This window comes from Leyella stercorea (genome assembly GCF_021531655.1).
Window position 1 is genome coordinate 1 of record NZ_JADYUF010000009.1, and the last position, 96,287, is coordinate 96,287.

General features: G+C 46.2%; 73 protein-coding genes and 3 pseudogenes. 47 read left to right on the top strand and 29 right to left on the bottom strand.

Features of this window, described 5'->3' with window-relative positions:
* Window positions 1-1,153, bottom strand: a pseudogene (locus I6E49_RS03935) (MobV family relaxase); the annotation flags it as partial.
* A gap of 45 nt (window positions 1,154-1,198) precedes the next feature.
* On the bottom strand, window positions 1,199-2,026 hold the full coding sequence (locus I6E49_RS03940) for a DUF6261 family protein (protein WP_235400580.1): 828 nt from the start codon (window positions 2,024-2,026) through the stop codon (window positions 1,199-1,201).
* Window positions 2,027-2,648: 622 nt separating this feature from the next.
* Here I6E49_RS03940 and I6E49_RS03945 point away from each other — a divergent pair.
* From I6E49_RS03945 to I6E49_RS03960, 4 genes are read left to right on the top strand one after another with little or no spacing between them, the layout of a single operon-like run.
* Window positions 2,649-4,685, top strand: coding sequence for a GIY-YIG nuclease family protein (locus I6E49_RS03945; protein ID WP_235400581.1), 2,037 nt, complete (start codon window positions 2,649-2,651; stop codon window positions 4,683-4,685).
* Window positions 4,675-5,892: an HIRAN domain-containing protein gene (locus tag I6E49_RS03950; protein WP_235400583.1), complete on the top strand. Its 1,218-nt coding sequence runs from the start codon at window positions 4,675-4,677 to the stop codon at window positions 5,890-5,892. The genes I6E49_RS03945 and I6E49_RS03950 overlap by 11 nt, the downstream gene beginning before the upstream one ends.
* Before the next feature lie 47 nt (window positions 5,893-5,939).
* Window positions 5,940-6,641, top strand: a complete 702-nt coding sequence (locus tag I6E49_RS03955; protein ID WP_235400585.1) for a hypothetical protein — start codon at window positions 5,940-5,942, stop codon at window positions 6,639-6,641.
* Complete coding sequence (locus tag I6E49_RS03960; protein ID WP_294935785.1) at window positions 6,638-6,925, top strand: TraQ conjugal transfer family protein; 288 nt, start codon at window positions 6,638-6,640, stop codon at window positions 6,923-6,925. Before I6E49_RS03955 ends, I6E49_RS03960 begins: the two co-directional genes overlap by 4 nt.
* Here I6E49_RS03960 and I6E49_RS03965 read toward each other — a convergent pair.
* Together I6E49_RS03965 and I6E49_RS03970 are read right to left on the bottom strand one after the other, a co-directional pair.
* A pseudogene (locus tag I6E49_RS03965) lies at window positions 6,891-7,226 on the bottom strand (site-specific integrase); the annotation flags it as partial. The gene I6E49_RS03960 and the pseudogene I6E49_RS03965 overlap by 35 nt on opposite strands.
* Before the next feature lie 128 nt (window positions 7,227-7,354).
* Window positions 7,355-8,305 (bottom strand): helix-turn-helix domain-containing protein, encoded by a 951-nt coding sequence (locus I6E49_RS03970; RefSeq protein ID WP_235400587.1) that lies wholly within the window; start codon window positions 8,303-8,305, stop codon window positions 7,355-7,357.
* 847 nt (window positions 8,306-9,152) lie between these two features.
* On the opposite strand from I6E49_RS03970, the gene I6E49_RS14565 reads away from it, so the two are divergent.
* Window positions 9,153-11,633: an outer membrane beta-barrel protein gene (locus I6E49_RS14565; protein WP_235400588.1), complete on the top strand. Its 2,481-nt coding sequence runs from the start codon at window positions 9,153-9,155 to the stop codon at window positions 11,631-11,633.
* Between the two features lie 217 nt (window positions 11,634-11,850).
* Here the strand turns inward: I6E49_RS14565 and I6E49_RS03980 are convergent, their stop codons facing one another.
* From I6E49_RS03980 to I6E49_RS04035, 12 genes are all read right to left on the bottom strand, one after another.
* Window positions 11,851-13,308, bottom strand: coding sequence for a TolB family protein (locus I6E49_RS03980; RefSeq protein ID WP_262911511.1), 1,458 nt, complete (start codon window positions 13,306-13,308; stop codon window positions 11,851-11,853).
* Between the two features lie 191 nt (window positions 13,309-13,499).
* Window positions 13,500-14,936: a DUF6057 family protein gene (locus tag I6E49_RS03985; protein ID WP_235400589.1), complete on the bottom strand. Its 1,437-nt coding sequence runs from the start codon at window positions 14,934-14,936 to the stop codon at window positions 13,500-13,502.
* Window positions 14,937-15,047: 111 nt separating this feature from the next.
* Complete coding sequence (locus tag I6E49_RS03990) at window positions 15,048-16,718, bottom strand: RagB/SusD family nutrient uptake outer membrane protein (protein ID WP_235400590.1); 1,671 nt, start codon at window positions 16,716-16,718, stop codon at window positions 15,048-15,050.
* Window positions 16,719-16,733: 15 nt separating this feature from the next.
* Window positions 16,734-19,712, bottom strand: coding sequence for a SusC/RagA family TonB-linked outer membrane protein (locus I6E49_RS03995; RefSeq protein WP_369681603.1), 2,979 nt, complete (start codon window positions 19,710-19,712; stop codon window positions 16,734-16,736).
* 597 nt (window positions 19,713-20,309) lie between these two features.
* The gene (locus I6E49_RS04000) at window positions 20,310-21,245 is read right to left on the bottom strand and encodes a YitT family protein (protein WP_235400592.1); all 936 of its coding nucleotides are present in this window, start codon (window positions 21,243-21,245) and stop codon (window positions 20,310-20,312) included.
* A 189-nt stretch (window positions 21,246-21,434) separates the two neighbouring features.
* Window positions 21,435-22,229: a gluconate 5-dehydrogenase gene (locus I6E49_RS04005; protein ID WP_235400593.1), complete on the bottom strand. Its 795-nt coding sequence runs from the start codon at window positions 22,227-22,229 to the stop codon at window positions 21,435-21,437.
* A 17-nt stretch (window positions 22,230-22,246) separates the two neighbouring features.
* Window positions 22,247-23,164 (bottom strand): 5-dehydro-4-deoxy-D-glucuronate isomerase, encoded by a 918-nt coding sequence (gene kduI / locus I6E49_RS04010; RefSeq protein WP_235400594.1) that lies wholly within the window; start codon window positions 23,162-23,164, stop codon window positions 22,247-22,249.
* A gap of 24 nt (window positions 23,165-23,188) precedes the next feature.
* Window positions 23,189-24,550: a PTS galactitol transporter subunit IIC gene (locus tag I6E49_RS04015; protein ID WP_235400595.1), complete on the bottom strand. Its 1,362-nt coding sequence runs from the start codon at window positions 24,548-24,550 to the stop codon at window positions 23,189-23,191.
* A gap of 88 nt (window positions 24,551-24,638) precedes the next feature.
* Window positions 24,639-25,313, bottom strand: coding sequence for a bifunctional 4-hydroxy-2-oxoglutarate aldolase/2-dehydro-3-deoxy-phosphogluconate aldolase (locus I6E49_RS04020; protein ID WP_235400596.1), 675 nt, complete (start codon window positions 25,311-25,313; stop codon window positions 24,639-24,641).
* Between the two features lie 101 nt (window positions 25,314-25,414).
* Complete coding sequence (locus I6E49_RS04025) at window positions 25,415-26,437, bottom strand: sugar kinase (protein WP_235400598.1); 1,023 nt, start codon at window positions 26,435-26,437, stop codon at window positions 25,415-25,417.
* Window positions 26,438-26,512: 75 nt separating this feature from the next.
* Complete coding sequence (locus tag I6E49_RS04030; protein WP_235400599.1) at window positions 26,513-27,742, bottom strand: DUF4861 family protein; 1,230 nt, start codon at window positions 27,740-27,742, stop codon at window positions 26,513-26,515.
* A gap of 682 nt (window positions 27,743-28,424) precedes the next feature.
* Window positions 28,425-29,981: a sulfatase family protein gene (locus I6E49_RS04035; protein ID WP_235400600.1), complete on the bottom strand. Its 1,557-nt coding sequence runs from the start codon at window positions 29,979-29,981 to the stop codon at window positions 28,425-28,427.
* Between the two features lie 390 nt (window positions 29,982-30,371).
* Here I6E49_RS04035 and I6E49_RS04040 point away from each other — a divergent pair, with 390 nt between their 5' ends.
* The 15 genes from I6E49_RS04040 (at window position 30,372) to I6E49_RS04110 (ending at window position 46,003) form a co-directional block, all read left to right on the top strand.
* A complete protein-coding gene (locus I6E49_RS04040; RefSeq protein ID WP_235400601.1) occupies window positions 30,372-30,776 on the top strand; it encodes a hypothetical protein in 405 nt (134 codons plus the stop codon).
* Window positions 30,777-30,838: 62 nt separating this feature from the next.
* The gene (locus I6E49_RS04045) at window positions 30,839-31,378 is read left to right on the top strand and encodes a DUF1599 domain-containing protein (protein WP_235400602.1); all 540 of its coding nucleotides are present in this window, start codon (window positions 30,839-30,841) and stop codon (window positions 31,376-31,378) included.
* Between the two features lie 52 nt (window positions 31,379-31,430).
* Entirely contained in the window at window positions 31,431-33,509 is a 2,079-nt protein-coding gene (locus I6E49_RS04050) for a BT_3928 family protein (RefSeq protein WP_235400603.1), read from the top strand.
* Window positions 33,510-33,583: 74 nt separating this feature from the next.
* Complete coding sequence (locus tag I6E49_RS04055) at window positions 33,584-34,273, top strand: SPOR domain-containing protein (RefSeq protein ID WP_235400604.1); 690 nt, start codon at window positions 33,584-33,586, stop codon at window positions 34,271-34,273.
* Between the two features lie 226 nt (window positions 34,274-34,499).
* Window positions 34,500-35,090 carry a GTP cyclohydrolase I FolE gene (gene folE / locus I6E49_RS04060; RefSeq protein WP_235392752.1) on the top strand — a complete coding sequence of 197 codons (591 nt, stop codon included), beginning with the start codon at window positions 34,500-34,502 and terminating at the stop codon, window positions 35,088-35,090.
* A gap of 136 nt (window positions 35,091-35,226) precedes the next feature.
* Complete coding sequence (locus I6E49_RS04065; RefSeq protein ID WP_235400605.1) at window positions 35,227-35,913, top strand: DUF4840 domain-containing protein; 687 nt, start codon at window positions 35,227-35,229, stop codon at window positions 35,911-35,913.
* Between the two features lie 51 nt (window positions 35,914-35,964).
* Complete coding sequence (locus tag I6E49_RS04070; protein ID WP_235400606.1) at window positions 35,965-36,714, top strand: exodeoxyribonuclease III; 750 nt, start codon at window positions 35,965-35,967, stop codon at window positions 36,712-36,714.
* Window positions 36,715-36,916: 202 nt separating this feature from the next.
* Window positions 36,917-37,609, top strand: a complete 693-nt coding sequence (locus I6E49_RS04075) for a phosphatidylserine decarboxylase family protein (RefSeq protein ID WP_235400608.1) — start codon at window positions 36,917-36,919, stop codon at window positions 37,607-37,609.
* An 88-nt stretch (window positions 37,610-37,697) separates the two neighbouring features.
* Window positions 37,698-38,423, top strand: coding sequence for a CDP-diacylglycerol--serine O-phosphatidyltransferase (gene pssA, locus I6E49_RS04080; protein ID WP_235400609.1), 726 nt, complete (start codon window positions 37,698-37,700; stop codon window positions 38,421-38,423).
* A gap of 61 nt (window positions 38,424-38,484) precedes the next feature.
* Window positions 38,485-38,751 carry a DUF4834 family protein gene (locus tag I6E49_RS04085; RefSeq protein ID WP_235400610.1) on the top strand — a complete coding sequence of 89 codons (267 nt, stop codon included), beginning with the start codon at window positions 38,485-38,487 and terminating at the stop codon, window positions 38,749-38,751.
* 1 nt (window position 38,752) lies between these two features.
* The gene (locus I6E49_RS04090; RefSeq protein WP_235400611.1) at window positions 38,753-39,808 is read left to right on the top strand and encodes a M20 family metallo-hydrolase; all 1,056 of its coding nucleotides are present in this window, start codon (window positions 38,753-38,755) and stop codon (window positions 39,806-39,808) included.
* 31 nt (window positions 39,809-39,839) lie between these two features.
* Window positions 39,840-41,030 (top strand): ROK family transcriptional regulator, encoded by a 1,191-nt coding sequence (locus tag I6E49_RS04095; protein WP_235400612.1) that lies wholly within the window; start codon window positions 39,840-39,842, stop codon window positions 41,028-41,030.
* Between the two features lie 43 nt (window positions 41,031-41,073).
* Window positions 41,074-44,814 (top strand): DNA polymerase III subunit alpha, encoded by a 3,741-nt coding sequence (gene dnaE, locus I6E49_RS04100; protein ID WP_235400613.1) that lies wholly within the window; start codon window positions 41,074-41,076, stop codon window positions 44,812-44,814.
* Between the two features lie 75 nt (window positions 44,815-44,889).
* Window positions 44,890-45,204: a thioredoxin gene (gene trxA / locus I6E49_RS04105; RefSeq protein WP_235392761.1), complete on the top strand. Its 315-nt coding sequence runs from the start codon at window positions 44,890-44,892 to the stop codon at window positions 45,202-45,204.
* 523 nt (window positions 45,205-45,727) lie between these two features.
* On the top strand, window positions 45,728-46,003 hold the full coding sequence (locus I6E49_RS04110) for a hypothetical protein (protein WP_235400614.1): 276 nt from the start codon (window positions 45,728-45,730) through the stop codon (window positions 46,001-46,003).
* Window positions 46,004-46,275: 272 nt separating this feature from the next.
* Here the strand turns inward: I6E49_RS04110 and I6E49_RS04115 are convergent, their stop codons facing one another.
* The gene (locus tag I6E49_RS04115) at window positions 46,276-47,286 is read right to left on the bottom strand and encodes a class II fructose-bisphosphate aldolase (RefSeq protein ID WP_235400616.1); all 1,011 of its coding nucleotides are present in this window, start codon (window positions 47,284-47,286) and stop codon (window positions 46,276-46,278) included.
* A 269-nt stretch (window positions 47,287-47,555) separates the two neighbouring features.
* Between I6E49_RS04115 and I6E49_RS04120 the strand changes: the two genes are divergently transcribed.
* The 3 genes from I6E49_RS04120 to I6E49_RS04130 all read left to right on the top strand — a co-directional run bounded on the left by I6E49_RS04120 (window position 47,556) and on the right by I6E49_RS04130 (window position 50,876).
* The gene (locus I6E49_RS04120; RefSeq protein WP_235400618.1) at window positions 47,556-48,512 is read left to right on the top strand and encodes a glycosyltransferase family 8 protein; all 957 of its coding nucleotides are present in this window, start codon (window positions 47,556-47,558) and stop codon (window positions 48,510-48,512) included.
* On the top strand, window positions 48,509-49,618 hold the full coding sequence (locus tag I6E49_RS04125; RefSeq protein ID WP_235400620.1) for a hypothetical protein: 1,110 nt from the start codon (window positions 48,509-48,511) through the stop codon (window positions 49,616-49,618). Before I6E49_RS04120 ends, I6E49_RS04125 begins: the two co-directional genes overlap by 4 nt.
* A 121-nt stretch (window positions 49,619-49,739) precedes the next feature.
* Window positions 49,740-50,876 carry a hypothetical protein gene (locus I6E49_RS04130; RefSeq protein ID WP_235400622.1) on the top strand — a complete coding sequence of 379 codons (1,137 nt, stop codon included), beginning with the start codon at window positions 49,740-49,742 and terminating at the stop codon, window positions 50,874-50,876.
* 4 nt (window positions 50,877-50,880) lie between these two features.
* On the opposite strand, the gene I6E49_RS04135 is transcribed toward I6E49_RS04130, so the two are convergent.
* Window positions 50,881-51,675 carry a glycosyltransferase family 32 protein gene (locus I6E49_RS04135; RefSeq protein ID WP_369681604.1) on the bottom strand — a complete coding sequence of 265 codons (795 nt, stop codon included), beginning with the start codon at window positions 51,673-51,675 and terminating at the stop codon, window positions 50,881-50,883.
* A 48-nt stretch (window positions 51,676-51,723) separates the two neighbouring features.
* Here I6E49_RS04135 and I6E49_RS04140 point away from each other — a divergent pair, with 48 nt between their 5' ends.
* A complete protein-coding gene (locus I6E49_RS04140; RefSeq protein WP_235400661.1) occupies window positions 51,724-52,623 on the top strand; it encodes a glycosyltransferase in 900 nt (299 codons plus the stop codon).
* Window positions 52,624-52,689: 66 nt separating this feature from the next.
* On the opposite strand, the gene porZ is transcribed toward I6E49_RS04140, so the two are convergent.
* The gene (porZ, locus tag I6E49_RS04145) at window positions 52,690-54,768 is read right to left on the bottom strand and encodes a type IX secretion system anionic LPS delivery protein PorZ (protein ID WP_235400626.1); all 2,079 of its coding nucleotides are present in this window, start codon (window positions 54,766-54,768) and stop codon (window positions 52,690-52,692) included.
* Window positions 54,769-54,906: 138 nt separating this feature from the next.
* Here porZ and I6E49_RS04150 point away from each other — a divergent pair, with 138 nt between their 5' ends.
* On the top strand, window positions 54,907-57,189 hold the full coding sequence (locus I6E49_RS04150) for a GH92 family glycosyl hydrolase (protein WP_303645483.1): 2,283 nt from the start codon (window positions 54,907-54,909) through the stop codon (window positions 57,187-57,189).
* A 304-nt stretch (window positions 57,190-57,493) separates the two neighbouring features.
* Here the strand turns inward: I6E49_RS04150 and I6E49_RS04155 are convergent, their stop codons facing one another.
* The 4 genes from I6E49_RS04155 to I6E49_RS04170 all read right to left on the bottom strand — a co-directional run bounded on the left by I6E49_RS04155 (window position 57,494) and on the right by I6E49_RS04170 (window position 62,134).
* On the bottom strand, window positions 57,494-57,745 hold the full coding sequence (locus tag I6E49_RS04155) for a type B 50S ribosomal protein L31 (RefSeq protein WP_235392771.1): 252 nt from the start codon (window positions 57,743-57,745) through the stop codon (window positions 57,494-57,496).
* A gap of 210 nt (window positions 57,746-57,955) precedes the next feature.
* A complete protein-coding gene (locus I6E49_RS04160; RefSeq protein WP_235400629.1) occupies window positions 57,956-58,126 on the bottom strand; it encodes a hypothetical protein in 171 nt (56 codons plus the stop codon).
* A gap of 86 nt (window positions 58,127-58,212) precedes the next feature.
* Window positions 58,213-60,714, bottom strand: coding sequence for a TonB-dependent receptor (locus I6E49_RS04165; RefSeq protein ID WP_235400631.1), 2,502 nt, complete (start codon window positions 60,712-60,714; stop codon window positions 58,213-58,215).
* 343 nt (window positions 60,715-61,057) lie between these two features.
* Window positions 61,058-62,134, bottom strand: coding sequence for an AI-2E family transporter (locus tag I6E49_RS04170; protein WP_235400633.1), 1,077 nt, complete (start codon window positions 62,132-62,134; stop codon window positions 61,058-61,060).
* Window positions 62,135-62,247: 113 nt separating this feature from the next.
* On the opposite strand from I6E49_RS04170, the gene rsmI reads away from it, so the two are divergent.
* The 4 genes from rsmI (at window position 62,248) to I6E49_RS04190 (ending at window position 66,027) form a co-directional block, all read left to right on the top strand.
* A complete protein-coding gene (gene rsmI, locus I6E49_RS04175; RefSeq protein WP_235392774.1) occupies window positions 62,248-63,057 on the top strand; it encodes a 16S rRNA (cytidine(1402)-2'-O)-methyltransferase in 810 nt (269 codons plus the stop codon).
* A 41-nt stretch (window positions 63,058-63,098) separates the two neighbouring features.
* Window positions 63,099-63,953: a hypothetical protein gene (locus I6E49_RS04180; protein WP_235400634.1), complete on the top strand. Its 855-nt coding sequence runs from the start codon at window positions 63,099-63,101 to the stop codon at window positions 63,951-63,953.
* 249 nt (window positions 63,954-64,202) lie between these two features.
* Window positions 64,203-64,658, top strand: a complete 456-nt coding sequence (locus I6E49_RS04185) for a transposase (RefSeq protein ID WP_235400635.1) — start codon at window positions 64,203-64,205, stop codon at window positions 64,656-64,658.
* 166 nt (window positions 64,659-64,824) lie between these two features.
* A complete protein-coding gene (locus tag I6E49_RS04190) occupies window positions 64,825-66,027 on the top strand; it encodes a uracil-xanthine permease family protein (protein WP_235400636.1) in 1,203 nt (400 codons plus the stop codon).
* Between the two features lie 592 nt (window positions 66,028-66,619).
* On the opposite strand, the gene I6E49_RS04195 is transcribed toward I6E49_RS04190, so the two are convergent.
* A complete protein-coding gene (locus I6E49_RS04195; RefSeq protein WP_235400637.1) occupies window positions 66,620-67,579 on the bottom strand; it encodes an alpha/beta hydrolase in 960 nt (319 codons plus the stop codon).
* 333 nt (window positions 67,580-67,912) lie between these two features.
* Between I6E49_RS04195 and I6E49_RS04200 the strand changes: the two genes are divergently transcribed.
* The 3 genes from I6E49_RS04200 to I6E49_RS04210 all read left to right on the top strand — a co-directional run bounded on the left by I6E49_RS04200 (window position 67,913) and on the right by I6E49_RS04210 (window position 74,259).
* On the top strand, window positions 67,913-68,839 hold the full coding sequence (locus I6E49_RS04200) for a magnesium transporter CorA family protein (protein ID WP_235400638.1): 927 nt from the start codon (window positions 67,913-67,915) through the stop codon (window positions 68,837-68,839).
* A gap of 189 nt (window positions 68,840-69,028) precedes the next feature.
* Complete coding sequence (locus I6E49_RS04205; RefSeq protein WP_235400639.1) at window positions 69,029-71,764, top strand: 4-alpha-glucanotransferase; 2,736 nt, start codon at window positions 69,029-69,031, stop codon at window positions 71,762-71,764.
* A 14-nt stretch (window positions 71,765-71,778) separates the two neighbouring features.
* Entirely contained in the window at window positions 71,779-74,259 is a 2,481-nt protein-coding gene (locus I6E49_RS04210; RefSeq protein WP_441006958.1) for a glycoside hydrolase family 95 protein, read from the top strand.
* Window positions 74,260-74,375: 116 nt separating this feature from the next.
* On the opposite strand, the gene gpmI is transcribed toward I6E49_RS04210, so the two are convergent.
* The 4 genes from gpmI to I6E49_RS04230 form a co-directional block, all read right to left on the bottom strand.
* The gene (gene gpmI, locus I6E49_RS04215) at window positions 74,376-75,899 is read right to left on the bottom strand and encodes a 2,3-bisphosphoglycerate-independent phosphoglycerate mutase (RefSeq protein WP_235400640.1); all 1,524 of its coding nucleotides are present in this window, start codon (window positions 75,897-75,899) and stop codon (window positions 74,376-74,378) included.
* Window positions 75,900-76,061: 162 nt separating this feature from the next.
* Window positions 76,062-77,174, bottom strand: coding sequence for a helix-turn-helix domain-containing protein (locus tag I6E49_RS04220; protein ID WP_235400641.1), 1,113 nt, complete (start codon window positions 77,172-77,174; stop codon window positions 76,062-76,064).
* Window positions 77,175-77,450: 276 nt separating this feature from the next.
* A complete protein-coding gene (locus I6E49_RS04225; protein WP_235400642.1) occupies window positions 77,451-78,476 on the bottom strand; it encodes a hypothetical protein in 1,026 nt (341 codons plus the stop codon).
* 124 nt (window positions 78,477-78,600) lie between these two features.
* Window positions 78,601-79,221: a DUF308 domain-containing protein gene (locus I6E49_RS04230; RefSeq protein WP_235400643.1), complete on the bottom strand. Its 621-nt coding sequence runs from the start codon at window positions 79,219-79,221 to the stop codon at window positions 78,601-78,603.
* A 204-nt stretch (window positions 79,222-79,425) separates the two neighbouring features.
* Here I6E49_RS04230 and I6E49_RS04235 point away from each other — a divergent pair, with 204 nt between their 5' ends.
* The 15 genes and pseudogenes from I6E49_RS04235 to I6E49_RS04305 all read left to right on the top strand — a co-directional run bounded on the left by I6E49_RS04235 (window position 79,426) and on the right by I6E49_RS04305 (window position 95,620).
* Complete coding sequence (locus I6E49_RS04235; RefSeq protein ID WP_235400644.1) at window positions 79,426-80,118, top strand: hypothetical protein; 693 nt, start codon at window positions 79,426-79,428, stop codon at window positions 80,116-80,118.
* 172 nt (window positions 80,119-80,290) lie between these two features.
* Entirely contained in the window at window positions 80,291-81,046 is a 756-nt protein-coding gene (locus I6E49_RS04240) for a tRNA threonylcarbamoyladenosine dehydratase (protein ID WP_235400645.1), read from the top strand.
* Between the two features lie 72 nt (window positions 81,047-81,118).
* Entirely contained in the window at window positions 81,119-83,692 is a 2,574-nt protein-coding gene (locus tag I6E49_RS04245; protein ID WP_235400647.1) for a polysaccharide biosynthesis/export family protein, read from the top strand.
* A gap of 37 nt (window positions 83,693-83,729) precedes the next feature.
* A pseudogene (locus I6E49_RS04250) lies at window positions 83,730-84,916 on the top strand (ATP-binding protein); the annotation flags it as partial.
* Window positions 84,917-84,961: 45 nt separating this feature from the next.
* Entirely contained in the window at window positions 84,962-86,074 is a 1,113-nt protein-coding gene (locus I6E49_RS04255) for an ATP-binding protein (protein WP_235400649.1), read from the top strand.
* Between the two features lie 224 nt (window positions 86,075-86,298).
* Window positions 86,299-87,327, top strand: a complete 1,029-nt coding sequence (locus I6E49_RS04260; RefSeq protein WP_235400650.1) for a chain-length determining protein — start codon at window positions 86,299-86,301, stop codon at window positions 87,325-87,327.
* A 58-nt stretch (window positions 87,328-87,385) separates the two neighbouring features.
* Window positions 87,386-88,240, top strand: a complete 855-nt coding sequence (locus tag I6E49_RS04265) for an AAC(3) family N-acetyltransferase (RefSeq protein WP_235400651.1) — start codon at window positions 87,386-87,388, stop codon at window positions 88,238-88,240.
* A complete protein-coding gene (locus I6E49_RS04270) occupies window positions 88,237-89,556 on the top strand; it encodes an oligosaccharide flippase family protein (protein WP_235400652.1) in 1,320 nt (439 codons plus the stop codon). The genes I6E49_RS04265 and I6E49_RS04270 overlap by 4 nt, the downstream gene beginning before the upstream one ends.
* Window positions 89,553-90,893 (top strand): hypothetical protein, encoded by a 1,341-nt coding sequence (locus tag I6E49_RS04275; RefSeq protein ID WP_235400653.1) that lies wholly within the window; start codon window positions 89,553-89,555, stop codon window positions 90,891-90,893. Before I6E49_RS04270 ends, I6E49_RS04275 begins: the two co-directional genes overlap by 4 nt.
* Window positions 90,871-91,995, top strand: a complete 1,125-nt coding sequence (locus I6E49_RS04280; RefSeq protein WP_235400654.1) for a glycosyltransferase — start codon at window positions 90,871-90,873, stop codon at window positions 91,993-91,995. The genes I6E49_RS04275 and I6E49_RS04280 overlap by 23 nt, the downstream gene beginning before the upstream one ends.
* Before the next feature lie 416 nt (window positions 91,996-92,411).
* Window positions 92,412-93,500, top strand: coding sequence for a glycosyltransferase family 4 protein (locus tag I6E49_RS04285; RefSeq protein WP_235400655.1), 1,089 nt, complete (start codon window positions 92,412-92,414; stop codon window positions 93,498-93,500).
* A gap of 89 nt (window positions 93,501-93,589) precedes the next feature.
* Window positions 93,590-94,039 (top strand): hypothetical protein, encoded by a 450-nt coding sequence (locus I6E49_RS04290; protein ID WP_235400656.1) that lies wholly within the window; start codon window positions 93,590-93,592, stop codon window positions 94,037-94,039.
* 197 nt (window positions 94,040-94,236) lie between these two features.
* The gene (locus I6E49_RS04295; RefSeq protein ID WP_235400657.1) at window positions 94,237-94,488 is read left to right on the top strand and encodes a hypothetical protein; all 252 of its coding nucleotides are present in this window, start codon (window positions 94,237-94,239) and stop codon (window positions 94,486-94,488) included.
* A gap of 11 nt (window positions 94,489-94,499) precedes the next feature.
* A complete protein-coding gene (locus tag I6E49_RS04300; RefSeq protein WP_235400658.1) occupies window positions 94,500-94,838 on the top strand; it encodes a DUF4325 domain-containing protein in 339 nt (112 codons plus the stop codon).
* Window positions 94,839-94,858: 20 nt separating this feature from the next.
* On the top strand, window positions 94,859-95,620 hold the full coding sequence (locus I6E49_RS04305) for a glycosyltransferase family 2 protein (RefSeq protein ID WP_235400659.1): 762 nt from the start codon (window positions 94,859-94,861) through the stop codon (window positions 95,618-95,620).
* Between the two features lie 204 nt (window positions 95,621-95,824).
* On the opposite strand, the gene I6E49_RS04310 is transcribed toward I6E49_RS04305, so the two are convergent.
* Window positions 95,825-96,049, bottom strand: a complete 225-nt coding sequence (locus I6E49_RS04310) for a hypothetical protein (RefSeq protein ID WP_235392326.1) — start codon at window positions 96,047-96,049, stop codon at window positions 95,825-95,827.
* Between the last annotated feature and the right edge of the window lie 238 nt (window positions 96,050-96,287).

A 96,287-nucleotide genomic window follows, 5' to 3' on the forward strand; every position in this document is an offset into this window, starting at 1 on the left:
CGGCACAACCATTGGAGCCACCAAGCGAAACGTATGTGTCTGCACTGCATGACATGTGGTCAACAAAAGCGAGAAAGTTATCAATGGCATTGTCTGTGAATTGAACTTCATTCGTGGCGAATAGTTTTGTCCAACTGGTAATACATTCTTGCTTGAAGTCTGTAATACCATGCCAAGGCATATCAGACAAGAACCTCTTTGCTGCCGAATCTATACAGGGTTTAGAGTCCAATCCAATATTATGCTTTACAGCAGATGCCATAATGCCATAGTATATGGAAGCCGCTTCTTTCTCGTTGAAGTTGACTCTATCTGTTTTTGCAAAGGATGATAAAGCTTCATGTCCCTCATGGATGAACTTGTCAAGCACTCCTATGTATCTATTTTGCCGAGCCATGCTTTCACGTTTGGCTTCGGCTTCTTGCCGAGCCTTTTCTTTTGTTTCTTTCTCCTTACGTGCTTCCACTCGTCTCCATGCGTCTGTCATTTCTGGCTCCTGCCAAATGGCATTCCAACGAGCCTTCAAATCATTGTACATTTCCATAAGTGTAGTATTATAACTTTTGGCACTGGCGAGTTCTTCCTTCGCATGGACAAGTTGATTAGTCACTCGCTCCACAGCCTTCTCGTCAAGTTGAGAGATGCGTTGTTTGACTTTGTTGTTTTCTGTCTTTAGCGCATCATTCTCGGCACGAAGTGACTTGTTCTCCTCTATCTGCTTATTGAGATTCTGCATATAGTAAGTGTACGTCTTGTTGACAGACTTGCGTACACCTTCATTCTGCTTGTCACGTTCTGCATTGATGGCTGCAACAAGAGCTTTGATAGCTGCGTTAATGTTGTTTACACGCTCCTCACGCCATGCCTTTTGTCCGATAAGAGCAGGAATAGGGATGGCAAGTTCTTTCTTTACGGCATTCATCGCTTCTTGAACAGGAGCCTTGATGTTGAGAAAAGGAATGGTCAGCTCCTTCTTGTCGATTATGGCAAGTACAGCATACTTCTCCACTTTGTCAAGAGCGACTTTCGCCTGACGTTCAGCTTCAAGCACCACCTTGTTCTTATGCTTGCGTCCTCGTTTCTCTTCCTCTGAAAGTTCATCATAGGAGAAGCCTCTTGCCAAGCCATAAAAAATCCCATTAAGTGCTATCACAATAATATGCACTTAATGGGATTGGAAAAATTTAACAAAGTTTGTTTAGCCTTCAATTTCAACACTCGGTGGAGTTGTGCCACCACTGGTAGTGCCACCTGTCGTACCTCCTGTTGAGCCTCCAGTAGAACCTCCACTTGTTGTTCCGCCAGTAGTACCACTTGTCTGAGAAGAGCCAGACTTCTGACCTATAACTTCGCGTTTGTAGTGAACAATCTCTGTATTCACATAGTCAATGAAGCTAAGATACTTGCTGTCGCCCTCTATCAAAGCATAAGCATTCACAAACTTCACCAACTGGCGGTAAGCCTCATCGCTTGCCTTGCGTGATGCTTTTAATGCACCAACAGCCTTTGCCATACGCTCGTCTGTGCGTGTTGATGTCAATGTGCGTACTTTTTCGTTGGCTGCTTTCAGAGCGGTAACGAATGCACCAAGTGAAAGTGTTTGAACCTCGCTTGAATACTTCTTTTCCAAGTCATCGATAAAGTTCATCAACAATCCCGTTTCCTTGTCAAGTTGCATCTTTGGGTCGATGGCATAGTCCTTGATGTGTTGCGTCAGAACCTTTGCTGCTTTTGCCATGTTCTCCACAGGCAGATTCTTGAAGCCATTAACAGCCTTCTTGTAACCGCTGTAAAGTCCGTCACGCTCAGCATCGGCAGTAGCAATGTCATCGGTCAACATACTTTTTTGCGAGATTTTCAAGTCCTCATCCTCTTGTTCCTTGGCGGTCTTTAGCGAGACAATCTGTGCGCTGAGCTTACTCTTTACATTCGCATCGGCCTCAGCACGTGCCAACACGTTTGAAATGAACAGAAAATGTGCGCCGTTGTTTAGACGCTCCAAGCTAAGAGTTCCAATTTCGCTCATAGTTTGATAAAAGTTTTAAGATGAATACTGTGGAAACTCCGTTTCTGTTGCGTTAAATAGATTGTTTATGCCACCTCTACGTTGTTTCCGATAATAATTCTCATGGAATCAGCCGTGCACGTTGTTTCCTTACTCGCTCCTTTGGGTTTGGTCGCAAAAACAGCGTTTCTTGCATCATACCGTATGGAGTAATGCAAGAAACGCTGTTTCTAACATTTTCCGCTTCGGTAAAATACAATCATCGTGCCACAATCCATTCTTTTGTTGTTTCTTAATCGTAATGACATTGTTTCTTGTTTCACGCATAATAGAATTGACAGTTTGTCGGTTGTATCTTCCATAATTGAGACTATTTTATTATTAGGTTCAAAGAATTGTCAGTCTCTAAACTTAGAGGTATATGATATTAATGATTGGGAATTTTTTGTATGATAAAGTAGCAAAGAATTAATAGCAAATTGTTTATTAAACTATTGTGATACATAATAAAATTCCATACAAATTGCATAACGCATATAATAAAGGTTAAATATATAATGATAATAACGAAGTTGTTTGTTTTCTAATAGAATTTTATGTATTTTTGCACTGAATTTATAAACAACACAAAAAAATAAAGGCTATGCAGAAAAAGTGGACTAAAGAAACCGTTTTTGAAGAAAGTAAGAAATATTCTTCAAGATCCGAGTTCAAGAAAAACAAATCAGGTGCATTTCGTATTGCGTATATGAACGGATGGTTGGACGAAATGATATGGTTAGTGCATCCGACTGCCAAACCTGTCAAATGGACAAAAGAGGCAGTTTTTGAAGAGTCAAAAAAACATTCTACGGTTACGGAATTTATGAATAATGCCGTAACAGCATACTCTGTTGCAAAAAATAATAAATGGTTAGCTGAAATGATTTGGTTAGCCCCAAGTAAGCGTAAGCCTTCTGGTTATTGGAAAATTAAAGAGAATGTAATAAAGGAGTCTAAAAAGTATAATTCGGTTACGGAATTTCAAAGAGCGAATAGTCGGGCTTTTGATTCTGCAAAAATCAATGGGTGGCTTGATGAAATGGATTGGTTGTCAAAAACAAACAGGAAACCTGCTGGTTATTGGAAAGATAAAAACAACGTATTTGAGGAGTCGCATAAATACAGTTATAGGGTAGATTTTTGTGAAGGATGCTATCTTGCCTATATCACAGCCAAGAGAAACGGATGGCTGGATGAAATGGATTGGTTATTGAAGGCGAACAGAAAAGAGAAAGGGTATTGGAACGTAAAGGCAAATGTATTTGCTGAAGCTCAAAAATACCAATATAAGAGTGATTTCCAACGTAAATCTCCGTCTGCATATGCATCGGCAAGACTACATAATTGGCTCTCTGAAATAAAATTTGACCCTAAAGGTTCAAAAGGAGACCCACGAGGCCCTATACATATAGTGTATGTATATATAGATGAGAAAAACAAATATGCTTATGTTGGCGCAACCAATGATATTAAGCGTAGAGATAATGAACATAGAAATCATACAAATGATGCCGTCTACAAATATTTCCAAGATAAAGGGGTACAAGTTCCGAAATATAAAATTTTATTAGAAGGGCTTACTCTTGTTGAGAGACAGAGAGAAGAACGGTTACAATCATTGTATTATCGTGATGTCTTGCATTACATGTTGATTAACAATATTAATCTAACAGGTGAAAATGTGGGTTCCTTAGGAGCATTAATAAAGAAATGGACAAAGAAAGCAGTATTACGTGAAGCAGAAAAATATAAAACACCAACAGAGTTCTTTACGAAATCTGCTGGTGCGTATGATGCTGCTTTAAAATTTAAAATGATGAACAAGGATACATTTCCTTGGTTTTATAGTAAGCGCATGCCACCACGCTGGTGGAATGTAAAAGAACATGTGTTTGAAGAATCCAAAAAATATAAGACATGGAATGAATTTTTTCAGAAATCACCAGCTGCTCATTTTTCTGCAAGGAAACATAAGTGGGAAAATGAAATGACATGGTTGCTCCGTGACCGAGCTCCTCAAAGTTATTGGCAAAATGAAGAAAATGTGATAGAAGAGTCTAAAAAGTATTCTACCAAAACAGACTTTTTCAAAGGTTGCCATGCTGCTTATGATTATGCAGTCAAAAATAATCTATGGGAGAAAATGCCTTGGATAAAAACTAAGGTGAAAGAGCATGGTTATTGGACAAAAGAGCGTGTATTCGAGGAAGGTGCCAAATACTCAACCAAAATGGAATTTAAAAGAAGTGCATCAACAGCTTATTCTTTAGCGACAAAAAACAATTGGATAGATGAAATGGAGTGGGCTGTTTCTGATGCCAAGCCACAGGGATTTTGGCAAAACAAACAGAACGTGATAGATGAATCACATAAATATTCTTCACGAAGTGAATTCAGATGGGGCACTCCAAGTGCCTATAGGTCAGCTATAGATAATGGGTGGATAGATGAAATGGATTGGCTGAAGCGTCCGCAAAATTATAATTTAAAGTGGACTCATGAAAATGTATTCATAGAATCCCATAAGTATGACTCTCGCAGTGCATTTAAAAAAGGCAGCCCATCAGCATACCGAGTAGCTAATACAAATGGATGGTTAATTGAAATGATATGGTTGAATAAAAAGAATGATAAATAAGAACGATATGAATGATATAAATTTTGATATAGCAAAGCATTGGCTTCCTGTTAGCGAAAAGCAGGGAAGTATAGAAAAAGACACTTTAAGAATAAAGGTGTCTGGTGTAAATTTTCACACAAAGCCAGAAGCTGACAGCTGGGGGGTCTTTACTGGTTGTATTAAACCTGAGCCAAGCAACCCATATGATTCTAATGCTATTGGTTTCTATAAATCTGATGGACAACTTTTGGGCTATGTGCAAAAAGAGTTACAAGATTATGTAAACCAATTTACCAAAGGACGTGAATTGGACTGTATAATCTCTGTTGCTCCATTCGTTCCTAAGGATAAAAAGGTATGTAACCAAGCTTATGCTACCATCCTTAAATTTTTTGAGGATGATATAGAGTATGCAACAGAAATGATAAATAGGGTTACGGAGGATGTTGGTCATGATACTTTAGTAGAAATGACTCATTTTGAGAATGTATTACCTTCACTTGATATTTCCCATACAAAAGTTGAAGACATTGAAGAAAAAGACGAGGTAAGTAATACAATCTTTAGATATGACGAATTCTATAAGTTTCCTCAAAGCGACAAAACAGGAAAGAAATCTTATGATACCCTTACTGTAAGAATAGAAGATGCAGATTGGTATTTTTCCAGAAAAAAGTGGCAAGCAGGAGTGTTCAGTGGATATGTTGATGTTGTGCATTTGGAAAGTCTAAACAAGTATGGCATTTTTCGAGAGGACAATACTCTTGTCGGTTGTCCTGATAGTTTTGACTTTGATGATGAGATTCATGAGTTTTCGGAAGGACACCGAATCTATTGTATATTTCAACTTGTTCCACATATAGACAGAGATACTTCATGTATTGATATAGCAGGAAAGGCAGTTTTAATCAAGTTTTTTGAAAATGAGAAGAACTATGCCCATAAGTTATTTGAAGATACAAGAACACGACTTGTCAAAAATGCAATAGCTGGGTATAAGAGATTTACTGATAAAAAGGAAGAATTAGAGCTTTGTGATATTAAGGTGATGTTAAGTTGGTCATTTGATACTCGCCGATACACATTTGGAGACAATGGTACGACTTATCTTGATGACAATGGAAAGCCTCAGAAACCCAAAAGTGGGTGTGCTACACCAATAGCAACACTTGTCTTGTGTCTGTCCCTATGCTGTTTATTGTACTTGGTGGCAGTTATTGGTTAATATGTATGAAGAGGTAAGTTTAGATTAAAAATTACGACCCGAAAAATATGGAAGAGAATAAAATAAACGAAATTGGCAAGATGAGTTTGCCAGCCAAAGTTTGTTGCATAATAAAAGCTATTGGTAGCTATTGGTCTTTTGCAGCTCCATTTGTAAGTGCCTTATCCGATTTTCAAAATTACAAACAGAATCGATTGATAGAAGATGTTCTTAAAAAAGCATTTACAATGATAGAAGAACTTGATAATAGAGTTCGTAATGTGGAATATATGAATAGTCAAGAATTTATCTGTGATTTATTACGAACTGTAGATTATTCAAAAAATGAAATAGATGAAAATAAAAGAATTATGTACGCAAAATATTTAACAGCATGTTGCCACATTGGTAATGCAGAGAATAGATGCAAACGTATGTTCTTGGAAATAATGGAAAAAATTGATGGATTAGATTTCTATATTTTAAAGTCTTTAAGAATCACTTTTGATGGTAAAGATGCTATTGAAAGAATCTATAGTAAGTACAACGAAGAATATAGTAGCGATGTTACGAAGAAAGAGGTTATGAACCACTTCTACTATCTAACTTCACTTGGTTTAATTGAGATGTCTGACCAAGAAGAAGTTGAAGCATTTTTGCAAAAATATAAAGAAAAAATATCTAAAAGTACGTTTAGAAAGGCTCATTTATATCAAAGAACAACTTTGGGAGATGATTTATACCATTTTATAAATAAAATCAATCCATAAAATGGAACAGCACGGCGTTCCAGCCTAACGGTCGCTATCGGTTGGAAAACGAGAAGTTCCGTCTTTACTACACATTGGCGAGCACAGAGACCTTGACCTTGACCTTGGTAGTGGAGGAAAACTTCGGCAAGTTATACGAAATGATGTTCAGTTTCAATGACACAGATGATGATGAAGTGGAGGAGTTTACGAGAAGTACCAACAACTCGGTAGTGTATGAGGTTGATTATATTGTTAGCTTAACTACAGCCACTTGGAGTTCTTCTTGTCCGCCAGTTTCTTGAAGTAGGCGAGGAACTCTCCTTTCATCTTCTCCTTGTCGAAGAAATCGTAACGCTCGTTGACGATAGCCTCGAAGCGACGGCAGCGTATCGCCTCGGCTCTTGCCGTAAGGTTGAGGTTATACTTCTGTTCCATCTGGTTCTTCGGCTTGGCATAGATGTAGATGCCAAGCGACTCATGGCGGATGACTTTCATCGTGCTCTCATCACGATAGCCTGGATAATAGTCAAGATAATAGGACAGCATGCGTCCGTCCTTGATTTTGCGTGTACGCAATGATATGGTCTTGCAGATATTACTCATAGTTGTATTGATTTATTGATGAATATTCATGGTGAAGTGTCTCTTCACGGCTGCAAAATAACTGAATGATACTTCCGTGACTCCAATTATTTGCAGTCATTGATGGATAATGCTGAAATCATTTGAAATCACAGTCCTTTAGCAGCTCTTTCTGCCATTGCACGCTCCACATCCGTCTTCAAAAGCAGGTTCTTTACACCCACTTTTACCTTACTGATATGGTGAACTCTCACTATATGGCAGATGTTGGCACTTGTCAGACCATACAACTGCTGCACTTGTTCGGTGGTATAATAGTTGTCATCGCTCATGAGGTCAGTCCTGCGCAGTTCTTCAAGATGTTCCTTGGAATAATAGGTGCGACCATACTCACGTTTGGTGGGTATCTTATGACGATATGCATATGCCCTGAGTGCCGACTTGCTCATACTGAAAGCATCCTCTACATCATCAGCAGTCACCCATTCCGTGATGCTGTTGATGTCAACGGCAGTACCGAAGAACTCATCAATATGCCGTTTGCTGTAATAGTTCTTGCCAGCGATACGGCACATCGGTATCTGGTTGCGCTTGGCGGAGGTGTAGAGCCAAGACTTCTTGACCTTATAAATGGACATCACTTCCTCACCAGAATAATAGTCAAGCACCTCATTCTCCTCTTTCCCTTTTGTCGGTTCCTGCTTTCGTATTTGCTTTTCTGCTTTTGCCTTTTTATTGGGTTTGCTCTTGCTGGCAGGAATCACACGCTTGTAGGGATTACCCTCAAACATCTTCTCTATATCAGCCTTTCTTACGAATGCCATTCTGCTGCTCAATCTTGATGCCTTCAACTTTCCGTTAGCCACAAGTTTGTAGATATACTGTCGGGTGCATCCCATCAGAATGGCAGCTTTGGAGAAGGTAAGATACTCCTGATGTTGCAGATCCATGATTGGCTCAATACCGTTAATCAATTCCTGCTGTCTTTTCTTCCTAAGACGTTTTGCCTCTGCCTGACATTCCTCGGAACAGTATTTCTGCATACCGCTTCTTGGCACGAATGTCTTGCCACAAAATTCACATTTTCTTGTCGGTCTCATACTCTATGATATTGCTATGTTCTACATACTTTGAGTATTCCACCTATGGAGTAAACGGAAGTGAACCATTGACAACCTTTGTCAACCCAATCCACGATATAACGCTTTTTGCCTATCAGCTTCAAATCTGTCCTTCATCGTAACCACTCGTAAACCCTTGTCAACTACGTTCACAATATGACAAAATAAAAGCTCCGCAAATTCTCCACGGTAGAAATACGCTGCAAAAATATGTGGAAAATCGGGAACTGCCAAAAAGCACTCAGAAAGTATTAAAAAACAAAGAGTGTTGAAAATCAATACTTTATGGTTAGTTAGTCATAGTAAGTTATGGTTAGTTATAAGGCTCTAAATACAACCAGAAAAACATTCGTCTATGAAACAAAACCATTATAACCAATCATTTGAGAAGAATGATATAATATATACTGCAACCATGAAAAAAGTACTACTAATAATACTATTATTCACATTTGCGATACAGTCCCAAAGTATGTCCATCTATAAGGACACTATTATGGTGTCTACTATAGTGAAGGACGAATTTACAGGTGAGGTAATAGGAAATGCTACAATTCATATATACGACGAGCAAAACAATCTTATAGCACAAGGTACAACAAGAAGTCAACCTGGTTATACAAATAACCATATATCAAATTTCAGTATTTTAATACCTCGACGCAACAATACTGTTGTCTTTAAAATTACAGCAGACAACTATGAAGATTTTTCACACACATATCAGCTAAAGGTTGGTGCACGTGAAAAATTTATTACTATATCTCCCATTATACTAAAAAAGAAGCACAAGAAGATAAAAGAAGTAAAGCTCGACGAAGTTACTGTGACTACATCCAAAATCAAGATGGTGATGCATGGTGACACTATTGTATATAATGCTGATGCGTTCCAATTGTCAAACGGCTCCATGCTCGACGAATTGATACGCCGTCTGCCTGGTGTCCAACTTAAAGGTAACCAGATAACTGTGAACGGCAAGTTCGTCAGTTCGTTGCTTGTAAACGGTAGTGACTTCTTCAAGGGTGATCCAGCGATTGCTCTTCAAAATCTTCCGGCTTACACCGTCAATAAGCTAAAAGTGTATGAGCGTAAAGACGACATAGCCGAATTCGCCCAACAAAAGGACATAAAAGGTATGGCACCACTTGTAATGGATGTCAGTCTGAAACGTCAATATATGCAAGGAATGCTTGCGAATGCTGACTTAGGAATGGGTACTAAAGACAGATGGATGTCACGCCTTTTCGCATTGCGTTATACCAAATTGTCACGCATTGGAATATTTGCCAATCTCAATAATATAAACGACGAACGTGCACCTGGCACTAACGGAGAATGGGGAACAGCACAATTGGAAAACGGAACTTCAATACAAAAGAAAGTAGGTGCCGACTATCTGTTCAACAACAAGGACCGCTCTTTTGAGTTTTCCGGAAATACAACATTTGCACACGAAAATACCAACCAACAGTCAATCGTATCGTCAGAACGATTCCTACAAGGCGGTAATACTTACGGACGCAGCCGTAGTTATGGCAAAGAAACAGAGAGTTGGATTATGAGCATGAATACCATCAAAAAGAACTGGACCAGAACCAAAATAGAAATCTTACCGCAGTTTACATATTACAAGAATACGACTAACAATCTCGTACAAAGTGCCACTTTATCAGTTGCGCCCAACGAGAAATATCGTGGAGCTTCACTCGACTCGCTGTTTGCTTCACCAGCCAGCAAACACTTGAAGGAGGCATTGCTCAACCAATTGAGCGACCATCAACTCAACAGAATGCGGTATTATGACGGTAATCTCTCAGGCATGATTCAATGGAAAATGCCACAAAGTCCAGATGGTATCATTCTAAAGACAGAAAACCGCTACTTCAACAAGAAGAACGAGAACGCCTCCATCTACAATCTTAACTACAAAAACGGCATACAGGATTTCAGAAACAAGTATAACGACAAGTGGAACCTGAATCTCCGCACCATATGGGATGCTTGCTACTATTATAATGGCACTATTGACTACAAGTACAGATTCTCAGCTGGTCTGAAATACACACATATATACGACAAGAACAACAACGACTTATTCCGACTCGACAAATATGCCGAGTATGGAGGGGCAAGCAATGTAGGTGTGGGCTATCTGCCATCAACCCGCGACTCCCTACAACGTACAATTGACGCTGACAACAGCTTCCGTTCGCATATAAACAAGGACCGCTACGAACTGACTGGAAGAACTCCCAGTATAAAACTTCCGATTTTCGGTCTACATGCATTTTTATCACCCGGAGTGAACTATCGTAGCGAGCGTATCGACTATACGCGAGGTGCGTACAAAAAGAAAATGACACGCAACCTATGGTCGTTAGAACCTACACTTTTCGTAGGTAAAGATAACTGTCATTTCAAATACAATGTGAAGAAAGTTCTACCTGAACTTACAGACATTCTCGACATCACGACAACCGACAACCCTCTGAATATATGGAGTGGCAATCCGAATCTGAAAAATACAGACATCCACAGGATTGATTTTTTCAGAGGATTCTACAAGTATGATGAAAACTATACAAGCCGTAGGGCGATAGAAATCAAAGCCTACTGGCAGTTGATGCGCAACGCAATCGGACAATATGTAACTTACGACCGCAATACGGGCGTGGTACATTCCACACCTATGAACATCAACGGCAACTGGGATATGGGAGCCTCATTCGATTTCAATGGCATTCTTGACAAGAAGAATCGTTTCACATTGTCGAACAGGACTGAAATAGGCTATATCAACAGCGTTGACTATGTAGCAATTGAGGGAGAGTCGGGAAAGAATCCGCGCTCATCAGTACGCACAGCCAAAGCCAACGAGACAGTATCGCTCGACTACAGTTTTGGCAAATACTCATTCGGTGCCAAGTTGCGTTGTGCCTACATCCACGCTGAGGGTAATCGTGAGGATTTCAAGACCATCAATACAGCTGATGTTGATTATGGTCTGAACGCTACACTTGAATTGCCGCTAAAGCTTAGACTGTTTACCGACATTACACTCTACAGTCGCTACGGCTACTCAGACAAGTCGATGAATACGAACAATCTTGTATGGAATGCCCGACTGGAGCGCTCATTCGGCAAGTTTACTGTTATGGCTGACGGTTTCGACCTGCTCGGAAAACTCTCAAACGTACGTAAGGTTATAAATGCACAGGGACGCACCGAGACATGGTATAACACGGTGCCACGCTACGCAATGCTACACATTATGTATAAGTTGCACTTCAAACCAAAGCGCTAAAAAAAATTAGTTATCATAGAGAGGGTACATCAATACCCAATTATACGGGCTGAAAGCCCAATAAGCACATAGCCCAGGGCAACGCCCTGAGGTAAAAGCCAACAAAAACAATGTGCCCTGTAAGGGCAAAAGCGTTAATTATCAATGCTTTTGCCCTTAACAGGGCGTTTTGCTATTTTCAATCCGTAGACCCAAGGCGCTGCCTTGAGCTATGTGCTTATTGGGCTTTCAGCCCACTTTGTATAAGTTTTAACAAACCCTCATTTTTTATGGGCGACGTTATGAGTTCGGGCAGATTGTACGTCTTCATGAATGTCTCGTAGAACGAGGGCGACTTCTGTGGCAATACGAAAGGCTTGTCGAAGCGTCCGGTCGTTGTATTGAAATGGGCGAAATAAGGGCGTGCCCATCCTCCGTCCATACGCTTACTGCTGAACACCATCCATCTGCCAGTAGACGACCATGTGTGGAAACTGTCCACATCCTTGCTGTTTATCTCTTCTATACGGCGCACCTTGCCTGTCTTGGTGTCAAGAATGGCGAGGTCGGCTTCTTTGTGCCATATAGAGAAGTTGCCATAGTCGAACTCTACAAACACCACATATCTGCCATCGGGCGACACACGAGGCAGACTGACCGTATGCTTTGTGGTACTCGCCTCATACACACATTCCGGTTTGCCGAAAGCCCTTGCCTTGGCATCGAAGCTGACACGCCAAAGGTCGTAGCGCAGGCTGTCGAATGACGTGTTCTTGGTATAGGCATTGCCACGGCAGAAGTACAAAGTCTTGCCGTCGGGAGTCCAAGCGGGGAATGTCTCCATAGCGTTGTCGCCGCTAAGCTCGGGCGAGGTGATTATAACGTCGTTGGCAATGTCATAGACACCAAGATCGGCTGCAAGGTCGCTCACCTCAATAGGTTTCTGTCCGCTTGAATGGAAGAACTGCTGTATCTCGTTCATCGAGAAAGCTATGAACTGTCCGCTTGGATGCCATCCGGCATAGGTAGCACCCATTTTTACAGTAGGACACTTTGGAGCTACCTTCTTCACCTTGCCGTCGTGACTGATAAGCGTGCCGCCATTCTTGCCACGCACATGCAGCATAAAGTCGCGTGTGGAGTTCTGTCGGAACGTGTGGCAATTGATACATTGCTTGCCGAAGTCACGGTTTTCGAGTATTGGTGTCTCGTCGTAGTTGGTAAGATTACGCTGGTATATTCCCATCTCGTTCCACAACTCATAGCCTGGATACAAGAGTCGGTAGACCAAGTACCGGTCGATGGTGTCGCCACTCACATAATTTGTTATAGGCTTGTATTCGGTCCATTTGCCGTCGCGCTTCACTCCAACGGCTATCTGTATCTTGCCATTCTTGTTGTCGGCAAGCATCTTGTGCCAAGAGTCTTCGGGAATAATCACTTCGTTATCGGTGGAAGCTTCACGATAGTATTCCTTTCCTCCGGCTGTCATCACCACCTGATAGGCATCGCCCTCCTGATTGATGCGGAAATTGGCAGGAGCAATATTAACGGGCAGAGTCACACCCGTATAATCAGGATATATCTGCACCTGTGCGTTGGCGTAGACATCAGCCTTCTGGTAGCCGCCCTCACATGAAGCAAGCAGCAAAAGAGCGGCGAAGGAGAATATTGTTGATTTAATATTGATTTGCATCTGTATATTTTTGGTTTTCTATTCCTAATTTCTTTTCAGATATTATCAGTACCGTTTTTAGTACCGCCTAACTGGTACTGGAGTTTCACCTAGCTGGTACTGGAGTTTCATATAGCTGGTACTGGAGTTTATATTGAATTGTACTGAGGTCTATATTGAATGACGTGCGACCATCAGTCAATATACCAGATTTATTCTTTCTTTAATCGGTTGCCATACGGGCTGACATAGTTGAGATAGAACCAGTAAGTATTACCGAATTCTGCCTGCAAAGCAGCTATATTTCCAGTTTGTGCAAGCTGAGCATACTGTTGGAAACGGTTCTGCGTATCGCTGCCCGGCTGCAATCCCTTTGTGTCGTTGCCTCCAAGCTGATAGACAAGCAGGGCCTCATCGAATATGCGTGGCATCTGCTTGTAGAAGCTACTGGCAAGCGGAAGGTTCTCGACAAAGCGCGACAAGTTGTTGGAGAGCAGAAGGTCGCACATCAGATACTCGTAAGCCATGCGGTTGTGTGGGTCTTGCGTGAGCACATATTGCAGATTAGGACCGATGTTGAGAATGTTCACGAAGTTTGCTTTCTCTGATTCCTTTATGCTGAAAGCACGCAACCCCTCTATCTGTCCGCTCTCCACACAGGCCTCCAATCTGTCTGCCTCGTCCTTATAGAACAGACTCTGGCGCAAACGTGCTATGTATTTACGGGCTATCGTCTTGCGACGGTTGATGATGTTGTAGCGTGCAAGGTTGATGAGTCGTGGAGCCGTCTCGCCCCACACCACCATAGCCTCAAACTCCCAGTGCTGTGCATCGTTGATGCAACCGAGCTGTTCAAGCAGATAGTGGCCATACTCGGTCTCGCGTGTGCGGCTCTGCCACGGAAAGTAAAGGGCATTGATGCCTACAACTGGCTGATAGTCGAACAGACGGTTGAGCAACTCGCCCTTGTTGTAGAGGGCTATGTTGTGGAAATAGAAAATAAGCGGATTGGGCTGTCTCTGATTGTCAAGATAGCGTTCGGTGTGATGCAGGGCTTCGTCCCAGTTGTGACGGTCTATGGCTTGCTGCGCCTTAATCATGCGAAACTCGCTCATCGAGAAGGTGCGCAAGAAGCTATAGCCCGATGCTAAAGATATGACTACTAACGAAACGATTGAAACTGCCACATACTTCCAACCCTTAAGCTGAAATTGTCTGATTGTCTTGCCTTTTGCCAAGAAACATGCCGGCACTGAAAGTACGGCTAAGACTATAAAAGCCCACACCACAACCGACAGAGTATGCGACAAGCCTGCTGTCCACACCCAAATGGCAAGCGAGGGAATGAGCGAAAGGCGCAATATGTCCTCACGACGTGTGAGCGCAGTAAGTATGCGCCACGACATAAGATAGACTGATGTGAGCAAGGCAGACATTACTGCCGCGCCAAGTAGCGGATAATAGAAAAACTGCACGACAAAAGCCGTGAGCCAGCCGGTGAGTGTCTGGCTATGGTAATAGTCGGCTGTATATAGAAACAGCTGATGCTGCTCGTTGTAGTACAATACATGCGACAGCAAATCGGTGTATGACGCAAAGAATACGCCAAACAGCACAAGGGCTAACAGATAGTGAAGAGACTTTCTCATTTACTGAATTCGTAAGTTAGCTAAGGTTAATACAAAAAGGAGTGTGCCATAAAAGGACTAATACTCATCCTTATTGACACACTCCTATTTATTATTTACGTTTTATGTTTCTTATTTCTTGCCATAACCCGGGTTCTGCTTGAGTTTCGGGTTGAGGTCCATCTCTGTCTGCGGAATCGGATAGATGTAGTTGTGGTCAGAATACTTGCTGCCCGGAAGCTCCACATGCTCTGTACCTACGTAAGGAGTGAAGTTCTCGCCATTGAGAGTCCAAACCATACTGTGATACTTGCGGTTGAGCACTTCCTTAGCGTCTCCCCAACGACGGAGGTTCCACTTACGGATGTCGCCCTCAAGAGCAAACTCTACACGCCACTCGTTCTTGATACGCTTCAAGAGGTCGGCCTGTGTTCCGCAATATGTAGGCTTGCTGGCATCGGTCTTCTGCAACGCTGGCATACCCACACGTGCACGTACCTTATTGACTGCATCGAATGCCTCCTGACAGAGCGGATTGAGATTGTTCATTGCCTCAGCGTATGTGAGCAGAACCTCAGCATAACGAATCAGCACATAGTCCTTACCCATATCCCATCCAGTTGAAGCGGGGTCGATAGCAGGGTCAAGCCACTTCTGCTGATAGTAGCCAGTCTCAGTAGCATCAGTATGACAACCTATACCTGTATTGCCGCTGCTTTCAAGAGGAGCCACCTTAATAGTTGTACCATACATAACCTCACCGTCGTGCAGAACGTTAACCTCAAGACGTGGGTCACGATTGGCAAACGGATTGGCTGGGTCGAAAATCTGAGAGAGCTGTCTTGCTGTCGGGTTGCCGTTATTATCACGTGCCACTACGCCAGCAGCACTTGACTCATATATCGGGCTACCGTCCTTATCCTCGAAAGCATCAACAAGATCCTGAGTCGGGTCCATACCGCCCCATCCGAGTGTCGGGAAACATTCCCAACCAATAAGGTAGTTGCCATTCTCAGCAGCCTTGTATTGGATAACGAGTATGTTCTCGCAGCAACCGTCAGTCTCCTCCCAGAACAGGTTGGCATACTTGCCTGTGTTGTCCTTGTCCCAGAGGTCGTATACGCCAGCATCCATGATTGCCTTAGCCTCGTTGGCAGCAGTCTGGTTGTCGCCGTAATACATGGCAGCACGCATCTTGATGGCACGGGCAGCGCCCTTGGTGATACGGCCATAGTTGGCTGCATCCCACTCCTCAGGAAGAGAAGCGATAGCCTTATCAAGGTCTGCCATTGCCTTGGCGTAAACATCCTCGCGTGAAGACTGTTCTGTATTGTTCAGGTCAGACAGAGTCAGAGGCTTGTCAATATAAGGTACCGAGCCGAAACTACGGATAAGGTCCCAATACAGATAGCCACGGAAGAAGTAAGCCTGACCTTCCAACTTCTGACGGGTAGCATCGTCCATTTCTACAGTAGGCAGCTTCTCAAGGGCAAGGTTTGCCTCACGGATGTATGTGTAGCTACTCTTCCAACCATAGTCAGAGGGGTCGTAAACGCCCTTCGACTCGTTGCCGGCAGCCCACTTGATACCCATTGTTGCGTCGTCGGTATTGATTGCTTCGTCAGCCGACCAGCCAAGGCTGTTGTACATATCGCTGATGTACATCTCGGCATCGGTGCTTGATTTCCAGAAGCTGGCGTCAGAAAGTTCCTCCTTCGGAGCCTTGTCAAGAAAATCACTACAAGATGAGAGTGCAGCAACTCCAGCGAACGCTAATGCTATATTTAATATACTATTTTTCATTTGTTCTGAGTTGTTTTAGAATGTAAGTTTAAGACCGCAAGAAATCTTTCTGACGTTGCTGTACGACCAGCCACGGCTGCTGCTCGACTCCGGGTCAAGACCCTTGTCAAGACCTGAGATAGTGAAGAGGTTCTCGCCTGCGAGGTACACCTGGGCAAACGACAGACCTATACGGCTGATAAGGTCAGAAGGCAGAGTGTAAGCCAATGTGAGGTTCTTCATACGAAGATATGAAGCATCCTGCAGCCAGAATGTAGACATCTGGTTGTTGGTCTGCGATCGAAGCGACAGACGTGGGAAGTTGCCGTTAGGATTCTCCTCGCTCCAACGGTCCCAGTGCTTGTTAAGACATGATGCACTATTGAAGAATGCGTAAGAAGCCTCACCGTTGTAATAGCGCTTAGCATCGAATGCACCCTGCAGAAGACCGCTCAGTTCGAAGTTCTTGTAACTTACGCTGAAGTTGAAACCACCAGTCCACTTAGGCATCTGGTTGCCGATAATCTTACGGTCGCCAGCAGCTGTAATCTTGCCGTCGCCATCAAAGTCCTTGTAGCGGATATCACCAACCTCCTCAATGCCAGTACGCAGCGGACCCTTCTTGAGTTCTTCTTCCGAACGGAACAATCCGTCGGCTACGTAGCCATAGTATGAGCTGATGGCATAGCCCTCAAGGTTCCAGATATTGCTGTCTGATGTAGGACCTTCGGTACCAGCCATATCGATAATCTCATTCTTGTTGTAGCCCATATTGAGTGAGAGGTTGTAGCTCCAATCCTTACCGATACGATTGTTATGGCCAAGAACAAGCTCAAAACCAGTGTTCTCTACGCTACCAACGTTCTGTGCAGGTGCCGACAAACCGATAACGCCCTGGAGCGGCAAGTAGAGAAGCATGTCGTTGGTCTTCTTCTTGTATACCGAAAGCTCCATTGTCAGCTTGTTGTTGAAGAAGCCGGCATCAATACCAAGCTCATAGTTGGTTACGGTAGCCCACTTAAGCTGGTCGTTGACAAGGCGGCTCTCGTAAGCTGTTGAATACAATGTGTTGCCGAACATGTATGAACCGTAAGCATAGGTAGGAACTGCAGGATAGAGGTCATTTGACTTCAACTCCTCGTTACCTGTCTTACCCCAACCCAGACGAAGCTTAAGGTTGCTCAACCAGTCAACATTCTTCATGAAAGCCTCCTCAGAGATACGCCAACCTGCTGAGAATGCAGGGAATGTACCCCAACGTGAGTTCTTAGGGAAGCGTGAAGAAGCGTCGCGACGTACGTTAGCCTCAAAGAGATACTTGCCGGCATAGTTGTACTGCAGACGTCCGAAGTAAGAGAGACGTGTCATCTCTGTACCACCATTTGAGTTCTTCTGTGAAGAAGCGTCGAGAGTGTTGAGCGATTCGTCAAGGTTGTTGTTGCCACCACCCTTACGGTCGGCAGTCACATAACGGCTCTTGACGTCGTACGACTCCATACCTGCGAGTACGCCAAGGTTGTGGTCGCCAAACGACTTGTTGTAGTTAACGAGAATCTGACCTGTGAGGTAGTCGTAGTTGTAGTTTCTGACATAACCCTCACGCTGACCTGAGTTGTATGTGCCGTAGCCCCATGTCTTCTTGAATCCGAGCTGGTCCTGAGTCCAGTTGCGCCATGAGTAAACACCCTTGATGCTGAGGTCCTTGATAGGCTTGATTTCAGCCGAACCAATGAGGAATACCTCCTGGTTGATGGTCTTCTTCCAGCCTGTCTTGTCTCTGCCCTGAACTGCTACAGGGTTGTCTACACCTACAAACTTGAAGTTGCCGTCCTCATCATAAACGGGATCAGTAGGATGCGAACGTGCGATACCCTGAATCACCTGGGTATAACCAGCCCATGCATCCTGCTGTGTGCCACGATAGCCCGAAGCATTGAGTCCGAGAGTGATGTATTTGTTGATTTGCGATGTAATGTTCATGCGGGCGTTGATACGGTTGTAGTCAATGTCCTTTGTCACACCTTCCTGGCTGAGATAGCCAAGATACATATTGTATGTAGTCTTGTCGTTACCGCCGCTGAGCGAGAGGTTGTGCTGATGCTCAAAACCGCTACCGGTAAGAGCCTCCTTATACCAATCGGTACTTGCAAGTTCGCCTGTGCGATACTTCTCTACAATCTCGTCAGAGAAAGGCTTCTTTGCGCCCGGGTGGTCGTTGAGGTAAGCCTCGTTGTAGAGGTAAGCATAGCCGTAAGCATCAACGAGGTCAAGCTTGGCAAGAAGTGACGACCATGAGAATGTGGCGTTGTAAGAAACTGTTGTCTTGCCGGTCTTACCCTTCTTGGTAGTGATAAGGATAACGCCGTTGGCAGCCTGCACACCATAGATGGCAGCCGAAGCGGCATCCTTCAATACTGTTACCGACTCGATTTCGGCAGGGTTGATAACGTTCATCGAACCCGGCACACCATCCACGATAACGAGTGGCGATGCTGCATTAACTGAGTTCTTACCACGTACTGTGATAGAAGCGTTCTGGCTACCAGGAGCACCCGAAGTCTGCACAGCAGTAACACCAGCCATCTCACCAGCAAGAGCTGACGAAAGGCTTGATACCGGACGTGTGGCAAGCTTCTCGGCATTCATAGAAGCTACGGCACCAGTAAGGTTCTCCTTCTTCTGTACACCGTAACCTACTACCACAAGTTCGTCGAGAGTCTGTGAGTCGTCCTTAAGAACTATGGCAACATTGGCCTTTGCCTTGACCACCTGCTTAAGATAGCCAATTGAACTAATCTCAAGCTCTGCACCGGCAGGTGCATCAAGTGTGAAATTACCGTCAATGTCGGTAACTGTTCCGCCAGTAGAGCCTTTCACCTTTACTGACGCACCGATTATCGGCTCGCCGTTAGCGTCCTTCACAGTACCCTTGACGGTTTGTTTCTGTTGATTGTTTGTTAGTAGAGCAACGTTTTCATGTACGTTTGTGATTTGAGAGGCAAACAGCGGTTTCACCCCCCAGCCAGCAAAACGGACAACATGAGAATCCGTGCGTTGTTAAAATAGGAGTTTTGCATAAACATGCTTTGTTTTTGGGTTCCTAACAATTATTGTTTGTATAGGCAGACATAGGAACCTTTGTCAGCCTTCTGGTTAATTATTTCTAAAGTCGTTATATAATTGGGTTGTCTTAAGATTGTGCTGCAAAGATAAACATAATTTACATAACTAAAGCTAATATTTTTAGTTTTTTTTTAGTTGGACTGTATTTTAACAAATTTCGGAGCAAAGATTTTCGTGAACAGCAGTGAACCACATTATATATAATCGTACATTATAAGTATTTGGTCATATTTAATTTTATATATGAACGCATACTTATATTATATATTGAACTTTCGCAAGTTCAGTTATATATACTCCAAAATTCGGAGTATCCAAAAATGTAGTCCTTTTGCATTCCAAATGTAGTCCTTTTGCACTCCAAATGTAGTCCTTTTAGCATGCAAATGGAGTCCTTTTGAGAGGCAAAAGGAGTCCTTTTGAAAAGCATATTGATTATTGCTCTCTCGCGAGGAAACAAAAAGATGATGTTGTCTTTGTTGTTTTATGTTATTCCTTATTCTGCCGCACCTTCTCGCGAAGCTCCTTCAGATTGAGCTTTCGATGTGCCTTGACGTGGTCGAAGCCTCTACCGTACACACCCACCACAGCCGACTGAGCCACAAATGCGTTGGGGTCAATCTCGTCGATAAGCTCGAAGATGAAGTTCGACTCGCTCTTTTTGGCTATACAGAATATCACCTTTATGTCTTTCTTTGTATAGAAACCGTTGCCATTGAGCATCGAGCAACCGCGGTCGGCTATCTGATTGATGGCCTCGCCTATCTCCTGATACTTGTCGGAGATGATGAAGAACTGCACGCTTCGACGCAGAGAGTTTACCAAATGGTCGACTACAAACGAGATGACAAACAGCAATACGTAGCCGTAGAGCACCTTCTCCCAGTCGCGCAACACCACATACGACGAAGTGATGATGGTGAGGTCGCATAAGAGGATGATGTGTCCGAGCGACACGTCACGATACTTATTCACCATTGCGGCAATGACGTCAGAGCCACCGGTAGAACCGCCTGCCGACAATCCCAAGCCTACGCTGGTGCCTAAGAACACGGCACCTACCATACACGCCATAAATTTCTGGTCGGCAAGGAGGTGAAGGTCGGGCGGCATGATGCTCTGCAACACGGTAGAAGCGAGTGTGAAGACTACCACACCGTATATGGTCTTGGCGCAGAAACGCCATCCCAGCACCTTCAGAGCCACTATGAGCAGCACTGCGTTGAGCGCAAAGAAGGTGTCCTGCACGGGTATGCCCGTTCCCCAGTACACTATCGATGCCACACCAATGATGCCACCCGTAGTGATTTCATGGGGCAGCAGGAACAGATTAAGACCTATAACGCCCAACATCATGGCGATGGTGATGATACCATAGTCGCGCAACTGGCGCATCAACTTACCTTTGTTTCTTCTTGAATGCATAAATTGTTGATTTGTTTAGATCAGTTTTTCTAACTAAAATAGTTTGTATGCAAAGTTAATAAGAATAACCAAAAACGACAAGTATTTCCGTGTTCAACGTATTGCAAAGATGCGTATATAGAAAGTCTTTATATACGAAAATAGCCCAGAGCATATTGTTCTGGGCTATTTAGTATATAAAACTGACGATTAAGGCTGCTTGCCGATGTAAGCCAAGATGCCACCGTCAACGTACAGAATATGACCGTTAACGAAGTTAGAGGCATCGCTTGCGAGGAAAACAACGGGACCCATCAAGTCCTCGGGAGTACCCCAACGTGCAGCAGGAGTCTTGGCTACGATGAAACTGTCGAACGGATGACGTGAGCCGTCAGCCTGACGCTCGCGCAAAGGAGCAGTCTGAGGAGTAGCGATGTAGCCCGGACCGATACCGTTGCACTGGATGTTGTATTCACCGAACTCTGAACAGATGTTGCGTGTGAGCATCTTCAAGCCGCCCTTTGCAGCTGCGTATGCCGAAACTGTCTCACGACCAAGCTCTGACATCATTGAGCAGATGTTGATAATCTTGCCGTGCCCCTTCTCCTTCATACCAGGAATGACTGCCTTAGACACGATGAACGGAGCGTTGAGGTCGATGTCGACAACCTGACGGAAGTCCTCTACAGACATCTCAGTCATAGGAATACGCTTGATGATACCAGCGTTGTTAACGAGAATATCAATAACACCGAGCTCCTTATTGATGTCGGCTACCATTGCCTTTACCTGCTCTTCGTCGGTAACGTCGCAGATATATCCATGAGCCTCGATGCCCTTAGCCTTATAGTCGGCAAGAGCCTGATCCATGTGGTGCTGTGAACGGCAGTTGAACGCAATCTTTGCGCCTGCATTGTACAGAGCCTCAGCCATAGCAAAACCGATGCCGTAGGCTGCTCCAGTAACGAGGGCAACCTTGCCCTCAAGTGAAAACATTTTGTCCATTGTTGTTACTTTTAGTTTTATTTCAAGTCAGTTGTCTGGATTTTCTGCATATCGCCGTAGTCGAGGTTCTCGCCTGCCATACCCCAGATGAATGTATAGTTGCTTGTACCTGCTGCGCAGTGGATTGACCATTGCGGAGAGATGACAGCCTGCTCGTTGTTCAGCCACATCGGACGGGTCTCCTGCGGCTCACCCATAATGTGACAAATGCGCTGACCTTCGGGTACGTTGAAGTAGAGATAGGTCTCCATACGGCGCATGTGTGTGTGAGCCGGCATTGTGTTCCATACCGAACCGGTCTTCAGCTCAGTAACACCCATCTGCAACTGGCATGTGCGTACACCTGCAACACCGTTGATGATGAGCTGGTGGATAACACGGTCGTTGCTCTCGGCAAGCGAACCTGCCTTGATGTTCTTGGCTTCCTTCAGTGTGACGAGCTTTGTGGGGAATGAAGTGTGAGCTGTAGCACTGTTCATATAGAACTTGGCAGGATTCTTGGGGTCCTTGCTTGAGAGTGTGATGTTGTTAGGGTTCTTCTCAGTAGAACGGCCCACGTAGATGCCCTCCTGGAAGTTGAGGTCGTACTTCTTGCCGTCAACTGTAACAACACCAGGTCCGCCGATGTTGATGATACCCATCTCACGGTTCTCGAGGAATGTCTTGGCGAGCAGCGGCTCGATTGGTTCGATCTTGATAGGAGCGTCAACAGGCTCGGCACCGCCTATGAGGAAGCGGTCGTACATAGTGTATGTCCAGTTAACTTCGTTGGGAGCGAAAACCTTCTCTACCAAGAACTCCTTGCGCAAACGGTCGGTTGTGTAGTGCTTGGCATCCTCTGGATGATTCGCCCAACGTACCTGATAGTTTACGTTCTGTGCCATTGCCGACATTGACATGATGGCAACAGCTGCGGTGATGAATAATTTCTTCATTTCTCTATTGTTTGTTTTTTAGATTTACTTGCGTGTCACATCTTTAACGATGCGTGTGCGGTTGTACCACATCATACCCAATGTGATGACTACGAGGATAGCAGGACCTACGTACTTGACATGGCATGAAAGCTTGTAGATGATCCATCCGAATGATGAAGCGGCAAAGTCGAGTGCGCCACCCGAGAATCCTTCAGGAATATGTGCGGTTGCGTCGCCAGTGGCTGCGTACACCTGATTGGCTGCCATGGTGAAGTCGGGAGCCATATCCGTTACGAAGTACAGACCGATGATGAGCGTTACAAGACCGATGATGAGGGTCTTCACCACGTTGCCCTTAGTGAAAGGCAGAACCATCGGGAAGAGATAGAACATTCCGGCAAGCGATGCCAACGGAAGGAACTGGTTGCCCGGGAGGAACACTGCCAATGCAAGGATAACGGGGATGAGGATAACCGAAGCTACAAGGGTGGTAGGATGACCGATAACGAGAGCGGGGCTCATACCGATGTAGACCTTCTTGCCGTTGAACTTCGACTTAACCAGCTCCTGTGTCTTCTCCGAAATAGGCTTCAATCCCTCAATGAAGAGAGATGTTATACGTGGGATAAGCTCCATAACGGCACCCATTGTAACGCCGAGGAAGAGCACCTTCTTGATGTCAAGCTGTGCTGCCCAACCGATGAGCATACCTACGATTACACCCAATACGAGCGGCTCGCCGAGCACGCCAAACTTCTTCTTCATACCCTCAGCATCGATGTCGAGCTTAGAGAAGCCCGGAATATAGTCGAGCGCCTTGTTGAAGATGATGGCGAAAGGCATGAAGCTCTGGCAGAAAGGCTGCGGAATAGAGATGCCGTCGAGGTCGTAATGCTTCTGAAACTTCTCTGCTGTGAGGTCGGCACACACAAGTGTGTTGATGTAGCAGATGATGGCTGCGAAGTAGCCCCACAAAAGGCTCTCGCCCATCACAAAGTATACTACAGCACCGATGAATGCAAAGTGCCAGTAGTTCCAAAGGTCGATATTGACAGTACGTGTGGTCTTGGTGATGAGCATGAGGAAGTTTACGCCAAGACAGATGGGGATGATAAGCGCCCCGACTGCTGTGTTGTAAGCCACAGCGGCAGCAGCAGGCCAACCCATGTCAAACACGTTGAGCTGCAAATGATATATCTCGGAGATGCCCTTGAGCGGATCGTTGAAGTTGGAGGTGAGCAATGCTGTAACAACTCCCAAACCGATGAATCCTACACCGACATAAAGACCCGACTTGAAGGCCTTGCCGAACTTCATGCCGATGCCAAGACCGATGATGGTAAACAGTATAGGCATCATCACCGGAGCACCAAGACTAATTATGTAACTGAAAACTTGATCCATTTAATATTGTTATAAGGAAAGATTATAGTACTACTGCAATACCCCTACCCGACTGAATACGGTCGGGAAAGGGTATTTGCTATATATTCTACTTCGACTCGCGTGCCTTGGCTACATACTCCAACGACTCGCGGCACTTGTCGCTAACGGCCTGCCAGTCGCCTGCTGCGATAGTGGTCTTCGGGAACAGCTTAGAGCCCATACCTACGCAGTTGGCGCCAGCCTTAATCCATGAAGCGATGTTGTCAGCGTCGGGCGAAACACCACCGGTAACCATAATGAGCGACCAAGGCATCGGGGCCTTCAAGCCCTTAACGAAGTTAGGACCGAGTACGTCGCCCGGGAATACCTTGCAAAGGTCGCATCCTACTTCCTGAGCCATGCCAACCTCTGTCACCGAACCGCAACCCGGTGTGTAAGGGATGAGTCGGCGGTTGCACACCTTAGCTACGTCGGGATTGAACAACGGGCCTACTACGAAGCAAGCACCAAGCTGAATGTAGAGCGAAGCAGTAGGAGCGTCAACTACCGAACCTACACCCATTGCCATATCAGGACATTCCTTGGCTGCAAACTTAACCACCTCGGCAAACACTTCGTGTGCGAAGTCGCCACGGTTGGTAAACTCGAATGCGCGCACGCCACCCTCGTAGCATGCCTTTACTATATTCTTTGCTATCTCTACGTCATTGCTGTAGAATACAGGTACCATACCGGTTCCGGTAATCTTAGCAAGTACCTGCTGTTTGTTGAATTTTGCCATAATAATGAATATAATTAGAAGCCCTACCCCCAGCCCCTCCCCCGTAGGGAGGGGAGTGGTATGTTGGGCTACTTAAAGATTTTAAAGTTATTTTTAAAGTCCTATCGCAGTACTCTACCGTTAGCGTTTCCGGCAGCAAGAGCCTCTACCTCGTCAACTGAAACAAGGTTGAAGTCGCCATTGATAGTGTGCTTCAGAGCCGAAGCAGCTACTGCAAACTCGAGAGCTTCGCCCTGAGTCGGCTTGGTGAGCAAGCCGTGGATCAAGCCGCCTGAGAATGAGTCGCCACCGCCTACGCGGTCGATGATAGGCATGATGTCGTAACGACGGCTCTCGTAGAACTCCTTGCCGTTGTAGATAAGAGCCTTCCATCCGTTGTGAGTAGCCGAGAAGCTCTCGCGCAATGTAGAAACAACGTACTTGAATCCGAACTCCTTCTGCATCTGCTCGAAAATCTTGTGGTAGCCGCTTGCGTCGGTCTGTCCACCCTCTACGTCAGCATCGGGCTTGAATCCGAGGCAGAGCTGTGCGTCCTCCTCGTTGCCGATGCAAACGTCAACATACTGCATCAACGGGCGCATAACCGAGATTGCCTTCTCAGAAGTCCAGAGTTTCTTGCGGAAATTGAGGTCAACGCTCACTGTAACACCGTGGCGTTTGGCTGCTTCACAAGCCAAACGAGTGAGCTCAGCCGCCTTGTCGCTGATGGCAGGGGTGATGCCGCTCCAGTGGAACCACTGTGCGCCCTCCATGATAGCATCGAAGTCGAAATCCTCAGGATTAGCCTCGGCGATAGAAGAGTGTGCACGGTCGTAGATAACCTTAGACGGACGCATTGAAGCACCGGTCTCTGCATAGTACAAACCGACACGATCGCCACCGCGGGCGATGAAACGTGTGTCTACACCATAGCGGCGCAATGCGTTGACAGCAATCTGTCCGATGTCGTGCTTAGGAAGTTTGCTCACGAAGTAAGCTTCGTGTCCATAGTTGGCCACACTTACAGCCACGTTAGCCTCACCACCACCAGGGATGATACGGAACATTTCTGACTGGATGAAACGGTCGTTGCCATTGGGCGAAAGGCGGAGCATGATCTCGCCAAGAGTAATAATTTTTGCCATTTTAATATGCGTTAATTTCTTTAGTTAATGAGTATACGAGTTTTTAAGACCTGCTGATATAAGAATTATGTAGTCTTACTTAACAGTTACGGCTGTCTGTAGCGGCTGCTTCAGATTGTTGATGAAGTCCTCAATCTGCATGTACCACACACGCTGGTTGGGAGTTCCGCTCTTGCACCATGATGCTCCGAAGTAGTAGGTGAAGCGTTCGTTGTTCTTTACGCCACGCTTTACGCCCACTGCGTTGCCTACGATGCCTGCCTTCTTGTGCCACGGGTCGCGCACGAGTTGAGTTGCATCGGCACCGTTGGGGAAGAGTGCTGCCACATAAATCTCAAACTGATGGCGCTCTGCCGAGTCGGTGGGGTCGGTGTAGGCTACATAGTTTGGGGCGAGTTTGAGGTCGGATGCCTTCTCGGTGTGTACCACTACGCCGCCGCAAACGTCCATAGGCTTCTTCAGTCCGTCGTACCATACGGTCATCTTGTTGAAGAACGACCACTTGTCGAGGCTTATTATGCGATGTTCGGTCACGTTCTGACCGTCTATCTTTTCTGTATTGTACACGAGTTCGAGTGTGAATCGCAGCGGACCGTTGTCCAGCACGCGATATTCCTTGAAGCAATATGGCATGACGATGCTGTCGCCGAGCATGATGGCGGGCGTTCCGCATCCCAGACTGGGGCCTACGTTGTAGCAGTCGAGTCCGGTGCCGTGGTCGAGATGTAGCGAAACGGTCTGGTCGAGCGAGTCGGCTTCCTGCTTGTGGCCGTCCTTGCGCATCTGTGCCGAGATACGATGGCCGTTGTACACTACCGCATAGCGTTTCTCCACATCAGGATATGGAGTGCTCTTGAGCCACACGTCCATGCCGAAAGCCTTCTCTCCGGTGCGCTGCAGGGCGGGTCCGTAAGCTCGATAAGAGCAACGGTCGTTCTCCCATACAAAGTCGTCAACTCGCCATGGATACAGTTTTCCCTCGGCAAAGCTCTGTGTAGGGTCTGGTGTGCCCGGTTTGACATAGAACTTGGCTGTACCTCCGGGTATGACAGTAGTCTCAACAAGCAGTTTGTTGTCGTGTGTGATCTGGCAAGCCTCGGGCAATCCGTAGCGATTCAACACTCTCACGGGACTGCCTTGTGCCACTCCGAGAACTTTCCATACTTCATTGGCATCAAATTCAGCCACTTCAAGCCGTTGCTCTTGTCCGCTGTTTTTCACGGTGAGCACCACGTCGGCCATACTGTCTACGCCCTGCACCATTGCAAGGAGCAGCATGAACGCATACTTTATTTTCCGTATCATTTCCTATATATTAATATGTAATAGATATCGCTTAAACGTGAAGCACTTTTTATTTAAACATCTGAAGTCAGCTTGATAGCGTCTTCAAATATACAAATAATTATTCTATTAAAGAATATCGTGTTTTGGTTTTCTGTTAGATTTAATAACAGTTATACATTCATTGTCTATAATAGTACGTCTCAGTTTACAAAATTACTGCAATCGAATTATTTTTTGGTATAAAAAAGTACAAACGACATACAGATTTCGTACATGTGTATAAAAAAAAAGAGATTACCCTATATCACATGGAGTAATCCCCAAAAAGGAGTTTTCTAACATCAACTTTTAACTTAGGGTTGTAATACACATTTATCATATACCCTAAATATAAACTAATTATAAATAAACCATTTAATACAAAAAATCCCTATTTCTCTTTTTTAGTTTTTGTTATTGTATTATGTTATCCTTGCCGGCCGCTTACGGCGACCGGCACCTCCCAACAACTTGGGAAGGAAAAGGAATCCATTAATTAAAGTCGACATTTTTAACTTTTAGCATCTAATCAATAATTTGATATAAATCTACTTGTGTGTGCTTTATGATTTCGATGCAAAGTTACTTGTAAAACACCGATCGGACGGTACATTTTTGTCCGAAAGGTGTCCTTACTTGTTCATTATGTCTTATTTAACAATCATTTAACGGCTACTTTAGCCAGAATGCCTTCGGTTGCCCATGGGTCTTCAATTTCGTACAAAATTTGACCCATACGCTTGGTCAGCTGCTTGATTATCTTGCGGCTTTCGGGCTTGTCGGCTATGTTGTTGAGCTGATAAGGGTCGTTCTGGTCGTCGAAGAGCAGAATTTCCTTGCGCTTGTAGTCGCGTGTGATGTATATTGCCATCGTGTAGCGATGTGTCTTGAGTCCGCGTGCCGAGGGGAAATAGTTGAGCACGAGTCCGTCCTTGTCCTTGTCACCGTCGAGATTCTGTATGTACAGAGCTGCGTCGGGGCGCTTGACACTCTTCGATGCGGGGTCGAGGAAGAGGCTTGAGTAGTCTACGCCTTGTGTGACTGAGGGTATCTGGTCGTGCAGACCTACGAGTCCGAGCATTGTGGGCATGATGTCGGGCGACGAGAGGAGCAGATCGTCGGTGTGCGGAGTGATGTGTCCCTTATACCTTACTATAAAGGGCACGTTCATCGACTCTGAGTACGGCGAGTTCTTCGGGTCGTCGGTGTTCTGCGAACACATTGTCTCGCCGTGGTCGGACGTGAACACTACGATTGTATTGTCGTCGAGTCCTGCCTCGCGCAGAGCGTCGAGTATCATTCCGAAGGCGCGGTCAACGCCCGTAACCGATGCGAAATAGTAGCGTACTGACTCCGCCTTAGCCATTTCGCGTCCTGCATTCTTGCGCACAAGGAGCTGGTCGAGCGGCTGCTTGGCATACAGATTATAGTCTTCCTCCATACAGTCGGTGAGCGAACGGTAGGGGCTGTGGGGCGGATTCATGCCCACCATGAGGAAGAAAGGCTTGTTGGAGTCGCGCTCGCCGTTGCGGTTGAGTATGTAGCTTACGGCGTGCTTGGCCTCGTATATGGGCGACCACTCGTGCGGCTCGTGTCGGTTTCCGTTATTGTCCCAGTAGTGCGGGTTCTTGTGCTCGTCGAATGTGCCGTACGACAGCCAGTAGTTGAATCCGTGGCGCTGCTGCGGTTCGGTATAGGCATCCCACACGGGGCGCTGTGTCTCTACGTATTCGCCGGGGTTCTGTGGCGAGTTCTTGGTGGGGAACTGCACGTGCAGCTTGCCTATGTAGCCGCAGTCGTATCCGGCACGGCTCATCACGTCGCTCCAGCTTACGGGGTCGGTGAGCCATGAAGATATGGGACGGCTCGAATTGCAGTTGAGTGGCACACCGCTCTTGTTGGGATACATTCCGGTAAGGAGCGATCCGCGGTGCGGACTGCTCAACGGACAGTTGCTCTGAGCCGATGTGAGCACTACCGATTCGCGTGCAAAGCGGTTGATATTGGGTGTATGTACGGGGTCGTTCTGCGAGTTGATGCATCCCTCAAAGCCAGGCTGTCCCCAGAACTCCATTGCATAGTTGCGCATCTGGTCGGGGAATACATATACGACGTTGGGCCGCTGTTGGGCGGCAGCAGTTGTTGCAAATACCGAAAGCAACGGTGTTGCAACGTTCTTTAGCAATCGTGTCTTGCTAAAAAAGTTTGAGTTAGACATATATTATTGTTTTTAGGTTTTATAATCGTGATATAAAGATTCTGTGTCAAAACTGTATCATTATGTGGCAAAGTTATGAAATCAGAACGAAATAAACGTATTTTTTCATACAGATTATTTCTCAATTAGTGCCGTTTTGCGGGGTTTTTATGCATTTTTTGCGGTTGTGCTAAAAAATGTAGTCCTTTTGGGTTGCAAAAGGGCCCCTTTTGGACTGCAAAAGGACTCCTTTTGGTGAGTAAAAGGACTCCTTTTGAAGGGCAAAACGAGTCCTTTTGCGGGCTACGTGTGGCGCAGACAAGAATAAAGCATATTAAAGTGGTACGCGCGTTGTTAAAAAAACTTGATTGTTTGCACGTTGCGTCATAAAGTAGTAATTTTGCCGACGCAATGAAGTACATATTATTAACGACCATCACGCTGCTGCTCTTCACGGCATGCGCTAAGACCGACGACGAGAAGGCGCAAGCACTGCTCGCCCAGATTGACTCACTCTACGCCAAAGGCAAGTACAAGGAGACCCTCGACTCGATTACCGTGCTGCGCGAACGCTATCCTATGGCGATAGAATCGCGACGCAAGGCTCTTGCCGTATGGCAGAAGGCATCGCTCGCAATGGCGCAGAACGACGTGGTAAGCACCGACCTGCGCCTGCAGGAAGTGACCCGACAGCTCAACGAAGCTACCGACCGCCTGACACGCAACATGCTCGCCGTAAAGCGCGACTCGCTGCAGGCACGCTACGAAGCAATGTGCGGCGTGGTGAGGATGATACACCTGAGGCAGAAACAATAGCAGGCGATAAACTTGTTTATTTGACAGGTTTTTTGTATTTTTGTGCCGACTTACAAACAGACATGACAAAGACAGAAGAACAATTCAGAAGCGTGATGCAGGAGTGCCGGACATTGTTCGGCAAGAAACTGCACGACTATGGGGCATCGTGGCGCATATTGCGCCCGTCGTCGCTCACCGACCAGCTCTTCATCAAGGCCAAACGCATACGCTCTATCGAAATCACCGGCACTACGCTCGTAGGCGAAGGCATACGCCCGGAGTTTATCGCTTTGATAAACTATGGCATTATCGGACTCATACAGCTCAAGAACGGATTCACCGACACAGTGGACACTACGCCCGACGAGGCCATGGCCATGTACGACGAGCACGCCCAGGAATGCCTGGAACTGATGCTGCGCAAGAACCACGACTATGCCGAGGCATGGCGCGACATGCGCGTGAGCAGCTACACCGACTTCATCCTGACCAAGATACAACGAGTAAAGGAAATAGAAAACATCAACGGCAACACACTCGTATCGGAAGGTATCGACTCCAACTATATGGACATCATCAACTATGCATGCTTCGGAGCCATAAAGACCATAGACGACTGATGGCGCGCCACTTGCACACAAGCGCACGCATTAACCAATCTGCAACAACGAAATGGCTAAATTCAGAATATTCATTGTAAACCTGTGTCGCATGGCACTCGCCCTGACATTCATCCTCTCGGGATATGTCAAGGCCATCGACCCGCTCGGCACACAATACAAACTGAACGACTATGCCGCAGCCATGCACCTGTCTGAGTACATACCCGACTGGCTTACGCTCACCGGAGCGATAGCGCTGGCAATGACGGAGTTTGCTCTCGGCATATTCATGCTGTTCGCCATACGGCGACACCTGGTGTCCAGACTCATGACGGCAATGATGGTGATGATGACACTCATCACGGTGTGGATATTCATCGCCAACCCCGTGAAGGACTGCGGATGCTTCGGCGACGCCATAAAGCTCACCAACGGCGAGACTCTGCTGAAGAACATCGTGCTTCTGGCTGCCGCCATCGTCACGGCAATGCGCCCTCTGGACATGGCACGGCTCATATCCAAGTCAAACCAGTGGATTGTCACCAACTACACACTGGTGTACATCGTATGCACAAGCCTGTACTGCCTGTACGCCCTGCCCACCTTCGACTTCCGCCCGTATCACATCGGTGCCGACATAAAGAAGGGCATGGAGATACCCGAAGGGGCTGAACAGCCGGAGTTTGAGACCACGTTCATACTGAAGAAGAACGGACAGACACGCGAGTTCACACTCGACAACTATCCCGACTCAACATGGGAGTTTGTCGACTCGAAGACCGTTCAGACACGCCAGGGATACGAGCCGCCAATACACGACTTCAGCCTGACGGACACCGAGACCGGCGACGACATCACCGACAACGTGCTCAGCCACAAGGGATACACATTCCTGCTCATATCACGCTCGCTGGCATACGCCGACGACAGCAACTTCGGCGACATCGACCAGATATACGAGTACGCATCGGAGCATAACATACCCTTCTACTGCGTCACGGCTTCTACCGACAGCGACATCAACCGCTGGCGCGACCTGACCGGAGCCGAATACCCGTTCTGCACAGCCGACGAGACAACACTCAAGACCATAATACGAAGCAACCCCGGACTGCTGCTCCTTAAGGACGCAACCATCATAGGCAAGTGGAGCCACAACCAGCTGCCCGACCCCGACGAGCTCACGGCAAGCCCCGACAAGCTGCCCATCGGACAACAGCCCGACGACGGAGTGACCGGCAAACTCATCAAGGTGCTGCTCACATTCCTGCTGCCTCTGACGCTGCTGACCATCGCCGACCGCCTGTGGGCATGGTCGAAATGGGTGCGCAACAAAGAAAAGAAAGAATCGGACAAAATATTTCAAATCTTTAAAAACAAAAAGAAAATGAGAAAGAAAATTGTAGCAGGTAACTGGAAGATGAACCTTAACCTGCAGGATGGCGTAGCTCTCGCCAAAGAGATCAACGAAGCTCTCGCAGCTGACAAACCAAACTGCGAAGTTATAATCTGCACTCCGTTCATTCACCTCGCTTCTGTAGCTCAGGTGCTCGACCAGAACGTAGTAGCTCTCGGTGCCGAGAACTGCGCTGACAAGGTTAAGGGCGCTTACACTGGCGAAGTTTCAGCCGAAATGGTTAAGAGTACTGGTGCTCAGTACGTAATCCTCGGCCACTCAGAGCGTCGTCAGTACTACGGCGAGACTGCTGAGATTCTGAAGGAGAAGGTAGACCTCGCACTTGCTAACGGCCTGAAGATTCTCTTCTGCTGCGGCGAGACTCTTGAGGAGCGTCAGGCAGAGAAGCAGAACGAGGTAGTAAAGGCAGAACTCGAAGGCTCGGTATTCCACCTCGACGCAGAGGCTTGGAAGAACATCGTTATCGCTTACGAGCCGATCTGGGCTATCGGTACAGGCATGACTGCTACTTCTGACCAGGCTGAGGAGATGCTTGCTTACATCCGCTCAATCGTTGCCGAGAAGTACGGCCAGGAGGCTGCCGAGAACACTTCTATCCTCTACGGTGGAAGCTGCAAGGCCAGCAACGCTCCCGAGCTCTTCTCTAAGCCTAACATCGACGGTGGCCTCATCGGTGGCGCTTCATTGAAGTGCGCTGACTTCAAGGGCATCATCGACGCTTGGAAGAAGTAATCAGGACTCAACAAGACTAATTCAAAACAGTGGAGCTGCCGCAATTGCCGGCGGCTCCACATTATAATATATATATGAAACGCTTTCTATTCATACTGAACTTGCTATTATGCATAGGTGCTGCCGCCCAGGCACAAACCTACACACAACACCTGCAACAGAAAAAGCAGGGCAAGGCCAATGTCACCCTGACACAGAGCCGCGAAATAGAAACGCTTGTCAACGGTGCCAACGTGAGCGCACGCAAACCTGCCGACGACAACCAGACACCAAATAACGCACACAAAACCGACAACGCCCCAATCAAAAAGCAGAACAACCAGGAGCAGGCGCACCAAAAGCACTCTGCCAACCAACATAAAGGCGACAGCACCAACAACGCCCATCGCGAACAGCACGCTACCAACGAGCATCACGCCGACAACCACAAGACCGACAACAACGACAACGAAATGGAAATCCCTACTGTCGATATGCGCAAGAAGGTGATGCGTAGAGCCTACAAAGTGAACGGATATCGCGTGCAGGTGTTTGCCGGAGGCAACTCGCGCAACGACAAAATCAAAGCACAAAATGCTGGCAACGCCGTAAAAATGGCATTTCCAAGCCAGCCTATATACGTACACTTCTACTCGCCACGATGGATTTGCCGTATGGGCAACTACCGCACCTACGCAGAGGCCAACGCCATTCTGCAACAGGTAAAGAAAATGGGATACAAGCAGGCTTGCATCGTAAGCGGAAAGATTACTGTGGCGTATTAGGAATTAGGAGTTTTGAATGTTGAGTTTTGAATTATTCTCGGCTTCGCCTGCGATTATGAATTAATCAATGTTGAATTGAGAATCCAAAACCCAAAATTGCCAAAGGCAACAATTCAAAACTCAAAACTCAAAATTGCCAAAGGCAACAATTCAAAATTCAAAATTCAAAATCGCAGGCGAAGCCGAGAACAATTCAAAATTCAAAACTCAAAATTCAAAACTCAAAATGATAACTCCCGAATATCGCGAGGGTCTCGACGACCTCGCATCACACTACAAAGAAGTACTGACATTGCTCGGCGAAGACCCCGAACGTGAGGGACTGCAGAAGACCCCGATGCGTGTAGCAAAGGCTATGCAGGTGCTCACACGCGGATACTCGCAAGATCCGCACAAGGTATTGACCGACGCCCTCTTCAAGGAAGACTACAACCAGATGGTACTCGTCAAGGACATCGACGTGTTCTCGCTGTGCGAACACCACATGCTGCCCTTCTACGGCAAGGCACACGTGGCGTATATCCCCAACGGCTACATCACCGGACTGAGCAAGATAGCACGCGTAGTAGACATATTCTCACATCGTCTGCAGGTGCAGGAACGCCTCACACAGCAGATACGCGAGTGCATCGAGGACACACTCCATCCCCTCGGAGTGATGGTAGTGATTGAGGCTAAGCACATGTGCATGCAGATGCGTGGCGTGGAGAAGCAAAGCTCCATAACCATGACAAGCGACTTCTCGGGTGCTTTCGAACAGGCGAAGACTCGCCAGGAACTGATGAACCTCATCAACTCCAATTCGCACAAGTTCTGACAAGAACAAAAAAATATTGAAAAAAAGCAGACTATCCATGCAATGTTTGCCTGATGCCTGCATTATATATAATGTATAGGCCGTAAAGCTATAACATTGCAACGAATATAAAAACAATAAAAACAGAACAAACAAAATGAAGAATCTTAGAAACTTTATCATGGCGTTCGTCGGCTTCATTGCCGTTGCCATGTGCGTAACATCATGTCTCAGCAACGAGGACGACTCTCTCGACTACGCTACACAGAAGCAATATCAGCAAGTTATGGAAGGTCCGCAGACCGGCAAGATCCGCTTCTATCGCCAGCAGGGCACAAGAGCCTACGTAGGTCAGCAGACTCTCGTCAAGTACGACTCTATTCCTGCCAACTGGTATATAGGATCAGACTCTACTATAACAATCAACAACTTCCCGGTATATATGCTCGACAGCGCCATTATTGTCAACAAGGAAGCTACAGGCGACGATGCCGTGAAGTATCGCTCGCTCAATCAGGCTATCCGCGCTATGAAGGACAACCCTTCACAGGGCTTTACAAAAGCAAAGGCTATTTACGCTATCCCTTCAACAGGATGGGTAAGCGAGAGCGTATTACAGTTTATGCTTCAGCCGTTGACAATCGAGCGTACTATAAACTTTAACGGAGGCGACCACAAGGTTTACTTTGTATTCAACAGCTACAACGTAGGCGCATTCTCAAGAAGCACCCGTGAGGCTCAGGCATCGTACACACTGTCTGCTATCTGCATCGACCAGCTCAGCCCGCAGAATGCTGTGCCGTCAACATACTTCAATAGCGTAGGCATCCTGTTGGCAAAATAAGGCGCAACACGTGTGCTACAGCTACAACAATAAATAAGCAAATACACATAAATGAAATTCATTTCATGGAACGTAAACGGTCTGCGTGCGTGCGTGCAGAAAGGGTTTGAAGAATCTTTCCGCACGCTCGACGCGGACTTTTTCTGTCTGCAAGAGACCAAGATGCAGGCAGGTCAGCTCGACCTGCAGTTTGAAGGCTACAACTCCTATTGGAACTATGCCGACAAGAAGGGATATTCGGGCACTGCCATATACACACGCCACACACCCCTAAGCGTGAGCTACGGCATCGGAATAGACGAGCACGACCACGAGGGACGCGTCATAACACTCGAGATGGAGGAATTCTATCTCGTCACATGCTATACACCCAACTCGCAGGACGGGCTGCGCCGACTCGACTATCGCATGAAGTGGGAGGACGACTTCCTCAACTACATCAAGCAGCTGGATGCCAAGAAACCCGTCATCCTTTGCGGCGACCTGAACGTGGCACACGAAGAAATCGACCTCAAGAATCCCAAGACCAACCGCAAGAATGCCGGATTCACCGACGAAGAACGACAGAAGATGACACAATTCCTCAACAACGGATTTGTCGATTCGTTCCGTACGCTCCATCCCGACGACCCTACCTACTCGTGGTGGTCGTACCGATTCCGTGCACGCGAGAAGAACGCCGGGTGGCGCATCGACTACTTCATCGTGTCCGAACGTATGCAAGCCAGCATCGCATCAGCATCAATACATACAGAAATATACGGCAGCGACCACTGCCCAGTAGAGCTCGTCATTGAATGACGGGCTTTTTTTATAATGTAATAAGCATAACCTAAAGAAACATTAAAATATTTGTCATTTCCGCAAAAAGTAACTATCTTTGCACAGATAAACTGTGTCCGTGCATACAACTGTTTTCTTGACATTTCTATCGGGACATACAACAATGTGTGAAAACAAAATTAAAACAACAACCAAATACAGCCTAACCCCATAACTTACAATGATTAAAAGAATAAAGAAACTCAAGAAAATACGTTTACACCGTGAAGGAACCGACACTCTCGTATACGGATTCATATTCATTGCAGCTATCGCTCTGCTGTTGTGGCGCTTCTGCGACAACAAAGCTCCGTTCTGGTGCTTCACAGTAATATTCGCTGTAGTATATGGTATTGTCATCAACTTCTTCCGATGCCCTATCAGATTCTTCCCAAGCGAAGACACCGAGAAGATAGTAGTGGCTCCGGCCGACGGACGCATCGTAGTGATTGAAGAGGTAGACGAAGACACATACTTCCACGAGCGCCGCATTATGGTGAGCATTTTTATGAGTCTGTTCAATGTACACGCCAACTGGTTCCCCGTAGACGGACGCGTCAAGCTCGTAGCTCACCACAACGGCAACTTCCACAAGGCTTGGTTGCCCAAGGCAAGCGAAGAGAACGAGCACGCCGACGTAGTCATAACAACTCCCGATGGTGTCGACATCCTGTGCCGACAGATAGCCGGTGCCGTGGCACGACGCATCGTGACATACGCCAAGGAGGGTGAGGATTGCTACATCGACGAGCACCTCGGATTTATAAAGTTCGGTTCGCGCGTTGACGTTTATCTGCCACTCGGCACCGAGATATGCGTCAAGATGGGACAAGCCACTACCGGCGACCAGACTGTTATAGCAAAGCTCAAATAGAGTTGGGCTAACAAAAGCAATACGGAACAACAATGACAGAATCGCGGCATTGCCGCGATTTTGATTTTATAAATTCAAAATTCGAATAATGGCAAACTTTATTACAAGTAAGATACCAAACACCCTGACATGCGGCAACCTCGTATCGGGCTGCATAGCTACCTACTTCGCCTTGTGCGGCGAAGCACAACTGGCGCTCATGTGGATTGTAGCAGGAGCCGTATTCGACTTCTTCGACGGAATGAGCGCCCGTCTGCTCGGAGTAAGCTCGCCCATAGGCAAGGAACTCGACTCGCTGGCCGATGACGTGACCTTCGGGGTGGCACCAGCAGCAATGGTGTTCACCCAACTCTCGGTAATGGAATATCCATCGTTTATGGAACCGATAGCACCATACGTACCGTTCTTCGCATTCGTAATGGCTGCATTCTCGGCTCTGCGATTGGCTAAGTTCAATCTCGACACACGACAGACCACATCGTTCATCGGACTCCCTACACCTGCCAACGCCTTGTTCTGGGCATCGTTGCTGGTATCACAACCCGACATCATCGAGAGTTCTTCAATGATGGTGTTGCCTATGCTCGCAATGATATGCATAAGCAGCTGGCTATTGATAGCTGAAATTCCGATGTTCGCCCTAAAGTTCAAGAACTGGGGATGGGCAGGCAACGAGCTTAGATATTCATTCATCGTGTTCTCGGCTGCCATGATTGTATTGCTGGGCATAATGCAAAGCTTCTGGGTTATCATAACAGCCTACTTCCTCATATCGGTTGTAGCTGACGCTATGAATACCAAAGCCAAGCAATAAGTGGCAGGAAAAGCTCAAGAGAGGCACAAATATATTTATTAACTTCAAACAGACAAAGAAAATGGTATTTGTAGGACTCTTTCTGAAATCAATATTTCTCATCTTGCTGCTGAGCGCCTTCTTCTTCATCGGCATCATATTATATTTATATGTACGCGTGAAGAAAATGACCAAGACGTTCAATTCCAAGTCTACAAGACGCTCCACCAACAAGTCACAACCGACAAACGAACACGTATACGACGAACGCCCTGAAAGCCAAGCCAAACGAAAGATATTTGCAAAAGACGAAGGCGAATACGTGGATTTTGAAGAAGAAAACAACTGATATGGACAAGTATACAGACGAAGCCATAGCGTTGCTGCAACGACTTATAGCTACTCCGTCGACAAGTCGCGACGAAAAAAATGCAGCCGACATCATGCAAGGGTACATCGAAAGCCTTGGCATGAAGACGTGGCGCGAGGCTAACAATGTGTGGACTGTATCGCCATGGTTTGACGAAAACAAGCCCACCCTACTGCTCAACGCACATATCGACACCGTAAAACCCGTCAGTTCGTGGACTCGAAAACCATTTGAACCTACCATTGAGGACGGAACACTGTACGGACTGGGCAGCAACGACTGCGGTGGCGGACTCGTATCGCTTTTGCAGACAATGCGCATCCTGTGCCGACAGGAGCAAAAATACAACATCGTTTATCTCGCTTCGGCGGAAGAGGAAGTGTCGGGCAAGGACGGAATAAGCCGGGCAATACCGCTGTTGCCACACATCGACGTTGCTATAGTGGGCGAACCTACTGGCATGCAACCTGCTGTTGCCGAAAAAGGACTGATGGTGCTCGACCTGACAGCACACGGCAAGAGCGGACATGCGGCACGTGGCGAAGGTATCAACGCCCTGTATGCAGCACTCGACGACCTCGTATGGATACGCGACTACCGCTTTGAGCGCGTCAGTCCGTTACTCGGACCTACCATAATGAACGCCACAGTCATCAATGCAGGCACCCAACACAATGTAGTTCCTGACGAATGTCATATCATAGTAGACGTGCGCACCAACGAACTCTACACCAATGAGGAGGTGTGCGAATTCGTTGCAAAGAATATTCACAGCGACTGCAAGGCACGTTCATACCGACTACACTCGTCACATATACCCACCAACCATCCAATAGTACAACGACTTACGGATATGGGCAAAACTCCATTCGGGTCGCCGACGCTTAGCGACCAGGCTCTGATGCCATGGCAGTCGCTCAAACTTGGACCTGGAGACTCGGCGCGATCACACTCTGCCGACGAATTCATTCGCATCGAAGAGATAAACGACGCAATAGACACATACGTTGACTTGCTCGACAAACAAGTAATTTGAAAACAACAAACATAAAACCCTGCAATCTATTATGCTTAACAATTTCAAGATAGACAACGAAACCAAAAGCGGACAATGCAAGAAAGGCATACTCAACTATTTCGTTGCTAATGGCAACTCTACCATACAGGAGCTGGCCAAGGAAGTGAATCTTAGTGTTCCTACTGTCACTAAGGCATTGGGCGAACTGCTCAACATGGGATATATCAACGAGTATGGAAAGCAGGAGACCGGCGAAGGACGCCATCCGACACTCTACGGCCTCAATCCCGACTCAGGCTATTTTGTCGGTGTAGAGATTAAGGAAGGCTTTGTCAACCTTGGAATGATAAACTTCCGGGGCGACCTCGTTAATATCGAGAACGACAAACCATGCCGCATCGACAACACAATGGAGTCGGTCAAGGAGCTGTGCGAACTCGTCAAGCAGTTTATCGACAAGTCGGACGTGAACAAAGACAAAGTTCTTAACGTGCTCTTCAGCATTGCAGGACGCGTAAACGCAAAGAGCGGATACAGCCACACGATATACAACTTCACCGAAGAACCCCTCACTACACTCTTCTCCGACCTGCTCAACTATCCTGCAAGCATCGAAAACGATACAAGAGCATACGCTTATGGCGAATATATGGCAGGCAATGTCAACGGCGAACGAGACATTCTGTTCGTAAATGCAAGCTGGGGACTTGGCCTCGGAATAATCGTCAACGGCGAACTCTATACCGGACGCTCTGGATTTGCAGGCGAAATAGGCCATATGCATATGTACAACAACGAGATACTCTGCCACTGTGGCAAGAAGGGATGTCTCGAAACCGAGGCTTCGGGACGCGCTCTCTACCGCATAATGCACGAACGCATAAATGCCGGCGAATCATCGTCGCTGACACAAAGCGTCGGCAACGACTTCACACTCGAGGACATCATCGATGCCGTAAACGCCGAAGACCCACTTAGCATTGACGTAGTGGAGCACATCGGTCATACTATTGGCGAGACTGTTGCCAACCTTATCAATGTGTTCAACCCCGAACTGGTAGTCATAGGCGGACTGCTGGCACGCACGGGCGACTTCCTCCTGCAGGCTGTCAACGTGTCGGTGCGCAAGTATACACTCAACCTTGTCAACAAGGACACACGCCTGTGCCTGTCAAAACTCAACGCACGCGGAGGCATTATAGGAGCCTGTCTGCTGGCACGCAAGATGGTGCTGGGATAAGAACAGACCCGAATAAAGCCGCCGCCGATAATATCAAAATAACATGGAAGATTTCATTCACCTACACGTACATACCTATTACTCCATACTCGACGGACAATCGCCCGTGCAGAAACTTGTGGATAAAGCGGTAGCCAACGGCATGCGCGGCATGGCCATAACCGACCACGGCAACATGTTCGGCGTGAAGGAATTGTATAACTACTGCAACAAGATAAACGGCAAACTGAAGGACGAGGGCAAAGAACCCTTCAAGCCCATATTCGGATGCGAGATGTATGTGGCTCACCGACGCAAATGCGACCGCGAAAAGGACCGCGGCGACATGGGCGGCTACCACCTTATAGTGCTCGCAAAGAACTATAACGGCTACAAAAACCTCATCAAGCTGGTGTCACGTGCATGGGTGGATGGTTATTATATGCGTCCTCGTACCGACCGCGAGGACTTGGAGCGATATCACGAAGACCTTATTGTATGCTCGGCATGTATTGCCGGCGAAGTGCCCGCCAAGATTCTGAATGGCGACATGCAAGGAGCGCGCGAAGCAATTGAATGGTATAAGCGCGTGTTTGGCGACGACTATTATCTGGAACTTCAACGTCACGAGGTGAAGGACCCGCATCAGCGTGCCAACCGCGAAACATTCCAGTTGCAACAGCGTGCCAACAAGGAATTGATAGAGCTGTCGAAGGAGTATGGCATAAAGCTTGTCTGCACCAACGACTGCCACTTTGTCGACCAGGACAATGCCGAAGCCCACGACCACCTGCTGTGTCTGGCCACTGGCAAAGACCTTGATGACCCCAACCGTATGCTCTACTCCAAGCAGGAGTGGTTCAAGACGCGCGAAGAGATGAACGAAATCTTCGCCGATGTGCCCGAAGCACTTTCTAATACACTTGAGATATTGGACAAGGTGGAGCCATACTCCATCGACCATGCGCCCATTATGCCTTTCTTCCCCATTCCTGCCGAATTCGGTAGTGAGGAAGAAACACGCAAGCGCATTACACCCGAAGAGCTGTTCCGCGAGTTTACAACCGACGAGAACGGCAACGACATCATGTCAGACGAAGAAGCCGAGAAGAAAATCAAGAAACTCGGCGGACTGGACAAGCTCTATCGTATCAAGTTTGAAGCCGACTATCTGGCCAAACTCGCATACGATGGTGCCAAGAAGTTGTATGGCGACCCGCTACCCGACGAAGTTTACGAGCGTGTGAAGTTCGAATTGCACATCATGAAGACCATGGGCTTCCCCGGTTACTTCCTTATTGTGCAGGATTTCATCAACTCTGCACGTGACAAACTTGGCGTAATGGTAGGCCCCGGACGTGGTTCGGCAGCCGGATCGGTTGTAGCCTATTGCTTGGGCATCACCAAGATTGACCCAATCAAGTACGACCTGCTTTTCGAACGATTCCTTAACCCCGACCGTATTTCTCTCCCTGATATCGATACCGACTTCGATGACGACGGACGCGGCAAAGTGCTCGAATGGGTTGAGGACAAATACGGACACGACAAGGTTGCGCACATCATCACCTACGGCACTATGGCCACGAAAAACTCTATCAAGGACGTGGCACGTGTGGAGAAATTGCCGCTCGATATAAGCAACCGTCTGTGCAAAGCCATCCCCGACAAGTTGCCCGACGGACTGAAGATGAACCTGCCCAACGCCATCAAGAGCGTACCTGAGCTGCGCGAAGCCGAAGCAAGTGCCAATCCCCAGATGGCAAACACCATAAAATATGCCAAGATGCTTGAGGGAACGGTGCGCGGAACGGGCATTCACGCCTGCGGAACCATTATCTGCCGCGACGCAATTTCGGATTGGGTGCCCGTGTCAACAGCCGAAGACAAATCCGACCCAGGCCACAAGCTTCTTGCAACACAATACGACGGACACGTCATTGAGGAGACGGGACTTATCAAGATGGACTTCCTCGGACTCTCCACCCTGTCTATAATGAAAGAGACAGTGGAGAACATCCGACTGACACACGGATTCACCGTCGACCTGGACACGATTCCTATCGACGACGAACTAACATACAAACTCTATCAGGAGGGCCGCACCATCGGTACGTTCCAGTTTGAGTCGGCAGGTATGCAGAAGTATCTGCGCGAGCTGAAGCCCACGGTTTTCGAGGACCTCATTGCCATGAACGCCCTCTATCGTCCCGGTCCTATGGACTACATCCCGTCGTTCATTGCCCGTAAGAACGGTAAGGAAGAGATAAAGTACGACATCCCGTGCATGGAGAAGTACCTCAAGGACACCTACGGCATTACCGTCTATCAGGAGCAGGTGATGCTCCTCTCGCGCCAGCTTGCCAACTTCACCCGAGGCGAATCGGATGCCCTGCGTAAGGCAATGGGTAAGAAGAAGAAAGCTATCGTTGACGCAATGAAGCCTAAGTTTATCGAAGGCGGACAGAAGAACGGCCACGACCCGAAAGTGCTTGAGAAGATCTGGGCCGACTGGGAGAAGTTCGCATCATACGCATTCAACAAGTCGCACGCCACATGCTACTCATGGGTGGCATATCAGACAGCTTATCTGAAGGCACACTACCCTGCCGAATTTATGGCAGGCAACATGAGCCGATGCATCAACGACATCACGAAGATAACGAAGCTCATGTCCGAATGTCAGGCAATGGGCATACCGTGTCTCGGTCCTGACGTCAACGAGAGCCAGCGAAAGTTCTCTGCCAACAAGAAAGGCGAGGTACGATTCGGACTGTCTGCAATCAAGGGAATGGGCGATGCAGCTGCGGTGAACATCATAGCCGAGCGCGAGAAGAACGGACCATATAAAGATATATTCGACTTTATACAGCGTGTCAACCTCTCGGCGGTCAACCGCAAGGCCCTTGAATCGCTTGCTCTGAGCGGCGGATTCGACTCGTTCGGCATCAAGCGAGAGCAATACTTCGCCCAAAACGTCAAGGGCGACACCTTTATAGAGACAATTCTGCGCTACGGTCAGGTGTATCAGACCGAGCAATCGTCGATGCAGAACTCGCTGTTTGGCGACATGGGTGGCATAGAGATAACCACTCCGCCAGTGCCAAATTGCGAACCTTGGAGCACAATGGAGCTGCTCAAGAAGGAGCGCGAGCTCGTCGGCATATACCTGTCGGCACATCCGCTCGATGACTATGCCGTAGTGCTCAACCATATGTGCAACCTCAAGTGCCCGCAAGTGGGCCGCGAGATGGACAAGAAAGACCTTGCCCGATACGAAGAACTCACGTTCGGAGGCATCGTTACAGCCGTGTCATCGCGCTGGACCAAGACCAACAAGCCCTTCGGAATAGTGACAATCGAAGACTTTGAGGGCGCAGGCGAAATAGCATTGTTCGGTGAAGAGTGGACAAAATGGCAGAGTATGCTGCAAGAGGAATATCCAGTGTACATCACGGCAAAGTGCCAGCAGCGTTTCCGCAACAATCCAGACGCCTACGATCTGGTGATAAAGAAGATAGAATTCCTTAGCGACGTGAAGGACAAGTCGATAGACAAGCTCACCATCTACATAGACTCCACACTGTTCAAGGACTCCAGCATCACCGACCTGCAGACCATGCTGCAAAGCAACAAAGGCCAGGTGCCGCTCTACTTCAACATACACGACACCGAGCACAACACCAACATCGAGATGTACAGCAGCAAAGTGACAGTCGACGTCAACAAGCGGCTGCTCAACTTCCTCGACGATATGGACAAGCAGTCGGGCGAACTTCACAGCGTGCGCTACGCCATCAATTAGTCAGGACACAAGCAAGAATGGCACAGACTTTGATATTAATTATTCATTAACGACAATATTAAAAAACAAAAGACAATGGAAGTAAAGATTACAACCGAAAACATTGAGCAGTACAAGAGCGGCGAACTGCCGTTGGTAGTTGACCTTTGGGCTACATGGTGCGGTCCTTGCCGTATGATTGCCCCTATCGTTTCAAAGCTCGCCGAGGAATACGACGGCAAGATAGTAGTAGGCAAGTGCGACGTAGAGGAGAACGACGACGTAGCAGCCGAGTACCGCGTACGCAACATCCCTACACTGCTGTTCTTCAAGGGCGGCGAACTCGTAGGCAAGCACGTAGGTGCCATCACCGAGGGCGACCTTAAGGCAAAGTTCGACGAGCTTCTGTAAGCCACTCCGAACTATATGACACTCCCTAAGAGGGTGTGCTACAACTGGAATGACCGGACTAAACGTTCCGGCAAATCCAGTAGTAGCACACCCTCTTTTTTGTATATTGCCATCCAGCAAAAACGTCGTATCAAGGCATGATACGATCATTTCAAGGCACGATACGGTCATATCAAGGCTTGATACGACCGTTTCAAGGCACACGACAAAACCTTATATCACTATCCAGACATTAGTATCACGGTTGAAAAGGGACATGGTAACGTATTGCATACGTGCTTGGCATCTATCAAGAACACACGAAAAAGCCATGAGTGATATAGTGTAACCCTTTCTTTTCAAGTGCAATAATAAAATACAAGAAATAACGTTCTTCATAAAGAAAGGTTTTGTGCGATAATAGTTCAAGGACTAAAAACTCTACCTTTGCATACTACAATAAATAACAACACGTTTAAGGTCGCAATTTGCGACCAGTCTAAAACGGATGTCATAAAATGTGGAAACAAAATAACGAGACAATATGTTTGAGATAATAGGAGAAATAATCGTCAGATTCTTGCAAGGAATAGGCGCAATGGTGTTTAGGATTTTATGGTGGTTGTTCATAGAGGCCTTAGGCTCTGTATTCCGTTTCTTTTGGCTGAGGCTTTTTCTGCGCCGTCAAGTTTCTTTCGGTCAAGTATACTTTGAAATGGGACGAAAGCAAGAATCATTTGTAAAAAACTATGGCTGGGGATTACTGATTATAACGATTGTTTTGGTAGCTATTGGACTTTGTCAAAAATATAAATTGTAGAAATCATAAAGAAACGAAGGAAAGGCGATGACGACTCTTGCTTGATTACATTCGGAGGGCAAAAGGACTCCTTTTACAATGCAAAAGGATTACATTTGGAGGGCAAAAGGACTCCTTTTACAATGCAAAAGGACTACATTTGGAGGGCAAAAGGACTACATTTGAAAAGGAGAAAGATTTTGCTACCTCGCGAGGAAACAATCGCTACCTCGCGAGAGAGCAAAAAAAAGCCCGAAACCAAACGGTTTCGGGCGCAAACTATATAGTTTGTATTAGTCGAGCTGAGCGAGCTTGTTGTCAGAACCGAGCACGTCAATGATCTTGTGCTTGTACATCTGCTCCATGAGGTCGCGAGCAGGACCGCAGTACTTACGTGGGTCGAACTCACCTGGTTTGTCGTGGAATACCTTGCGAACAGCAGCGGTGAATGCGAGACGTGAGTCAGAGTCGATGTTGATCTTGCAAACTGCAGAAGCAGAAGCCTTGCGGAGCTGCTCCTCAGGAATACCAACAGCGTCAGGCAACTTGCCACCGTATTCGTTGATCATATCAACATACTCCTGAGGTACAGAAGAAGAACCGTGGAGAACGATTGGGAATCCAGGGAGCTTCTGCATGATCTCGTCGAGAACATCGAATGCCAATGGAGGAGGAACGAGCTTGCCAGTCTTCGGGTCGCGTGTGCACTGCTCCGGAGTGAACTTGTAAGCACCGTGTGAAGTACCGATAGAGATAGCCAATGAGTCAACACCAGTGCGGCTTGTGAAGTCGATAACCTCCTCAGGCTTTGTATAGTGGCATACGTCTGAAGAAACCTCATCCTCTACACCAGCCAATACACCGAGCTCACCCTCTACAGTTACGTCGAACTGATGAGCGTAGTCTACAACCTTCTTTGTAAGAGCGATGTTCTCCTCGTAAGGAAGAGCAGAACCGTCGATCATTACTGAAGAGAAGCCAAGGTCTACACAACTCTTGCAAAGCTCGAAGCTGTCACCGTGGTCAAGGTGAAGAACAATCTCAGGATGCTTGCAGCCAAGCTCCTTAGCGTACTCTACAGCACCCTCAGCCATGTAGCGGAGAAGAGTCTCGTTAGCATAGTTGCGTGCACCCTTAGATACCTGGAGGATAACCGGCGACTTCAGCTCTGAAGAAGCCTTGATGATAGCCTGAAGCTGCTCGAGGTTGTTGAAGTTGAATGCAGGGATTGCATAACCACCCTTGATGGCTCTTGCGAACATATCACGTGTGTTCACCAAGCCCAATTCTTTGTAGTTTACCATAATTGTTTATTTGTTTTAAAAAAAACGTGTAATCTTTTTACATCTGCAAAGTTAACATTTTAATTTGTCACGACAAAGCATCGAAACGTTTTTTTATGTTTCCTTTACCTTACTGTTTCATTACATTCTGATTTTGTAATATTTACTTTACAAAAATATTAATATGCTAACCGTCCGTACGGCATACGCCTGGCTTTGTAAAGCCGGACAACACAATATTAACAAGCAATGTGCGTTATGATTATATAATAATGTATATGGCAATAAGTATGGATATCGTATGCTCTACCGACTGCTGCTACGTCATGCAGACCGGAATAATGCTAACCTCGCTGTTCGAGAACAACCGCGAGGCAGACATACGTGTGCATGTGCTGCACAACGGCATCGACAGCAACAGCATCATGCTGATTGAACGCATAGCATACGATTACGGACAGAAGATAAAGTTCTATCTTGTTGACGAGAGTCTTTTCAGCGCCTTTCCGATAGGCCGTGAAGGGCAGAACACTCATGTCGGAACGTCGTATGCTACATACTATCGGCTATTACTAAGCGAGCTGTTGCCTGACGATATCAACCGTGTATTGTATCTCGACGGCGACATAATCGTCACGGACAGCCTCAACGAACTGTGGGCTACCGACATGCACGACAAGGCTATAGCCGCCGTGCCCGACAGCTATAACAACAAGATTGAGCATTACAACCGGCTGCATTATCCGCAGCCGTTGGGCTACTTCAACGCCGGAGTGCTTCTCATCAACCTGGATTATTGGCGTGCCAACAATGTGGCTGATGCCTTCTGCCAATACGCTTCAGCACGCCCCGACTCTCTATATTGCCACGATCAGGACATTCTGAACTACGTTTTCCGTGAGTCAAAGATTACTCTTCCGTTGAGATACAATATGCTCAACGAGTATTGGTTTGACATACGCCACTCAGTTGTGTCATGGGAGTTTGACAATCAGATGCTTTACGGTCAGCAGCATCCCGCCATCATACACTACACGGGGCTGCCCAAGCCATGGTTCAGCAACTGCCGCCATCCGATGAAGCGTGAATTCGAACGCTATCGTGCCATGAGCCCGTGGCGCGACGTAAAGGAAAGGAAATGGCGGACGCTGAAATACTGTCTTGAACAAATGGCTGTACATACTGTTGTGGCACTCGGAATGCGCCCGCAAGAATACATTGACGAAAACAAATACATAAGACTATGAAGATACTGTTGGTTGGCGAGTCGAGCATGTTGCACAACACGCTCAAGAAAGGACTCACAGAACGTGGCCATAAAGTCACGCTGATGTCCGACGGCAACGACTGGCACGACTCACCGCGCGATATTGACCTGCGCCGCAATATGCGTTGGGGCAAGCTGAGCGGTCTGCGAGTGCTGTGGAACATATTCTCCAATCTTCCGAAAGTGTGCGGCAACGACATTGTACAGCTTCATAACTACACTTTCGTGCCATTGATGGGCGGATGGAACCGGATAATGTTCTGGTTCTTGAAACTCACCAACAGACGCATAGTAAAGGGCTGTTTCGCCGACGACCCGTTTCTGTTCGAGCGACAAGCGGCAGGAGTTCCAGCCTATTCCGATACCTATTGGAACAATAAGCCACAGAATATGGAAGCCAACCGACAACGCATATTCGAGCACACACGTCCGCAATTCATACGTTGCTGGCACGATGTGGCATACAATTCGGACGCTCTTGTGGCTTGCCTGTACGAGTATTGGCTCTGTTACAATACACCACGGTTTGCCAAACGGCTGCATTACATTCCGCTACCGATGGAGATTCCACATGAGTCAAGCGCAAGAATCAAGGGAATGGGGCGCACTATAAAAGTGCTTGTAGGCATACAGCCCAAGCGCGACTACCTGAAAGGTGCCAAGCGCATAGCCTCTTTCGTAGAGTCTGTAGCCCTACGCCACCCAGGCAAAATAGAGATTAAGTATGTCGAGGGCGTGCCTTATGATGAATATATGCACATGCTCGACGAGGCAGACGTGCTTGTCGACCAGCTATACAGCTACACTCCCTCAATGAACTCGCTCGCAGCAATGGCTCGCGGCACAGTTGTCATAGGTGGAGGCGAAGAAGCTTACTACAACTTTATAGGCGAATCCCAACTGCGCCCGATAATAAATGTACGCCCCGACATTAGCGACAGCGAGAACGAAGCAGCCATTGAGTGTGCCTTCTTCACCAAAGGAAAGCTTCAACAAATGTCGCGCCAAAGCATTGAATTCGTTCAGAAATATCACGACTACCGCCGTGTGGCAGAGCAGTACGAAAGACTGTACCGCTCGTTATAACATCTACTGTCATTTACGTATGAAAGACAAAGTGCTGAATATAATAAAGAGTATTAAGTTCTTCAATTGCTGGTCTCTTTTTTATGCCGTAATATTGTTTATTGCAGCAATATATAATTATGTGTACAATTTTCAGTATTACAGCTTTGCTGATGTCTTCATCAACTATCAAGGTGGTTTTGTACGCCGTGGTTTAATGGGCGAAATGCTGTATCGGCTACACGGATTGGGTTTCGATCCGCTGCATACAGCATTGTTGTTGTGCCTTGTCGCCTATTTGACAATAGTAATATTTATGGTGAATGGATTCAAACGCAGGGGCTATTCATTAGGATTGTTATGTGTGTCGTTCTTGATTGGCGGAGTTGGAATATTCGGATTAAGCTTTTTCCGTCGTGATTTCATCGAACTGTGTATTCTGCTTATAATTGTAAAGTCGTGGACAAAAATGAATTTTCGGCTATGGTTGGTGCTTGCCAATACTCTTACAGTCATCGCTATATTGCTGCATGAACCTTATGCATTCTACGGTCTGCCGATAGTTGCGCTATTGACATTCTTGAAAACTAACAAAATAACCAGGTCATTGCTTTGTTGGCTCCCTTCGTTTGCAGCCTTCCTGCTATGTCTGAAATATTCGGGCAATACCGAAGTGTATGCAGCCATAATGCAAAGCATAAAACCTTATGCCGACTATCACAACGTCATAGAGTTTTTCACCTTTGACAGTTTGAGCGTAATGCGCATGCATCTGCATTACAACTTCTTTGCAATACTCAACCATTTGCCTACGATTATCGGCAGCATCGGCAGTATATTGGTTACGCTTTATTATGGAGCCAACGCTACATCGCAATATGCACGTTCATACGTTTCACCACAAGAACGTACCAACTATTTTGCACTACTGTCATTCTTGATGCTATGTCAAATACCAATGTTTACGGTTCTTTCGACTGATTTCACTCGTACTTGCATATATGCTTCCATATCTGCATATATAGTTTTCTTTAGTCTGGATGCCGAATCGTGTACGAGGCTGCTGCCGAGGTGGTATCGTAATTTGGCAGAAAGCTTGTTGACAACAATGAACCGCATAGTTCCACCAACCCGTTTAAAGATATTCGCCATAGCCCTTTTTATCGGAACAGTTCAGCACAATGGTCAAGGCACACTTGGACTATTCCGAGATTCTGAATTCGGCAATACGTATATGGTGTTGTATAAGATGGCGCATTTGTTTATTGCAGGCTGCTAATGAGTCACTTGCCAAAGCAATCCTTAAGCATTTTCAATGGACTTTGGTTCTTAAGTCCCAGCGAATTGTATACAGTTCGTTTCATCCTACTATACCATGGAAGCCATGTTCCTGCAAAATGGTGTATAGAATATGTGTCGTCTGTGACGCATGTCGTAGCGTCATCATACGAACGCGGACTGAAAAAGTTGTCTGTAAGTATTGGTAAGACATAACTGTCGTTACGCTCAGCGTACTGTCTTTCTGTATTCTTAGCATCGGCTATCGAACTGCAATCAACCAATTTATAGCCTTTATGTCGTAATATGTCCTCTACAATATTTGGCAATGGCTTTACCGAGCAAGTCCCATCGTGAAGTATAAATTCACGATTCTGATAATAGTCAAGACACTCCTTTACCCACTTGCTTCCTTTCTCAGCCCCAAATGTAGCCACTTCCAGTCCGTCGCACCCCTTCTGCCAACACAGCATTGTTTTGAGACCGAGCAAAGAATCAAACGGACGCAAGACCTCAACATCCATATCAAGATAAATGCCGCCATAATTATACAGGGCATAAAGACGTATGTAATCAGCAGCAAATGCATACTTACGGCTGTCGAACGCCTGCGAAACCCATACCGAACGGCCCTTGGCAAAACGGCCAAAGTTCCACAGCATGAACTCGTAATCAGGAAGTTGTTTCTTCCATGAGTCCATACACTTCTTTAGTTTGGCAGGTATGGGGTCATTGCTCAGCCAGCAATAATGTATTATCTTAGGTATCATATAATTATTTTCTTTACATTTGCAATATATCTTCCATTTATGGCGTTATTTAATATATGTACAACCAATAAAATGAAGATGATAGACAAGCTCACAATTCTTATCCCGGTATACAACGACGATGCTTCATCACTGGTGCAAGCACTTGTCGCAGAAGCCCGGAATGTCAAAGGTCTTGATTATGAAATCATTGTCTTTGACGATGGTAGCACCGATGCTCGTTGCATTGATGCCAATCATAGGCTTGCCTTACTGCCTGGTTGTAATTATGTTTCAGCTCCGCATCACCCTTGCCGTGCATCCATGCGCAATGCAATGCTACGTCAAGGCAGATACGAGTGGTGTCTTATGATTGACGCTCGATTGCGCCCTGCCAACTCTGATTTCATCAGTCGATATGTCCATGCTGGCGCAGATGGCTGCGGTGCGGTATGCGGTGGCGTTGTAGTGGATGGTGGCGACAATACCAAGAAACTTTACCGTGAAAACCTGCGCTTTCGTTATGAGAAACACGCAGAAAGCCTTCACTCTGTAGCAATTCGCCAACAGCACCCCTATCAGTCGTTCCGCACAACTAATATCCTGCTCCGTCGCTCCGTATTGCAGCACACGCCTTACGACGAACGCATCATCGGCTATGGCTATGAAGACGTTATGCTTGGCAGAGACCTTGAGCACGCCGGCATCAAAGTATTGCACATTGACAATCCAGTAGCCTATACTTCGTTTGAAGACAATGACCGCTATTTGGCAAAACTTGACGAGGCATTGCACACACTTCATTGCCTTAACAGTGAATTATACGGCTATTCGCCTCTACTCAGAACGATAGAAAGCCTCAAGAGGCTACATCTGCTTAGTCTGGTCAAATGGTTTCATCTTATTTTCGGGAATTTTGAACATCGAATCCTAACCGGAAGATATCCCAAATTGTTTCTACTCCAACTATATAAGTTAGGAGCATACGCTACATTATAAACAATAATCATGATTTTAACGTAGCAGAATTGCATCTGTCAGCACACGATTATCGGTTCACAACAATCAGTTCACAACAGCAATTCTACAAACAACACCTTTATCGCCAGTTTCAGTAGCTGCTTGAACCATATATACTCCACTTGCCACACGCTTCCCCTTAAGGTCGCGACCATCCCATTGGTACGAACCGCCAGTACTTCGTCCCTGATTTACAAGTGCACCATTGCTTGTCACAATCTTCACATCGGCATTGAAACTCAATCCTACAATGGTAATTTTGCCCGTATATTCAGGTGTCACGGGATTTGGGTAGGCATATACATTGTCCTTTGTCATTTCCTCAGATGGCTGTGTTGCGTCACTTGCATACGAGCACAACCCTCTTTCTGTAGCAAAATATACCATGTTTGAATTATCATCCACACATATATCATACACTGTATTTGACAGTAAAGGTGAATTTTCTGTCGTGAAATGCTGAATGAGTGTATTGCAATCATTACTTATCAGAAACACGCCATTATTTGTTCCCATCCATTTACGGTTTGCCCCATCCACAGATATACACCTCGTTTTGACGTCAGAAAGTAGATAGTCGGCAAGGTTTGTACCATCATTGCGTGGCACCTTATGCTGAACGAATAAGTCATTTCCTGCAAGTGCATCTGCAGATGAAATATAAAAAGGACCATTGATTGAAGCAATCCACACATTACCCTCCATATCCTCAGCCAATGAATACACCCCTATCGGTGTGATTACGGCATCGTCTTCATTCGTAAAGTCAGGACCAAAACTAACGAGTTTATCATTGACACAATCGTATGCATACAAGCGGTTTTCCATATAATAATTATTGGCAAACCACATAATGTTTTTATTGTAGCGGCTCTGCAGCAAACTCACAAGATTGTATTTTGCAGGAGTGCTCATTTCCAGATGTGGATAATTCACCCAATTACCACTCCCATGTTCTATCTTCCATATCGGATTGTCTACCATACTGTTCAAAACCCATAAATCACCATTGTCGGTGTATTTAAGGGTTGAAACTATAGTATAGTTATCCGAATTCACCCCTGATTCCAGAACACTGTTCTGACGTCCGTAATGCTTTATGAATTTCCCGTCCTGGAATTCGTATACACCACCTTTAGCTCCCACCATCACATGTCCTTCCTTCTTCGGATCGAAGTCCATACAAAGCAAATCGATGTAGTCATGACCTATCATTTGAGATGTGGGCTGCTCAAACTCGCTCCAATTCTGACCATTCCATACATGAACTTCACCCGGATAGCCTGCATTGTTCTCTTGTGCCCAGAATCCCCCTACACTATACAGCTTCCCCCCGTGCATATACAGACGATAGAAATGGTTGGAGGCGGGACCTTCGGGCAGCACTCCCTCGGTCTTGTATGTACGTGTGCCGTCTGTGGCGAGGGTGTAGCAAGCCAGTCGTCCGGCATCGTTGCGTGTCCACCAGAGTCCGGTGGAGGCATCGCGCACGTTAAGACGGTCATCTGTGAGAGCTGCATATCCGCCCACACGCTGCCATCGGTTCTTGTCGAGGAGGTTGTCGGTGAGCAGTCCGCGCCACGTTCCTTGCGTCTTCGACACTGCATACAGATAGCCGTCCTTGACGTACGAGTGGTCAACGGCGAAGCCCAACTGGTATGTATCGGCAATGACACCCTTCTTGGCGTCGAGCTTCATCACCCCCACCCCAATCGACATGTAGGCAAATTGACGGTCGATATAGATATGGCTGACGGTTTTGTCATTCACGGTTTCGGACAGATAGAGTCCTGGCACGTTGGTTATGTCGCCCGATGCAGACACAAGGTCGATGTTGCCGTCGCCGTATGCCACCACAAGACGCTTTGCCTGCTGCGACCATGCTATATGGCTTATGTCAATTCCGGCAAGTCCGGTGGTCTTGTTGAATACGGTAGTCTCGGCAGTTGTGTTGTTGTATGCGAACAGACTGCCCGAAGCGAGTGCGAAGCACACGTCGCCGGCAGGCGAAATCTCAGTCAGGTTGGCGTAGCTGGGATACACCTGCCATGTGCCAACAGCCAAGCCGAAGGCATAAAACACGGTAGATATATATATAAATAATGTAAGAATGTATTTGCGCATTGTCGGTTGTTTTATATATACTATTAACTCTTAAAAGGCTTATTTATTGCCTTAAAGGACTACCTTTATATCTATTGTTTCGGAAAAAATTCCTAACTTTGCATCATAAATGACTAAAAACACAATAAATAAACCATAATGAACAAGAAACATCTATTTTCTATGCTTATTGCGCTGGCGTTGTGCGTCACCACAATGGGCCGCCATTACGAACCTGTAGACTATGTGAGCACGCTTGTCGGAACACAGTCGTCGTACGCTATTTCTACAGGCAACACCTATCCTGCCGTTTGTATGCCATGGGGCATGAACTTCTGGACTCCGCAGACGGGAAAGATGGGCGACGGATGGACCTACACCTATACTGCCGACAAGCTGCGCGGATTCAAGCAGACTCATCAGCCCAGTCCATGGATTAACGACTACGGACAGTTTACTATCATGCCCGAGACGGGCGAAGCCCCAATATTCGACGAGGAGAAGCGTGCTTCGTGGTTCTCGCACAAGGCCGAGGTGGCTACTCCTTATTATTATCGTGCCTATCTTGCCGACTACGATGTGGTGACCGAGCTTGCACCGACAGAGCGCGCTGCCATCATGCGCATCACCTTCCCCGAGAGCAAGAGCTATGTTGTAGTTGACGCTTTCGACAAGGGTTCGTATGTCAAGATCATGCCGAAGGAGCGCATGATTGTGGGATATACGACAAAGAATTCGGGTGGCGTACCACAGAACTTCAAGAACTATTTTGTCATGAAGTTTGACAAGGACTTCACCTACACCGCCGCCGTTGCCGACGGACGTATCAATACGGCTGACATTAAGGCTGAATGCAACCATGCCGGCGGCATCGTGGGCTTCAAGACCAGCCGTGGCGAGCAGGTGAACGTGCGCATTGCGTCGTCGTTCATCTCTGAGGAGCAGGCTCTTGAGAACCTAAAAGAGCTTGGCTCTGACTCGTTCGACGAAGTAAAGGCACGCGGACGCAAGACATGGAACGACATTCTGGGTCGTATCGAGGTGAAGTCGGACGACATCGACCATCTGCGCACGTTCTATTCGTGCCTGTATCGTTCGGTGCTCTTCCCTCGCTCGTTCTACGAGAAGAACGCCAAGGGCGAAATCGTACACTACAGTCCGTACAACGGCGAGGTGTTGTCGGGATATATGTTCACCGATACTGGTTTCTGGGACACCTTCCGCTGCCTCTTCCCTCTGCTCAACGTGATGTATCCGTCGATGAACGAGAAGATGCAGGCTGGTCTGGTCAATGCCTATAAGGAGAGCGGATTTCTGCCTGAATGGGCTTCACCTGGCCATCGTGGCTGCATGGTTGGCAACAATTCGGCTTCGATAGTGGCTGATGCCTATCTGTGCGGACTCAAGAACTACGACGCCGAGACTCTGTGGCAGGCTGTAGTACATGGCGCCAGTGCCGTACATCCTACCGTAAGCTCTACCGGCCGACTTGGTTATGAGTATTACAACAAGTTGGGTTATGTGCCGTACGACGTGAAGATAAACGAGAACGTGGCGCGTACGCTTGAATATGCCTACGACGACTGGTGCATATACGAGTTCGGCAAGGCGCTGGGCAAGTCAAAGAAGGAGCTGGAACCGTTCCGCAAGCGCGCCTTCAACTATCGCAACGTGTTCGACAGCGAGAGCAAACTGATGCGCGGCAGACTCAAGAACGGCAAGTTCCAGAGTCCTTTCTCGCCGCTTAAGTGGGGCGATGCCTTCACCGAGGGCAACGCATGGCACTATACATGGTCGGTATTTCACGACCCCGCGGGCCTCATCCAACTGATGGGTGGCAAGCAGACATTCAACAACATGCTCGACTCGGTGTTCAATGTTCCGCCACTCTTCGACGACTCTTACTACGGCAGCGTTATCCACGAGATACGCGAGATGCAGATTATGAACATGGGCAACTACGCCCACGGCAACCAGCCCGTCCAGCACATGATTTATCTGTATGGCTATTCGGGCGAGCCGTGGAAGACGCAGTACTGGATTCGCCAGACAATGCAGCGCATGTACAACGCCAATCCTGACGGCTATTGCGGCGACGAGGACAACGGTCAGACTTCGGCATGGTACGTCTTCTCGGCTATGGGCTTCTATCCTGTATGTCCCGGAGCTGGCGAATATGTGCTCGGAGCACCTTATTTCGACGAGATGACGCTGCATCTGGAGAACGGTCGCACCGTGAGCATCAAGGCTAATGGCAACACCGACGACAACTGCTACGTCAATTCGCTGACGCTCAACGGCAAGCCTTACTCCAAGAACTACATCAAGCGCTCCGACCTGATGCAGGGTGCGCAGTTCGTCTACAACATGTCGGCGAAGCCAAACTATAGTCGCGGCACTGCCGAAAGCGACGCTCCGTACTCGTTCTCAAAAACCAAGTAAATGCCGAAATCCGAATGTTGAATCCCCGAGATTCAACCCTCATAATTCAAAAGGAGTCCTTTTGCATTCCAAATGTAGCCCTTTTGCTCTTCAAAAGGAGTCCTTTTGCACTCCAAATGTAGTCCTTTTGAAGAGCAAAAGGACTACATTTTTTTGCCGTACAAATCCATTGGTAAAGCATAGGCACAAAAAAAAAGTGCGTTCAACTCGTATATGCAACTACGATTGAACGCACTTTATTTGTTTTATCTGAAAATAGAACGAGTCTATTTCGAAAGGTCTATATGTAAAATCTCGCTTTTCCTTACTTGCGAACCTTAGCGTAACGGCTCATGAACTTGTCTACGCGACCGGCTGTATCGACGAGCTTGCTCTTACCGGTATAGAACGGGTGAGATGTGCTTGAGATTTCGACTTTTACCACCGGGTAAGTTTCGCCTTCAAATTCTACTGTCTCTGTAGTCTTGCATGTAGACTTTGTAAGGAACATATCGCCGTTGGACATATCCTTAAATACGACGGGGCGATAGTTTTCTGGATGAATTCCCTTCTTCATTTTGATTTTATTGTTATATTGTTAATAAAAAATTTCGCTTGTTATAAGCTTTAGCGGCTGCAAAGGTACGAGTTTTTTTGCTCACCGCCAAATTTTATCGGTATTTCTTTAAGATTGATTGACTGCAAATACCTACTAAGTATAAGTCAGTTATCTGAATTTTGGCGAAACAATCAGCCAAACGAAAAAAGACAGAGGATATGTCAAAAGTCAAACAAAGCGGGCTGAAAGCCCAAAAAGCACATAGCCCAAGGCAGCGCCTTGGGTGTACGGATTGAAAATATCAAAACGCCCTGCAAGGGCAAAAGCATTGATAATTAACGCTTTTGCCCTTGCAGGGCGCATTGCTATTTGTGATACTTTTACCCAAGGTGTTGCCATGGGCTATAGGCTTCTGCCCCTTCGGGGCGTACTGCTTTGACTTTTGACACCCTCTGTTTTATATAAAGTCTTCTCTTGTTATGGCTTTAGAAGCTGTACGTGATATTCAGCATGCCGCTTGTTCCGAGTGCGTAAAACTTGCGCGGATTCTTTGCAAAGTTGTACAGCGAGGCGTTGTTGCCGTCGGTAGAGGGCTGACTTGCGTCGTAGTTGCTCTCGTAGCCGCCGGTGCAGATGGTGCGGTTGTTGGTGAGGTTGGTTATGCTGAGGTTGATGTCGAGCAGTCCGCCCATCACACGTGCGGTGCGTCCTATTGAGCAGTTGAGCATAAATCCGCCCTTACCCTTTGCCTGTTCAAGGCTCTCACCGTCAGCTATCTGCTGCAGACGGTTGTACGTAGAGTAGTCGAGATAGATGCGGTCGTAGTAGTTGCAGTCTACTCCTACGGTCCATCCGCGCTGATGATAGTTGACGCCGAGGCTTGCGGCTGTGAGCGGAGTGCCCGATTCGTGCATGTCCTTGCTAAGGAGCACATCGTCGTTGTATGTGCCTTGGCATGCAAACATGTAGCGCGAGAGGGCATTATTGGTAGTCTTAGCCTCGCTTATGGTGCCCAGGAGCTTAATGTCGAGAGTCTTGCAGATGTCAAACTTCAGTCCTGCCTCGAGTCCGTAATACTTCTTCTTGAGTCCGGTTATTGAGTTGTACACCAGTTCGTTGGTGTTGTCCATGTAGAAACTCTGCCAGTCGGAAGCGTCCTTGACGTACGAGTAGTAGCCGTTAAGGTTCGCATGCAGCCACGTGCCGTTGTATATATAGCCCACCTCGGTGCTGAGCACCTGCTGCTTCTTGATGTTGGCAGCGAGGTCGTTGTTCACCTCGGGCGCTGCAAATACGGTAGAGGCGAGAGGTGCGCGCTGCTCATATCCCATGCCGAATGTGAGCGTATGGCCGCAACCCATATCAAGCGACGATCCGAACTTCAGTCCGCCGTCAAGGAAATCCTTTGTACGGCTCTTGCCGAAGGAGTTGTCGGCAGCCATACCGTTGCGCATCTTGCCGTCGCGCTGCATCGACTGATAGCCCATACGTGCCGAAATGCTGTAGTTGAGCATTCCGAACTGCTCTTCATACGACGCCCATGCCTGTGCCTTATTAATCAGAATGTTGTAGTCGTAGCCCATTCTGTCGCCCTTATACAATGCGGCGTTGCGGTTATTGAGGTCGTATTGCACCTTGTCGGATGTCGAAGGATAGTGCATTGCGGCGTATGTGTTGACGTTGTGGAGCTGCGCTCCGCCCAGCAGACTGTTAATGGTCTGATAGTGCATGCCCTTGTTTGTGGCAAAGTTGAATCCGGCGCGCAGGCTGCTCTTTGCCGTCAGGCGCTTGTCAAGTGTCGTTGCGAGCGAGATGTTGAGGTTGTCGTTGTGGCGGGATTCAAGCCAATACATTGCATCGGTGCCTTGTGCTGCCACCTGACTGTTAAACCAGTACATGCGTTCCCAGTCGAGTTGTCGGTTTGACTTGTCGGCTGCCCACTGCGAGCAGGCCTTCTCCCATCGTGCTTTAGCGTCGGCTGTGTTGGCAGGGTCGGCTGTGTTCCATACATTATATATAGAGCTTGGCATCTTAATCCACGAGTCGGCGTATGGATTTTCGCCGTTAAAGTTGAGTCGGGTACATCTGTACCACGCATATTGTCCCTGCAATGATGTGCTCAGACGGGTCTTTTCGTTGATTTTCCAGTCCCATGTGAGCAATGCTGTAGGCGCAAAGTCGCGCACAACACGCGAACTACGCTTCTTGTCGTTGTAGTATCCCCAATACGGATTGTACTGATGGTCGTCCGAGAGTTGGAAAGCCTCATCTGTAGATGCGCCATATTGAGCACGCTTAGAGGGGCTGCCCCATGTGGCGAAAGCCAATGAGTGAGTGTCGCCCCACATCTTCTGCACGCTGAGATAGTACGATAGCGACTTCAGCGGTGTGCCGTCTACATATCCCTGCTTAGCCCATCGGTAGGACAATGTACCTGCAAATGCCCATCCGTTGGCGCTCAGTCCCGAGGCATACGAGTAGGCTCCGCCCATAGTATAGTTGCGGTTGGCTCCGGTCCATTCTATATGGTGGCCGCGTTTCATGTCGGCAGCACGGAAGTTGTAGTTGTTCGATCCGCCCAAAGCCGTCATTCCATAGCCGAACGATTCGAAAGGCAGCGACGAGTCGAAGTACAGTCCTTGAAGTCCTATGCCGCCTATGGTAGGATAGCGGAATTGTCCAGTCTCAACGTTATTCATCAGTACGCCGTTGATGTACACCTCGTTGTACATAGGATTATATGCACGGAATCGCAGATGGGTAGGTGCGAAGCGATAGCTCACCTCCGATGCGAACACGTTACGGTTGGAATTGACCATCGTAACGCCTTGTGGCATGTCGGCATTCTGTCCGAGTTGCTGCTCGGCAAAGGTATAGGCTGCCTCCACATCAAGTTTGCCGTGCTGACCAATCGAGTCGGTATAGGTCTGTGCCCAAGCAGGAGCGCAGCACATAGCCAACAGTGCTATATTTAGTTTCTTTTGCATGTTTGTTTTATTCAGTTTGTTTTTATTGTCCTTACAAAGTAAGGCATTATATTCCAATTGCGAAAATAATTCGGTCGATATTTACCTTCCGTTCGACTTATCCCCTTTGTTTTCCGTCATTTAGAACAATTAGCGGAGCTGCCCCATTCAAAATTCAAAATCCAAAATCGCAGGCACAGCAGCCCAATTCAAAATTGAACAATTCAAAATCGCAGGCACAGTCGAGAATAATTCAAAATTGAATAATTCATAATAGCAGGCGTAACCGAGAACAATTCAAAATTGAACAATTCAAAATCGCAGGCAAAGCCGAGAACAATTCAAAATTCCTAATTCCTAATTCCTAATTCTCTTCGTGTTCCTTCGTGACGTATCTCTGCCAGTAGGCAATGATGAGTGTGGTCAAGGGGAGGGCGATGATGAGACCGATGAAGCCCAGCAGCGCGCCCCACACAGACAGCGAGAGCAGCAGAATGGCAGGGTTCAGCCCCATAGCCTTGCCCATAATCTTTGGCGTTACTATCATGTCGGTGATTATCTGCACCACACAGAAGAGTCCGACAGCCAATCCGAACACCACCCAGAAGTTCTGTCCGGTGTCAGCCGCTTTAAGCATGGCAAGGAAAGCGGTAGGAATTATGGCGAAGGTGTGCAGATAAGGCACCAGATCCATTACTCCGATGAGTATGCCCAGACCTATTGCCATAGGGAAGTCCATTATGCTGAAGCCTATGCAGAACATCACGCCCATGCAAAGCGCAACCAGACACTGGCCTCGGATGTAGTTGTTGAGTTCGCGCTCGACGTCGCCCGCCAGTTCATGCCAGAAAGGACGGTTCTTCTTGGGGAATATCTTTATCCAATTGGAGGTGAGATATTCGTAGTCGAGCAGAATGAAGAACATATATAATAAGGTGATGCACGATGCCACAATGCTCAGCACTATGTTGGCAGTCTGACCTATCACGGCAAACACCTTTGGCATGCTGGTGCGTATGGCATCCTTGAAATCGTTGCTCTTGAAGAATCGTTCCACCTGTTCCTGGTTCTCTTCAATCCAGTTTTTCACAAGCGTCGTAAGGTCATTGGTGTGTGTTGTCTGGTGGAGCCAGTGCATCAGAAACTCGTAAAGCTTCTGAAACTGCCCTATCATGGGCGGAATGATGAAGTAAATCATCAGTCCCACCACGCCCAGCACTACAGCCATGGCTATGAGTATAGCCAGTGCGCGCACCTTGACATGCATGCGATATTGTATGAACTTCACCATCGGATACATCAGATAGGCGAAAAGCCACGCTATGAAGAACGGCAGCAGCACGCTGCTCAGATAGTTGGTCACGGCAAACACAGCCACTGTGATGAGCGCAATGGCTGTCCAACGAATGAATTTATCAAAAGTGATTTTCTGTTCCAACATATATAATATTACGATTTCAATGGGTACAAAATTACGAATACGTTTTAAAAATTGCAAAGAAAGGGCTCCTTTTTTTGCCGTTCTTGATTAATATAGCTATATTTGTCGCCAATATGGGGATATTGTATATAGTACCCACACCAGTGGGAAACATGGAGGACATGACAATGCGTGCCATCCGTATATTGAGAGAGGCCGATCTTGTGCTTGCCGAAGACACTCGCACATCGGGCATTCTGCTCAAGCATTTCGACATACAGAACCGTCTGATGTCGCACCATAAGTTTAACGAGCACGGCACAAGCGCCGCCATCGTCGAACGGTTGAAGGCTGGCGAGACGATAGCTCTAATCAGCGACGCCGGCACTCCAGGCATCAGCGACCCGGGATTCTTTCTCGCACGCGAGGCTGCCAAGGCTGGAATAACGGTGCAATGTCTGCCGGGTGCTACGGCATTTGTGCCAGCCATTGTCAGTTCCGGACTGCCTTGCGACCGCTTCTGCTTTGAAGGTTTCCTGCCACAGAAGAAGGGACGCCAGACGCTTCTCGACGCTTTGCGCACCGAGACGCGCACTATGATATTCTACGAGTCGCCCTACCGGCTGGTGAAGACATTGGAGCAGTTTGCCGAAGTATTCGGCGACGAACGCCAGGCCAGCGTCTGCCGCGAGATATCCAAGTTGCACGAGGAGAGTGTACGCGGTTCGCTCAAGGAGATAATAGCCCACTTCCACCAGACAGAGCCGCGTGGCGAGATAGTGATAGTGGTGGCTGGATGCGGCGAAGGCGAAATGTCGGCACTCAAGGCATTGAAGGCTCAGGCCAAGGAGAAGAAGCCGCGACTGAGCAACAAGGAGCGTTACGCCATGCGCGAAGCCGCCCCCGAAGAATTCAAGAAGAAGAAATTCCGAGAAGAAGAATAACAATCGATAACATACTGAATAATAACCAAACCCTGACAAATATGAAAAAGTTTAAGTTTTTATTATTTGCATTGGCAGTAGTTGCCTTCGCATCGTGTGGCAACAGTGACAAAAAACAATCGGTAGAGGGCACTGTACAGAGCGACTCACTGCAACGCGTGATAACTCAGAAGGACAATGAAATCAACGATATGATGGAAACCTTCAACCAAATACAGGAAGGTTTGCGCGAGATTGACGAAGCCCAGAACCGTGTGAGCATCGTGAAGAACGGCGAAGGAGCCGACAAGCGCCGTCAGATTGTAGAGAACATACAGTTCATCTCCAATACAATGAAGCAGAACCGTGCCCTCATCGAGAAGCTGCGACAGCAGATGCGCGAGTCGAGCGTTAAGGGCGACCAGCTACGCAAGACCATTGAGGACCTCGTAAAGCAGATTGACGAGAAGGACAACCAGCTCAAGCAGCTGCGTGCCGAACTCGATGCCAAGGACATACACATTGCCGAACTCGACCAGACTGTCAACACTCTCAACGACAACGTGTCGAGCCTCAAGACAGAATCGTCGCAGAAGAGCGAGACTATCAACGCTCAGGACAAGCAACTCAACACCGCATGGTTTGTATTCGGAACCAAGAAGGAGCTGAAGGAACAGCACATACTCGAAGGATCAAAGGTGCTTGAGTCGAACTTCAACAAGCACTACTTCACCAAGATCGACATCCGTGTCGACAAGGAGATAAAGCTCTACTCTAAGTCGGCACGCATTCTCACCATGCACCCGTCAAGTTCGTACACCCTGCAGCAGGATGCCAACAAGCAGTATGTGCTGCGCATCAACAACCCGCAGATATTCTGGTCGACCAGCAAGTATCTCGTGATACTCGTGAAGTAAAAAGACAAACATGCGGGCAGAAAGCCATTGACAAACAATACGGGCAAGCCATAAGCAAACTACGGGCAAGCCATAAGCAAACTACGGGCAAGCCATAAGCAAATTACGGGCAAGCCATAAGCAAACTACGGGCAAGCCATAAGCAAGCAATACGGGCTGAAAGCCCAATAAGCACATAGCCCAGGGCAACGCCCTGGGTGTATTGCGTATTATATCCCTACGCCCTGAAAGGGCAAAAGCATAAAAAATATGGCACAATCACTGTGTAAGATATACATACACCTTATATTTCATATAAAGACAACCAGTCCCTTGATTCGAAAAAACGATTTGGACCGTGTCCTTTCCTATATTGGCAAATTGGTAAATGCTACTGGAAGTCGAGAAATACGTGCAGGCGGTGTTGGCGACCATATACATATTTTATTTCTTCTATCTAAGGAAAAGGGAATCTCACAAATAGTAGAAGAAATAAAACGGAACAGTAGCCGATGGATTAAGACGATAGATTCCTATTATCACAATTTTGCATGGCAAGGAGGTTATGCGGCATTTTCGGTTAGCCAATCTGTTACGGACAAGACTATACAATATATAAATCAACAACAAGAGCATCATATCAAACAATCTTTTGCTGATGAATATAAAACTTTCTTGAAGTTATATAATGTTCAATATGACGAAAGATACATTTTCACGGATTGATGCTTTTGCCCTTACAGGGCGTTCGGATATTATCTATCCATATACCCAGGGCGTTGCCCTGGGCTATGTGCTTATGGGCTTTCAGCCCGTACTATTATTATTTCAAAAATAATTATCTGCAACAAATCAAAGCGGTTTCAAAAACAATAATTTACAACAAAACAAAATGGATACAGAACAACTATCGCTAACAAAGAAAACCCTTGTCGGCGTGCAGTTCCTCTTCGTGGCGTTCGGAGCCACGGTGCTGGTGCCGCTGCTCATCGGTATCAATCCCGCTACGGCGCTTTTCACAGCCGGATTGGGCACATTCATCTTCCACTTCGTCACTGGTGGCAAGGTGCCCATCTTCCTTGGCTCGTCGTTTGCATTCATTGCCCCTATCATTGCAGCCACACAGCAGTGGGGATTGCCCGGCACTCTCGCCGGACTTACAGCCGTATCGCTCGTCTACTTCGTAGTGAGCGCACTCGTAAAGTGGCAGGGCAAGCGCCTGCTCGACCGCATCTTCCCTCCGGTAGTGATCGGTCCGGTCATCATACTCATAGGACTCTCGCTCTCGGGCAGTGCCGTCAACATGGCAAAGACCAACTGGATACTCGCCTTCACGTCGCTCATCACAGCCATTGCCATACTGACATTCTGCCGCGGACTGATGAAGCTGGTGCCCATAATCAGCGGTGTCATCGTGGGCTACATACTCGCTATATGCCTTGGCGAGGTTGACTTCTCGGGTGTGGCATCGGCATCGTGGCTGGCCATACCGGTACAGTTCGACACCATCACCCACTTCGAGTGGGCACCATTCCTATACATGATACCCGTGGCAATAGCCCCCGTGCTTGAGCATATAGGCGACGTTTATGTAGTAAGTGCCGTTGCCAAGAAGGACTTCGTAGAAAACCCTGGCATTCATCGCACCATGCTCGGCGACGGATGTGCCTGCCTTGCATCGGCATTGCTTGGCGGACCACCCGAGACTACTTACTCTGAAGTGACCGGAGCCATGTCCATCACCAAGGTGACATCGCCTGCCGTAATACGCATTTCGGCTGCCACAGCCATCTGCTTCTCTATCATCGGCAAGCTCAGCGCACTGCTGCAGTCTATCCCACAAGCCGTGCTCGGCGGCATCATGCTGCTGCTGTTCGGAACGATAGCAAGCGTTGGCGTGCAGAATCTGATGCAACATAAGGTCGACATGAACGACACCCGCAATGTCATCATCATTTCTGTTATGCTCACAATGGGCCTGGGCGGTGCCGTACTCTCATCGGGTTCGTTCGCAATATCGGGCATCGGACTCGCTGCCGTAGTAGGCGTAGTGCTCAATCTGGTGTTGCCCAAGACCAAGAAGGTTGAGGAATAAAAACGGTTCATCCGGAATTTGGAGTGGTAATATTATAAGTTCAATTTTGTAAGTTAATTGGTAAAGCAAATAGTAGGAGGCTATGGCGTCCCCGCCATAGCCTGTGCAGTTAGTCAGTACATTCTTGTTATTGATAATATGCACTGCCTGCTTGCTCAGGCTATGGCGAGGACGCCATAGCCTCCTACAGTTTGTAATTTTAAAATATAGTATCACTCCAAATTCCGGATGAACCATAAAAACGACGTCAACACACCAGTATACAGCATACTTACAACAACCGTATTTCAAAGAGAGTGTGTCAAAAGTTTAAGCAGCACGCCCCCGAAGGGGCAGAAGCACATAGCCCAGAGCACCCGCCCTGGGTAAAAGTTCCCAAACAACAAAACGCCCTGCAAGGGCAAAAGCGTTAATAATCAATGCTTTTGCCCTTGCAGGGCGTCTTGCTTTTATCAATCCGTACACCCAGGGCGAATGCCCTGGGCTATGTGCTTATTGGGCTTTCAGCCCGCTTTGTTTTACTCTTGCCTAATCCTCCTCTTATAGAAAGCAGCTCATATATAAAAATAAATATGACCACATACTTATTATATCAATTCTCCGCCCCGTTCCACTTGCTTACAAACTCCGTAACCTTCCTTATGTATTCCGCTTTATGGTCGCGATAGGAGAGGGCATGCTTGCTGCCGGGCGCAATCCACAGCTGTTTGGGTTGAGGCTTGGCCTCGTAGAGCGGATAGACCATAGCCGTAGGCACGTAAGTGTCGTTGTCGCCATGGATGAAGAGCATCGGTTTGCGGCACTTAGCCACCTGCTTGAGCGGCGAAGCCTCGCCGAACGACCATCCGTACTTCATCCTTACCACCCACGACGCAGTATAGAGCAACGGGAATTCGGGCAGCGAGAAACGTCCGCTCAGCTCGTGCGCAAACTCGTCCCATACGCTTGTGTATCCGCAATCCTCTACAAAGCACTTCACATAATCGGGCGTGTGCTCGCCGCTGACACACATTGTAGTGGCTGCACCCATCGATATGCCATGCACCACGAGGCGCATCGAGTCGGCAGGCGTACGGAACATGCCGGGTGCCAGACCAATCCAGTGCATCACGTCGAGACGGTCCTTCCATCCCATCTGAATGTCCTTGCCGTAGCTTTGACCGTGAGCGTGAAGGTCGGGCAGCAGGATGTTGTAGTTGAGGAAATGGTTGTAGATGCGTGCAATCATAAGCATCGAAGTGGCGTTGTCGGTATATCCGTGCACCAGTACAGCCGTTGCGCCATGCGCCTTGGACGAACGTGCAAAGATAGCGTGCGCCCTTTCGCCCGTAGGCATCACCACGAAGGTGTCGCGCAGGGCACCCTCTGCCTGCAAGCTGTCAATCCACGAGCGCAGTTCGGGATAGTTGGCTATGGCACGATTGAAACTGCTGTCACGATGGCGCGGCGCATCCACCAGCGCATAGTTGACCAGATAGAACGAACCCGCAGTCACCGCAGACACGAGTAGCACAACGACAGCAGCCGCTGTCAGCAGAATTTTCTTTTTCATATATGTTTCGTTTTGTATTCAATGTTTCGTTATATCCCCATTTGTAGTATAATGCGATAAAGGTATTAGAAAAATCTCAGATAACACAGCAAGGCAGCCGAAAATATTTATGCAATGTTTCATTTGTGTAAAAATTGACTACGATTGTGCAAATAATGTAGAAGTAAAGTACGCTTATTCGTCATTTTTATTTACCTTTGCAGCCGAAAATCAATATATACGCAATATATGGACGACTATCACGCGGAAAATATGAATTTGTAGTGCAGGAGGACAGCAACTCATAACGGCTGGTCTCCCACACATTGTTTTAACCCATGGAGACCTATCTTTATGAGAACATTTTGGAATACAAACTCTACACTTAAGACCATCGACGAATGGCAGCCCAACTGCTGGATACAGGTAACGTGTCCGACAGACGACGACCAGCAATTTCTGGAAGACAAATTCAACATACCCGACTATTTCCTGTCCGACATCAGCGATGCCGACGAACGTGCACGCTACGAGTATGACGACGGATGGATGCTCATCATCCTTCGTATACCGTATGTCAAGGAGATACGTTCGCGTACGCCATACACCACCGTGCCGCTCGGTATCATACACAAGCGCGACGTGACCATCACCGTGTGCTACTACGAGACAAACATGATGATTGACTTTGTGTCGTACCAGCAGAAGCGCGGCGAGGGATTCACCGACTATGTCGACATGATTTTCCGACTCTTCCTTTCGTCGGCAGTATGGTATCTGAAGCGGCTGAAGCAGATAAACACCCTCATCGAAAAGGCAAAGCACAATCTCGACCATAACGTGAACAACGAGTCGCTCATCGCCCTGTCGCGACTGCAGGACTCGCTCACATACTTCGTCACGTCAATACGTGGCAACGAAACGTTGCTCTCGAAGCTGAAGTTCAAGCTGCAAGTGGACGAGTTGGATGCCGACCTTATCGAAGACGTTAACATCGAGATGTCGCAGGCACGCGAGACCACCAACATCTACTCGAACATTCTTGAGTCGACGATGGACACCTACTCCAGCATCATCAACAACAACATGAACACCGTGATGCGTACGCTCACGTCCGTGTCAATCATCATGATGTTGCCTACGCTTATATCTTCATTCTTCGGAATGAACCTCATCAACGGTATGGAGGACAGCCGTTTCGGATTCCTCATAGCGCTGCTCATATCGATAGTGATATCGGCTCTGTCGTGGATAATACTGCGTCATAAACGACTGTTATAAAGCCCCAAACGGCTGTTAATATACAATTAAAACGACCCGAATAGTACTGATTATTAATTATTGGTATTGTTCGGGTCGTTTTGTGTTTAAAAAAATCCGATTTTTCGTTATAGTCTGCTTTTTTTTTACTAATTTTGAACCAAATAAAACTATAACCAGTGTCTTTATGACACAGTAACCTTAACGATAATGACTATTAAATTCAATCTTAACTACCAAACCACATTTGGCGAGGAACTGTTGCTCAACGTCAAGGTGACAACAGAAGACGGACAGGAGAAGACCGCTGTGTTCGGCATGTCTACCACCGATGGACGCCACTGGCAATATACTTTGGACAAAATAGACACTCCTTCAACTCCTTATATAGATTATTTCTTCTCACTCAGCAACGCTGGCAAAGAGTTGCGTCGTGAGTGGATAACCGTGACACATCGCCTCGACCTCAACATGAGCGGGGCCACTAATATAATCGTAAACAACCGTTGGAACGAGATTCCGCATGACTCCTATCTGTACACATCGGCATATACCGAATGTATCAACCGCCATCCGCGCCACTCGGTAGGACGCTCAGCATACAGCCGCACGGTGCGTCTGATAGTGCGTGCGCCTCAGTTGCGACTGGGCGAGAGGCTTGCCATCGTAGGCGAGCATCCCTCGTTGGGAGCATGGAACACCGGACACGCCATTCCGATGCACGAGCATAACTACAACGAATGGCAGATCGACCTCAACGCCAACGCTCTCGGTGTGCCGCAGCCTGTCAAGAAGAATGCTGAGGCAGCACCGATGCGCAGCATTGAATACAAGTTTGTGGCAGTCAGCACCGACGGCAATGTGATGTGGGAGACGTGCGACAACCGTAAGCTCAAACTCGATGCGATGGAGGCAGGCGACGTGTGCGTGATAGAGGAGGACCAGTCGTTCTTCGCCATGTGCAACCGACGTCTGGCTGGAACACTCGTGCCGCTCTTCTCGTTGCGCACCGAAGGCAGTTTCGGTGTAGGCGACTTCGGCGACCTTGCCGCAATGACCGACCTCGTGGCAGACACCGGCCAGCGAGTGCTGCAGCTGCTGCCCATCAACGATACTACCACGTCGCGCCGATGGACCGACTCCTATCCATATTCGTGCATCAGCATCTTTGCGCTCAATCCGATATATGTCGATCTCAGACAATTGCCGCCTCTGGCAGACGCAAAGAAGCAGGCTGAGTTTGAAGCGCTTCGACAGGAACTCAACGCACTCCCGGCTGTAGACTACGAGCGTGTGATACGCGCCAAAGAGCAGTACTTGCACCTCATGTTCGAGCAGGAGAGCGAGCGCACCATGCGTTCAGCTGCGTTCAAGAAGTTCTTCCGCGACAACGAGCGCTGGCTCGTGCCATACGCACAGTACAGCTATCTGCGCGACGCTTATGGCACAGCCGACTTCAATACCTGGCCCAGTCATCGTGAATGGACTGAAGCCGAACGTGGACAACTGTCGAATCCGCGCACTAAGGCATACAAGAAGCTTGCCTTCTTCTACTATGTGCAGTTTGTGCTCGACCAGCAGATGTGTGTCGCACACGAACACGCTATGGCTCGCGGCGTAATTCTCAAGGGTGACATACCTATCGGTGTCGACCGTACAGGATGCGACGTGTGGTTCGAACCGCACTACTTCAACCTTGACGGACAGGCAGGTGCGCCACCAGATGCTTTCGCTGCCAACGGACAGAACTGGGGATTCCCTACGTACAACTGGGACCGTATGCTTGCTGACGGATGCCAGTGGTGGGTGCGCCGATTCCGCAATATGGCTAAGTATTTCGACGCTTACCGCATCGACCACGTGCTCGGTTTCTTCCGTATATGGGACATTCCGGCAGACTGCGTACATGCTCTGCTCGGACAGTTCTCGCCGGCTCTGCCCATGACCAAGGCAGAGATAGGCAGCTATGGATTTGAGTTTGACGAGGAACGACACACACGTCCGTTCATCAACAAGTGGGTGTTGGAGCGCATCTTCGGCGAACGTGCCGATGAAGTGGCACAGAACTATCTGCAGCCTGTTGCCGATGACGGCACCTACAGCATGCGTCCCGAATACGACACCGAGCGCAAGGTGCAGGCTGCCTTTGCCGGAAAAGACTCGGTTGCCGACACAGCGTTGAGCGACGGATTGTACAAACTCATTGAGAATGTATTGTTCGTGCGCGACCGCAAACGCAACTATCTCTACCATCCGCGCATTACGGCACAGCTCAACTTCGCCTTTGCCGCACTCGGCGACGACGACAAGCAGCGCTTCAACCGACTGTATGACGACTATTACTATCGTCGCAACAGCATGTTCTGGTATCGCGAGGCTATGAAGAAACTGCCCCGACTGGTGCAGGCTACACGCATGCTTGTGTGTGCCGAAGACCTTGGTATGGTGCCGGAAAGTGTGGATTGGGTCATGAAAGACCTGCGCATTCTCTCGCTCAACGTACAGACTATGCCCAAGGAGTATGGTGTGCACTTTGCCGATCTGTCGAAATATCCCTACCGATCGGTTTGCCTCTTCTCGTCGCACGACATGCCTACGCTCCGACTGTGGTGGGACGAAGACCTGGAGGTGGCGCAAGACTACTACGAGACGGTGCTCTATCATACGGGCGCGGCACCTCATCCGCTGCCGGGATGGCTGGCTCGTGAGATTGTGGTGCGTCAGATGCAAACCCCGTCGATGTTGTGCATAGTGCAGTTGCAGGACTGGCTTGCCACCGACGAACGCATCCGCCAGGCCGATCCTACCGGCGAGCGTGTCAACGTGCCTGCCAATCCGTTCCATTACTGGCGCTACCGCATGCCAATGACCATCGAATCGCTGAAGGCTGACCGCGACTTTGTGAACAGCATCAAGGATATCGTTGGTGAGACAGGAAGATATTAATAAACCAAATACAAATGCTTAAAAGATTTCTCTACACCGTTGCACTCGTTGCAACTTCATCAACAACAGCTATGGCCCAGCACGGGCTCAACTACTGGTTTGACACTCCAGCCACTATGCGAGGACAAGCCGTGTGGTATGGTGGTAATCCGCAAATGTGGAAAGGCGAAAACAAGCCTGAAAGAGCGGGCGATACTGTGAAGAATCCCGACCAGGAATGGGAGTCGCAGTCGCTGCCTATAGGCAATGGCTCGATAGGTGCCAACATCATGGGTTCTGTTCCTGCAGAGCGTATCACCCTCAACGAGAAGACACTCTGGCGTGGCGGACCTAACACAAGCAAGGGCGCACGCTACTACTGGGATGTCAACAAGCAGTCGGCTGGTGTCATCAAGGACATACGTCAGGCTTTTGTCGACAACGACTTGAAGAAGGCGGAAATGCTTACACGCAAAAACTTCAACAGTCCGGTGCCCTACGAGGCAGATGCAGAGAACCCGTTCCGCTTTGGTAGCTTCACTACAGCAGGCGAACTTTATATCGAGACCGGACTGAGCGAGGTGGGCATGACAGGCTATCGCCGCTCGCTCTCTATCGACTCGGCTCTGGCTGTGGTGTCGTTTGCCAAGGACGGTGTCAGCTATACACGCGAATACTTCGTCAGCTATCCTGCCAATGTGATGGCTGTACGCTTCAAGGCTTCGCGTAAGGGAATGCAGAACCTCGTGCTTTCGTATGCCAAGAACCCCGTTTCGGAGGGCAAGATGATAGCCGAAGGCAACGACGAACTCTTGTGGAACGCCCGTCTCGACAATAATAATATGCAGTATTGCATACGTATGAAGGCGGTGGCAAAGGGCGGAACCGTAGACAATCATAACGGAAAAATTACCGTTAAGGGTGCCGACGAGGTGGTGTTCATCATCACAGCCGACACCGACTACAAGCCCAACTACAATCCCAACTTCGACGATGCAAAGGCTTATGTAGGCGTCAATCCTGAGTCTACTACACGCCAGTGGGTCGACAAGGCTGTAGCCAAGAGCTATGAGTCGCTGTTCATCGAGCATTACAATGACTACGCAAGTCTGTTCAACCGCGTAAAGCTCAACATCAACAACGCCACAGCCAACGTTAAGGATATGCCTATCAACCAGCGACTCAGCAACTATCGTCGCGGCCAGAAGGACTTCTATCTCGAACAGCTCTACTATCAGTTCGGGCGCTATCTGCTCATCGCTTCGTCGCGCCCCGGCAATATGCCTGCCAACCTCCAGGGAGTATGGCACAATAATGTTGACGGACCTTGGCGTGTCGACTATCACACCAACATCAACGTGCAGATGAACTACTGGCCGGCATGCCAGACCAACCTCAGCGAATGCGAGCAGCCGTTGTTCGACTTCATACGTACTCTCATCAAGCCGGGTGAGGTTACTGCCAAGGCATATTTCGGTACACGTGGATGGACAACATCTGTATCTGCCAACATCTTCGGATTCACTTCGCCCTTGGCGAGCGAGGATATGTCGTGGAACTTCTCACCGTTTGCAGGTCCGTGGCTTGCCACACACATGTGGAACTACTACGACTATACTCGCGACCGCCGATTCCTTGCCAATGAGGCTTACGACATAATCAAGGGTAGTGCCGACTTTGCTGCCGACTATCTGTGGCACCGTAAGGATGGAGTATATACAGCTGCGCCTTCTACTTCGCCCGAACACGGACCGGTTGACGAGGGTGCTACGTTTGCACACGCTGTAGTACGTGAGATTCTTATGGATGCTATTGAGGCAAGCAAGATTCTCGGTCGCGACGCCAAGGACCGTCGTGTGTGGGAAGATGCTTTGAAGCATATCGCTCCTTATAAGATTGGTCGTTATGGACAGCTTATGGAGTGGTCGCGCGACATTGACGACCCGAAGGACGAGCACCGTCACGTCAATCATCTGTTCGGATTGCACCCGGGTCACACCGTTTCGCCTGTCACAACTCCTGAACTTGCCAAGGCTTCGCGTGTAGTACTCGAGCATCGTGGCGACGGAGCTACAGGCTGGTCGATGGGATGGAAGCTCAATCAGTGGGCACGGCTGCATGACGGCAACCACGCATACAAGCTCTATGGCAACTTGCTTAAGAATGGTACGCTCGACAATCTGTGGGACACTCATGCTCCTTTCCAGATTGACGGCAACTTCGGTGGAACTGCCGGTGTGACCGAAATGCTGATGCAGAGCCATATGGGATTTGTCCATCTGTTGCCTGCATTGCCCGATGCTTGGGCTGAAGGCAATGTTGAGGGACTGCGTGCTCGTGGCAATTTCACCGTTGGCATCGTATGGAATGGTGGTAAGCTTGCTAAGGCTACCGTTTATTCAGGTGCTGGTGAGCCGTGCGAGGTTCGTTATGGCGACCAGACCATACGCTTCAAGACCCAAAAGGGCAAGACATACAGCGTTACCAGCGTGAATGGTAAGCTGATTGTTAAGTAAGGGCAAAACATTTATATACAAAAAAAACTGGCAAGTCGACCAATTGGTCAACTTGCCAGTTTTTTTTTGTATTTAGTAAATCCGTAGATTACTTGTTTATTTGGTTAATTCGTAGATTACTTGTTGTCCTCAATAAGGTTCTCGCCAGTCATATCGGCAGGCTGCTCCAGTCCCATGATGTGGAGAATAGAAGGAGCAACGTCAGCCAGACGACCGTCCTTAACAGTTGCTGAGTTGTTGTCAGTAACGTAGATGAACGGAACCGGGTTCAATGAATGGGCTGTGTTAGGAGTGCCATCCTCATTAAGAGCGTGGTCGGCGTTGCCGTGGTCGGCGATGATGATAGTCTCGTAATCGTTAGCCTTGGCAGTCTCAACAACCTCCTTAACGCAGTTGTCGATAGCGTGAACAGCCTTAGCGATAGCGTTGTAGATACCAGTGTGGCCTACCATGTCGCCGTTGGCGAAGTTGACAACGATGAAGTCGTACTCCTGAGTCTTGATCGCACCAACGAGCTTGTCCTTAACCTCGTATGCGCTCATCTCCGGCTTCAAGTCGTAAGTGGCAACCTTAGGTGAAGGAACAAGGATACGGTCCTCACCCTCGTACGGAGTCTCACGACCACCGTTGAAGAAGAATGTTACGTGAGCATACTTCTCTGTCTCGGCTGTATGGAGCTGACGCTTGCCGTTGGCAGCGAGGTATTCGCCGAGAGTATTTGTTACGTTCTCCTTCGGGAAGAGGATGTGTACACCCTCGAACGAAGCGTCGTACGGAGTCATGCAGTAGTACTGCAGATCCTTGATGGTGTGCATGCCAGCCTCGGTGTGGTCCTTCTGTGTGAGCACCTCAGTAAGCTCCTTGGCACGGTCGTTACGATAGTTGATGAAGATGACAACGTCGCCCTCCTGGATTGTACCGTCAACGGTAGAGTTGTTGATAGGAAGGATGAACTCATCAGTTACGCCCTCGTCGTAGCTTTCCTGCATAGCCTGAACCATATCAGCCGACTGCTTGCCCTTGCCTTCAACGAGCAGGTCGTAAGCCTCCTTGACACGCTCCCAACGCTTGTCGCGGTCCATAGCGTAGAAACGACCTACGATGCTTGCGATGTGTGCGCCGTTGTCAGAGCAGCACTGCTGTACCTGCTCGATGAATCCCTTGCCCGACTTCGGGTCGGTATCACGGCCGTCCATAAAGCAGTGTACGTATACGTCCTTCAGACCATACTCCTTACCAATCTCGATGAACTTGAAGAGGTGGTCGAGTGAAGAGTGTACGCCGCCAGTAGAAGTAAGACCCATAAGGTGGAGCTTCTTGCCGGTCTTCTGAGCGTAGCTGTAAGCGTTAATGATTTCCTTGTTCTTGAGGATAGAACCGTCCTTGCATGCGCGGTTGATCTTTACGAGGTCCTGATAAACGATGCGACCAGCACCGATGTTGAGGTGACCTACCTCCGAGTTACCCATCTGTCCTTCGGGCAGACCAACGTCTTCGCCACAGGTGAGGAGCTGTGAGTGAGCACTAACAGCTGTGAGATAGTCGAGATAAGGAGTAGGTGTGTTGTAGATAACGTCTCCCTTGCCATGCTGGCCGATGCCCCATCCGTCGAGGATCATCAATAATGCTTTCTTTGCCATAATTATTGTAAAAATCTTATAAATGAATTGTTCTGCGATATAAAGGCTTCCCAATGCTTTACACATTGTCACCTTATTATATACAATATGCAAAATTACAATTTTCGGTTTAATTGGCAAAATAACTGAAAACAAGTTTAACAACAATTATAATGCAGTCATTTAGCTCTGCATTTCGCGCCATTCGCGTGGCGACATACCTGTGTTGTCGTTGAAAATCTTGTACAGTTGGCTGCGCGATGAGAATCCGCAATATATAGATATTGTATCGTTGTTGTATTCGGGATGTGCCTTGACAAGCCGTTGTGCTTCTGCAAAGCGTATGCCCGACAGCCACACTCTGAATGTAGAGTTAAGGTACTGGTCGAAGTATTGACTCAGTCGTATGCGCGAAATGCCGGTTTGTTGCGACAGCTTGCCTATGTTGGCAGAGCTGTCCCTGAATCCTCCGTTTGCAACCCATTGTCCCAGTATAATGCTTATTTTTTCGATTTGTCCTGTCGATATGGTTGTAGGGTCATCGTCAGCCAATTCATTGTAGTAGTCTGATGCATTGCCGTATGTTTCGTCTTCGGTCAGCACGTCTTCAACGGGAGCCATGTTGAAGCCTAACGCCACAAAACTTGAAACGAACAGAAACACAGTGAACAGCATTAGCGGACCGACGACATACAATGCCGGTCGCCAAGTTACAGCAAAAATAAGTGTGGACGACAGCATGGAAAGCAATAGATAACTTGCTTTTGTGTAGCGGTCGTACGTTGATATGTCGCCGCCGGTGTCGTTGTTGATGCGGTGTTGTGTGCGTCTTAGTATAATGGTAGGCGACGTCATGAAGTACACCATGCTCAAGGCGAACATGGCGAATATTATACCACGCATTCCGTCAAGTGCCATATTGCCACTTGTATACCATCCTATTGCAAACACCACGACTATGGATAAGCAAGCCAATGCGCCTACTATGGCATAGCGACGTGTGGTTTTGCGCGAACTTTGTAGCTGTATTATTGAACAAGCCAGAAAATAGTTGGCTATAGGATAGAACAAAGTATTGAATACTGTGCCGACATTATCGTCATTAGCTCTCAGCTTGAACTTTATCTGCAGAGCGTAGTGAACTACCAGTATCAGCATTGTTGCAGCCAGCAGCAGTCGTGACTTCTCGTATTGCGGGGTAGTGGAATTCTGGTACAGTCGCGAAACAAGCAGTTGCAGCATAAGCATTGCGAATACAAGCAAGCATGTGTATTGTAATGTAAATAATGATTCCATATCGTAATCGAAATATTAAAAGCAGTATATAGTAGTAATCTTTTCTGTTATCTTTAACATTACAAAATTACCATTTATTTTCAAGAAACGAATATTTGTAATAGAATTTTATTCTTTTTTTAATTTAAGTTTCGCAAGCGAAAGTAGTTCGAAATGCCGCAAATGTGAATACAAAAAAAATGAGGGTGTTCAAAACTTTATTGTTTTGACACCCTCACAATTTTCAATTGACTTTTATATATAGTGTTGTTGTCCTATGTGATTGTTGGCTATAGTTTAGCGACGGCTTCCAAACGAACCGTGGCTGCTACCGCCATTGTTGCTCTTGCTTCCGCCATTAGAGCGTGAACCGCCTCCAAACGATGAACCTCCATTGCTGCGACTGCCTCCGAAAGAGCCACGTGAGCCGAACGAAGAGCTGTTGTTAGAGCGCGAACCGCTTCCGAATGAATACCCGTTTGAACGTGAACCGCTACCGAATGAAGATGAGTTGCTGCGGTTGCTGTTGCCGAACGAAGGTCTTGACTGGTTTGACGTGTTGGGACGTGTGAACGTATTGCGTGGTGTGCCATATACGTCGTCACCTCCACGGCGTGAACCAAACTGTCCGCGGTTAGTATTGTTGTCGGTCAACGAATGTCTTACTGTAGTGCGTGTGCTGCTGCCACGTGAGCCAAACGAACTCTGTTGACGATTGTTCTTGTTGCCAAACGAGTTTTGTGGACGACCTGAGATATATTGTGGTTCGCGTGAACCGAACGACTGTCTGTTGCCACGTCCATAGTCACCACGGTCAAATCTATCGCGCATTCCGAAGTGGCTGTCGCCGCGACGTGATCCGTAGCTACGTCCATGATACCAAGAACGTCCGTGGTTTGTGCTCCATGAGTGTCCGCCACAATAGTTTACGTATACAGTAGGACGATTGAAGTAGAAGTAGTCGCGGTGCGGATAGCGTGCGTAAATGCCGAAGTGCCAGTAGCCAGCGTTGAAGTAGAGCGGACGATAGAAGTAGGCTGCGTCGCAGAAAGCACGATACTGCCAGTCGAGCAGAACGTAGCTCATGTCGAGATTGCGGTAGCGCCAGTAGGCCCCATACAGGTCGTCGACAGTATTTACACTCATAAGGTAGTCGAGGTTTATCTCGTATGCTGCCTCATACTGGTCGTTGGTCAGATTCAGCTCATAAGCCATTTTGTCGGTCAGGAACAAAGCCTGCTGACGAGCCTGCTCATAACTCATAGCGTTTGACGACATTGTGAACGCCATCAGAAGCATTAGTATGGAAATCAGCTTTTTCATAATGTATATGTTTTATATTGTTCGACAATTGGTTTCTTTTTACACTTGCAAAGATACATACACATTATGGGTTGGCAAAAGGATTTTCCCTAAACGCGTGTGGGAAAATCCCTATTGTTGTTTTTCAGTCTTTCGGTTGCTGGTCGTCTTCCTTTACTGTAGTGCTCACGTTACGCTCTATGCTGCGACGCAACTGGTGCAGCTTGATGGCGTTGGTCAGTTCCACAATGCCATAGACAATCATGCTCCAGCCTATGACGAATAATGGAGCCGATGCAATAGACGATGGCGAAACTATAGCCACAATACCTATAAGCAGAGTCAGCGCCGGCATAATCCAGTAGTAGAATCCGATGCGTGCCATGCGTGATACCGCTACAAGATTTGCCATCTGGCTTATGGCTCCCAGTATGAGTATGGCTGCAAGAATGTACATCAGACTTTGCACGAATGTGTTGGGCATAAGAGCCAGGATGAGTCCAAGTATGAGGCTGCCCAGTCCGACGATTGGAAACGTAGGCTTCATGCCAGTCAGCAGTCTGCCGTCGGCATCAAACACCTGTATGTCGTTTTTCTTGCCTCGTGCAATGAAGTAAGTTACGCACGAGAACACTCCCGACAGGAAGAACAGCACACCAATGGCAATAGTTATCCACGTTACGGTAAGTTCGCGATACTTCACGATGAGCGCTCCTACAATAATGGCGCACAATGCGCGCACAACAGAACTTTGAAATACTTTCATATCTTCTTGCTTTTTTTGATTATATACAATAATGTGTATGGCAAATTTATACATTATTATCTATATAGACAACACAAATGTCGTTTTTATGCCTTATAAAGTGGCAAATAGGGATTTCCCTATTTACTATTATGGTTTTTATACATTGCCGTGTTGTTTGGTTTTTCTATCTTTGCACCAGAAAACAATTAAAACACATACATTATGAAACGAATTTATACTTTCCTTACAATGTTCATGTTGGCATTAATGCCGGCAATGATGACAAGTTGTGATACTGACGATGATTATTGGTACGACGACTATTATGGTGAATGGTATGACGAATACGATTGGTATAATGATCCATTTGATCATGGTAACAACCAACTGGTATCGATGGCTCGCACTCTCAATGGCACATGGACAGGTGATGCCAAGAGCGATTTTAAAGAAGATGGCCAGTGGTATACTGCTTACTTCGATGTAGAGTTCACCTTCACGCAGTACACCTCAATGTCGTGCAACGGTACCGGATACGAGACCGACTATGCCGACAATGGCGAAACCAATGTCAGTCGCTTCAAGTGGTATATCGACCCTCGTACGGGCAATATCAATATAGAGTACATCCCGAGCGGATCCCGATACCTTCTCGATGCCAATGGCAATTCCGATAAATCCGGTTTCTTCCTTGGATGGGACTCTAAAGAGAAGCAGGATCTGTTCAATGGAGTAATGGAAGGCATCAACGTTGACGAGTACATAACGTTCGACTGCGAACGTGTCACAAGTCGCGGCACACGTGCTCTTGGTTCAGACTTTGTACAGACAACATCGCAGGGCAAGTCGTATGGCAAGGGATTCACATTGAAGCGCGTTGAAAATAATGTACCGAAGACTCTGCGTCGCAGATAATATAGGAACGGCTGACTCCAGTCCGACGCGCAGCAAGAATATTGAAACAGCAAACTTTAGTAGCGGAGGCCGAAAGACCTCCGCTATTGTTATTGTGTAAAATCCCATTCTTTTTCATTGTTTATTTTCTGTAAATCCGTAACTTTGCAAATATCAAACAAAGTGAAAGACAATGGAAAAAGAAAATGATATATTCCAGAGAGCCGAATTGCTCTTGGGCAACGATGTGATGAATCAGATAGCCTCCAAGCGTGTCATCGTGTTTGGGGTAGGAGGCGTTGGCAGTTGGTGTGTTGAGTGTCTGGTACGTTCGGGCATACGTCGCATCACGATAGTCGACTTCGACAGCGTGTGTGCCTCAAATGTCAACCGCCAGCTTATGGCCACTACCAACACCATAGGTCGCGTCAAGGTTGAAGCTTTAAAGGAGCGATTGCTCCAGATCAACCCTGATTGCGAGGTCACAGCCTTGCAGAAGATGTTCACCGAAGAGACAGCCGACGAGTTCTGTCTCGACCAGTACGACTATATCATCGATGCCATTGACTCGCTAAAGGACAAGGTGGCGCTCATAATGCGCGCATGTCAGACATCAGCTGTATTCTTCTCGTCGATGGGAGCAGCCTTAAAGATGGACCCAACCCGAATACGCGTGGCAGAGTTTTGGAAGGTGCGTGGCTGTCCGCTTGGTTCAGCTCTGCGCAAACGTATGAAGCGGGCCCAACTTAAGCCAGCCCATAAGTTCCAGTGTGTGTATAGCGAGGAACTTCTTGACAATGTCGGTCCGCAACCCGAACCTGAATACAAGAAGCAAACTAATGGCAGTATGTCGCACATTACAGCCATCTTCGGCTTCACCATTGCAGGATTGGTGCTCAACGATATTCGCGATAAAGCACTAAAAGTCGACAGCGAACACAACAATTAAGCCGTTTGGCAGTTATATATATTATATAATGTATAGATATAACAGTTTAACGTATTCACATAATAATTCATAATGAGACGATACATAGTATACATATTGCTTGCTCTTCTGATGCCTTTGGCGGCAGTAGCACAGTCGATGACCGACGATCAGGTTATGGCATTTGTAGCCAAGGAGCATGCAGCCGGCACGTCAAATGCCCAGATTGTAACCAAACTCATGCAGCGTGGAGTCGACATATCTCAGATACGTCGCGTGCGCACCAAGTACGAGAGCCAGATGAATCAAGGCTCAATGAGTTCGATGTCAGGCAAGAGTGCAGCTGAAACCTCACGTATGCGCACCAATAATGGCAAGACACGCAATGACTATGGCAAGAAGGCTGATGCTGAGGCTGCCGAATATTCTTCGCAGCGAGTTAAGGCGCAGCCCGACCGCACCTATACCCATACCTACGACGACAACGATGAGGAGTATGTCGACTTTCAGAAAGAGATGGCTGCAATGGTCAGTAGCGATAAGGACTCATTGGCAAAAAGCAAAAACCGTGTCTTCGGTCGCGACATCTTCAATAGCAAGCTTCTTTCGTTTGAACCCAATATGAACATAGCCACACCTCAGAACTATCGCCTCGGTCCGGGCGATGCCGTCATTATAGATATATACGGAGCGTCGCAGAAGACCGAGCAATGTACCGTATCGCCCGATGGCGATGTGACAATCGAAGGTTACGGACCCGTTCAAGTGTCAGGACTCACCGTAGCACAGGCCAATGCACGCCTGCGTTCTACGCTTGGCAGCCGCTATACAAGCAGCCGTGTACGACTCACAGTAGGTCAGACACGCACCATTATGGTCAATGTGATGGGCGAGGTGCGCTTGCCTGGTACATACACGCTGTCTGCCTTTGCTACAGTATTCCACGCCCTATACATGGCAGGAGGCACCAACGACCTTGGTACGTTGCGTAACATCAAGGTGTATCGTAGCGGTCGGCTCGTCACCGTAGTCGACATTTACGACTATATACTCAACGGTCGACTTACGGGCAACGTGCGTCTTGCCGAAGGCGATGTTATCGTAGTAGGTCCCTACGACTGCCTTGTTAACATTTCGGGCAAGGTGAAGCGTCCAATGTTCTACGAGATGAAGAAGAACGAGTCGGTAGCTTCACTTCTAAAATATGCAGGTTCGTTCACGGGCGATGCCTATACCAAGGCAGTTCGTGTCAATCGCAAGACCGGCCGCGAGTATTCGGTATATAATGTTGGCGAGTTCGACTACTCAAGTTTCCAGATAGCCGACGGCGACTCGGTAGAGGTAGACTCCATCTTGCCTCGTTTTGCCAACACAGTAGAGGTGCGTGGCGCAGTATTCCGTCCTGGCAAGTACAATCTTGGAGGTCAGGTCAACAGCGTGCGCACTCTTCTTGCCCAGGCAGAGGGCGTGACCGAGAAAGCCTTCACAGCTCGTGCCGTAATGCATCGCTTGAAAGCCGACCGCTCGCTTGAGGCAATACGCGTTGACGTGGCAGGCATCATGAGTGGACGTGTAGCCGACATGCCATTGAAGGAGAATGACGTGCTCTTCATTCCCACACGTCCAGAGGAAATACAGGAGCGCACGCTTACCATACGTGGCGAGGTGAACTATCCCGGCACCTATCGCTATGCCGAGAACGAGACCGTTGAAGACTTCGTGCTTCAGGCAGGCGGATTGACCGATCGTGCCTCGTCTGTCAATGTCTACATTAGTCGACGTATCACCGACCCCAAGGCACTGCGTCCCGATTCGGTTATAGCCCAGACCTTCACCGTGTCGTTGAAGGACGGATTTGCTGTAGACGGACAACCCGAGTTCAAGCTCATGCCCTTCGACGAAGTGTACGTAATGCGCAGCCCAGCCTACAGCGAGCAGCAGAATGTAAGTGTTGAGGGCGAAGTAGTGTTTGCAGGAATGTACACTTTGCCTAAGGACAATGTACGATTGAGCGAGCTGTTCCGCAAGTCGGGCGGTTCCAACGGACTGGCTTATATCAAGGGAGCACGCCTTATGCGTCGTGCCAACGAAACCGAGAAGGAGCGCATGCGTGCCGTATTGCGCATGCAGCAGGAGCAGTTGCAGAAGAATCTGCTCCAGCTTTCGGCAAGCAGCAACAATGCAGGCGGCATGCAGCAGGTAGCCGAAGATGCCAAGAATGCCGAACTTGCCAAGTTCAACGTGCCTGACGAATATCCCGTAGGCATCGACCTTGACGAAGCATTGAAGAATCCAGGCAGCGATGCCGACGTAGTGTTGCGCGAGGGCGACCGCCTCATCGTGCCTAAGTACAATGGAACTGTCAAGGTTAATGGAGCCGTAATGTATGCCAATACCGTAGCCTACGAGAAGGGCAAGCGTGCATCTTACTATATCGACCAGGCAGGAGGCTATGCTACAGACGCCGTCAAGAACCGTGCCTACATTATATATATGAACGGTCGTGTAGCCAAGGTTAGCCATGGCGCACGCGTAATGCCGGGTTGCGAGATTGTAGTGCCAGCCAAGCTGAAGCGCAAGATGAGTGTGGCTGAGACCATGAGCCTCGGTTCAAGCATGTCGTCGATAGCCGCCATGATAGCTACGATAGCCAATCTGACGAAGTAAAATTGCCTGATTACGTATACCTCTAATACATACATATATGAAATATCCAATAGGAATACAAGACTTTGTCAAACTTCGTCAGGGCGGATTCGCTTACGTTGACAAAACCAAATTTGTATATAAGCTTGCCGACGAAGGGTCATATTACTTTCTGAGCCGTCCACGACGGTTCGGAAAGAGTCTTTTCCTGTCTACACTCGAAGCCTATTTCCTTGGTAGGAAAGAACTCTTCGAAGGACTTGCCATATATGATATGGAGAAAGAATGGAAGAGTCATCCAATTTTTTATATAGATTTGAATACGGCAAATTTCCGTGACGAGAATAGTCTGTATGAAGTCCTCAATTCACACGTGAGTGTATGGGAAGAAATGTATGGTGCTCGTGAATATGAAACAACACTCGCTTTGCGCTTTAAAGGTGTAATAGCACGTGCTGCCGAAAAGGAAGGACGTGGAGTCGTAATACTAATTGACGAGTATGATAAGCCTATCCTCCAGACTCTGCGCAATGAAGAATTGCAGGAGAGACACCGTTCGTTGCTCAAGTCGTTCTACTCAGTACTGAAGACGCAAGATCGTTATATACGTTTTGCTTTCATTACTGGTGTAACAAAGTTTGGCAAGGTAAGCGTGTTCAGCGACCTCAATAATCTTATGGACATATCCATGGATCAACGCTATATAAGCATTTGTGGTATGACGCAGAATGAACTTCTCTACAACTTTCGTGAAGGTATAGAGCAATTGGGCGAGGCGTATGGCGATACAGAAGAAGAGACATTGAATAAGCTGAAGATAAGATACGACGGCTATCATTTTGAAGAGGATACAGTAGGTATATACAATCCGTTCAGTGTACTCAATACACTGGCTAAGTTGCGTTATAAGGACTATTGGTTTGAAACTGGTACACCCACTTTCCTTGTCGACCTATTGAAGATGCACAATTATCGCCTGTTAGACATCACCAGAGAGAAAGTATCAGGCGACGTTATAAACAGCGTTGATTCGATGTCTACCAATCCTATTCCTATGATATATCAGAGCGGTTACCTTACTATAAAAGGTTACGACGAACGTTTCAAGAAATACCGGCTTGGCTTTCCCAACAAAAGGAAGTAGAAGAAGGTTTCCTTAATTTTCTTTTGCCGTTATATACATCGGCAGGCAATAATTCGCCTTTTATGGTCGACGAGTTTGTGAAGGATGTCAAAGCTGGTAATCTAAGACTCCCGGCAATGTTTATTTAATAGAATGCAAATAAAGATATGCAAGAAAGAAGATTGCCGTTAGGCATACAGGACTTTGAGGAGCTGCGTAATGGAAACTATCTTTACGTGGACAAGACCGATATGGTGTGGGCTGTGGCTAACAACCGCAAATACAATTACCTCAGTCGCCCTCGTCGTTTCGGCAAATCACTTTTTGCGTCTACTTTGAAATGCTATTTCGAAGGCAGGAAGGAATTGTTTGATGGTCTCAAGATAATGTCCATTGAAAAAGAATGGATTGTGCGTCCAGTCATATATTTAAGTATGAGTTTAGGAGGCTCCGATGCTCAATCGTTGAAGGAATATCTCAACGAACGTTTGAGTTATTACGAGTCTGTATATGGAAAGGTACAATCCGAGCAATCATTGGGCAATCGTTTTAATGGCGTGATTCGTCGTGCGTACGAAAAGTCTGGAGTACAGATAGCTGTAATAGTAGACGAGTATGACGTGCCGTTGCAGCATACGTACGATACAGACCAGCATGAGGAATGTCGAACTATATATCGTGATTTTTTTACGGGGTTGAAAGATTTTGGCTATTGTATAAAATGTGTCTTCATAACAGGCATTACTAAGTTTACGCAGATAAGCCTGTTTAGTACTTTGAATACTATTGCCAATATAAGTTTTGACGAATCGTTGGCTACCGTTTGCGGTATCACGTATAGCGAATTGACAGACAATTTTCAGAATGAGATAAAGAGATTGGCTGACAAATGCAATATGAGCGAAGAGGCGACAATCAATGAGATGCAATCCTTGTACGACGGTTATCACTTTGCCTCCAACATGTTGAATGTGTACAACCCCTATAGTGTGTTGTCGGCATTCTCTCGTGGACGTCTTAATTCTTATTGGATAGCATCAGGTTCAAACGAGATGTTATTTAAGGTGTTGAATAAGTTCGCCAAGGATATCCCCATGCTCGATGGTTGTCTTATTGATGCCGACTATCTGGAAGAGAGCGATGTGAATATGATTGACCCGAAGCTGTTCCTCTATCAAGCGGGCTATCTGACAATAAAGTCAGTAGATGGTAATACTTATGTTTTGGGCTATCCGAATCGTGAGGTGAAAGAGGCTGTTCAAAACTCGACATTACGCTGACTCTTATGCTGCTTCTGATAAAAGAGTGATTTGTTTGGCTCTTGAATTCGGAAGAGATAGCAGAAGACTGGAACGATGGGCTGTCATATAATAAAAAAGTATGTAAACAAGCCAAAGAACGCGTCGGGGCATTGCAAAGATAATAATTGGCGCAAGGGAAAGCAAGGGAAAGATAATAATGAAGTATAATAGCCGTTAGTTATAGCGGTTGATAATAAAATAAAATGGTAGAAAATAATAGTAAAGTTATAGATTTGAAATTGGTATTAAAGAGAATAATGGCAAATAAGAAGTTATTTGCCATACTGATACCGATTGTATTTTTATGTTCGTGTCTTTATATCGTAAGTGTACCGCGGTATTACTCCACAGAAACAAAGTTAGCTCCAGAGATAGAAAATTCCATGAGTTCAGGAACTTTGGGGTCTATTGCGTCTTCATTTGGATTTGATATGTCGCAGATGAATTCTACAGATGCTATTACTCCGTTGCTTTATCCTGAATTATTGAAGGATAATAGTTTCGTGTTCAAATTCCTTCCGATTTCTGTAACAACTCAGGATGGGAAAATAAAGACAAATTACTATGATTATTTGACGAAATATAATAAAGTATCGCCAATTTCAAAGTTGTTCAGTTCTGTACAAAAACAAGAGAATCTACCTGATAAACAGACAAATCCATATGATTTGACTGCCGAACAGGATAAGGTGTTTTCTGCGATAAGAGATGACATCAAATTTGTCGTAGACAGTAAAACTGGGGTAATAACAATTTCCGTTAAGTCTCAAGACCCATTGGTTTGTAAAATATTGGCTGATTCAGTACGTGGAATATTGCAGCAATATATTACATCCTATCGTACTAATAAGGCACGAGCAGATGTAGAATATTACAAATCGCTTGTTACTAAGGCAAAGGCAAATTATGAGAAAGCCCGTCAATTATATGGTAGCTTTTCAGATTCCAATGCAGATGTAATTCTTGAGAGTGTTCGTTTAAAGCAGAACGATCTTGAGAATGATATGCAGTTAAAGTTCAATACATACAGTCAACTTAATCAGCAACTACAGGCTGCTATAGCAAAACTACAAGAGAAGACGCCTGCTTTTACAACATTAAAGGGAGCTGCCGTTCCTATTAAGCCTGCAGGTCCGAAGCGAATGATATTCGTTTTGTCTATGGTTTGTGTAGCTTTTGTAATAGGAACGTTGTGGACACTGAGAAAGGATATTCCGAAATTGTTTGTTTAAAATAGATATGGGTCAAAACTTGAGTTTTCTTACTAAAGTCGGTATATTTGTCAAAAAAATGACAGGTATTAAGGATATATCTGCATTTAGAAAAGATGTCAAGAAAGTTGTTGGCAGTATAATCTATCATAAAAAGTATAATGCAGATGATGTTGTGCGTGTAATGCAAGACATGGGCATGAAGAAAGGCTCTGTAGTGTGTATACATGCCGCAATGAAGGAATTCTATAATTATCGTGGTACTGCACAGGAATTGATAGAAAAGATTCTTAATGTGATAACGCCTGAAGGAACATTACTTATGCCTGCTTATCCAAAGCCTGCGTGTATGTTTGATGATTCGTTTGTATTTGACATCAATAACACACCAACTTCCGCTGGCTTTCTTGCAGAAACTTTTCGGAAATGCCCTGGGGTACTACGTAGCATAAACGTTCAGCATTCAGTATGTGCCTGGGGAAAAAATTCAGAATGGCTTATACGGGATCATCATAAAGGTGTAAATTGTTGGGATGAACATTCACCTTGGTATCGTATGACACAGTTAGATGCTCTTGTATTTACTTTAGGATTGCCTGCAAGTTATATCGGAACATTTGATCATTGTGTAGAGGGACTTCTATATAAGGAACATCCATATTGGAAACAGTTTCTTACAAAAACCTATACATTCAGATATTATAATGACGAAGGTAAAGTTTGCTCATATACTTGTCTTACAGGTGATATAGACCGCAGAACCCACGAACAAGTGTTGATATCAAGAATGGGAAGTGCTTACAGAAAACGTCGAATCTCCAATCTGCTGATAAAGGAGTTTGATTCGAAAGCCTGTCTTCAAAAAATGTTGGAATTGGGACGACGTGGAATTACAATGTATTACGTACCATCACCTAAGAAATATAAGTTTTGAATAACTATTTAAGTAAACTGCGTGGCCAGTCATTATTGGTAAATACAGCCAAATTGTCGGTCAGTAATATAATAATGTATGTGTTGCCTATAATAGTGACACCTATATTGTCGCGTCTATACGGACCTGCTGCATTTGGTGAATGGGGTATATTTTCTTCATTCACATCAATTGTAGCAATTGTTATGTTCTTAAGTATTGATAATATTATAGTTAAGGCAGAGGAGGAAGAAGTTGGAAATCTATTGGTACTATGTGGTGGAATAGGTCTGATGGTAATCTCTCTATTGTGTATCGCCTTTACTTTGCTCAATATTTATGACAGCGGTTTTTGTTATATGATTATAACATATATGCTGGCATATTTTGTCTATACTATTGTTTATAATTTGAATAATAGGTATGCAAATTATTCAAAACTTGCAGTTTCGAATGTTCTTCAAGGAGCTACACAGGCTATTGCCAGAATTTCTCTAGGTGTATTTTTTCTTGGGGTTGTTAATGGACTTGTATGCGGAACGATATTAGCTGAAATAATAACATCCATATTTTTGTGTTTTTGTCTATTCAAAATAGATACTCGTAAGTGGACTACAGTTACTGTGAGAGGTGTAAAGAATCTGTTGAAAAAGTATCGTAAGTTTCCGCTGTATGATGCTCCATCAAATCTTCTTGCATTTTCGACGTTGAATTTGCCTATTATAATTCTTGCTGGTACTTATAGCAAGTCAAGTATAGGATGTTTTTCTATTATTTTGCAATTGTTACTTCTGCCTATGTCATTAGTTGGCTCGTCAATGGGCAAGGTGTATTATCAAGAACTATGCAGCGCCGCAGGTGACAGTAAGCGTATAGAGAAAATGTCAGAGTCGATACTTAATATACTGTTAATAGTTTCAGTAATTCCTATGTTATTGCTGAGTTGTGGCGGAGACTATTTGGTTGTGCTGTTTCTTGGTGAGAGTTGGAGTACAGCAGGACATGTCGCTTTGATATTGTCGTTGTGGTCTTTTCCTGTTATCTTGACACAGCCTTTATTGCCGTTATTTAGGGCTTATAATATCCAGAATGTGCTATTGCGTTATGATATATTGTATTTTATTGGAGGAATAGGTAGCTTGTTATTATGTTGCCATTGTTCATGTAGTATGTTTACGACTCTTATTGTCTATGCTGCAATATGTGCATTGGTAAAGTTCGCCCTCTTTCGCAAAATGGCAAGTATAGTTAATTATAATTTGTTTAATCATCGTATGGCATTATCTGTATGGGTGTTTGCTGTATGTATTTTGGTCGTACGACTGGTGTTATTATGAAAAAAGCACTTTCTTATATATTGTCTACTGATTGTCTTTCAGGCAAGCTTATGCTGGCGTGTATATATGCGTTGGCATACGACTTTATGTATGAAAATTTTGTCTATAAACTGTTCGGCTATATTGGCAACATGGATTATGTTGAGATGGGTGTGGAGAATCGTGTCCTGTGGATATTGCTTTCCGTATTGCCATTTGCTGCATACAAAGGCCTGACTAAGATTTCTTCTTTCTTTTCATTGTTCCTCTATTTGTTTGTGTATCTGCCTTTTGTCCACGCCATATTTGTGGCGTATAATATCAGTCAATTGCAGATTTACTCTTATTGTCTTGCAATGATGGTCATTATGATATCGCTGTTTAAGTTAGGTGGTGAATGGACATTGTTGCATGATATTGTAGTGAAACCACAAGTGTCATTACGAACAATAGAAATTATCACTTTGGTCTTGACTCTTTTATTTGTTGCAATAGCGCATAATTCTATGCATTTTGTTAATATATTTACACAGTCAGGAGATATGTATGCTTATCGTGCACAAAATTCAGAAGTTGAGTATCTTGGTGGTGTTGCCTATGTTAGAGGGTGCTTATTTGGAGCTTTCTATCCGTTCTTATTGGTTAGTTATCTTAGGATGAAGAGACGAAAGATGGCTTTGTTACCTTTGATAGGATATTTCCTGCTGTTTGCGGTAGACATGCAGAAGATGACATTTCTTATGCCATTTGCTTTAATATTTATGTATTATGTCATTTCGCTTAACGAGGATAAAATATGCAATTATCTGCATTCCTTCATGATGGTGTGCATATTAATACTATCATTGGTGCTATATATCTTTCAAGATGATGAGATTGTGTTTACTTTAGCTGCTATCGTCTTGTTGCGTACTGTATGTGTCGCAGGCTGGCTTACTCAGTTCTATATTCACTTCTTTAATGAGAATCCGTACACATACTATTCGCACATTAATATTGTTAATTATATTACCGAAGCATACCCATACTCAGAGCCTTTGGGTAGAGTTGTAGCTTATGGTAGCCAGAATGCCAATGCAAATTTTTTCTTAACTGACGGCGTTGCTGCTTGTGGGTTGATTGGAATAATAGTAATTGGTGTGTTCTTTGCTATAGTGTTGTTGTTTATAAATTCAATATCTGCAAGATATAAGAAATCTGATATATTTATAATGTTTATGCCGACGATAGCGTATTTTCTTAATACTTCAATATTTACAACTATGTTATCTAATGGATTGTTTGTATTGATACTTTTGGTTGTATGCTCAAAAAATGTAACTAATAATATGAATTATGAAACTATTGAAGAAAGATAAAAAACTTTGTTTTGTTTTAAATATCGGTCCACATTATCGTTTGCCAATATTTAAGGCTATTGACGAAAGATTTTCGTGCAGTTTTTATTTTGGAAGTCATATGAAACAACAGATAAAGACTTTTGATTATAAAATATTGGAAGGATATGTGGCTACACTTAAGAACTATTTTTGGGGGAACTTTTATTGGCAGTCTAAATCACTGAGGATTATATTCAAAAAATATGATATGTATTTTTTTGTTGGCGAGCCTTATTGTTTGTCATCATGGGTTTTGCTTGTTTTATGCAGGTTGTTAGGTAAACAGACTGTAGCGTGGACGCATGGGTGGTATGGCAGGGAAGGTTTTGTCAAGCGACTTATAAAGCGTATTTATTATTCGCTATATACAAAATTGATGGTATATAACGAGTATTCAATAAAGTTGATGGAGCAAGTAGGCTTTAGTACAGATAAGATGTTTTGTATAGCAAATTCACTTGATACCGACAAAGATATGAAGATACGCTCAGAATTAAAACCCTCCAATATATACCGTGAGCACTTTAAGAACGATTGTCCAACGATTATATATTGTGGGCGAATTCAGAAGTGGAAAAGGCTGGACCTTATTATTCATAGTATAGCCCAGTTCAAGAATGAAGGTAAGACGGTAAATGTTGTATTTTTGGGCAAGGACATTGAGAATGTTGCACTTGATAAACTGGCTGAGAGTCTTGGCGTTTCTAATCAAGTGTGGATGTATGGTCCATGTTATGATGAACAAGTTATTGGTGAGATGTTCTATAATGCCTATGTTTGTTTGTCTCCAGGTAATGTAGGTTTGACTGCCATACATGCCCTGAGTTTTGGCTGTCCAGTTATTACTCACGATGATTTTAAATATCAGAACCCTGAGTTTGAAGCTATAGTGCCTGGTGTTACTGGCGACTTTTTTAAAAAGGATGATATGGCAGACATGAAAGCCAAAATAGAATTATGGATAAATAAAGACGAAGAAGCAAGAAATAATACACGCATAAATGCGTTTAAAGAAATAGAAAAGAAGTGGAATATTCACTATCAACTTGGAATTATTGAGAAAATTGTGAATCGTGATTAATTATAAGGTAAATATAAATACCATATAGCTATATGTGCAACCAATTTGCACGATTATTACATATCATCTAAAAAGATTGTTCTTTGACTTATTGATTATGAGATGGGGTTGAGTTTGACTTCGTTATATACTCTTTTATTTTTACTTTTCAAGTGATGATTTTTTTGTAGCCATTTTAATAATTAACTTCTGGCTTTTTTACTCAATAGTAACAAAGTTTATTACTTGAGATAAAATATGCTTCCCTTAATTCGTATTTTTTATATGTTTTGGCTGCAAAAAAACTCTTACCATTTCAAATCAAAACGTCAAAGAGCACTCTAAATGGTTGTACATTAACTTAATATATATAACTGAAATTTTATATTAACACTAATACACACAATTAACAAATTCGTAAGGATTCAGATACAACTATGAAAATATTTATAGATAACGTTGTTTTTGCATGGCAGAAATCAGGAGGAATTTCTGTTGTCTGGTATGAGTTGCTCAAACGTTTGCTTAATACGCAAGAGCTTGAAGGTAAATTGTACTTTATTGACTATGCTGGTTCTGAGAAAAATATATTTTACCGATTGTTGAATATACCTTCGGCATTAATTTGTAAACGCATATCAAGTAAACTATTTGGTGTAATGAAGTATTTGCCACAAATGTTTAGTAATAAAGGGCAGCACTTCATTTTCCACTCTACGTACTATCGTATTTGCTCGGATAAGAAAGCAATAAATATTGTTACCGTACACGATTTTACTTATGAATATTTTTGTAGCGGTTTGAAGCGTTATATACATAGTCTTACAAAGAACTATGCATTACGTAATGCTGACCATATTATATGCATATCAAATAATACAAAGAAAGATTTGTTGAAATTTGTTGAAGGCTTGGATGAGAGTAAAGTTCATGTTATATACAATGGTGCATCGGATGATTTCTTTAAGTTTGCATCTTCTGCAGATCGGTATTCGATAAAGGAACAACCTTATTTAGTTTATGTTGGCAGTCGTGCATCTTACAAAAATTTTGAGTTGGCAGTACGAACATCTGCTTTAGTAGGCATGGAGTTGATGATTGTGGGTGACAAACTAACGGAAGATGAACGTTTGGTGGTAGATGGGTATCTTAGGAATAATTATAAAGAATTAGGTCGTATTGATAATGCGAAACTCAATGAATTATACAATAAGGCTTTTGCACTTATCTATCCGTCTTCGTATGAAGGTTTTGGGCTCCCAGTAATAGAAGCTCAAAAGGCAGGTTGTCCGGTATTAGCACTAGATAATTCTTCAATTACAGAAATTATTGGTGATAAATCTCAATTAGTTAATGAACCTAAGCCCGAAGCTTTTGCCGATCAAATATATAAACTTCAACAGGAAGATTATAGAAATGTGATTGTTGAGAATGGTATCAATAATGCGAAACGTTTCTCATGGGATGAAACCTATAGGCAGTATTTATTATTGTATGAGGATATTATGAAATGTTATGATAAATAGTTTGGTAGTTTCAATGGTGTCTTTATTATAATATAAATTTGCTGTTGTCGTATTTTTAATATAACTTTGCAAATATAAAAATGTAAGCTATGCCGACAAATGTATTAATACCCAATGTAAGTATAGATGAACGGATTGGAAGTGTCTTTAATTATTTGTTCCATATAATCAATGATTCAGAGAAATCTGAAGACGAAACAGTAGAATGGAACTTTAAAAACGCCTCTTTCTTTCATCCGTTTTTCCTTGCGCCGTTGGCTATATATAAACATAGATGTGGGAAGAAAATACATTGTATAAATAATCCTCAAAACATTAGCGATTATTTTTCAACGATAGCTTTTCACAAGCCTTTGAGCATACAGGCAGAGTCGGATATTAAGGCTCTTTTAGAACCTTATAAACATAAGACTTACACTCCAATCTGTGCATTCCGTGCTTCAGAGGAGAAAGTCGCGGACGAGTTACAGTCTGTTTTACAAGTGTTGATAGAAAACCAAACGAACTATGATAGTTCGGTTAAAACTCCATTGTCATAATTCTCTTAAGTGAGATAATATGCAATGTAAACCAACACTCGTGTAGTAAGTATGGTTATATTTTTGCACAATACTTAAGAAAGGAAGGGTGTATAGATATTTGTATTGCAGATGACGGTATTACCGTATACGGTAGTTATATAAAGAACAAGAAGTATCTTGAGGAAATAGGGGACAATGAAGCAAAGGCTTTGCGTATGGCCAATGATGGTTTTTCTACGAAAGATTCTCCAGAGCGTGGCTATGGACTGAATACATCACGAAGACTCTTAACAAAAGGAATGGGTGGCGATTTCTTCATGCTTTCGGGCAGTGCATTTTACAGATTGTCAAAGGATCATGATGAAGTAGTGGAGTTGCCTAAAACAATACGTTGGGATGGAACTATAGTTCTTATGAGAATACCAGTTACATTGCCAGAACATTTTAATATTTATGAATATATATAAGGAATGAAGTCATGGAAAAGAACATTAAAGTTTTAGACCTATTAGGTCCGGATATTCGTTCCCGTAGCAATGCAGGAGCGATTGAAAAAATCATCAAAGAATCAGGTAATGCAAAGTGCGTTATTGATATGGAGGGTGTGGAGTTTATTTCTCGCTCTTTTGCTGATGAATTGCTTGAAATTTGCAAAAAGTCTTTTTCTGTAATCGTAAATACACATGGGGTCGCAGACACTATAATTAAAATAGTTAGTAAGAGTAGAAGTATAAGAAAAGAGAAACATAAGGGAACTGAAAAGATTGTCAAATTACGTGATATGGCAAGTCTTGAATTATATTTTGCTACATTCTGACTTGTTATATTATTAAGGTAATGACAATATCACTCATAACAGCTACATACAACAGTGGGAAGACCGTGGAGGATACTCTGCGGTCGGTTCTTGCACAGACATATAAGGAGATAGATTATTGGGTTGTAGACGGTGGTTCGAAGGATGACACAATGGATATTGTGCGTAAGTACGAGCCGCTGTTTGGCGGTCGTCTGCATTGGATTTCGGAGCCCGACCGTGGTATATACGACGCCATGAACAAGGGTATTAGCCATAGCACGGGCGACGTGGTTGGCATACTCAATAGCGACGACTTCTTCACGTCGAACGATGTGCTGGAGCGTGTGGCTGCTGAGATGCAGGCCGACAACACTCTGGATGCTGTGTATGGCGACATACATTTCATTAAGGATGGTGCCCCAGACCGCATTGTGCGCTATTATTCGTCTAAGTATTTCCATCCGTTCTGGCTACGCTTCGGCTTCATGCCGGCTCATCCGTCATTTTATGCTCGTAGGGAGGTGTTTGAGAAACATGGCTTGTACTCTCTTGATTACAAGATTGCTGCCGATTACGACATGATGGTCAGACTGTTTCTCAAGCATCGTATAAAGGCAAAATATATGCCGATGGATTTTGTAACGATGCTTATGGGTGGTTTGAGTACCAAAGGAGTGCGCAGTCGTATGGTGCTTGTGAGTGAGGACGTCAAGGCATGCCGTACGTATGGTTTTTATACCAATCGCTTTATGATTAGTCTGAAATTTCTGTATAAGATATTTGAATGTCGCTTTAGGTAATCGAAATGTAGTCCTTTTGCCTTGCAGAAGGACTCCTTTTGCTGTTCAAAACGAGTCCTTTTGCAGCCTAAAACGAATCCTTTTGCAATCTAAAAGGAGTCCTTTTGATTAAGCAGAAAAAGTATATTCAATATACTTGCCTATATAATATATATTACTTCGCCAACGAATACGTATTACTTCGCCTTTGAATACGTATTCAATTTATTTTGACTTCCCCGTTATTAGTTCGTTGAGCAAGAAATCGTAGACATAACGTGGACTCTGATAATATAACGCTGTTTTGTCGTCAATCAACCGTAAATAGGTCTCTGAGTTGATGACGATGTCAAGTGCTTCGGTCATTGTCGAAGCCTTGCCGCTTTCAAAGAGCAGTATGGCAAGCTTTGTTACCATATCGTCTTTCATTATTTCTTTATCATTTTTCATTATTTTATTCTCTTTACTATTGAAAGGGCTTTTTCTGTTCCGAAAAAGTACTGTATTGTCAAGCCCTTCATGTATTTTAATTTGCAGACGAGTGTCGGAAGATCTATCAATTGATTTTCGTATTTCCACAATTGTACACCTACGCGGTCGTTGGCAATCGGACCTATTAACCTGAGTTCGGGATAAGAAAGTCTTTGTAAAAGTTGGTAATCTCAATAATTTTTAGTACCTTTATGAT

Excerpts from the sequence above, each read along its gene's own strand:
- I6E49_RS03940 (WP_235400580.1), bottom strand. The coding sequence starts at position 2,026 with ATGAGCGAAATTGGAACTCTTAGCTTGGAGCGTCTAAACAACGGCGCA.
- I6E49_RS03945 (WP_235400581.1), top strand. The coding sequence starts at position 2,649 with ATGCAGAAAAAGTGGACTAAAGAAACCGTTTTTGAAGAAAGTAAGAAA.
- I6E49_RS03950 (WP_235400583.1), top strand. The coding sequence starts at position 4,675 with ATGATAAATAAGAACGATATGAATGATATAAATTTTGATATAGCAAAG.
- I6E49_RS03955 (WP_235400585.1), top strand. The coding sequence starts at position 5,940 with ATGGAAGAGAATAAAATAAACGAAATTGGCAAGATGAGTTTGCCAGCC.
- I6E49_RS03970 (WP_235400587.1), bottom strand. The coding sequence starts at position 8,305 with ATGAGACCGACAAGAAAATGTGAATTTTGTGGCAAGACATTCGTGCCA.
- I6E49_RS03980 (WP_262911511.1), bottom strand. The coding sequence starts at position 13,308 with ATGCAAATCAATATTAAATCAACAATATTCTCCTTCGCCGCTCTTTTG.
- I6E49_RS03985 (WP_235400589.1), bottom strand. The coding sequence starts at position 14,936 with ATGAGAAAGTCTCTTCACTATCTGTTAGCCCTTGTGCTGTTTGGCGTA.
- I6E49_RS03990 (WP_235400590.1), bottom strand. The coding sequence starts at position 16,718 with ATGAAAAATAGTATATTAAATATAGCATTAGCGTTCGCTGGAGTTGCT.
- I6E49_RS04000 (WP_235400592.1), bottom strand. The coding sequence starts at position 21,245 with ATGCATTCAAGAAGAAACAAAGGTAAGTTGATGCGCCAGTTGCGCGAC.
- I6E49_RS04005 (WP_235400593.1), bottom strand. The coding sequence starts at position 22,229 with ATGGACAAAATGTTTTCACTTGAGGGCAAGGTTGCCCTCGTTACTGGA.
- kduI (WP_235400594.1), bottom strand. The coding sequence starts at position 23,164 with ATGAAGAAATTATTCATCACCGCAGCTGTTGCCATCATGTCAATGTCG.
- I6E49_RS04015 (WP_235400595.1), bottom strand. The coding sequence starts at position 24,550 with ATGGATCAAGTTTTCAGTTACATAATTAGTCTTGGTGCTCCGGTGATG.
- I6E49_RS04020 (WP_235400596.1), bottom strand. The coding sequence starts at position 25,313 with ATGGCAAAATTCAACAAACAGCAGGTACTTGCTAAGATTACCGGAACC.
- I6E49_RS04025 (WP_235400598.1), bottom strand. The coding sequence starts at position 26,437 with ATGGCAAAAATTATTACTCTTGGCGAGATCATGCTCCGCCTTTCGCCC.
- I6E49_RS04030 (WP_235400599.1), bottom strand. The coding sequence starts at position 27,742 with ATGATACGGAAAATAAAGTATGCGTTCATGCTGCTCCTTGCAATGGTG.
- I6E49_RS04035 (WP_235400600.1), bottom strand. The coding sequence starts at position 29,981 with ATGTCTAACTCAAACTTTTTTAGCAAGACACGATTGCTAAAGAACGTT.
- I6E49_RS04040 (WP_235400601.1), top strand. The coding sequence starts at position 30,372 with ATGAAGTACATATTATTAACGACCATCACGCTGCTGCTCTTCACGGCA.
- I6E49_RS04045 (WP_235400602.1), top strand. The coding sequence starts at position 30,839 with ATGACAAAGACAGAAGAACAATTCAGAAGCGTGATGCAGGAGTGCCGG.
- I6E49_RS04050 (WP_235400603.1), top strand. The coding sequence starts at position 31,431 with ATGGCTAAATTCAGAATATTCATTGTAAACCTGTGTCGCATGGCACTC.
- I6E49_RS04055 (WP_235400604.1), top strand. The coding sequence starts at position 33,584 with ATGAAACGCTTTCTATTCATACTGAACTTGCTATTATGCATAGGTGCT.
- folE (WP_235392752.1), top strand. The coding sequence starts at position 34,500 with ATGATAACTCCCGAATATCGCGAGGGTCTCGACGACCTCGCATCACAC.
- I6E49_RS04065 (WP_235400605.1), top strand. The coding sequence starts at position 35,227 with ATGAAGAATCTTAGAAACTTTATCATGGCGTTCGTCGGCTTCATTGCC.
- I6E49_RS04070 (WP_235400606.1), top strand. The coding sequence starts at position 35,965 with ATGAAATTCATTTCATGGAACGTAAACGGTCTGCGTGCGTGCGTGCAG.
- I6E49_RS04075 (WP_235400608.1), top strand. The coding sequence starts at position 36,917 with ATGATTAAAAGAATAAAGAAACTCAAGAAAATACGTTTACACCGTGAA.
- pssA (WP_235400609.1), top strand. The coding sequence starts at position 37,698 with ATGGCAAACTTTATTACAAGTAAGATACCAAACACCCTGACATGCGGC.
- I6E49_RS04085 (WP_235400610.1), top strand. The coding sequence starts at position 38,485 with ATGGTATTTGTAGGACTCTTTCTGAAATCAATATTTCTCATCTTGCTG.
- I6E49_RS04090 (WP_235400611.1), top strand. The coding sequence starts at position 38,753 with ATGGACAAGTATACAGACGAAGCCATAGCGTTGCTGCAACGACTTATA.
- I6E49_RS04095 (WP_235400612.1), top strand. The coding sequence starts at position 39,840 with ATGCTTAACAATTTCAAGATAGACAACGAAACCAAAAGCGGACAATGC.
- dnaE (WP_235400613.1), top strand. The coding sequence starts at position 41,074 with ATGGAAGATTTCATTCACCTACACGTACATACCTATTACTCCATACTC.
- trxA (WP_235392761.1), top strand. The coding sequence starts at position 44,890 with ATGGAAGTAAAGATTACAACCGAAAACATTGAGCAGTACAAGAGCGGC.
- I6E49_RS04110 (WP_235400614.1), top strand. The coding sequence starts at position 45,728 with ATGTTTGAGATAATAGGAGAAATAATCGTCAGATTCTTGCAAGGAATA.
- I6E49_RS04115 (WP_235400616.1), bottom strand. The coding sequence starts at position 47,286 with ATGGTAAACTACAAAGAATTGGGCTTGGTGAACACACGTGATATGTTC.
- I6E49_RS04120 (WP_235400618.1), top strand. The coding sequence starts at position 47,556 with ATGGATATCGTATGCTCTACCGACTGCTGCTACGTCATGCAGACCGGA.
- I6E49_RS04125 (WP_235400620.1), top strand. The coding sequence starts at position 48,509 with ATGAAGATACTGTTGGTTGGCGAGTCGAGCATGTTGCACAACACGCTC.
- I6E49_RS04140 (WP_235400661.1), top strand. The coding sequence starts at position 51,724 with ATGATAGACAAGCTCACAATTCTTATCCCGGTATACAACGACGATGCT.
- porZ (WP_235400626.1), bottom strand. The coding sequence starts at position 54,768 with ATGCGCAAATACATTCTTACATTATTTATATATATATCTACCGTGTTT.
- I6E49_RS04150 (WP_303645483.1), top strand. The coding sequence starts at position 54,907 with ATGAACAAGAAACATCTATTTTCTATGCTTATTGCGCTGGCGTTGTGC.
- I6E49_RS04155 (WP_235392771.1), bottom strand. The coding sequence starts at position 57,745 with ATGAAGAAGGGAATTCATCCAGAAAACTATCGCCCCGTCGTATTTAAG.
- I6E49_RS04160 (WP_235400629.1), bottom strand. The coding sequence starts at position 58,126 with ATGGCAACACCTTGGGTAAAAGTATCACAAATAGCAATGCGCCCTGCA.
- I6E49_RS04165 (WP_235400631.1), bottom strand. The coding sequence starts at position 60,714 with ATGCAAAAGAAACTAAATATAGCACTGTTGGCTATGTGCTGCGCTCCT.
- I6E49_RS04170 (WP_235400633.1), bottom strand. The coding sequence starts at position 62,134 with ATGTTGGAACAGAAAATCACTTTTGATAAATTCATTCGTTGGACAGCC.
- rsmI (WP_235392774.1), top strand. The coding sequence starts at position 62,248 with ATGGGGATATTGTATATAGTACCCACACCAGTGGGAAACATGGAGGAC.
- I6E49_RS04180 (WP_235400634.1), top strand. The coding sequence starts at position 63,099 with ATGAAAAAGTTTAAGTTTTTATTATTTGCATTGGCAGTAGTTGCCTTC.
- I6E49_RS04185 (WP_235400635.1), top strand. The coding sequence starts at position 64,203 with ATGGCACAATCACTGTGTAAGATATACATACACCTTATATTTCATATA.
- I6E49_RS04190 (WP_235400636.1), top strand. The coding sequence starts at position 64,825 with ATGGATACAGAACAACTATCGCTAACAAAGAAAACCCTTGTCGGCGTG.
- I6E49_RS04195 (WP_235400637.1), bottom strand. The coding sequence starts at position 67,579 with ATGAAAAAGAAAATTCTGCTGACAGCGGCTGCTGTCGTTGTGCTACTC.
- I6E49_RS04200 (WP_235400638.1), top strand. The coding sequence starts at position 67,913 with ATGAGAACATTTTGGAATACAAACTCTACACTTAAGACCATCGACGAA.
- I6E49_RS04205 (WP_235400639.1), top strand. The coding sequence starts at position 69,029 with ATGACTATTAAATTCAATCTTAACTACCAAACCACATTTGGCGAGGAA.
- I6E49_RS04210 (WP_441006958.1), top strand. The coding sequence starts at position 71,779 with ATGCTTAAAAGATTTCTCTACACCGTTGCACTCGTTGCAACTTCATCA.
- gpmI (WP_235400640.1), bottom strand. The coding sequence starts at position 75,899 with ATGGCAAAGAAAGCATTATTGATGATCCTCGACGGATGGGGCATCGGC.
- I6E49_RS04220 (WP_235400641.1), bottom strand. The coding sequence starts at position 77,174 with ATGGAATCATTATTTACATTACAATACACATGCTTGCTTGTATTCGCA.
- I6E49_RS04225 (WP_235400642.1), bottom strand. The coding sequence starts at position 78,476 with ATGAAAAAGCTGATTTCCATACTAATGCTTCTGATGGCGTTCACAATG.
- I6E49_RS04230 (WP_235400643.1), bottom strand. The coding sequence starts at position 79,221 with ATGAAAGTATTTCAAAGTTCTGTTGTGCGCGCATTGTGCGCCATTATT.
- I6E49_RS04235 (WP_235400644.1), top strand. The coding sequence starts at position 79,426 with ATGAAACGAATTTATACTTTCCTTACAATGTTCATGTTGGCATTAATG.
- I6E49_RS04240 (WP_235400645.1), top strand. The coding sequence starts at position 80,291 with ATGGAAAAAGAAAATGATATATTCCAGAGAGCCGAATTGCTCTTGGGC.
- I6E49_RS04245 (WP_235400647.1), top strand. The coding sequence starts at position 81,119 with ATGAGACGATACATAGTATACATATTGCTTGCTCTTCTGATGCCTTTG.
- I6E49_RS04255 (WP_235400649.1), top strand. The coding sequence starts at position 84,962 with ATGCAAGAAAGAAGATTGCCGTTAGGCATACAGGACTTTGAGGAGCTG.
- I6E49_RS04260 (WP_235400650.1), top strand. The coding sequence starts at position 86,299 with ATGGTAGAAAATAATAGTAAAGTTATAGATTTGAAATTGGTATTAAAG.
- I6E49_RS04265 (WP_235400651.1), top strand. The coding sequence starts at position 87,386 with ATGACAGGTATTAAGGATATATCTGCATTTAGAAAAGATGTCAAGAAA.
- I6E49_RS04275 (WP_235400653.1), top strand. The coding sequence starts at position 89,553 with ATGAAAAAAGCACTTTCTTATATATTGTCTACTGATTGTCTTTCAGGC.
- I6E49_RS04280 (WP_235400654.1), top strand. The coding sequence starts at position 90,871 with ATGAAACTATTGAAGAAAGATAAAAAACTTTGTTTTGTTTTAAATATC.
- I6E49_RS04285 (WP_235400655.1), top strand. The coding sequence starts at position 92,412 with ATGAAAATATTTATAGATAACGTTGTTTTTGCATGGCAGAAATCAGGA.
- I6E49_RS04290 (WP_235400656.1), top strand. The coding sequence starts at position 93,590 with ATGCCGACAAATGTATTAATACCCAATGTAAGTATAGATGAACGGATT.
- I6E49_RS04295 (WP_235400657.1), top strand. The coding sequence starts at position 94,237 with ATGGCCAATGATGGTTTTTCTACGAAAGATTCTCCAGAGCGTGGCTAT.
- I6E49_RS04300 (WP_235400658.1), top strand. The coding sequence starts at position 94,500 with ATGGAAAAGAACATTAAAGTTTTAGACCTATTAGGTCCGGATATTCGT.
- I6E49_RS04305 (WP_235400659.1), top strand. The coding sequence starts at position 94,859 with ATGACAATATCACTCATAACAGCTACATACAACAGTGGGAAGACCGTG.
- I6E49_RS04310 (WP_235392326.1), bottom strand. The coding sequence starts at position 96,049 with ATGAAAAATGATAAAGAAATAATGAAAGACGATATGGTAACAAAGCTT.